At 63.4% G+C, this 87,262-nt stretch carries 79 protein-coding genes and 3 pseudogenes; 38 read left to right on the top strand and 44 right to left on the bottom strand.

The window, feature by feature from the left end:
- The 4 genes from J7E82_RS17960 to J7E82_RS17975 form a co-directional block, all read left to right on the top strand.
- Positions 1-1,128, top strand: a 1,128-nt coding sequence (locus J7E82_RS17960) for an asparagine synthase-related protein (RefSeq protein WP_251042089.1), incomplete at its 5' end; no start/stop codon positions are given.
- 113 nt (positions 1,129-1,241) lie between these two features.
- Positions 1,242-2,723, top strand: coding sequence for an amino acid permease (locus J7E82_RS17965; protein ID WP_214865102.1), 1,482 nt, complete (start codon positions 1,242-1,244; stop codon positions 2,721-2,723).
- Positions 2,724-2,806: 83 nt separating this feature from the next.
- Positions 2,807-3,448: a LysE family translocator gene (locus tag J7E82_RS17970; protein WP_214865104.1), complete on the top strand. Its 642-nt coding sequence runs from the start codon at positions 2,807-2,809 to the stop codon at positions 3,446-3,448.
- A gap of 196 nt (positions 3,449-3,644) precedes the next feature.
- Complete coding sequence (locus tag J7E82_RS17975) at positions 3,645-3,893, top strand: hypothetical protein (protein ID WP_214865106.1); 249 nt, start codon at positions 3,645-3,647, stop codon at positions 3,891-3,893.
- Between the two features lie 30 nt (positions 3,894-3,923).
- Here J7E82_RS17975 and J7E82_RS17980 read toward each other — a convergent pair whose 3' ends face one another.
- Together J7E82_RS17980 and J7E82_RS17985 are read right to left on the bottom strand one after the other, a co-directional pair.
- Complete coding sequence (locus J7E82_RS17980; RefSeq protein ID WP_214865108.1) at positions 3,924-4,673, bottom strand: 3-hydroxybutyrate dehydrogenase; 750 nt, start codon at positions 4,671-4,673, stop codon at positions 3,924-3,926.
- Positions 4,674-4,685: 12 nt separating this feature from the next.
- On the bottom strand, positions 4,686-6,059 hold the full coding sequence (locus J7E82_RS17985) for an MFS transporter (RefSeq protein ID WP_214865110.1): 1,374 nt from the start codon (positions 6,057-6,059) through the stop codon (positions 4,686-4,688).
- Positions 6,060-6,205: 146 nt separating this feature from the next.
- Here J7E82_RS17985 and J7E82_RS17990 point away from each other — a divergent pair, with 146 nt between their 5' ends.
- On the top strand, positions 6,206-7,132 hold the full coding sequence (locus tag J7E82_RS17990) for a LysR family transcriptional regulator (RefSeq protein ID WP_214865112.1): 927 nt from the start codon (positions 6,206-6,208) through the stop codon (positions 7,130-7,132).
- A 4-nt stretch (positions 7,133-7,136) separates the two neighbouring features.
- Here the strand turns inward: J7E82_RS17990 and J7E82_RS17995 are convergent, their stop codons facing one another.
- From J7E82_RS17995 to J7E82_RS18010, 4 genes are all read right to left on the bottom strand, one after another.
- On the bottom strand, positions 7,137-7,490 hold the full coding sequence (locus J7E82_RS17995) for a hypothetical protein (protein ID WP_214865114.1): 354 nt from the start codon (positions 7,488-7,490) through the stop codon (positions 7,137-7,139).
- Positions 7,491-7,572: 82 nt separating this feature from the next.
- Positions 7,573-8,475 (bottom strand): spermidine synthase, encoded by a 903-nt coding sequence (locus tag J7E82_RS18000; RefSeq protein ID WP_214865246.1) that lies wholly within the window; start codon positions 8,473-8,475, stop codon positions 7,573-7,575.
- Between the two features lie 88 nt (positions 8,476-8,563).
- Positions 8,564-9,205 carry an NADPH-dependent F420 reductase gene (locus J7E82_RS18005; RefSeq protein ID WP_214865116.1) on the bottom strand — a complete coding sequence of 214 codons (642 nt, stop codon included), beginning with the start codon at positions 9,203-9,205 and terminating at the stop codon, positions 8,564-8,566.
- 136 nt (positions 9,206-9,341) lie between these two features.
- A complete protein-coding gene (locus tag J7E82_RS18010) occupies positions 9,342-9,845 on the bottom strand; it encodes a GNAT family N-acetyltransferase (RefSeq protein WP_214865118.1) in 504 nt (167 codons plus the stop codon).
- A 170-nt stretch (positions 9,846-10,015) separates the two neighbouring features.
- On the opposite strand from J7E82_RS18010, the gene J7E82_RS18015 reads away from it, so the two are divergent.
- The 4 genes from J7E82_RS18015 (at position 10,016) to J7E82_RS18030 (ending at position 13,250) form a co-directional block, all read left to right on the top strand.
- Positions 10,016-10,945, top strand: a complete 930-nt coding sequence (locus J7E82_RS18015; protein WP_214865120.1) for a hypothetical protein — start codon at positions 10,016-10,018, stop codon at positions 10,943-10,945.
- Positions 10,942-11,364 (top strand): phage holin family protein, encoded by a 423-nt coding sequence (locus tag J7E82_RS18020; RefSeq protein WP_214865122.1) that lies wholly within the window; start codon positions 10,942-10,944, stop codon positions 11,362-11,364. Before J7E82_RS18015 ends, J7E82_RS18020 begins: the two co-directional genes overlap by 4 nt.
- Positions 11,361-11,957, top strand: a complete 597-nt coding sequence (locus J7E82_RS18025) for a DUF3618 domain-containing protein (protein ID WP_214865124.1) — start codon at positions 11,361-11,363, stop codon at positions 11,955-11,957. Before J7E82_RS18020 ends, J7E82_RS18025 begins: the two co-directional genes overlap by 4 nt.
- Positions 11,958-12,074: 117 nt before the next feature.
- On the top strand, positions 12,075-13,250 hold the full coding sequence (locus J7E82_RS18030) for a YihY/virulence factor BrkB family protein (protein WP_214865126.1): 1,176 nt from the start codon (positions 12,075-12,077) through the stop codon (positions 13,248-13,250).
- Positions 13,251-13,268: 18 nt separating this feature from the next.
- Here J7E82_RS18030 and J7E82_RS18035 read toward each other — a convergent pair whose 3' ends face one another.
- Positions 13,269-13,946: an O-methyltransferase gene (locus tag J7E82_RS18035; protein WP_214865128.1), complete on the bottom strand. Its 678-nt coding sequence runs from the start codon at positions 13,944-13,946 to the stop codon at positions 13,269-13,271.
- A gap of 49 nt (positions 13,947-13,995) precedes the next feature.
- On the bottom strand, positions 13,996-14,349 hold the full coding sequence (locus J7E82_RS18040; protein ID WP_214865130.1) for a thiamine-binding protein: 354 nt from the start codon (positions 14,347-14,349) through the stop codon (positions 13,996-13,998).
- Between the two features lie 89 nt (positions 14,350-14,438).
- Between J7E82_RS18040 and J7E82_RS18045 the strand changes: the two genes are divergently transcribed.
- The gene (locus J7E82_RS18045) at positions 14,439-15,056 is read left to right on the top strand and encodes a TetR/AcrR family transcriptional regulator (RefSeq protein WP_214865132.1); all 618 of its coding nucleotides are present in this window, start codon (positions 14,439-14,441) and stop codon (positions 15,054-15,056) included.
- Positions 15,057-15,059: 3 nt separating this feature from the next.
- Here the strand turns inward: J7E82_RS18045 and J7E82_RS18050 are convergent, their stop codons facing one another.
- From J7E82_RS18050 to J7E82_RS18065, 4 genes are all read right to left on the bottom strand, one after another.
- The gene (locus J7E82_RS18050; RefSeq protein ID WP_214865134.1) at positions 15,060-15,371 is read right to left on the bottom strand and encodes an AzlD domain-containing protein; all 312 of its coding nucleotides are present in this window, start codon (positions 15,369-15,371) and stop codon (positions 15,060-15,062) included.
- Positions 15,372-16,121 carry an AzlC family ABC transporter permease gene (locus tag J7E82_RS18055; RefSeq protein ID WP_214865247.1) on the bottom strand — a complete coding sequence of 250 codons (750 nt, stop codon included), beginning with the start codon at positions 16,119-16,121 and terminating at the stop codon, positions 15,372-15,374.
- An 11-nt stretch (positions 16,122-16,132) separates the two neighbouring features.
- Positions 16,133-16,534: a hypothetical protein gene (locus tag J7E82_RS18060; RefSeq protein ID WP_214865136.1), complete on the bottom strand. Its 402-nt coding sequence runs from the start codon at positions 16,532-16,534 to the stop codon at positions 16,133-16,135.
- Between the two features lie 87 nt (positions 16,535-16,621).
- A complete protein-coding gene (locus tag J7E82_RS18065; protein WP_214865138.1) occupies positions 16,622-17,530 on the bottom strand; it encodes a glycerophosphodiester phosphodiesterase family protein in 909 nt (302 codons plus the stop codon).
- 49 nt (positions 17,531-17,579) lie between these two features.
- On the opposite strand from J7E82_RS18065, the gene J7E82_RS18070 reads away from it, so the two are divergent.
- Positions 17,580-18,932 (top strand): DUF445 domain-containing protein, encoded by a 1,353-nt coding sequence (locus J7E82_RS18070; RefSeq protein WP_214865140.1) that lies wholly within the window; start codon positions 17,580-17,582, stop codon positions 18,930-18,932.
- Between the two features lie 23 nt (positions 18,933-18,955).
- On the opposite strand, the gene J7E82_RS18075 is transcribed toward J7E82_RS18070, so the two are convergent.
- From J7E82_RS18075 to J7E82_RS18090, 4 genes and pseudogenes are all read right to left on the bottom strand, one after another.
- Positions 18,956-19,840, bottom strand: coding sequence for a biotin-dependent carboxyltransferase family protein (locus tag J7E82_RS18075; protein WP_214865142.1), 885 nt, complete (start codon positions 19,838-19,840; stop codon positions 18,956-18,958).
- On the bottom strand, positions 19,840-20,472 hold the full coding sequence (gene pxpB, locus J7E82_RS18080) for a 5-oxoprolinase subunit PxpB (protein ID WP_251042090.1): 633 nt from the start codon (positions 20,470-20,472) through the stop codon (positions 19,840-19,842). Before pxpB ends, J7E82_RS18075 begins: the two co-directional genes overlap by 1 nt.
- Positions 20,456-21,206: pseudogene (locus J7E82_RS18085) on the bottom strand (LamB/YcsF family protein). The gene pxpB and the pseudogene J7E82_RS18085 overlap by 17 nt, the downstream one beginning before the upstream one ends.
- Positions 21,190-22,128, bottom strand: coding sequence for a hypothetical protein (locus J7E82_RS18090; protein ID WP_251042091.1), 939 nt, complete (start codon positions 22,126-22,128; stop codon positions 21,190-21,192). Before J7E82_RS18090 ends, J7E82_RS18085 begins: the two are co-directional and overlap by 17 nt.
- Before the next feature lie 134 nt (positions 22,129-22,262).
- Between J7E82_RS18090 and J7E82_RS18095 the strand changes: the two genes are divergently transcribed.
- Positions 22,263-22,421 (top strand): hypothetical protein, encoded by a 159-nt coding sequence (locus J7E82_RS18095; RefSeq protein ID WP_214865144.1) that lies wholly within the window; start codon positions 22,263-22,265, stop codon positions 22,419-22,421.
- Positions 22,422-22,469: 48 nt separating this feature from the next.
- Positions 22,470-23,723: pseudogene (locus J7E82_RS21370) on the top strand (MFS transporter).
- Positions 23,724-23,782: 59 nt separating this feature from the next.
- On the opposite strand, the gene J7E82_RS18105 reads toward J7E82_RS21370, so the two are convergent.
- The 4 genes from J7E82_RS18105 to J7E82_RS18120 form a co-directional block, all read right to left on the bottom strand.
- Complete coding sequence (locus tag J7E82_RS18105) at positions 23,783-26,209, bottom strand: glycoside hydrolase family 65 protein (RefSeq protein ID WP_214865146.1); 2,427 nt, start codon at positions 26,207-26,209, stop codon at positions 23,783-23,785.
- A gap of 80 nt (positions 26,210-26,289) precedes the next feature.
- Complete coding sequence (locus tag J7E82_RS18110; protein WP_251042094.1) at positions 26,290-27,015, bottom strand: HAD family phosphatase; 726 nt, start codon at positions 27,013-27,015, stop codon at positions 26,290-26,292.
- Positions 27,016-27,030: 15 nt separating this feature from the next.
- Positions 27,031-28,059, bottom strand: a complete 1,029-nt coding sequence (locus tag J7E82_RS18115; protein ID WP_214865150.1) for a LacI family DNA-binding transcriptional regulator — start codon at positions 28,057-28,059, stop codon at positions 27,031-27,033.
- Between the two features lie 256 nt (positions 28,060-28,315).
- The gene (locus J7E82_RS18120; protein ID WP_214865152.1) at positions 28,316-28,933 is read right to left on the bottom strand and encodes an alpha/beta hydrolase; all 618 of its coding nucleotides are present in this window, start codon (positions 28,931-28,933) and stop codon (positions 28,316-28,318) included.
- 301 nt (positions 28,934-29,234) lie between these two features.
- On the opposite strand from J7E82_RS18120, the gene J7E82_RS18125 reads away from it, so the two are divergent.
- From J7E82_RS18125 to J7E82_RS18170, 10 genes are all read left to right on the top strand, one after another.
- Entirely contained in the window at positions 29,235-31,217 is a 1,983-nt protein-coding gene (locus J7E82_RS18125; RefSeq protein WP_214865154.1) for an HNH endonuclease signature motif containing protein, read from the top strand.
- A 409-nt stretch (positions 31,218-31,626) separates the two neighbouring features.
- Positions 31,627-31,866 (top strand): DUF6458 family protein, encoded by a 240-nt coding sequence (locus J7E82_RS18130; RefSeq protein ID WP_214865156.1) that lies wholly within the window; start codon positions 31,627-31,629, stop codon positions 31,864-31,866.
- Between the two features lie 392 nt (positions 31,867-32,258).
- Positions 32,259-33,056, top strand: coding sequence for a DeoR/GlpR family DNA-binding transcription regulator (locus tag J7E82_RS18135; protein ID WP_214865159.1), 798 nt, complete (start codon positions 32,259-32,261; stop codon positions 33,054-33,056).
- Positions 33,053-34,039 (top strand): 1-phosphofructokinase family hexose kinase, encoded by a 987-nt coding sequence (locus tag J7E82_RS18140; RefSeq protein WP_214865161.1) that lies wholly within the window; start codon positions 33,053-33,055, stop codon positions 34,037-34,039. Before J7E82_RS18135 ends, J7E82_RS18140 begins: the two co-directional genes overlap by 4 nt.
- 2 nt (positions 34,040-34,041) lie before the next feature.
- Positions 34,042-36,117: a fructose-specific PTS transporter subunit EIIC gene (locus tag J7E82_RS18145; RefSeq protein WP_214865162.1), complete on the top strand. Its 2,076-nt coding sequence runs from the start codon at positions 34,042-34,044 to the stop codon at positions 36,115-36,117.
- Positions 36,118-36,151: 34 nt separating this feature from the next.
- Entirely contained in the window at positions 36,152-37,864 is a 1,713-nt protein-coding gene (ptsP, locus tag J7E82_RS18150; protein WP_214865164.1) for a phosphoenolpyruvate--protein phosphotransferase, read from the top strand.
- Positions 37,865-37,899: 35 nt separating this feature from the next.
- Positions 37,900-38,178 (top strand): HPr family phosphocarrier protein, encoded by a 279-nt coding sequence (locus J7E82_RS18155; protein ID WP_214865165.1) that lies wholly within the window; start codon positions 37,900-37,902, stop codon positions 38,176-38,178.
- A gap of 17 nt (positions 38,179-38,195) precedes the next feature.
- The gene (locus J7E82_RS18160; RefSeq protein ID WP_214865166.1) at positions 38,196-39,179 is read left to right on the top strand and encodes a DNA topoisomerase IB; all 984 of its coding nucleotides are present in this window, start codon (positions 38,196-38,198) and stop codon (positions 39,177-39,179) included.
- A gap of 117 nt (positions 39,180-39,296) precedes the next feature.
- A complete protein-coding gene (locus J7E82_RS18165; protein WP_214865167.1) occupies positions 39,297-39,824 on the top strand; it encodes an SRPBCC family protein in 528 nt (175 codons plus the stop codon).
- A 74-nt stretch (positions 39,825-39,898) separates the two neighbouring features.
- Positions 39,899-40,165 carry a Rho termination factor N-terminal domain-containing protein gene (locus J7E82_RS18170; protein WP_214865169.1) on the top strand — a complete coding sequence of 89 codons (267 nt, stop codon included), beginning with the start codon at positions 39,899-39,901 and terminating at the stop codon, positions 40,163-40,165.
- A gap of 98 nt (positions 40,166-40,263) precedes the next feature.
- Here the strand turns inward: J7E82_RS18170 and J7E82_RS18175 are convergent, their stop codons facing one another.
- On the bottom strand, positions 40,264-41,124 hold the full coding sequence (locus J7E82_RS18175) for a Ku protein (RefSeq protein WP_214865171.1): 861 nt from the start codon (positions 41,122-41,124) through the stop codon (positions 40,264-40,266).
- A 38-nt stretch (positions 41,125-41,162) separates the two neighbouring features.
- Between J7E82_RS18175 and J7E82_RS18180 the strand changes: the two genes are divergently transcribed.
- Positions 41,163-43,724, top strand: coding sequence for an ATP-dependent DNA ligase (locus J7E82_RS18180; protein WP_214865172.1), 2,562 nt, complete (start codon positions 41,163-41,165; stop codon positions 43,722-43,724).
- 74 nt (positions 43,725-43,798) lie between these two features.
- Here the strand turns inward: J7E82_RS18180 and ggt are convergent, their stop codons facing one another.
- The 3 genes from ggt to J7E82_RS18195 form a co-directional block, all read right to left on the bottom strand.
- Positions 43,799-45,670, bottom strand: coding sequence for a gamma-glutamyltransferase (gene ggt, locus J7E82_RS18185; protein WP_214865174.1), 1,872 nt, complete (start codon positions 45,668-45,670; stop codon positions 43,799-43,801).
- A gap of 173 nt (positions 45,671-45,843) precedes the next feature.
- Positions 45,844-46,104: a hypothetical protein gene (locus J7E82_RS18190; RefSeq protein ID WP_214865176.1), complete on the bottom strand. Its 261-nt coding sequence runs from the start codon at positions 46,102-46,104 to the stop codon at positions 45,844-45,846.
- Positions 46,105-46,179: 75 nt separating this feature from the next.
- A complete protein-coding gene (locus J7E82_RS18195) occupies positions 46,180-46,353 on the bottom strand; it encodes a hypothetical protein (protein WP_214865178.1) in 174 nt (57 codons plus the stop codon).
- A gap of 557 nt (positions 46,354-46,910) precedes the next feature.
- Between J7E82_RS18195 and J7E82_RS18200 the strand changes: the two genes are divergently transcribed.
- Both J7E82_RS18200 and J7E82_RS18205 read left to right on the top strand, forming a co-directional pair.
- A complete protein-coding gene (locus J7E82_RS18200) occupies positions 46,911-48,545 on the top strand; it encodes an MFS transporter (RefSeq protein WP_214865179.1) in 1,635 nt (544 codons plus the stop codon).
- Between the two features lie 221 nt (positions 48,546-48,766).
- Positions 48,767-49,825: an FUSC family protein gene (locus J7E82_RS18205; RefSeq protein ID WP_214865182.1), complete on the top strand. Its 1,059-nt coding sequence runs from the start codon at positions 48,767-48,769 to the stop codon at positions 49,823-49,825.
- Here J7E82_RS18205 and J7E82_RS18210 read toward each other — a convergent pair.
- From J7E82_RS18210 to J7E82_RS18250, 9 genes are all read right to left on the bottom strand, one after another.
- On the bottom strand, positions 49,790-50,566 hold the full coding sequence (locus J7E82_RS18210) for an SDR family oxidoreductase (protein ID WP_214865184.1): 777 nt from the start codon (positions 50,564-50,566) through the stop codon (positions 49,790-49,792). The genes J7E82_RS18205 and J7E82_RS18210 overlap by 36 nt on opposite strands.
- A 124-nt stretch (positions 50,567-50,690) precedes the next feature.
- Positions 50,691-52,478, bottom strand: a complete 1,788-nt coding sequence (locus tag J7E82_RS18215; RefSeq protein WP_214865186.1) for an IucA/IucC family siderophore biosynthesis protein — start codon at positions 52,476-52,478, stop codon at positions 50,691-50,693.
- Entirely contained in the window at positions 52,475-53,164 is a 690-nt protein-coding gene (locus tag J7E82_RS18220) for a GNAT family N-acetyltransferase (protein WP_214865188.1), read from the bottom strand. The genes J7E82_RS18215 and J7E82_RS18220 overlap by 4 nt, the downstream gene beginning before the upstream one ends.
- Positions 53,161-54,891: an IucA/IucC family siderophore biosynthesis protein gene (locus J7E82_RS18225; protein WP_214865190.1), complete on the bottom strand. Its 1,731-nt coding sequence runs from the start codon at positions 54,889-54,891 to the stop codon at positions 53,161-53,163. Before J7E82_RS18225 ends, J7E82_RS18220 begins: the two co-directional genes overlap by 4 nt.
- Before the next feature lie 84 nt (positions 54,892-54,975).
- Complete coding sequence (locus tag J7E82_RS18230) at positions 54,976-56,358, bottom strand: lysine N(6)-hydroxylase/L-ornithine N(5)-oxygenase family protein (protein WP_214865193.1); 1,383 nt, start codon at positions 56,356-56,358, stop codon at positions 54,976-54,978.
- Entirely contained in the window at positions 56,355-58,007 is a 1,653-nt protein-coding gene (locus J7E82_RS18235; RefSeq protein WP_308113947.1) for an aspartate aminotransferase family protein, read from the bottom strand. Before J7E82_RS18235 ends, J7E82_RS18230 begins: the two co-directional genes overlap by 4 nt.
- Before the next feature lie 295 nt (positions 58,008-58,302).
- Positions 58,303-58,659 (bottom strand): GNAT family N-acetyltransferase, encoded by a 357-nt coding sequence (locus J7E82_RS18240; protein WP_214865196.1) that lies wholly within the window; start codon positions 58,657-58,659, stop codon positions 58,303-58,305.
- Positions 58,660-58,752: 93 nt separating this feature from the next.
- Positions 58,753-59,559, bottom strand: a complete 807-nt coding sequence (locus tag J7E82_RS18245; RefSeq protein ID WP_214865198.1) for an alpha/beta fold hydrolase — start codon at positions 59,557-59,559, stop codon at positions 58,753-58,755.
- An 18-nt stretch (positions 59,560-59,577) separates the two neighbouring features.
- Positions 59,578-60,915, bottom strand: coding sequence for an aromatic acid/H+ symport family MFS transporter (locus tag J7E82_RS18250; RefSeq protein ID WP_214865201.1), 1,338 nt, complete (start codon positions 60,913-60,915; stop codon positions 59,578-59,580).
- 162 nt (positions 60,916-61,077) lie between these two features.
- Here J7E82_RS18250 and J7E82_RS18255 point away from each other — a divergent pair, with 162 nt between their 5' ends.
- The 4 genes from J7E82_RS18255 to J7E82_RS18270 all read left to right on the top strand — a co-directional run bounded on the left by J7E82_RS18255 (position 61,078) and on the right by J7E82_RS18270 (position 67,302).
- Positions 61,078-61,911: a PaaX family transcriptional regulator C-terminal domain-containing protein gene (locus J7E82_RS18255; protein ID WP_214865203.1), complete on the top strand. Its 834-nt coding sequence runs from the start codon at positions 61,078-61,080 to the stop codon at positions 61,909-61,911.
- Positions 61,912-61,989: 78 nt separating this feature from the next.
- Positions 61,990-63,564 carry an FAD-dependent monooxygenase gene (locus J7E82_RS18260; RefSeq protein WP_214865205.1) on the top strand — a complete coding sequence of 525 codons (1,575 nt, stop codon included), beginning with the start codon at positions 61,990-61,992 and terminating at the stop codon, positions 63,562-63,564.
- The gene (locus tag J7E82_RS18265; RefSeq protein WP_214865207.1) at positions 63,557-65,620 is read left to right on the top strand and encodes an acetate--CoA ligase family protein; all 2,064 of its coding nucleotides are present in this window, start codon (positions 63,557-63,559) and stop codon (positions 65,618-65,620) included. The genes J7E82_RS18260 and J7E82_RS18265 overlap by 8 nt, the downstream gene beginning before the upstream one ends.
- Before the next feature lie 11 nt (positions 65,621-65,631).
- Positions 65,632-67,302, top strand: a complete 1,671-nt coding sequence (locus tag J7E82_RS18270; protein ID WP_214865209.1) for a (2,3-dihydroxybenzoyl)adenylate synthase — start codon at positions 65,632-65,634, stop codon at positions 67,300-67,302.
- Between the two features lie 49 nt (positions 67,303-67,351).
- On the opposite strand, the gene J7E82_RS18275 is transcribed toward J7E82_RS18270, so the two are convergent.
- The 3 genes from J7E82_RS18275 to J7E82_RS18285 all read right to left on the bottom strand — a co-directional run bounded on the left by J7E82_RS18275 (position 67,352) and on the right by J7E82_RS18285 (position 69,549).
- Positions 67,352-68,683 carry an acyltransferase gene (locus J7E82_RS18275; RefSeq protein WP_214865211.1) on the bottom strand — a complete coding sequence of 444 codons (1,332 nt, stop codon included), beginning with the start codon at positions 68,681-68,683 and terminating at the stop codon, positions 67,352-67,354.
- Between the two features lie 133 nt (positions 68,684-68,816).
- A complete protein-coding gene (locus J7E82_RS18280) occupies positions 68,817-69,209 on the bottom strand; it encodes a DUF1304 domain-containing protein (RefSeq protein WP_214865213.1) in 393 nt (130 codons plus the stop codon).
- A 79-nt stretch (positions 69,210-69,288) separates the two neighbouring features.
- On the bottom strand, positions 69,289-69,549 hold the full coding sequence (locus J7E82_RS18285; RefSeq protein ID WP_214865215.1) for a DUF2630 family protein: 261 nt from the start codon (positions 69,547-69,549) through the stop codon (positions 69,289-69,291).
- A 260-nt stretch (positions 69,550-69,809) separates the two neighbouring features.
- Between J7E82_RS18285 and J7E82_RS18290 the strand changes: the two genes are divergently transcribed.
- Entirely contained in the window at positions 69,810-70,319 is a 510-nt protein-coding gene (locus J7E82_RS18290) for a DUF2231 domain-containing protein (protein ID WP_214865217.1), read from the top strand.
- A gap of 39 nt (positions 70,320-70,358) precedes the next feature.
- Positions 70,359-70,898, top strand: coding sequence for a GNAT family N-acetyltransferase (locus J7E82_RS18295; protein WP_214865219.1), 540 nt, complete (start codon positions 70,359-70,361; stop codon positions 70,896-70,898).
- 110 nt (positions 70,899-71,008) lie between these two features.
- Here the strand turns inward: J7E82_RS18295 and J7E82_RS18300 are convergent, their stop codons facing one another.
- Positions 71,009-72,304, bottom strand: coding sequence for an Nramp family divalent metal transporter (locus J7E82_RS18300; protein WP_214865221.1), 1,296 nt, complete (start codon positions 72,302-72,304; stop codon positions 71,009-71,011).
- 139 nt (positions 72,305-72,443) lie between these two features.
- A complete protein-coding gene (locus tag J7E82_RS18305; RefSeq protein WP_214865223.1) occupies positions 72,444-73,379 on the bottom strand; it encodes a dihydrodipicolinate synthase family protein in 936 nt (311 codons plus the stop codon).
- A 174-nt stretch (positions 73,380-73,553) separates the two neighbouring features.
- On the opposite strand from J7E82_RS18305, the gene J7E82_RS18310 reads away from it, so the two are divergent.
- On the top strand, positions 73,554-74,582 hold the full coding sequence (locus J7E82_RS18310; RefSeq protein WP_214865225.1) for a LacI family DNA-binding transcriptional regulator: 1,029 nt from the start codon (positions 73,554-73,556) through the stop codon (positions 74,580-74,582).
- Positions 74,583-74,615: 33 nt separating this feature from the next.
- Positions 74,616-75,545, top strand: a complete 930-nt coding sequence (locus J7E82_RS18315) for a polysaccharide deacetylase family protein (RefSeq protein WP_308113948.1) — start codon at positions 74,616-74,618, stop codon at positions 75,543-75,545.
- A 9-nt stretch (positions 75,546-75,554) separates the two neighbouring features.
- On the opposite strand, the gene J7E82_RS18320 is transcribed toward J7E82_RS18315, so the two are convergent.
- From J7E82_RS18320 to J7E82_RS18345, 6 genes and pseudogenes are all read right to left on the bottom strand, one after another.
- Entirely contained in the window at positions 75,555-76,571 is a 1,017-nt protein-coding gene (locus J7E82_RS18320; protein WP_214865227.1) for a zinc-dependent alcohol dehydrogenase family protein, read from the bottom strand.
- A gap of 263 nt (positions 76,572-76,834) precedes the next feature.
- Positions 76,835-77,098: pseudogene (locus tag J7E82_RS18325) on the bottom strand (class II fructose-bisphosphate aldolase); the annotation flags it as partial.
- Between the two features lie 41 nt (positions 77,099-77,139).
- On the bottom strand, positions 77,140-78,561 hold the full coding sequence (locus J7E82_RS18330) for a GntP family transporter (RefSeq protein ID WP_214865229.1): 1,422 nt from the start codon (positions 78,559-78,561) through the stop codon (positions 77,140-77,142).
- Positions 78,562-78,665: 104 nt separating this feature from the next.
- Positions 78,666-79,565, bottom strand: coding sequence for an NAD(P)-dependent oxidoreductase (locus J7E82_RS18335; RefSeq protein ID WP_214865231.1), 900 nt, complete (start codon positions 79,563-79,565; stop codon positions 78,666-78,668).
- Positions 79,566-79,606: 41 nt separating this feature from the next.
- Positions 79,607-81,175: a four-carbon acid sugar kinase family protein gene (locus J7E82_RS18340; protein WP_214865233.1), complete on the bottom strand. Its 1,569-nt coding sequence runs from the start codon at positions 81,173-81,175 to the stop codon at positions 79,607-79,609.
- A gap of 181 nt (positions 81,176-81,356) precedes the next feature.
- The gene (locus tag J7E82_RS18345) at positions 81,357-82,091 is read right to left on the bottom strand and encodes a DUF4386 domain-containing protein (RefSeq protein WP_214865236.1); all 735 of its coding nucleotides are present in this window, start codon (positions 82,089-82,091) and stop codon (positions 81,357-81,359) included.
- A 133-nt stretch (positions 82,092-82,224) separates the two neighbouring features.
- Here J7E82_RS18345 and J7E82_RS18350 point away from each other — a divergent pair, with 133 nt between their 5' ends.
- From J7E82_RS18350 to mmsB, 4 genes are all read left to right on the top strand, one after another.
- A complete protein-coding gene (locus J7E82_RS18350) occupies positions 82,225-82,941 on the top strand; it encodes a TetR/AcrR family transcriptional regulator (RefSeq protein WP_214865238.1) in 717 nt (238 codons plus the stop codon).
- Positions 82,942-83,156: 215 nt separating this feature from the next.
- Entirely contained in the window at positions 83,157-84,281 is a 1,125-nt protein-coding gene (gene chvE, locus J7E82_RS18355; RefSeq protein WP_214865240.1) for a multiple monosaccharide ABC transporter substrate-binding protein, read from the top strand.
- Between the two features lie 105 nt (positions 84,282-84,386).
- Positions 84,387-85,916, top strand: a complete 1,530-nt coding sequence (gene mmsA, locus J7E82_RS18360; protein ID WP_214865242.1) for a multiple monosaccharide ABC transporter ATP-binding protein — start codon at positions 84,387-84,389, stop codon at positions 85,914-85,916.
- A 5-nt stretch (positions 85,917-85,921) separates the two neighbouring features.
- Positions 85,922-87,205: a multiple monosaccharide ABC transporter permease gene (gene mmsB, locus J7E82_RS18365; protein WP_214865244.1), complete on the top strand. Its 1,284-nt coding sequence runs from the start codon at positions 85,922-85,924 to the stop codon at positions 87,203-87,205.
- The last annotated feature ends 57 nt before the right edge of the window (positions 87,206-87,262 follow it).

Consider the following 87,262-nt stretch of genomic DNA (forward strand, 5'->3'; position numbering starts at 1 on the left):
GCCTTGGGCCGACTTCACTACGTCCGTCGGGAAGAGCATGCCTCGTGGACGGCGGATGATTGGCAGGAGGCGATCCTCGCGTCGCTGCGTACGGCTGTCCAGCGCAGGCTTGTTGCCGACGTTCCGGTGGGGGTGCTCCTGTCCGGAGGCCTCGACTCCAGCCTCCTGGTCGCCCTGCTCGTGGAGGCGGGCCAGAGCGGGCTGAGCACTTTTAGCATCGGGTTCGACGGCGCCGGGGGTGAAAGCGGCGATGAGTTTAAGTACTCGGACCTGATTGCCAGGCATTTTGGCACCGATCACCATCGCCTTCACATCCCGGTGTCCGACTTCGCGCCGGCGATCGGCCATGCTGTTGCCGCTATGCCCGAACCCATGGCCAGTCACGACGTCACGGCTTTCTTCCTGCTGTCCAAAGCCGTCTCGGAGCACGTGAAAGTGGTCCAGTCAGGGCAGGGCGCCGACGAAGTGTTCGCGGGCTACGCCTACCATCAGCCTGCGAGGGATGTCCCCCGGGAAAATGCCCTGGAGGCCTTCACCGCAGCCTTTGCTGATCGGGGCCACGGCGAGATGAGCGAAGTACTTGAGCCCGAGTGGCTGTGCGCTGCAGACGTAAGCCGCAGGAGGCTCGCGCAGGAGTTGAATGCGCCCGGAGCAGACACTGCCCTCGACGCCGTGCTGCGACTGGACGCGCATGTACTGATGCCGGACGATCCGGTCAAGCGGGTGGACAGCATGACTATGGCCTGGGGACTGGAAGCACGGGTTCCCTTCCTGGACCAGGACCTCGTCGCCCTCGCGGCCGCCTGCCCGCCAGGGCTGAAGATGGGCCAGGGAGGCAAAGGCATCCTGAAGGATGTGGGCCGGACCATCCTGCCCGCCGCCGTCATTGACCGGCCCAAAGGCTACTTCCCCGTTCCCGCCCTTCGCCACCTTGATGAACCGTTCCTCACGATGGTCCATGACGCGCTTCATGCCCCGGAGGCCAAACAACGCAGGCTCTTCCGGGCTGACTACATAGAGGGATTGCTGGGAACTCCCAACGAGCGTTTCACCTCAGCCAAGGGAAACATCCTGTGGCATCTCGCCGTCCTGGAGATGTGGCTCCAGCGACACGGTGTGGGCGGATAAGCGGGCGGACGTCTGGAATGGAAGACACCGAAGCGTCGTGAGGGCCCTCACGTTTTCCACATAAATGGTCTGCTGGATAGCGATCCCCTCCCAATGACGAGAAGGTTTTTCGCATGCAGCAATTAACACTGGCCATGAAGGACGCGTCCTTACAGGCGGCCGGCGCCGTCCTCAACCGCGGGCTCAACGTCCGCCACATCCGCTTCATGGCCCTCGGCTCGGCCATCGGAACCGGCTTGTTCTACGGTTCAGCGTCCGCCATCCAAAAAGCCGGGCCCGCGGTGCTGCTGGCCTACATGATTGGCGGAGCAGCGGTATTCATGGTGATGCGCGCCCTTGGCGAGATGGCCGTACGGCACCCAGTTTCAGGCTCATTCGGGCAATACGCCAGCCGCTACCTCGGTCCCTTGGCAGGTTTTGTCACGGGCTGGACCTACGTCTTCGAAATGGCCATCGTGGCCATAGCTGACGTCACCGCCTTCAGCATCTATATGGGGTTCTGGTTTCCCCAAGTGGAGCGCTGGATCTGGGTGCTGGCCATTATCTTCTTCCTCGCCGCGCTGAATCTCCTCAGCGTCAAAGTGTTCGGTGAGCTGGAGTTCTGGTTTTCGCTCATTAAGGTCGTTGCCATCATTGCCATGATCGCTGGCGGTGCCGCCATCATCATCTTCGGCTTCCAGGCTGGAGGCGCTTCCGTGACGCCCGGCCTTGGAAACCTTGTGGAACACGGCGGGTTGTTCCCCAACGGCTTCGAAGGGCTGCTCGCCGCGTTCGCCGTCGTGATGTTTGCCTTCGGCGGGATCGAAACCATCGGCATCACCGCCGGCGAGGCGGCAGATCCCAAAAAGGTAATTCCCCAGGCCGTAAACACGGTTCCTGTCCGAGTTCTGCTCTTCTATGTACTCACGCTGGGCGTGCTCATGAGCCTGTTCCCGTGGAACGAGATCGGCAGCAATGGCAGCCCGTTCGTGCAGATCTTCAGCGGGCTGGGCATCCCCGCCGCCCCGCACATCCTGAATGCCGTGGTGATTACCGCAGCGCTCTCGGCCATCAACAGCGACATTTTCGGGGCCGGACGCATCCTGTTCGGGCTTGCCAGGCAGGGCCACGCGCCCCAAAGCTTTGGGCGAGTATCCCGGCACGGCGTGCCTTGGATGACCGTGATCATGATGGCGGCAATCCTGCTGGTGGGCGTGGTCCTCAATGCCGTGATTCCTGAAGACGTCTTCGTGCTGATCGCTTCCATCGCCACCTTCGCCACCGTATGGGTGTGGGTTATGATCCTCGCGTCCCACGTGGCCATGAAGCGGGAGATCGCGCGCAAGGGACTTCCGGCGTCGGAGTTTCCATCGCCCCTCTGGCCGGCTGCCTCGGTCCTCACCATTCTGTTCATGGCCATGGTGATCGTCATCCTCGGCGTGTTCGAGGACACGCGCGTAGCCCTCTACGTGGGTGCCGTCTGGCTAGGCCTGCTTGTGCTCGCCTTCCGGCTGTGGGTCAGGGGGAACGGACGACGTCGGGCCGAGCTTGTGGACGAAACGTCGCCGCTGCCTGTGGTGCCCGTTGCAGACGACGCCGGCGCTGCCGCCCGCTAAGCCCGACACTCGAACCCGCCTTCCCATACTCCTAACCTCGGCGGAACCTCCCGCAACAGAATCCGCCGGGGTTAGGATCAGGCATGGTTCCTGCAACCAACCTCCTGACCTTTTCCTTGGCTTCCGCGCTGCTCATCGCCGTTCCGGGGCCGAGCGTCCTTTTCGTTGTGGGAAGGTCGCTCGCGCTGGGGCGTCGAGGCGGGTTGCTAAGCGTCCTGGGTAATACCCTGGGCGAGATGCTGCAGATCGCAGCCGTGGCCGTCGGGCTCGGCGTTGTGCTCGCGCAGTCAGTCGTGCTGTTTACGATCATCAAGTTTATTGGCGCCGCCTACCTTATCTACCTCGGAGTCCAAGCGATCCGACAACGCAAGGGACGGTCGAAAGCTGCCGCAGATCCCACACCGACAGCATCCACCAAACGACTCCTCGGTGAGGGATTCATCGTGGGGGCCACAAACCCCAAGTCGCTTGTCTTCTTCGTGGCGGTCTTGCCTCAATTCGTTGACTACTCGGCGGGGGCTATTCCATTTCAACTGGCCACGCTGGGCGGCGTGTTCCTCTTGATAGCCCTGATTTCCGACAGCGTCTGGGCCCTTGCCGCAGGCACTGCACGGCAATGGTTCGCCCGGTCGCCCCGCAGGGTTTCTGCCGTTAGTGCCACGGGTGGAGTGATGATGATCGGCTTGGGCGGAACGCTCGTGCTCACAGGCAACAAGAGCTCTTAGCGGGCGGCCGGCAAGTACTCGTCCTGACGAAACTGAGTACCTCATCGCCTGACTGCCTTAAGCGCTGTGAAAAATGAGGTAATTGTTACTGATGTGACACAAGTGACTACTTTTCTACAGTGGATGCATGCTCGGCCGGAGGTAAGAAAGCCGCCGTCCGGCTCTCAAAATCCCCCACTGCAGAGGAGTGATCCCCATGCCGGAAGCCAAGGAGCGGGTATCCGCCACCAGGTGGCAGTTTCCTTCGCTATTGACGGCAGTCCTGACCCGTCTGCGGGCGGCGATGGTACCGTACGGAATCGGCGACTGCGTCGTCACAGATGATCCCTTTGTTGGCAGAATCGAAGGGATCGTTGAGCTCAAGCAGGGCAATCTCGTCGGGCTAAGGACCCTTGGGGACGACCTGGTCCTGTACGACTACCGGATGCTCCGCCTCGTCGAGTAGGCGCAGTTGAATAGGGGCAGGCGTCCTGCACTACTTCGCCGACCACCCACCGTCCATCGTGTAGCTGGCGCCGGTGACCATGCCGGCGTCGTCCGAAGCGAGCCACACCACCAGCGAGGCCACCTCTTCGGGTTCCACAAGCCGTTTGATGGCTGACTCCGTAAGCATCACCCTGGACAGCACCTCCGCTTCCGGGATGCCGTGCACCTGTGCCTGGTCCGCGATCTGCTTCTCCACCAGTGGGGTCCGGACGTAGCCGGGATTGACGCAGTTGGACGTGACGCCGTGCTCCCCGCCCTCAAGCGCCGTGACCTTGCTCAACCCTTCCAGCCCGTGCTTGGCAGAAACGTATGCGCTCTTGTATGGGGAGGCGCGCAACCCGTGCACCGAGGAGAGATTGATGATGCGGCCGAAGCGGTTGGCATACATGTGCGGCAGGGCGGCACGGATCAGCAGGAACGGAGCCTCGAGCATCAGCGCAAGGATTCTGCGGAATTCGGCGGGTTCAAACTCCTCAATGGGCGCGATCTTCTGGATGCCGGCGTTGTTGACCAGGATGTCGCAATCCAGGCTGAGCGCGGCCAGCGCGCCTGTGTCGAGCAGGTCGACCGCCCAGGCGGTGCCCCCGAGTTCGTCGGCGAGCGCGGTCGCCGCGGAGGCATCGACGTCGGCCACCACCACTTTCGCACCGCGTGCCGCAAGAGCCCGGGCACAAGCTGCCCCGATCCCGCTTGCCCCGCCAGTGATAAGTGCCTTGCGTCCGTTGAATGCATTCTCCATGGGTCCGGGCCCCTATCGGGTTGCCGAGGTAGTGGCGAGGCCGTGGCGCTCGGCGTCGGCGTTATCCACTTCTTCCAGCGCGATGCCCTTGGTCTCCCGAAGTGTCAGCACGGCAACCGTGGTGACGGCGCAGGCAACTACCAGGTAGATCGCGGTGGGCAGCCAGGATCCGGTGTCCTTGAGCCATTGCGTGGCGAGCAGCGGGGCAAGGGAACCGGCGAAGATCGAGGTAACCTGCGAGCCGAGGGATACGCCTGAGTAGCGCATCCGGGTGGGGAATAGCTCGGACATGATGGCGGGCTGTCCAGCGTACATAAAGGCGTGCAGGCAGAGGCCGATGGTCACGGCCAGGACGATAATCAGCGCGTTCCTGGTATCAAACATCGGGAAGGCGAAGAACGGCCATACCGCGCCGGAGATAGCCCCGACCAGGTAGACGGGCCTGCGTCCCCAGGAATCCACCAGTCGGCCCACCTGCGGAATGACCGCAAAATGCACCACGTGGGCGATCAGGAGTGCCAGGAGCAGCGAGGAGGTGTCGTACTGGTGGACGCTCTTGAGGTACACGATCGAGAAGCTGACCACGAGGTAGTACATGATGTTTTCCGCGAAGCGCAGTCCCATGGCCTGGAGAATGCCCTTGGGATACTTGCGCAGGACCTCACCGACGCCGTAGCTGACGGCCTGCTCCTTTTCCACCTGGGCCTTGGCCTCGAGGAAGATGGGCGCCTCGGTCACGTGCGTCCGGATATAGTAGCCGACGAACACGATAACGGCGGAGAGCCAGAACGCGACGCGCCAGCCCCAGCCGAGGAAGTCTGCGCTGCTGAGGGCCTTGGACATGATGAACAGCACCAGGGTGGCCAGCAGGTTGCCTACCGGGACAGCCGCCTGTGGCCAGCTGGACCAGAAACCGCGCGAGTCGTTCGGGCTGTGCTCGGCCACGAGGAGCACCGCGCCGCCCCATTCCCCACCCAGCGCGAAGCCCTGGATAAAGCGCAGGCCCACGAGGAGCGCCGGGGCGATGTACCCGAGTTCGGCGAAGCCCGGCAGGCACCCCATCAGGAAAGTGGAGACTCCCACGATGATGATGGTGAGCTGCAGCGTGGGCTTGCGGCCCAGCTTGTCGCCGATCTGGCCGAAGACAATTCCGCCAAGCGGACGGGCAACGAAGCCTACGGCGTACGTCAGGAAGGCCTGGATAACTCCATCCAGTTCGTTGCCTGTGCTCGGGAAGAAGTACTTGCCGAATACAAGCGTTGCGGCGGTGGCGTAGAGGAAGAATTCGTACCACTCCACCACGGTGCCCACCATCGAGGCGGCCACGATCTTTTTCAGGCCGGAACCCTTACCGGCTGTTTGTCCGGAGCGTTGTCCTACGCTCATGTCCATCTCCTTAGTGTCCTCGTTGACACGCACTGTGATCCGTCTTGGCTGTGATCTACAGCACGGGAATGCTTCAATGAGTATTGCCGCACATTCAGGGCGGCTCAATGGCCAAATCGGCACCGCGCATGTGCAGAATTGCAGAGATGAACCCCAATCCAGATGACCTGCTTGTCCTGCTCGCCGTTTCCCGGTCGGGGAAATTTACGACGGCGGCCCAGGCCTTGGGCTTGAACCACACCACAGTTTCGCGAAGGATCGCGGCCTTGGAAAAGGCCCTCGGCGGTCGCGTTCTCGCCCGGGCCGCCGGCGGCTGGGAAGTCACGGACCTTGGCGCGCAAGCCGTGGCCATCGCCGAACAGGTGGAGGCGGCCGTCGGACTTCTTGGGCAGGCCGATCGAGCTCCGGATCCAATCACCGGCGTCGTTCGCATGACCGCAACCGACGGCTTCAGCGCGTACATCGCGGCTCCTGCCGTTGCCCGCCTGAGGCGGGAGCATCCGGGGCTCAGCGTGGAAATCGTGACCGTGACTCGGCGGGCACTGCAGCAGCGTTCGGGCTTGGATATTGAGGTGGTGGTCGGCGAGCCGCAGGTGCACCGGGCCGAGGCTTTCCAGCTGGGCGAGTACGTGCTGGGGATGTACGCTTCCCGCGCATACCTGGATGAATACGGCATGCCCGCAACGGTGGACAAGCTGGCGCATCACCAACTCGTCTACTTCGTGGATTCCATGCTGCAGGTGGATGACCTGGACGCACCGCGCCGCCTCGTGCCCGCGATGCGGGACGGGCTAAGTTCCACGAACGTGTTTGTACACGTGGAGGCCACCCGTGCGGGGGCCGGCGTCGGCTTCCTGCCCTGCTTCATGGCTGATCTCCACGATGACCTGGTCAGGCTGCTGCCCGAGGCCTTCGCCGAGCGGCTCCCCTACTGGATGGTGCTGCGACCCGACTCGATGCGGCGGCCCGCCGTCGCTGCCGTTGTGCAGGCTATCCGCGACCAGACGGTAGTGCAGCGCGAGGCACTACTCGGTAGACGGACCCGGCGGTCGTGGCCCCAGCCAAGCCACTAAGGGCTTAGCCGCCGGCCTGGCCGGCGCCGCAGATCTGGCTGTAGGTGCTTCCTGCGTTCTGGAAGCCTGCCTGGAGCTCGGCCATCCGTGCGGAATCCGGGTGCTCTTTCACGGATTCGTCGGCGTAGTCCAGGATTGCCTTGAGCGAGGGCTGTAAATCGTCCGAAGACACCGCCTCAATGGGCCGGATCGCGTTGGCCAGCCGGGTCATTCCCGTCTTGCCCATATTTCCGGTGGGGCTCGACACAACGAGGTTGACCCGGTCACAGGTTTCTGCGGTGGTCAGCTTCGGCGCAGCGCACGCGGACGCGGAAACGAGGAGCCCGGCAGCGAGCAAGGCAGTAGTGAGTTTCTTCATGATTCCCTCAATAGTCGATACCAGTCGATTGTAAGCAGAGTCCGGTTCAGGGTTTCGACACCCTCAACCACAAGCGGCAAGCTCATCCACCACTGGCAAGCTCATCCACAGCGGGCTGGACCATCAGCGGCGTATCGTGTCGGACGGTTGACCCGGCGGCGAATGCGCGCACCTTTGCGTCATCCCAGATATGGGCCGGGACAGCGCCACCCAGCAGTCTCCGCGCGAGCTGGGGGTCGTCGTCGAACGGCTCATGGCTACCCGCCATAACCATGTTTCCATAACGGCGGCCCTTAAGCATGGCCGGATCCGCGATGATCATGGTGTGCTCGAACGTGGCAGCGATGGTGGCTGCATCCTCACGGGCGCTCCTGAGATCCGGGGCGTCCCCGGAGTTGGCCACGTAGAGCCCGCCAGGGGCCAGCACCCGATCCACGTGGTCGTTGAATTCCCGGGTAGTCAGGGCCAGCGGAGTAAGCGCCCCTGCGAAGACGTCGCGGATGATGACATCCCTTGTTTGGGGGGTGAGGCTCTCGGTGACCGTCCGCGCCTCCCCTACCCTGATGCGCAGCAGCGGGGCCTTTGGCAGGTCGAACCAGCCGCGGACGTAGTCGGCCAGCTTCCCGTCGAGTTCCACGACCACTTGCCGGGCCTGGGGGTAGGCGGCATTGAAATACCGCGCCAGGGAGCACGCTCCCCCACCGAGGTGCAGGAGCCTGAGTTTTGGCCTGGTCTCGGGCCGCCAGCGGGATTCCACCAGGGCGGCGATCCAGCGCATGTATTCAAAGTCCAGGAACAACGGATCGGCGAGGTCGATGTGAGAGCTCATCACGCCGTTGATGCGGAGCAGCCAACCGTTGGAGTTGTCGGGGTCCTGGACCAGTTCACAGTCTCCTGTGTCGATGTAATACACGCCCTCGGCGGGACCCTCCAGACGGGTGCCGGCAGTGACTTCGACGGGCTTGCCGCCCTTGCGCTTGGCCATCAGCTGGTTGCCGATGGGGTGGCGGAGGAAGTCATACTTCAACCCTAGTCAATACCAGCCGATTTCTTGCCGTCGCGTGCTTGGCCACTCAGGGCAGGATCCTCAGCGAGGTGTCCCAATTGAAATGCTCGTGCTTCCCGCTCGCGTGCAGCCCCATGATCAGCAGCATGAAGGACTCCAGTTCACGGGCCCGCCGCAGTGGCCCGGCGTCGATGGGCCGCATTCGGGCCTGGGCTATCATGGCGCTGACTTTTTCCTTGGCGGCCTCGGAGTCGCCGGCCACAAACACGTCGAGGTGCTGCCCTGCCACAGAGCCCACCTCCAGCGTCTTCGACAGGACGGTGTTGAACGCCTTCACGACGTCGGCCCGGCCGGACAGCAGTTCGGCGGTCTCTTCTGCGGCCGATATACCAGGCGGTGTCAGCATGCGGTCGAAGCTTGAGGCGTCAAGAGGGTTGCTGATGTCAACCACGACCCGCCCCTCGAGTCCTTGGCCGAGCTCTTTGATGGCATTCCCCGTCTCGGTATAGGGAACGGCCAGGAAGACTATCTCGCCTTCGATCGGGTCTCCCAGAGCCCCTCCTGCGGCTCCAGGATCCAGGGACTCGACCAAGTCGCGGACCTTGGTTTCATTGCGTCCCAAGATCTGCAGCGACCGGTCCGCCAGGAGAACAGTCTTGGCCAGGCTCCGTGCCATCATTCCGGTGCCGATGATCGTAATCTTTTCCATTGCAACCTCCCACTCGGGCTACTACCAGTTGACGCCACTACATACGGGCTGTCTTGGGTCTTTGGTCCCCGATCCCGGCGGCCGGGCCCACTTAAACGCCCGACGGCGGGGACGCGCCTCAATGCCCTACGGCGTCTCAGCGCCCGACGGCGGGCCGCACCATGCGGATCTCCGGCAGTTCGTACCACCGCGGGGGCAGCAGCTGCCGCTTGCCATCGGGCTCGAACCCGTTCCTCCGGTAGAAGGCCTGTGCCCGTGGGTTGCCCTCTAGGACCCAGAGGTAAGCTGCTTCCCCCGACAGCAGGGCATCAACCAGGGCCTGCCCCACTCCTGCCCCGTGTACCCGCCGAAGGGTGTACAGCATATACAGCTCCAGAAGGTGTGGGCTGTCCTCGTCGCGGCCTGGCCCCGCAGCCGCGATGCCTACCAGGCATCCGTCGTCGTCGTGGGCCAGCAAGGGAACAGCTGAGCCTAAGTTCGAAGTCCTCTGGCGCTCGATCTGAGCCCCGATATTCGCCTCACGCTCAGCAAAGAATTCTTCCGGAAGCAGGTGGGCATAGCTCTCGCGCCAAGACATGATGTGCATGCGGACCATGGTTTCGGCGTCATCCACAGTGCCGGGACGAAGGGTGAAAGCCATCCGTCAAGAGTAGTTCGGAACGCATAGTCCTCAACAGCCTCAACAGCTGGAGCTCTTTCCGAAAGTAAAACAAAGGGTACTTACTATTAGGTAGTAATCGTGCTTACTATTTTAGGGCCAGTGATGCTGGTTCTTGATCAGCAGCCGACCTTCTTGGAAAGAGAGCGAAGATGACAGAGAACCAATGGCCGCAGGACGGGAGTTACAGGCCTCGTACGCCGGCCGAGCAGAAAACCGACGCCTACGGCAATCCCCTGCCGCCGGCGTCCACACCCCTTGATGAAACGGAAACGTATTCTGACACGTCCGGAACCACCGGGACCGGAACTACCCAGATGGGCACCACCGGAATGGGAACCACGAGCATGGGAACCACCGGAACCACCGGAACAGAGACCACTGGGGCCATGGGCGGCAAAGCCGACGTCGCTAAGGAGGAAGCGAGCGAAGTTGCCCGGCAAGCCAAGGAATCTGCCCGCGGCGTGGCGGAAACAGCCAAGTCTGAAGCCGCCAATGTCGCCGAAGAAGCCAAGAGCAGCGCGAGGAATCTCCTCGACCAGGCCAAGACGGACCTGACCGACCAGGCCGGAACCCAGCAGCAGAAAGTGGCACAAGGCCTGAAGTCCGTCGCCGACCAGCTGCGCACCATGGCCAACGCCTCGGACCAGCCCGGCGTCGCATCCGACCTGGTGAAGCAGGCCGCCGAGCGCTCCACCTCCATCGCCTCCTGGCTCGAAGGAAGGGACCCTGGCTCCCTGCTTGACGAAGTGAAGTCCTTCGCCCGCCAGCGGCCTGGCACGTTCCTCCTGATCGCGGCAGGTGCCGGTGTGCTGGCCGGACGCCTCAGCAGGAGCCTGAGTGCCGGCGCGCCGGATTCCGGGTCAAGGAGCGGTTCAGTGTCGCCCACTTATCGGGCACCAGGCACTTATCAGGCACCAGGCACACCGCTTGCTGGCCCTCCAACGGCGGGCACGGCCGTACCGCCGCCAACCGTCGAGCTGCCGGGCCCCGACGTCACGACAGCGGGAGCTGCCGGAGGCGGTATCCCGAGCCGGCCGGAGGAGGATCCCTACTTTACTGAAGGTGGCCGACAAATATGAGCAGCGAAATCCCGGATTCAGAAGCGCACGCCAAGGCCGAAACAAACTCCCTTGGAGACCTTCTGGGAGAGGTGACGCGAGACATTTCCACCCTGATGCGCCAGGAAGTAGAACTGGCCAAGGTCGAGCTGAAGCAGTCCGCAACCCGGGCCGGCAAGGGAAGCGGAATGTTGGCGGGAGCGGGCGTGGCAGGACACTTTGTCCTCCTCTTCCTCTCCTTCGCGCTGTGGTACGCCCTGGGTTTGGTCATAGGGCTCGGCTGGTCCGCGGTAGTGGTAGCCGTGATCTGGGGCATCATTGCCGCCATCCTGGCTGCTGTGGGCCGTAGGGAGCTCAAGGCGATCCAAGGCATGCCCCGCACCGCCGAAACGCTCCAGGAAATTCCACCAACATTGAAACCAAGCGAGGGAACACGATGAGCGATAAACCCGACGTCATCCGCGCCGACATTGAACAGACCCGCCGCCGCCTTGGCACGAACGTTGACGCGGTGGCAGACAAAGTCACCCCGTCGCACATTATCCAGCGGCGAACCGAAAAAGTCAGGAACGCCATCTTCGGTGTAAAGGAGAATGTCATGGGTGCCGCGGACGACACCAGGCAGAACGTACGATCCGCCATGGATGACGCCGGCTCGGCAATGAGCGATGCCGGCGAGGCCATCAGCGAGGCGCCACAACGGGTCGCTGCCAAAGCCCAGGGCAATCCGCTGGCCGCAGGGCTGATCGCTTTCGGGGCGGGCCTGCTCGCCGGCTCACTCATCCCGCCAAGCCAGAAGGAGCGGCAAGCAGCCGAGGCCGTGAAGTCCGCTGCCGAACCCGTCAAAACGCAACTGACGGAAGCTGCAAAGGAGGTAGCGGAAGGCCTGAAGGAACCAGCCCAGGAGGCCATGGAAAGCGTCAAGACAACCGCCATGGACGCCAAGGAACACATCAAGGAGGAGGGCCAGACCGCCGTCGAGGATGTCAAGGACCGGGCCGACGACGCCAAAGGCAACGTCCAGGGCGCCTGACGAAAAGCACTTGGAAGCGTCCGGCCGCCCCGCAGCCCTGCGTGGCGGCCGGCCTGCGTTTCGCAGCGCTTTCGGCAAAACACCCTATGAAATCAGCAAGCGGTAAGGAAGATTCCCATGGCGAAGGACGCAACAACGACGCCGAACGATGGCACCGGGGATACCCCGCAGTCGGAAGCCAGTACGGCCAAAGCCAGCACTGCGCCCGCCCCGGATGACGCGCGGAAGCCGGACAGTCCGACCGATATCACGAAGCCATCGTGGACATACGTAGCCAAGAAGACGTTCCGGGAATTCACTCGCGATCAGTGTCCGGACCTCTCGGCTGCGCTCACCTATTACGCAGTCCTGTCACTGTTCCCGGGACTGCTGGCCCTTGTCTCCCTGCTTGGCGTTTTCGGGCAGGCGGAAAGGACCACGTCCGCCGTCCTGGAGATCGCCCAAGGAATAGCGCCGGGCGGCACCGTAGACATCATCCGGGACCCCGTGCAAGAGCTTGTCTCATCCCCCGCCGCCGGGCTCACACTGGTAGTTGGTATCGCGGCAGGCCTCTGGTCGGCGGCGGGCTATGTCGGAGCCTTCGGACGGGCTATGAACCGGGTCTATGAAATCGACGAGGGCCGCGGATTCGTCAAACTCCGCGGAACGATGCTCGGAGTCACCGTGGCTTCGGTGCTCATTGTCGCAGTGCTTGCCGCCATGCTGGTGCTGACCGGCCCTGTTGCAGAAGCCGTCGGTAACGTCATAGGCCTAGGCGGCGCGTTTCTCACAGCCTGGAACATCGCCAAGTGGCCCGTCATCGTGGCCCTCGTGGTCCTGCTGATCGCAATCCTCTACTACTCCACGCCCAACGTGAAACAACCCAAGTTCCGCTGGATGAGCATCGGTTCATTCATTGCCCTTGTTGTTTTTGTGCTGGCCTCGCTGGGCTTTGGTTTCTATGTGGCCAACTTCAGCAACTACAACAGGACCTACGGAGCGATCGGCGGCGTCATCGTCCTGCTGCTTTGGCTGTGGATCATGAACATGTCCTTGCTGTTCGGAGCGGAGTTCGACGCCGAGATGGAGCGGGGACGCCAGCTGCAAGCGGGAATCGAGGCTGAGGAAACCCTCCAACTGCCGCCGCGGGACACCAAGCAGAGCGACAAGCTCCAGGAGCGCGAGGAAGAGGATGTCCGTCACGGGCGGGAACTGCGGGAACGGCATAGCCGCGAGGACTCCCAGCACCAGGACGACCACGGCGGACGCAGCCAGCGCGAGGACTCCGGTCGCGAGGACAGCGGAAGGCGGTGACAGCGCCTAGTACAGCACCTATTTCACGACAGCCAGCGCGAAGCCGTCCCAACCCTTCGTGCCGACGGTCTGGATCGCGGTCGCATCCAGACGTGGATCCCTGCCCATCATCTCCAAGGCGCTGACGATGCCGGGCGCGTTGACCTCATCCCGTTCCGGCTCTAGGATCGCGCCCTCCCAGATGACGTTGTCCACAACGATCGTGGTACCCGGACGTCCCAGGCGGATGGCCCACTCGAGGTAGTGCGAGTCGTTCTCTTTGTCGGCGTCGATGAACACGAAGTCGAAGGGCTCCACTCCAAGGTCAGCCAGCACCTGAAGTGTGTCCAGGGCCGCGCCGACCCGGATTTCAACCTTGTGGCCGATCCCGGCGGCATCCACGTTGGTGCGCGCCACCGCAGCATGTTTGGGGAGGTATTCGCACGTGAGCAGCCTGCCGTCGTCGGGCAGTCCGCGCGCCATCCAGATTGTGCTGAAGCCGGCCAGCGTCCCGATCTCCAGCACCCTGCGGGCGCCTGACACCTGAACGAGGAGCTTGAGCAGTTTCCCGGCGTTGGGGGCGACCTCGATGCGCGGCATGTCGGCGTCGACGGCGGTGCGCACCGCCCGCTGCAAGGCCGCGTCGGGCTGGACGACGACGTCGGACAAGTACTTTTCAACGGCTACCCAGCCGGGCTGGGCGTCATGTTCAATCATGCGGCCCAGTCTTGCAGCTAGCTAGTCTTGCAGCTAGCCACTCTGGCTCCTAGCTGGCGTCGGCAATAGCGTTTTCGAGCCGCTCCACCTTGCCGGTGAGCTCACCGGTGTAGCCCGGGCGAATGTCTGCCTTGATCACCAGGGACACCCGGCTGCCGTATTTCCCCACAGCTTCCGTGGCGCGCTTGACGACGTCGAACACCTCGTCCCACTCTCCCTCAATGGTGGTGAACATTGAGTCGGTGTGGTTGGGCAGTCCTGATTCGCGGACGATTTTTACGGCCTCAGCCACGGCGTCATGGACGGAGGCATCAGCGGGCCGACCAGCGGCAGGGGCAGGTGCGGCAGCATCGGGAGCAGCAGGCGGCTGGCCGGAGGGGGCAACTGAGAAAGCGAGCAACATGAGCCCAGTGTTTCACGTGAAAAGTGCCATATTGCCTGCTACTTACAAGTAACAGCCGGTGCTGGGTGCTGCGTTGCTAATGTGACAGCATGGACCGGCCCCTTGAACGCAAGCCCCTTCGCGCCGACGCGGCACGCAACGTAGACAAAATCATCACCGCCGCACGCCAGTGCTTCCGCGAACAGGGCCCCGAAGTTCCCCTCCAGACCATCGCCGTGACCGCCGGAGTTGGCCCTGCCACGCTGTTCCGAAACTTCTCGGACAAGGAACAGTTGGTGCTGGCCGCGCTGTCACGGCAGCTCCGCCGGAATGTGGACCCGGTAGTGGCCGAGGCGCTTGACGGCATGGACGCTGCCGTCGGGCTGTTCCGTGTAATCGACGCCGTTATGCAGGTGGCCAGCGAGGACGCCAACCTGCTGGGGGCGGTGGCCGGCCGCCGCGGATTGCTGTCAGGCATCACCCGCGGCCTGATCGAATCGGTGGGCGTGCTGCTGATCCGGGCGCAGGGCCAGGGCTCGATCCGCCGCGACATCACCATTGAAGACATGGTCAGGATGCTCGCCATGCTGATCGGCGCCGTGGACACCATGGAGCCCGGGTCTAATTCCTGGGACCGTCCGGTGGCCCTGGTGGAGGACGCCATCCGCACCGAGCGCCTGGCGCGGCCGCTGCCGCCACAGACGCCGATCCCCGGGATGACGTTGTAGCTTTCAGCTCCAGCCAAGCATCCTGAGCCCTGCCGCCGCGGCGGCCCCTGACAACACCACCACCAGGAACGGCGCCCGGAGCCACAGGGCGACGGCGGCCACCGCCAGGGCTCCGAGTCTTGCGTCCAGCACTACCGACTGGCCGGCGGCCGTGGCGTTGACCACGGTCAGGGAGGCCAGCAGGCCGATCGTCATGGTCCCGGCTACGCGCGTCATCCGCGGGCTCTTGAGGAGTTTGCCCGGAACAAAATAGCCTGCGAGCTTGGTAGCGTACGCCACTGCGCAGGCCACCAGGATCCATATCCACAGCTCCATTTAGTCCTGCCCCCTGTGGCCGTGGGCTTGGCCGTGACCGTGGCCGTGACCATAAGGATCGACGTCGGGTTCCATGCCCTCGTCGCTCCGGCCGTGACTGAGCCAGCCAAGTGTGCCGGCCACGACCCCGGCGATCAGGATGGGCACTCCGGCTGGGACGAACGGTACGGCCAGGACTGTTGCCAAGGCACAAGCGGCCGCAATAGCCCACGGCTCGCGTCCCTTGAGCCTGGGCCACAGCAGGCCGAGGAACGCCGCAACCGAAGCGCCGTCGAGCCCCCACTGCTTGGGGTCGCCCATGGCATCGCCGGCGAGCGCCCCCACGGCCGTGAACAGGTTCCACAGCACGAAGATGCTCAGGCCTGCAGTCCAGAAGCCACGCTTTTGCTCGTGTGGATCCGGTTGTCCGAGGGCGGTAGCAGTAGTTTCGTCAATGGTGAACTGGGCCGCAGCATATCGTCGCCACCCACGAGGGTGCATCATGGCGTTCATTTGCATGCCGTAGATGCCGTTGCGGAGTCCCAGGAGGGCCGCAGCCGTCATTGCCGCAATACCCGAGCCGCCCCCGGCCACAACGCCGATCAGGGCGAACTGGGATCCGCCGCTGAACATCAGCAGGCTCAGCGCCATTGTCTGCCACACGTCAAAGCCGGAAGCCACGGACAGGGCGCCGAAGGACACGCCGTAAAGGCCGGTGGCAAAGCTCAGCGACAAGGCGACCTTGAATGCGGGTGACTCCCGCAGCTTCATGTCCTTGTAGTTCACTGCTCCCGGCGCTTCGCCCAAGGCTTCACCGTCCCCTCCAGCACCGTCCCCTTCTTCATCCCGGCCAGCAGGCCGGCTGCGTGGGCGACGAACAGCGCCGTCGACAGCGTGGAGGCGGCTCGGCGCGTGGGCGGGAGGAGAAGCCCGACGGCGGCCGTCACCTGGAGGAGTCCGCTGACTGCCACCCATTCTTCCCTGGACAGGACCGCCAGGTGTCCGTTGAGCCCAGGGGCCGTGGCCTCTGGCTCGGCCTGATCCGGCCGGCATAGGAAGTCCGGAACCAAGGGATAGAAGAGGTGCGGCTCGCGGAAATGCTTCATGGCGCTGGCAAGAAGCAGCGCACTGTGGGCCACAGTCCATACGGTCCGGATCGAGGTGTTTGACCGTTGAGGGAGCATGCCTCCATGCAACCACAGCGTTCCATGGAGTACTAAACGCAGTGGACTAAAACCACGGAGTTGCTGGTCTTCTGGTGGTCGAGCTTGTTAGGCCAAAACCTGCGCCAATACTTGGGCGGGCTTATTGGTGGTGATCTCGTGCACGCCAAGACCCTGGCAAAGGGCAACGTCCTGTTCGGTGTCTACTGTCCAGACGCGGAAGCGCAGGCCGGAGTCCAGCCAGCGCTGCACGGTCCGGGCATGCTGCCTCACATAATCAACGCCGGGCCCCGCTATGCCAACCTGGCGTTCGTCAAGGATCCGCTCGCCCTCGAGCTGTGCGGCCTTCATGACTTTGGCAGCGGCCCCCGCGGTGAAGGCTCCCAGGCCAAGTTCCTGGCGGAGCTCCGACACATTCACGTCGTCCACCAGCTGGCAGATGAATTCGGCCGGCACGCTCTTGAGCAGGTGCCTCACGGCCTCGGGGCTGAAGCTCATGAATGTGACGTGGATGTTGTCCAGCATGGAGTCTCCGGGCGTCCAGCCATGCCCCCGGAGCACCTCCAGCACCCGGTCCTCGAGTTTCAGTTGGAAGGGGCTGGGATGTTTCAGCTCAATGGCGAGCGCCACCGGCCGGCCAGCGCTTCGAAGGATGTCCACGAGCGCGCCGAGCGTCAACAGCTGGTCCGCGATGCCGCCGAATTCCTCGGGAATGCGGACGCCTTTCCAGGATGAGAAATCCAGGGAACGGAGTTGGCGGAGCGTGCGGTCGGCCACAGGCCCTGTGCCGTCGGAAGTGCGGTCCAGGTTCGCATCGTGGAGCAGGACGACATGCTGGTCCTTGGTCAGATGGACGTCGCACTCAACCCCGTCCGCGCCATCTGCAAGGGCTTTCAGGTAGGCGGCCCGGGTGTGTTCGGCGAAGGCATGGCTGGAACCCCGGTGCGCGAACACCTTGGGACGGCGGGGCAGGAACTGCTCACCGGGCCGGCCGGGCACTGACTCGTCGACTGTCATGATCAAACGGTAGCCCACCGGGAGACGGCAGCGGCGTTACGCTGGGCACATGCAGGTGAACTCTGAACCAACCTCCGTCGCCGAGGCTCCTGCCCGCGATCGCGCAGTGCCGACCCAAGATTCGACGGCGCCAGCCGGGGACAGCGGCGTCGAACCCTTGGGTAACGACCTCGAAAAAGCCGCTGCGTTGCGCCGCATGAAGACCTTGGCCCTAGCCCTCCTGCTTGCCATGGCCGTGGTTTTTACGATTGCGTTCGCCCTGCAGAAGCAGTATCCGTGGCTGGAGTATGTACGGGCCGCGGCCGAGGGCGGCATGGTGGGTGCGCTGGCCGACTGGTTCGCGGTGACCGCGCTTTTCAAGTACCCCATGGGGCTGAAAATCCCGCATACGGCCATCATTCCGCGCCGAAAGGACCAGATTGGCGAGTCCCTCAGCGACTTCGTCAAGACCAACTTCCTTTCGGAGCAGGTGGTCCGGGAAAAGCTTGAAAGCGTGGACATTGCCCGGAAGGCCGGGGCTTGGCTGGCCGGACCCGGCGGTGCCGAGCGCGTTGCCAAGGAGGGCGGGGCCGCGATCCGGGGTGCCTTCAAGGTCCTGAATGACGACGACGTGCAGGCGGTGATCGAGGCGATGGTCAGGAAGCACCTGCTCACCCCGCCCTGGGGACCGCCTGTTGGCCGCATGGCCGAGCGGATCTTCGCTGACGGCCACCACCACAAGCTCGTTGACCTCCTGGTGGACCGGGCCGTGGACTGGGTGGAGGCCAACCGCAACACGGTGAACCGGCTGGTTTCGGACCGCTCGCCCCTCTGGGTTCCCTCCTTCGTGGACGGCCTGGTCGGTGACAAAGTGCATGTCGAGCTTTCCAGGTTCGTGCGGGCGGTGCAGCAGGATCCAAACCACCAGGTGCGGCGTTCGATCGACACCTACCTGACCGACCTCGCCCAGGACCTCCAGCATGACCAGGCGATGATTGCCCGGGCGGAGGTCATCAAGGCGCAGATCCTGGGAGATCCCGAGATCCGCGAACTTGCCTCCCGCACGTGGGGCACCGTCAAGAACGCGCTGCTGTCCGCCGTCGACGATCCCCACAGCGAGTTGTCCCTCCGTTTCAAAAGCGCCGTGCGGGACTTTGGCGCGCGGCTGGTCAATGATGAAGAACTTGCCGGCAAGGTCAACACCTGGATTGGCGACGCCGCGGCTTATCTCGTCAAGACCTACCGCTCTGACATCGCGGCGGTCATCAGCGACACTGTGGCCCGCTGGGATGCCGAGGAGACCTCACGCAAGATCGAACTCCAGGTGGGCAGGGATCTGCAGTACATCCGGATCAACGGCACTGTGGTGGGCGGCCTGGCGGGGCTGGCGATCTTCACGGTGGCGCACTGGGTGTTCGGCTGACGCTGGACCTTGCATGGAAAGCCTCAGCCGAGGAACTTGATGGTCTGCCCCGGGCGTGCCTGGGCCAGGAGGTCCAGATCGCCCCGGCGGACCACCGCGATTACCGGATAGCCTCCCGTGACCGGGTGGTCGGCCAGGAAGACGGTGGGGAGGCCCGACGGCGGGACCTGCAGGGCGCCCAATGCCATCCCTTCGCTTGGCAGCTCCTCGCCCCGGATGCGCAGGAGCGGCCGCCCGAGCAGCCGGGCCCCGATCCTGTTGGACTCCGGCGACAGGGTCCAGTGCTGCGTGACGAGGCGCAGCCAGGATTCGTCGTCGAACCAGTCCACGCGGGGTCCGCGGTGCACCCGTGCCACGATGGCCTGCCCGGGATCCGGAGCGCGGCGCACCGGCGGTACCGCCCCTCCGGCGCGATCGGGAACACTATTTAGTGAGGACGCGTCGTTGCCCGTTCGCCCTACCGCCAGGGAATCCCCGGCCCTCAGGGGTGCCGGGCCCTCGCCGGAAAGCACATCGCTGCTGCGGGAGCCCAGGAGCCGCGGGGCATCGATTCCGCCCAGGACGGCCAGGTAGTAGCGGACGCCGAACAGGGGCGCGCCGAATTCCAGCACGGTACCGGGCGCTATGCGGACGGCCTGGTTCAGCGGCATCTCGGAGCCGTTGAGTTTCACCAGGCCCTCCGCCCCGGTAACCGCCACTGTGGACGCCGTCACGAAGCGCAGTCGCAGCCCGCCCAGCAGCACTTCCAACCCGGCCGCGTCCGCGGGGTTTCCGAGCAGCGCATTAGCCAGGAGCAGCGCCTGCCGGTCCAGAGCCCCGGAGGGGCTGAGTCCCAAGGCTGCATAGCCGGGCCGGCCAAGGTCCTCCACCAGCGTCTGTGGACCGGGATTCATCACCACGATTCCCATTAGGCCTCCACGAACTTCACGCGGTCCCCCGGCCTGATCAGGGCAGGTTCCGGCTTGGACGCGTCCCAAAGGGCCCTGTCCGTGGTTCCAATCAACTGCCAGCCGCCGGGGGACGAACGCGGATAGATTCCGCTGAATTCGCCCGCGAGTCCCACGGAGCCCGCCGGCACAACGGTTCGTGGGGTACTGCGGCGAGGAACACGCAGCTTTTCGTGGTTTGTCACCAGATAGGCGAAGCCCGGCGCGAAGCCCGAGAACGCGGCTGTCCAGACCGAGCCGGCATGCAGGCTGACCACTTCTTTCTCGGACAGTCCCAGGAGCCCTGCCACCTCGGCCAGGTCCTGGCCCCCGTACGCGACCTCGATCTCGACGTCGCGCCCGGTTCCCAGCTCAGCGGGAGCCGGCTGTGCATCCTCGAGCCAGGCCTTAATGCCCGACGCCGGAACCACCTCCGGGTCGAACGTCACCAGCACTGTCCGCGCCGCCGGGACGACGTCGACGACCCCGGCATGGCTTCCATCCTTGGTAAGGCCACGGTAATAGGCAACCACCGCCTCCAGCTCGGGAAGCTCTACCAGGAAGGCGCTGTCACCATACGGCAGGATGGTCCACGAGTCAGGAGAATGGCTCAATCTCCACCCCCGCTTGTTCCAGTCCGGCCCACACGGAGGCTGCCAGCTGCACGGCCCCGGGAGTGTCTCCGTGAACGCACAGGGAATCGGCTTTGACGGGGACCACGGAGCCATCCACCGCCACCATTCTCTCCCTGCAGCGCCAGGCGTACGGCCCGCTCAACTACGGCGTCGACGTCGTGCAATACTGAACCGTCCTGCGAACGCGGGAGGAGCGTGCCGTCGGGAAGGTAGGCCCGGTCGACAAATGCCTCCCGGAACACCGGATGGCCCGCTTCCTCGGCGAGCCGAAGGACTTCCGAGCCCGGCAACCCAAGGACCGGAAGCCCGGGGTCATAGGCCTGGATGGCCGCGACGACGGCGGAGGCCTGATCGGCGTCGTGCACGATCCTGTTGTACAGCGCGCCATGCGGCTTCACGTAATCCACCGAGGCACCCACCGCATGGGCGATGCCGTCCAAGGCACCGAGCTGGTACAGCACGTCGCCAAAGAGTTCGTCGAAGGACAAGTCCATGGACCGCCTGCCAAAGCCATGCAGGTCCCGGTACCCCACATGGGCTCCCACCCGTACATCGAGCTCGACGGCGGCCCGGCAGCTGTCCAGCATGGTGATCGGATCCCCCGCGTGGAAGCCGCAGGCCACGTTGGCGCTGCTGACGATTCCGAAAAGGGCGGCGTCGTCACCCATGGTCCAGGAGCCGAAGGATTCTCCGAGATCAGCGTTGAGGTCCATGCTGTCCTTCCTGCTCCGCATCAGCTGCTGCGCCATTAATTGGTGCCCCGGGAAGCTGCCCTGGCCACCCCGCCGGCGGCTGCTCGGGCCACCCCGCCGGCGGCTGCTCGGGCCACCCCGCCGGGGGCTGCTCGGGCGCAGGCCGCTCCAGGATGGCCCGGGCTCCCCTGGGAACCAGTTCGCCGGGAATGGTTTCCGGAAGGGGACCAAACGCTTCCTTCGCCGTCTTCACGACGGCGCGTCCCATCACCAGGTTGCCTGCCCCGCCGACTACCGCCCCTACGCCAAAGGGCAGCGCCCGGCCAAGGAGCGCGGTGCCCTGGCGCCTGATCAGGCTCCTCAAGAAGGCCCGCTGCACACGTTCCCGAAGGGTTCCGAAGCCGGCAAGGGGCATCTTCTTGCCCAGCACGGTTCCCCAGGCCTGGCTGACGCCCTTGCCCTTGCCGACCGATTGACCGCTGAGGGAGCCAAGCAGTGCAGAGCCTTCTTCGCCGAGCATGATGGCCATAACCATGGTCCGGGCTCGCTCGGGGTCCTCGAGCCTGACGCCATGCAGTTCGGCGAGGGACGCGGCGTAGATGGCGGTTGCCTCAAGGAAAGCCACGGTGGCCGCCGCGGAAAGGCCCAGGGATGCAGCCGTTCCAATACCTGGCATCACCGCGGTTGCTCCGACCGCCGCACCGCCACCGGTGACGGCGGAGAGGTAGTCGCGCTCGAGCTTTGCGGCCAACTGGGCGGGCGTCGCGTTGGGATACTTGCGCTGGAGGCGCCGGAGATTGGCCAGGACCAGCGGCCGCTGCACATCCACCGCCCGCAGCAGCAGGTTGTGCAAACCCGCCTTCGGCTTGCCATCGGCGTCAAAAGCCGCCCTGTGCGCAGTCTCCTGCGCGATCCTCATTGCCGGGTTTAGTCGCTTGGCCATCTCTCACCTCTGATGCTCGCTCTGCCACTCGAAAACCATGCTCCACTTAGCCTAAGCGTATTGGCTGACGGTGCCCGGGCGTAGAATGATCGTGCCTTACGGGAGTAGTCCAGCGATCGGCAGGAGTATTCGTAATGAAAAAATCCAACAATTCCGACAACATCCGTCACCACAGTGACGCCGCAGTTGAGGGCGCAACCGAAGGCTGGGTCTCGCACGACACCGGCCTCCACAGCCAGGATCCTGCCGAGGGTCCGGACATCGACGACTCTTCTTCAGGTTCCGGAACATAGCTGATATTTGGCGGGACAGGCCAGTCAGGGCAAGCCTAGACTAGCCTGATGGCCGTACTCCGCGCCCTGCGCCCGTTTGCCCACCGTGAGTATCGGGTACTGATCGCTGCCCTGGCCGTCTCCATTTTCGGGTCCGGTATGTGGGCCGTCGCCATGGTTTACGAGGTCATTCATCTGGGCGGCGGGCCACTTGAACTGTCCCTGGTTGCAGCGGCTGCAAGCGTTGGCCTCGTGGCTTTCGTCTTGGCTGGCGGGATCGCGGCCGACCGGCTGCCCCAGCGGCTTCTGATCATCGCCGTCGAGGGCACCAATCTCGCCGTGATCGGCACCGTCAGCCTGCTTGCCATGCTCGGCTTGCTCCAGCTATGGCACCTTGCAGTGGGCGCCTTCGTTTTGGGCGTGGGCGCGGCATTCTTCTTCCCCGCGTACTCCGCCATCCTGCCCCGGATCCTGCTTTCATCATCCTGAACTTCCTGGGCCAGCATGCCCTCAACACGTCGTCCCCTTCAGAAGCGGGCAGCTCATCAGCGGGGAGTTCGCAATCCGGGGGTTCGCAATCCGGCGGTTCGCCCTCCGGAAAGGTCCGGCACCGTGCCTTAAGGTCCTTCTTCCTTGACCTCCGCGAAGGCGTGGCTTACACGGTCAAGACTCCGTGGCTGCTGTGGACGCTGTTGTGGGCCTGCCTGTCGGTGCTGTTCCTCATGGGTCCCATTGAGGTACTCCTGCCGTTCGTGGTGGAGGACCAGCTGGGCGGAGATTCGCGGATGTTCGGTTTCCTGCTCGCTGTCATGGGCGTGGGGAGCGCGGTGGCTTCGCTAATTACGGCTTCCGTCCGCCTCCCCCGCCGCTACCTGACGGTCATGCTGGCTTCCTGGGGTATCGGCAGCCTGCCGCTGGCCGCCGTCGGAATCATGGACAGCTTCTGGATGCTGGCCGCGGCACTCTTCGTCTTCGGGGCTACCGGGAGCGTGGGCATCGTGATCTGGGGAACCCTTCTGCAGCGCCGTGTCCCTCCCCATTTGCTGGGCCGTGTTTCAAGCCTGGATTTCTTCGTTTCGCTTGCCCTCATGCCGGTTTCGATGGCACTTGCCGGACCGGCCGCTGAAGTCCTGCCGATGTGGCTGATCTTCCTCGTCGCCGGTGGCTTCTGCCCCCCTCATGGCCGTGGTGGCGCTACTCGTCGCCCGAATGCCACGCGACGAAATCGACCACCCGTTGGATGGACCAGCCACGTACGGCGTGTCCCCCGATGAACTCGCCGATGGGCAGGAGTCCCTGTCCGCTGATGGACAGTCCAGCTGATGGACAGCCCAGGTGATGGACGTCCGGACAGGGACCCTGCTGCCGAAGTGGCTCCAGCGTTAGGCGGGTGCCTGGTATGGGCGCACGATCGGCAGGCCCGACGTCGGGATGACGCTGGGGAAGACCGACGGCGTGGGAAGCGGCGCCGGAGCCAACGGCACCGTGACAGGTGACTCGCCGACGTCAAAATGCTGGCCGCGGACGCTGACCTCCAGCGGCGGCAGCGGTTCTAGCGTTGGGCTGTCCGATGGTGAGCTGTCCGATGCGGAGCCATCGCGCGTGGCAGTCAGCGTCAGGCTCTCTGGCGCGAGTCGGACGTCCAGGAGTTGTCCACGGATCTTCAGCCGGAACTCCAGCCCTTCCCATTCCGAAGGCAACCGGGGGTCGAAGTGGAGCACCTGGCCCTGGTCGCGCATGCCGGCGAACCCGCACACAAGGGAGCTCCAAATGCCGCCGGCAGAGGCGATGTGCACTCCGTCGATGGTGTTGTTGTGCGTGTTGTCGAGGTCGATGAACAGCGCTTCGGTGAAGTGCTTGAGGGCGATGTCCTGATAGCCCACCTCTGCCGCGATGATGCCCTGAACACATGGGGACAGGGTGGAGTCCCCGGTGGTAATGGGATCGTAGAAATCGAACGCGCGCTGCTTCTCCTCCGCCGTGAAGTCCTGCCATTGCAGGAACATGGCCAGCACGGTGTCAGCCTGCTTCAGCACCTGGTGGCGGTAGATCACGAGCGGGTGGAAATGCAGCAGCAGAGGGTACTTGGACCTCGGCGTGGACCAGTCCCACGGCTCCAGCGTCATGAAGTCGTTGTCCTGGGAGTAGACCTGCATGTGGGAGTCATACGGCAGCGCCATGCGTTCGGCCGCGTGCTGCCAGACATGCCGTTCCGTATCGCCGATCCCCTCGTGCTCCAAGGCGGCGGCAGCACGCAGGTTGAACCGGGCCATGACGTTCGTATACAGGTTGTCATTCACCACGGCCGTGTATTCATCAGGACCGGTCACGCCGTGGATGTGGAACAGCCCGTCCTTGCCGAAGAACCCGAGCGATAGCCACATCCGGGCAGTCTCGATGAGCAGTTCTGCGCCGATCTCCGGGGTGAAGGTTGAGTCGCCACTGGCCCAGCGGTAGCGGTTTGCCGCAAACGATATGGCGGCGGCAATGTGGAACTGTGCCGTGCCCGCCGCATAGTAGGCACTGGCTTCGAGCCCGTTAATGGTCCGCCACGGGAACAGGGCTCCGTCCACGCTCAGTTCCTTGGCTCGGATCCGGGCGTCGGGCAGCATGGCGTGACGAGATTCCAGCACCTTCCTGGCCCCGGCGGGGTTTGTGTAGGTCAGGTAGGGCAGCAGGTACACTTCCTGGTCCCAGAAATAGTGACCCTCATACCCGGAACCGCTCACCCCCTTGGCCGGAATGCCGGCCACCCCGGCGCGGGCCGTAGCCTGTGCCAACTGGAACATGCTCCACCGGACTGCCTGCTGCAGCTCCGGCTGACCGCCGATGGCGATGTCCGCCGTCGACCAGTACTGGGCGTAGTGCTCTGCGCTCTCGGCCATCACGGCGGAGACCGGCACAAGCGCTTCCTCGGCCTGTGCCGCGAGGGCCTCGCCCGGTGTCAAATACGGTGCCTCGGCCTCGTCCAGTGCCCGGCCGCCCACTGTATAGGCGACCGATTTTTCCAGACGGAACGTTTCGCCGTCGTTCACCCCCAATACGTAGCGGACCGTTGACTCGTCCTCCGCCACAAGTGTTTCGAATGGCTGGTGTTCAGTGGAGATCCAGTGATCCACAGCCATGCCGATGCGCTGCTTGGACTCCGCGGTCTCCCAGGCGAGACGCAACGAACCGTCCGTGCCCTGCATGTGCAGCGGAAGCAGCACGCGCCCGGCGTGGCGGCCGGCACGCCGGGGGTCGTGGGCCGAGTGGTCTTCCACCGGCTGGTCCTGCCGGTTGACCACGGCGGAGATGATGTCCACGGAGACGAACCGGTCCGCAGTCAGCACCAGTTCTATGCCCAGGCTGCCCCGCGAGTCGAATCCGACGGCACGGCGCTCGATGGTGGTTACCGTGGCACCGGAACGGCAGGACCACGTGACGGTGCACTCGTAGAGGCCGGTGGCAAAGTCCATGGTGCGGCGGTAGTCCAGCACGTTGGACTCGTCCAGCGAAAGCTGTTCGCCGTCGATCACGACAGTGAAATTGTTGGCGTCCGGAACGTAGACGATCCGCTGGCCGGTGCGGGCAAAACCGAATGCGTTTTCGGCGTGCTTGATATCCCAGATCTCATGGAAGCCGTTGATGAAAGTGCCGGGCAGTTCGCTGTCCGGCTTGGCGGGATGGGCTCCCCGAACACCCAAGTGGCCGTTGCCGATGCAAAAAAGGGTCTCCAGCGTACCCGCGTCACCAGGAACGTGGACGTTTTCCACGAGCTTCCAGGGATCGCAGGGAAAACGCAGCCGATCGGAGCTGATAAGTGCCATGAAACGCTGTCTTCCTCAAAAGGGGGTCAATAAGAGGGGTGGAAAAGGTTCTGAAAACGGGCTCTAGTTGAAACCTCTGGCTAGAGGAGTTCCTTGAGGTCATCTACGACGAACGTCGCGCCAGCCTTGAGCAGTGTTGCGCGGCCCGCCCCCCGGTCCACGCCAATCACCGCCCGGAAGTTCCCCGCGCTGCCTGCCTGGACTCCGGACACGGCGTCCTCGACCACAATGCAGTCCTCGGCCGGCACGCCCAGCAACTCCGCAGCGAAGTGGAAGGTGGCGGGATGCGGTTTGCCAGGCAGCCCCTGCTCGGAGGCGACCTGTCCGTCCACCACAACCGGGAAGAATCCGGACAGCCCTGCGGCTTTCAAGACGGCAGGCGCGTTGCGCGACGACGAGACAACGGCAAGTTTCAGCCCCTGTTCGACGGCGGCGTGAATGAACTGCACTGAGCCTTCGTAAGGCTCCACGCCCCGGGACTGCACAATGTCGTTGAAGATGCGATTTTTCCGGTTCCCCAATCCCTGGACGGTCGGGTTAACCGGGTCATCATCCAACGGGCCCTCGGGCAGCACGATTCCGCGTGAGGCCAGGAAGTCCCTCACCCCATCAAAACGGGGTTTACCGTCAATGAAATCGAAATAATCGCTCTCCCGGTAGCTGTCGCTATGGCCGTTCTCGGCCAGGTAACCGTCAAACAGCTCCTGCCAGGCGCGCTCGTGCACAATGGCTGTCGGCGTCAGCACGCCGTCGAGGTCAAACAGCACAGCGGCAGCGTCGGTCCACACCGTGGGGGTCTCAGTCATGATTCGTTGTTCCATTCAGCGTTTGCGGCGCGTGGTCTTGCGTTCAATAAGTTTCGTGTTGAGCAGGTGCTGCGTTGGCTCGTGGGCGGCGTCCGGGTTCTGCAGCCGGTCAATCAGGAGATTGGCTGCAAAAGCTCCCTGGTCGGCCACAGGCTGGTAGATGGTGCTCAATCCCAAAAACCAGCTCATGGGGTGGTCGTCAATGCCCACAATGGAGACGTCCTTCGGCGATGACAGGCCGTGCTCCCGGAGCGCCATAAGGGCGCCGAAGGCCGTTTCGTCGCAATCCGCGAAAATGGCCGACGGAAGGTTTCGATGGGTAATGAGCTCCATCATGGCCCGCCGTCCGCCTTCGATACTCGAATCTGCGGTGACGACGTGGTCCGGGTGCACGACGAGGAAATGGTCCGCAAGCGCACGGCGAAAACCACGGAATCTGTCGGTTGGGGTGGACACTGAATGTCCTGTTGACTCCTTACCGGAGAGGATGGCCAGATCCCAGTGACCCAAGTCCAAGAGGTGCGAGGTGGCCTGCCACGCGGCGTTTTCGTTATTAATACCTACGTCGTCCCACGGTACAGCGTCCATACCCACGCTCGCCACAGCCAGCCCTGCCGTTGAGACCAAGGCCACTTCCGCAGGGGAAAGGTCCACGTTGAGCAGCAGGATTCCGTCGACCCGCTGCACGAGGGCGCTCAGGTCGTTGAAGACCCTTCGCTGCACGCTGGGCTTGTTCCGCAGGCTAATCAGCACCGTGTCGTAGCCACTGTCTGCAAAGACTTCCTCGGCGGCTTCAACCGCCTGGGCGAAGAACCAGGCGGTTGCAGTGGGAGCGATGATGGCAATGGACCCTGTACTTCCGCCTGCGAGCCGGGCTGCGGCAGAGGAAGCCTTGTAGCCGAGTTTTGCGGCCGCTTCGGCGACCTTGTGCCGGGCGGACTCGGAGACGTTGGGGAGGTTTCGAAGCGCCCTTGAGACAGTACAAATGGACAGCCCGGACAGTACTGCGACGTCCTGGATTGTTGCCCGCTGAGCCCTAGCCATTCAACACGGCCTCAACCCTTTCTTCATGCGACTACGGAGCGTCCGGTTGGAGCGCCGAAGAAGAGTGTAAGCGCTTACAATTTTTACAAGCAATGGAGTTTCAACGATGACGGAAATGTGACGCACGCCTCACCACAAGGTGCGGCTTAAACGCACCACACAGTGGCGCGCACCCGCACCCCCATACGGGAGCGGCGCGCCGCCACTTGGGCGGGTTGCGCCACCGAGGTGGGCTGGTTGCGCCATCCAGAAAGGGTCAGCGAAGCACGTAGTGGCGCAAGAATGTGCTGACGTCGGCCATTTCCGCCGCCTCGATGCGATGCCCCATCCCGGGATAGGTGCGGGCGGTCAACGCCACGTTTTTCTCCAGCCATTCCCTCGTATAGGCAATGGCCTCACCGTTGATGACCGGATCTGCCACATCCCTTCCCCAGAAGAATGGAGGGGGGAAATCGAACGAGTCGCTGAGGGCTAGCAGCTCATTCTCAAGGACGAAGCCGGAAAGCCCAACGGTGGCAGCGAAGGCCGAAGGCCGGAGGCGGAGTAAGGTACTGGCCATGGCCATCCCCTGGGAGTAGCCGAGCAGGCTCACGCTGCTGTGGTTGCCTTTCACTGAATCAATCCATGCCAGCACCTTGCTGGTTGTCGTGATGACATCGGCAAAGTCGTTGGCGAGGAAATAGTCCAGCAGGAACCAGCCATAGTGGTCGCCGATCACCATAGGACCCCGAAGGGCGGCGCAGGTGAACTCCTTCGGAAGATCCGGGAAGAGCGTGACCATGCGCTGTTCGTCCGTGCCGTAACCGTGCATCATCACCAGTAGCGGGGTTCCTGCCCGCTCATGCTCGGGCTTCGACCAGCCCACCGTTTCCATTGCCCAAGCCTAACCGGCGGCTCACGGCTGGACGTTGCCGGTTTGGCACATCGGTTCCCCGCCTTTGCGGTGTTGTTCTGCTCCTCCTGAACCATGTGTTGGAACCTGCCGTGAAAGAATCTCCCTGGGTTTGTCCATCGAGTCTAATAATGTCGTACCCCCTTGGCATTCTTGAGTTATGGAGGCAATTCAGCAGCTTGCAGCGCGACCGACCGGTGAAGCCGGCCGCCGCTTTGCTGCCCTACGCCCTCGCGACGAACGCCTCGCTTCTTCGCCGATTGCATTTGTATCTGATCCACTCGTGTCAGGCTCGACCGGCCTCGGCAGTCCCTTGGAGGTGTTGCGTGAGTGTTCCGCGACCCTGCTGGATGCTGCGGGGACGGCCGTTGATGAGGTCAGACTCCTGGACGGCGGAGAGGCCGGTGAGTACGCGTGTCTGGTTGAGGAGCTGTCCCGGATCGTTGAGTTCCTGCAGATCGTTGCCGCGGGGCTCGCGCAACGGGTCCGCCAGGAAGCCCTGGCCAGCCCTGCCTCCGGAATCACAGTCGTTACGTCGGGTGGCTGGGGCGGGGAGGATACCTCCGCAACCGCCATAGGTTGGCGCAGCAGCGAGACCTCGGCCGCGGCAGGCTCCATTGGAGGTTTGCGCACCAGCGAGACTTCGGCTCCAGCTGCCACCGGTGGTTGGGGCACCAGCGAGACTGGCACCTCCGAAGGCTCTTGGGGCCGCATTGGCGCGGTCAGTGGTGGTGCCGCTTCGGACAAAGAGAGCAGGGCGGCGAACAGGGCCGGCGCTGTTTCCGGCGGGGTTCCTGCCCGGGCTTATGGGGTGGGGCCGGGGGCGGCGGAGTTTCGGAACACGGCGGAGTATTTGCGGGCGTGTTTGCGGATCAGTGCCGGTGAGGCCCGGCGACGCCTGGCCTTGGCCGGGGCGGTCCTGCCCCGCACCGGGCTGACCGGTCAGCCGATGCCGCCGGTTCGGGAAGAACTCGCCGAAGCCATGACCACAGGTGCGGTGTCCTCCAAGGCGGCCACCCAGATCACCGTGACCCTGGAGAACATCCGGCCCCTGACCGATAACGCGACGATGGCCCAGGTGGAGCACTCCCTGACCAGCACCGCGATCGACCATGACCCGGAGTTCCTGGCCAGCGTCGCCAAGCGCTGGACCAACGCCATCGACCAGGACGGCGGGGAACCCAGCGAAGAGCTGCTGCGCCAGCGCCAAGGGGCCTTCCTGCGCCGGCCCCGCAACGGCCTGCAGCACCTGGAAGTATTCGCCACCCCGGACCAGTTCGAACACCTCATCACCGTCATGAACACCGCCACCAACCCCCGCCTCCCCAACACCAGCACCAACACCACCGGCACCACAGACGCTGCGGTTACGGGCACCGGGGCAGCTACAGCGGAAGCGGCCGGTATGACTGGAGCCGGGGCTGGGTCCACCGCTTCCGGGGGCGAGCAGGCCGCAACCGGCGATAAGGCTACAGCTCCCGTCTTTTCCGAAAGTGACGGCGTAGCGTCGCTGGACCGGCGCACACGCGCCCAGCGGATGCTTGATGGCATCATCGGCGCCTGCAAGATCGCCCTCTCCAGCGGAACCCTGCCCGCCGCAGGAGGCCTCCGACCACAAATCCTGGTCACCATCGGCTACAAAGAACTCCTCGCTGACCTCAACAACACCACCACCGACGCCAACGGCATGACGGGCACAAACCTGAGCAACACTTGGACCAGCGGCAGCAGCACATGCGTCAACGGCATCGCGAGCATCGATATCAACCGCGCAGGCAGCGGCACCGGGACCAGCGGCATCGCGGGTGCAGGCATCGCGGGCGCCGGCATCAACCGAGCCGGTAGCGGCAGCGGGGTCTTCGCCTTCACCGGTCCCGTGTCGGCCGCGGTGATCCGGAAGATGGCCTGCGACGCCGAACTCCTCCCCGTCGTGATGGGGACCGAAGGCCAGGTCCTGGACATCGGCCGGACCTCCCGGGTCTTCCCGCCGCACATCCGCAAAGCCATCACCGCCCGCGACCTCGGCTGCGCCTTCCCCGGCTGCACCATGCCCGCACCCTGGTGCGAAGCCCACCACATCACCTACTGGTCACACGGCGGAACCACCAGCACCAGCAACGGAACCCTGCTCTGCTCCCACCACCACCACCTGATCCACAAAGAACACTGGCAAATCCAGGTCCAAAACGACATCCCCTGGTTCATCCCGCCACCCCACATCGACCCCCAACGAAAACCCAGACGAAACCACTACTTCCGGCAATGAGACTTCCGGCAATATGACCCGGCCTCTATTAGAGAGCACCTCAGGTGTGGGGACGTCAGCGATGGTGAATGGCAGTGCCAGTGCCATAAACCACGACGTCCCCTGCCGCGATGACGGGGCGAGGGTGGACGCCGTTACGGAGAAGAGCATGGACGTTGCCCGCCTCATCTCACCAGCTTGCCCGCCTCAAACCCACCACGTTGCCCACCTCAACCCACCACGTTGCCCGCCTTAACCCACCAGCTTGCCCGCCTCAACCCACCACGTTGCCCGCCTTAACCCACCAGGCGGGGATGGTTGGCAACGGCGGCCAGTCGTTGTACGTTGAAGAAAGCAAGCGTACTTAGCATCTCCGGCCACAGAAGAGGACCGCCCAAACAGGTGGCGGCACGGAAGCAAGGAGCAAGTCATGAGAATCGGTTCATCTATTGCACTGATCGCCATCGGAGCCATCCTGGCCTTCGCCATTGCCCCGGGAGTCATCCCGTTCGTTGACCAGGTCCTCATTGGCTACATCCTGATGGCCGTTGGCGCCCTTGGCCTCATCGTTTCACTGATCATGGCGTCCTCCGAACGTCGCAGGATTGTGGAGCACCAAGGACCTGACACCGTCGTCGAACATCGCGACAGGCGCCACAGGGAAATCTAGCCACTCCGCCTCCTCGGGCTGCGGCCCATGGAGGCGCCCCCTAACGGGTCGGGCCTTCCTAGATGCCCACGGCCATCCAAGACCCACGCCGCAATCCAGGACGGCACAGCATCCAGGACGCGCACAGCATCCAAGATCCCCACAGCCATTCAGGGTGCGCGAACCCTCCCGCCTCCCAGCGCCCGAACGCACTCTACCCTCCCCTTTTTCGCTGATTACCACGGGATTCATCAACGGCTCAGGACCACATCCCCAGCCGCTCGGGAAGATGATCTTTGTTTGTGTTGTTATTCCTTGACAATCAAACGGAAACAAAGATAGAGTCAATCAATTCCACATTCTTGTGACGCCTGTCACGGATGTTCCGATTGTCTTTACGCAATGGAGGGTAAGTGTTTGCTGAGGAGCGCCAGCAACTGATCGCGGAACTGGTCAGCGACCGGGGCCGCGTCAGTGTGACGGAGCTCGCCGACCGCTTCAGCATCACCACGGAAACGGTTCGCCGGGACCTCGCAGCCCTCGAAACCGCTGGCAGCCTTCGTAGGGTCCATGGCGGGGCGGTGCCAACGGATCGTCTCAGCACTCGCGAGGAGAGCATCCTCGAACGGACCATTCAACGCCAGCCGGAGAAAGTCCGGATTGCCGAGGCTGCTGCAGCCATGATTCCGGACGGCGGGGCGGGGAGCATCCTGCTCGACGGGGGCTCCACCACAGAAGCTGTGGCCGACCTCCTTGCCCAGAAGGCCTCGCGGAACGGCGCGATGCCAAGCCAGGAACTCCTGGTTATCACCAACGCCATCCCCATTGCCGGCAAGCTGGCCAGTAAAGCCGGAATCGCCCTGCAGCTCCTTGGCGGACGCATACGCGGCCTGACCCAGGCCGCCGTCGGGCAGTCCACCGTGGAGGCGGCCTACCGGCTCCGCCCGGACATTGCGTTCATCGGCGCCAACGGCATCCATCCAAACTTCGGGCTCAGCACTCCCGATCCCGAGGAGGCCGCCGTCAAGGCTGCCTTCGTCCAGTCGGCACGCCGTGTTGTGGTGCTGGCCGACTCCTCCAAGCTGGACACGGAAACACTGGTCCAGTTCGCCGCCCTGAAAGATCTGGACACTTTGATAACAGACAGCGAACCCTCCCCCGAACTGTCGGCCGCGCTGGCCGACGCAGGCGTCGACGTGGTGATCGCATGATCGTCACGCTCACCGCCAACCCCAGCCTGGATCGCACCGTGGAACTCCCGGGGCCTCTTGCCCGCGGAGAAGTCCAGCGCGCCATTGCCGTGCACCAGCAGTCCGGCGGCAAGGGAGTCAACGTCTCCCGCGCCCTGGTCGCTTCAGGCCTGGAAACCGTCGCGGTCCTCCCGGGCGGGGATACAGACCCTGTCCTTGCTGGGCTGTTCGACGGCGGTGTCCCGTTTGCGGCGCTCCCAATCGGCGCGCCGCTGCGCAGCAACGTGACGCTCACCGAGCCGGACGGCGTCACCACCAAGATCAACGAACCCGGCCCGGTACTGGACGAGGAACAGCAGGAAGCCCTGATCGGGCTGCTGCTGGACTGCTCCCGTGGCGCCAGCTGGGTGGTATTGGCAGGATCGCTCCCACCAGGAGTTCCTGCCGACTTCTACGCCACGATCACTCGCCGACTCCGGAATCGGGAAGACGGCAGTGAGGCTCCGCTCGTTGCCATCGATTCCTCCGGAGCACCCCTCGCGGCCGCCCTCAGCGGCGACGTCGAAGGCAAGCCGGACCTCCTGAAGCCCAATGCCGAGGAACTTGCAGAGCTGGCCGTTGCTGCCGGATTTACGGGGGTGGGCACGGCCGAAGAACTTGAAGCGGATCCGGCCGTCGCCGCGGAAGCCGCGGCCGCCGTCGTCCGTTCCGGCGTCGGTTCCGTCCTGGCGACCCTCGGTTCCAAGGGTGCCGTCCTTGTAACCGCCGACGGCGCGTGGCTCGCCACGCACCCTCCCATCAAGGCCGTCAGCACTGTTGGTGCCGGCGACTCCTCCCTGGCCGGCTACCTGTTGGCCGCAACCAAAGGTGGTTCCGCGCAGGACTGCCTTCGTCAAGCAGTGGCACACGGTGCCGCCGCTGCATCCCTGCCGGGCTCCACTGTCCCGGCAGTCCACCAGACAACCCCCAATGCCGTATCCATCACGGCCCTCCAGAAGGACTAACAGTGACCCAGCTCATCACTCCTCAAATGGTCGCCCTTGACCAGAATCTTGGCGATGCCCCGGCCGACGTGATTCGGTTCCTGGCTGGCAAGGTAGCCGCGGCCGGACGAGCCTCCGAGGTAGAAGGCCTGTTCGCTGACGCCTTCGCCCGCGAGACCAAGACAGCCACCGGCGTGCCTGGCGGAATCGCGATCCCGCACTGCCGTTCGGTCGCGGTCACCGAGCCGGCCCTGGCCATGGCACGGCTGTCCCGCAAGGTTGATTTCGGCGCCAAGGACGGTCCTGCAGACCTCATCTTCTTCATTGCCGCCCCGGAAGGCGCCGACCAGGAGCACTTGAAGCTGCTGTCCAAGCTGGCACGGTCCCTCATCAAGAAGGACTTCACGGCTTCCCTCCGCGCCGCATCTTCAGAGCAGGAGATCGTCGAACTCGTCGAAAACGCCCTTGTTGACAAGCCCACACAGGCGGCAGAGCCCGCCATGGCATCTGCCGGCGCAGCGACTGCGGGTTCCGCCGCGGCAGCAACAGCTCCAACCCCTGCAGGGGGCGGCGCACACGCAGCATCAGGTCCCAAGCGTCTCGTAGCGGTCACTGCGTGCCCCACCGGCATCGCCCACACCTACATGGCGGCTGACTCCCTCGTTGCCGCCGCCAAGGAAGTGGGAGTGGACCTGCAGGTTGAGACACAGGGATCCTCGGGCGCCAAGCCTCTGGACCCTGCAGTCATCGCCGCAGCGGACGCCGTGATCTTCGCCGTCGACGTCGACGTCCGCGGTAAGGAGCGCTTCGCCGGCAAGCCGGTCATCAATGCTCCCGTGAAGCGTGGCATTGACGAACCAGACAAGATGGTCCAGGAAGCCCTGGTCGCCGCGGACAACCCGAACGCCCGCCGAGTGCCGCACTTTGGTGCGGAGGAGCAGGCCGAGCAGGCAGCCACCGAAAAGGGCGAGCACATTGGCCAGAAGCTCAAGAAGGCCCTGCTGACCGGCGTCTCCTACATGATCCCCTTCGTTGCCGGAGGTGGTCTGTTGATCGCCCTGGGCTTCTTGATCGGTGGTTATGACATCACTGGATTCGCAGACAAGATGCTGGCTGAAAACAACCTGGGCAATCTTCCGGCGGACTATCCCGACCTCGCGTGGGGCCCGCTCGGCGCCTACCTCGGTGCAGTGTTCTTCAAGATCGGTGCGCTCTCGCTAGGATTCCTCGTTCCGGCTCTGGCAGGCTACATTGCCTACGCCATTGCCGACCGTCCGGGCATCGCACCCGGCTTTGTTGCCGGTGCCGTTGCCGGATTCATGGGCGCTGGCTTCCTCGGCGGCATCGTCGGTGGTTTGCTGGCTGGTTACATCGCACACCAAATCGGCAAGATACAGGTGGCCCGCTGGCTGCGCGGCCTCATGCCGGTGGTCATCATCCCGCTCGTGGCGTCGATCGTGGCATCCGGCCTGATGTTCGTGATACTCGGGGCGCCGATCGTCGGTATCACTAATGGCCTGAACGCCTGGCTCTCGGGCCTGACCGGAGCAGGCGCCATCCTCCTCGGCATCATCCTCGGCCTCATGATGTGCTTCGACCTCGGCGGACCCGTCAACAAAGTTGCCTATGCCTTCGCCGTCGCCGGCCTGGGTGCTGCATCGGTGGATAACCAGGCACCGTGGCAGATCATGGCCGCCGTCATGGCTGCCGGAATGGTTCCGCCGCTGGCAATGGCATTGGCGTCCACTGTCCTGGACAAGAAGCGGTTCAGCCTCGCCGAGCGCGAGAACGGCAAGGCCGCCTGGCTGCTGGGAGCCTCCTTCATCTCCGAAGGCGCCATCCCGTTCGCCGCTGCAGACCCGCTGCGCGTCATCCCCGCAAGCATGCTTGGCGGGGCTGTCACCGGTGCAATCTCAATGGCTGCTGCAGTCGGATCAAAGGCTCCTCACGGTGGCATCTTCGTCTTCTTCGCCATCGATAACTTCCTGATGTTCGTCGTCTCGATCATCGTCGGCACTATCGTGACCGCCCTGACCGTCATCGCCCTGAAGCGCTGGGCAGTCAGGACCCCCGTTGATACTGTTGCAGCAGCAGCCTGACAGCGCCGTTGGAAAGCAAGTAGAGGACTAATCAATGCAGACCTTTTCAGGTGTAGGCGTAGCTCCCGGGCGTGTACTGGGACCGGTGCGGCAGATGCCCAAACCGGTTCAGGAGCCGCACTCAAACGTCAACATTCCTGCCGACGTCACCGTCGAGTCACAGGCACAGCGCATCAAGGATGCCGCGAAGGCCGTGCAGGCGGAACTGAGGGCCCGCGCCGCTACGGCAAGCGGCGAAGGCAAAGAGGTCCTGGAAGCCACGGCCTTGATGGCCGCCGATCCCATGTTGGTGAAATCGGCCATCAAGCTGCTTGCCCCCGATGTTGCCGGCGGCCCCCGGACGGCCGAACGGGCCGTCTGGGAAGCCGGCGGCACGGTCGCCGAATCCTTGAAGGCACTGGGTGGCTACATGGCGGAGCGCGCCGCTGACGTCCTTGACGTCCGCGCGCGCATCGTCTCCGAACTGCGCGGGCTGCCGGCGCCGGGCATCCCGGCGTCGGACGAGCCATTCATCCTGGCCGCCGAGGACCTCGCCCCCGCGGACACTGCCACCCTTGACCCGGAGAAGGTCATCGCGCTCATCACGTCCAGCGGCGGCCCGCAGTCCCACACGGCCATCCTGGCCCGGGCGCTGGGCCTGCCCGCCGTTGTCGCCGCACCCGGGGTGGACGAGATTCCTGACGGCATCGAGGTCTACGTGGACGGGGCCGCTGGAACCGTCACGGCGGACCCTGACGAAGACCTGCGCACGGCGGCCAAGGCCTGGGCCGTCCAAGCCTCCACGCTGGCGGTCTTCAGCGGGAACAACCTCATGGCCGACGGCTTCCGGGTGCCGCTGCTGGCAAATGTCGGCACCGGGGCCGATGCCATCAAGGCCGCAGAGGCCGGGGCCGAAGGCGTCGGGCTGCTGCGTACGGAATTCTGCTTCCTGGACCGGGACAACGAGCCCACAGTGGAGGAGCAGATCGCGGCGTACGGCGCAGTTTTTGCCGCCTTCCCCGGCAAGAAGGTAGTGGTAAGGACGCTCGACGCCGGTGCCGACAAGCCGCTGCCGTTCCTGACCAACGCCGACGAGCCGAACCCGGCACTGGGCGTTAGGGGCTACCGCACCGACCTCACATCCCCAGGTGTCCTGGAGCGGCAGCTTGAGGCAATCGCCGCAGCTGAGGCCGCGCATGACGCCGAGGTCTGGGTGATGGCCCCGATGATTTCCACCGCAGAGGAAGCCGCCCGCTTTGCCTCGCTGTGCACGGCAGCCGGCCTCAAGAAGCCAGGCGTCATGGTGGAAGTTCCCTCGGCGGCGCTGACTGCCGCAACACTCCTGCGCGAAGTGGGCTTTGCGTCCCTCGGCACCAACGACCTCACCCAGTACGCAATGGCAGCGGACCGCCAGCTTGGTCCCCTCGCCACGCTTAACGACCCTTGGCAGCCTGCGGTGCTGCAGCTTGTAAAGCTGACGGCCGACGGAGCCGCCCTTGCCAGTTCCGCCACTGGAACCGCGAAGCCGGTGGGTGTGTGCGGTGAGGCCGCAGCGGATCCGGCCCTCGCCGTCGTCCTCGTAGGGCTCGGCGTTTCGACGCTGTCCATGAGTGCCCGCGCCCTGTCCGCCGTGGCAGCGGTGCTGAAAACGGTCACCGTGACCCAGGCCCAGCGCCTGGCCACTGCCGCACTGGCCGCACCGACTGCCGCCGCCGCACGCAGGGCTGTACGTGAAGAACTGCCAATTCTCGAAGAGCTCGGCCTCTAAGCCACCTCCCCCGACCCTCAACCGAAGGAGCAACAATGTCAGAACGTACCGCCACCATCGCCAGCCGAGTCGGCCTGCACGCCCGCCCGGCCGCCATTTTCGCCGAAGCCGCAGGCGAACTTGATCTGGATGTCACCATCGCCCGTGAGGGCGAACCGGCCGACGACGCCATGGACGCCGCCAGCATCCTGTCCCTGATGAGCCTCGGCGCTTCCCACGGAGATGTTGTGGTGCTACGCGCTGAGGGCGACGGCGCTGACGAAGCGCTGGACCGCCTGGTGAAGATCCTCGAAACGGACCACGACGCCGAGTAGCAGAATCGGAGGAAGCCGTGGCCGGCCGCCTACGCCAAAGCAAAACCGGGAAACCGGGCATTGCCCGGCGGAGGGCCGGTCGCGGCTTTTTTTACCTGGATGAAACCGGGGCAAGGATCACTGATCCAGCCACGCTGGCCCGTATCAAGGATCTCGCGATCCCCCCGGCTTGGAAGGATGTTTGGATCTGCCCATGGCCTAACGGCCATATCCAGGCTCTGGGCACCGACGACGCTGGCCGCCGCCAATACCTGTACCACCCCATCTGGCGAGAAAAGCAGGACAAGGAAAAATTCGCCCGGTCACTGGAATTCGGCTACCGGCTGCCCCGCGTCCGCCGCGCTGTCGCCCGGCACCTGCTCGACGACGATCCGCGGCTTCGCAGCCTGGCCGCGGCAGTACGGCTTATGGACAAGGCTTCCCTGCGCACAGGCGCCGACGAATACGCCGAGGAGTACGGCTCCTACGGGGTCACCACCCTGGAAAAGCGGCATGTCAGGGTCCAGGGAACAACTGTGGAATTGGAGTTCACGGGAAAGTCCGGAAAACCGTGGGAACGCCGCATCAAGGATGCGGCGCTGGCACGCTTCCTCACTTCGCTTCCCGACGGACCGCCTGAGTCGCTGCTGCTGGGCAGTGCCGAATCCGGCGTCAACCATGGCATCACTGCCACGGCCCTCAACGAGTATGTCGGAAGAATTGCTGGCGGAGCCTTCACCGGCAAGGATTTCCGTACCTGGCAAGGTACCGCCATTGCGGCTCGCGCCCTGGCGAAGCTGGCCGCCGCCGGCTTTACCGGCCCCAAGGCAGTAGTGCAGGCGATGGAGGAAGTGGCGGAGCGACTGAACAACACTCCCGCGATCGCCCGAGCCTCCTACGTCGATCCGCGGGTCTTGACCCTCTTTGAAATGGGACGCACCGCCACCCTTCGTGGCTCGATTGATACCGCCGCAGTGAAGCTCCTGAGGGGCGCAGAAGGGTCGCGGCAGACTCATAAGTAAACTTATCTTTAGGCCTTGAGTTAGCCATAGGCTGCTACTAGCGTGGAAAACGTGGCGCCACACCGTTACACCCAACCCCATCCGGGAGCAGATCACGGCTGAAGGAGTGAAACCAGAATGGCAACTCTGCAGGAATCCATAGAAGTCGACGTCCCCATCACCACCGCTTACAACCAGTGGACGCAGTTTGAAACCTTCCCCCGGTTCATGTCCGGAGTGGAATCAGTGGAACAGATCGATGACACCGCCCTGCACTTCAAGACAGACATTGCGGGCGTAAGGCGCGAGTACAACGCCCAGATTACCGACCAGATCCCGGACAAGGTCATCGCCTGGGTCAGCACCGACAAGCCGAGGAACGCGGGAACGGTTACCTTTGAGTCCCTCGACACCAATCGCACCCGAGTGAATGTCCTCATGGAGTGGGAACCGGAATCCCTCACCGAAAAGGCCGGTGCGGCCCTGGGTGCCGACGATCTCCAGGTCAAGGCAGATCTCAAGAAGTTCAAGGAATTCATTGAGGAGCGCGGTACGGAAACCGGAGGGTGGCGTTCGGCCGTCATAGATGGCGACGTCGAAGATGCGACTCCCGGCCGCAATCTTCCGCCGGAGTTCGGCGAGGGACGCGATCCCCTCCTGGGTTAGGCCATCGGGATCATCCGGACTTTATCATCCAGACTTCGCCGCCTCCGCCGGAAGCGCCAACAAAAGGAGGAACCATGCCCGGCAAGAAGAACTCCAGCCTCAAGGATCCTAAGCTCTACGAAAAGTTGAAGGACGAAGGATCCTCAAAGGAGAAGGCCGCGCGTATCTCTAACGCAGCTGCGAAAGAGGGTCGCAAGGAAGTGGGCCGCAAGGGCGGCAAGGCGGGCGACTACGATGACTGGACCGTGGCCGACCTGAAGAAACGCGCCAAGGAACTGGGCCTCAGCGGCTACTCCGGAAAGAAAAAGAGTGAACTGATCTCAGCCCTGCGGAATCACTGAGTTTCGGAATCAATATGGAAGACGACGGCGGAAGCCAGGGCCTTGGGGGCCCGGGCTCCTGCGGTCTGCACGGCTCCTGCAGTTTGCAATTCGGGGCTTTATGCCTTCTTCTTGACCCTTGTCTTGGGCTTCTCGGCCGCCTTTTCCCCGGCCTCCTCAGCCGCCTTCCCGCCGCCCCGTTTCTTGTCCAGGCTGCGCCGGAGCGCTTCCATGAGGTCGATGACGTCGCCGCCCGCTCCTTCCGCGGCCTTGGCGCCGAACGTTTCCTCCGTGTCGAGGGCGTCGCCCTTTTCAAGCTTCGCCTCGATCAGCTGGCGCAGCTGGATCTGGTACTCATCCGTGAACTGCTCAGGTTCGAAATCCTGGGCCATCGAATCCACCAGCGCCGCGGACATTTCGCGTTCCTTGTCGGAGATCTTGGTGGTGGCATCAAGAGAGGGGAAGCTCGCTTCGCGCACTTCGTCCGGCCACAGGAGGGACTGAAGCACCAGGACGTCTCCGCGCACGCGCAAGGCACCCAGCCTGGTCTTCTGCCGCAACGCGAACTGGACGATCGCCATCCGGTCCGTGTCCTCGAGCGTGGTCCGCAGCAGGGTATAGGCCTTGGGCGACTTGGAGTCCGGCTCCAGGTAGTAGCTGCGTTCGAACATCATGGGGTCCACCTGCTCGGCGGGAACGAACTCCACGACCTCGATTTCGCGGCTGCCTTCCGCCGGGAGCGACTTGAGGTCCTCCGCGGTGAGCACCACCGTCCGGCCTTCCTCCTCATAGGCCTTGTCGATATCCTCGTACTCCACGACATTGCCGCACACTTCGCATTTCCGTTGGTACCGGATGCGGCCGCCGTCCTTGTTGTGGACCTGGTGGAGGCTGATGTCGTGGTCCTCCGTGGCGCTGTACAGCTTCACAGGGACATTGACCAGCCCGAACGCGATAGAGCCCTTCCATATAGACCTCATGCATCAAGTGAACAGCACAAGTCAGCGGAGGTGAAGAGGTGCCAGCCAAGCAGCAGGAGCGGGTGAACGTCGAGGGACACGAACTGACAATCACCAACCTGGACAAGGTGGTTTATCCGGAGACCGGCACAACGAAGGCCGAGATCCTGGACTACTACGCCACCGTTGCTCCTGTCCTGCTTCCTGCCGCCGTAAATCGGCCTGCCACGAGGAAGCGCTGGGTCAACGGCGTGGGTACGTTCGAAGAGCCGGGTGAGATGTTCTTCCAGAAAAACCTGGACGCCTCCACTCCCTCCTGGGTTCCCCGGGTGACCATCGAGCACCGCCACAGCACCAACGATTACCCCTTGGTCAACAACCTCGCCACCCTGACCTGGCTTGCCCAGATTGCCGCCCTGGAGATCCACGTGCCGCAGTGGCAGGTGGACGCCTCCGGCAACATGCTGCCCCCGGACCGCCTGGTCCTGGACCTCGATCCGGGGCCTGGCACCGGCCTTCCTGAATGCGTGGAGGTGGCCAAGCTGGCCCGGGCCATCCTGAAGGACATCGGGCTGGATCCGGTGCCGGTCACCAGCGGCAGCAAGGGAATCCACCTCTATGCCAGCCTGGACGGGACGCAGAAATGGGAGCAGGTCTCGGCCTTTGCCCACGAACTGGCCCGCTCGCTGGAGTCCGACCACCCGGACCTTGTGGTCAGCGACATGAAGAAGACGCTGCGCAAGGGCAAGGTATTGGTGGACTGGAGCCAGAACAGCGGGAACAAGACCACGATCGTGCCCTATTCGCTGCGCGGACGGCCTCATCCAATGGTCGCCGCGCCGAGGACCTGGCGCGAGCTCCCCTCGCCAAAATTGGAGCACCTTGACTTCAAAGCGGTCATCAAGCGCGTCAAGGAGGGCAAGGACCCGTTCAGTGTGATCACCGCCGCCCGCGGCGGACACCCGCCCGCGCACCTTGAAGCCGACGATGACAGCGACGACGATGGCGCCTCCCGCCCGCAGTACCACCCCAGGCTGACGAAATACGTTGGAATGCGCGATGCCGCGCGAACACCCGAGCCGTTCCCCTTGCCAGAAGAGGGCCAGGAAACGGCGAGACGCGCCCCGTCCGATGCGCAACCGAAGCCGGGCGACGCACCCCCTCCCGGCGGGATCTTCGTCATCCAGGAACATCACGCGCGCCGGTATCACCTCGACCTCAGACTGGAGCACGACGGCGTCCTGGCCTCCTGGGCACTCCCCCGCGGCGTCCCGGAAACACCCGCACGCAACAACCTTGCGGTGCAGACCGAGGACCATCCGATGGAGTACGCCACATTCGCAGGCATCATCCCCAAGGGCGAGTATGGCGCCGGCACGATGAGCATCTGGGACAGCGGCACTTTCGAGTGTGAGAAGTGGCGGGACGGCAAGGAAGTCATCGCGACGCTGACCGGCCAGCCGGGTGGGGGCTTGCACGGAACCAAGCGTTTCGCCCTGATTCATACCGGGGCCGAGCCAAATCACTGGCTGATCCACCTCATGAAGGAGCAGCCGGGGCATCCGAAGAGGACGACGGCGCAACCCGGCGTGGGCAGCAACCAGACAGCAGCCCCGGAGGAGGCCCGGCCAGAGGAGCTGCAGGCACCCAAAATCACCCCCATGCTGGCCAGCTCCGGCACAGAGGATGATGCGCGCGAGGGCGAGTGGCTCTACGAGCTGAAGTGGGATGGCATCCGTGCGATCGTCACGCGCTCGGGCGGCCGTATCCGGCTCACCAGCCGCAACGGCAACGACATGACCGCCACCTACCCTGAGCTGACGGACCCAGCGGGGTGGCCACAGCACGATTTCGTGGCGGACGGTGAAATCGTGGCGTTGGACCAGTCAGGACGTCCCAGTTTCGCTCGGCTCCAGCAGCGCATGAACCTGCTGAAGCCCGGGGACATCGAACGCGCACGCCAATTGGTCCCGGTGCGGCTCATGTTGTTCGACCTGGTCTTCGACGCCGGCGGATCCAAGTCCCCGCCGGACCTGCGCAGCTTACCGCTCCGCGAGCGCCGCGAAAGGCTGGACGAGTTCGTCGAGCGCCTGCCGCCGTCGGACTGTCCCATCCATCTCTCACCGGTCCTTGAACATGACCTCGACGACATAATGGACAGCGCAGCGGAACTCGGGGTGGAAGGCGTCATGGCCAAGCGGGCGGATAGCCGCTATCTTTCCGGCAAGCGCAGCCGCGCCTGGATCAAGCTCAAGCTGGGCCGTATGCAGGAGGTAGTGGTGGGCGGCTGGCGTCCCGGGCTGGGCGGGCGAAGCGGCGGACTGGGCGCCCTGCTCGTCGGCATTCCCGACGGCGACAAGTTGCGGTATGCGGGCCGCGTTGGGAGCGGCTTCAAGGACTGGCAGCTGCGTGACATCCTGCAGCGCGTGAAGGACCACGAGCAAAGCGAGTCGCCGTTCCATGAGGTGCCGCGGGAGGACGCCGCCACGGCCCGCTGGGTGGAACCCGTCCTTGTCGGCGAGGTCAGCTTTTCCGACTGGACTGACACCGGCCGCTTGCGGCACCCGGTGTGGCGCGGCTGGCGTCCGGACAAGCACCCTGACGGCATCCGCCGGGAGTGAGGCATTCCGTCGAGTGCCTCACTCCCCGGTGGTGTGCTGTCATCAGATGAACTGTCAAAGGCTCGACGTCAAACTCACGGTGACGGCTTAACCACCATCGCGGAGCCCCCACCCCGTCTCACTGGCTCGGCTGCAGCAACGGTTCGCCCGTCGGGCAGGAACTCGATAGCGGTGGCCGCGCCGATCTGCGCTGCCGAGGTGAACGCATCGCCTGCCGGGACCAGTTGTTGGCCGTACGGTGTGAGGGCGGTTCCGTAGGCAGCGATGAACTCCGGCTCGGCCGTTACCGTGCCAGTCGCTGCAGGAGTGACTATGACCGAGTTCCGCCCGGAAGCACGCGGTGCCGCGATCGCCTCGGACACGCTCATGCCCAGATCCACCCGGTTCAGGATGGTCTGCAGGACAGTCGTGATGATTGTGGATCCGCCGGGCGAGCCGAGTGCCAGGAACGGCTTGCCGTCGTCAAGGATGATGGTCGGGGACATCGACGAACGCGGGCGCTTCCCCGGCTCAATGCGGTTAGGGTCAGCCGGGTCATACACGGTCGAGAAGTCCGTGAGCTCATTGTTGAGGATGAACCCGCGGCCGGGCACGACGATACCGGACCCGCCGGTCTGCTCGATGGTGAGGGTGTACTCCACCACGTTTCCCCACTTGTCGGAGACTGTCAGGTTGGTGGTCGAGATGTTCTCAGTGTCCGTCTCGTCCGCGAGCGCCGCCGGGGCAGTCGGGCACGCGCCGTCGTAGGAGGTGACGTTGCCCGGCGCAACGGGCTTCGCGGCCGCCTTTGCCGGGTCGATCTCGCAAGCGCGCTCCTTGCCGAACAGCGGGTCGGTAAGCGCGGCGGTGGGAACGTCCACAAAGGCCGGATCGCCAACGTACTTGCCGCGGTCCGCGAAGGCGAGCGCGCTCGCCTCGAGGTAGTGGTGCAAAGCGGCGGGCGTGGACATCTCAGAAAGGTTGAACGTGTCCAGGATGTTCAGCGCCTCGCCCACCGTGGTTCCTCCACTGCTGGACGGCGCCATACCGTAGACATCAAGGTCGCGATATTCCACGTGCGTGGGGTCCTGGTCCAGGGCCCGGTAGGCGGCGAGGTCCGCCGTCGTCATGCGGCCGACCGGGACGGGCAGCGGCGGGACATCTTCGGGCAGTTCGCTCTCCGGTGTCTTCGGAGGGGCCTGGACTGTGGCAGCTATCTCCGCAGCCAGCGGGCCGCCATAGAAGCCGGCCGTGCCCTGCTTCGCGAGGAGCCTGTAGGTCGCTGCGAGGTCGTGGTTCTGGAAGACATTGCCGACGGCGGGTGCGTCCCCGCCGGGGAGGAAGAGGTCGCTCGTTGAAGTGAACACGGCGAAACGCTTGCGGTTGTCCAAGGTCTGCTGGCGGAACGTCTCGTCGACCACGAAGCCGCGATTAGCGACCTTGATGGCGGGCTGGAGCGCATCAGCCAGGCTCAAAGTGCCCCAACGCTCCAGCGCGCGCTCCCAAGTGGCAGGGGTGCCGGGGACGCCCACGGAGACGCCGCTTGTGACGAGTTCGGGCGTGAAACGATAGGGTCTGCCGGTTGTCGGGTCGATGAACGCGTCGTTCGGCATGGCTGCCGGGGCAGTCTCGCGGCCGTCGATCGTGCCAACCTGCCCGGTCTTCGCGTCGTAGAACACGAAGTAGCCACCCCCGCCGATTCCTGCGCTGTAGGGCTCAGTCACACCCAGGGTCGCGGCTGCGGCGACGGCGGCGTCGGCTGCGTTGCCGCCTTCGCGGAGGACCTCGATGGCCGCGGCAGATGCCTCCGGATCCACTGTGCTCACCGCACCGCCATATCCGGTGGCGGTCGGTGTCTTGGTTGTCTCCCGCGGATCCGCGAACGCGGGGCTGGCTATCGCCCCGCTCGTCACGCTCAATGCCAGGGCCGCTGTAACGGCGGCGAATCGGCGTCTCAGAAATGGCATGATTCCTCCCGAGTCTGGGTACTGCGGTTGGCGATGCTGGCAACACTACCCCCGGCGAATGCTCCGCTCAACGCTGCTTCGCTCGCATGTCTGACGCCGGGAGAAATGGCCTTCAACACAAGGTCGGCCCGGGGATTACCCGGGCCGACCTCGCGTTGTCGATGGAACCTTGTTTAGGAGGAGTGCGGCATCTGTGGGCGGCTGGTGCGGTGGACCGCGGTTACAGCCGCCTGCTGGCCTACCCGTCCGTGGCTTTGCGCCCGGTCCGGGGGGTGCCGGTGCTTGCCGGTGCCGTCGGGCCACTGCCGGCCCTGCTGCAAGTCCGGCGTCACTGAGAGGGTCGCAGGTGCGGGAAGCTCCTGTGAGCCCATAGCCTGAACCAGATGGCTCGCAATTTCCGGCTTGATCTGTCCGCCAACACGATATTCAGCCATTTCCGATCTTCCTTTCTGCAGTGAAACGAAGGGATTTTCCATATTAAGCGGAGCTAGCGGTGTTGTCTGCAGGGATCACCACCGGACCTTCTTCATCGCCGGCGCCTGCTTCCCGCTGGCGTGGGTCGGCTTATGGCCGCTGCCGACGCTGTTCCAGCCGCTGGCAGCGTTACCGGCTTTCCTTTCAAGCGCCGCCTTTTGCTCGTCGCTCAGCTTGGATTTGGTGTTCTTGGGCTTTTTCGCAGTCATACCTGGCTCCTTATAGTCTTGCCCGACGCACTCGCGTCCGGGCTCAATCCGCTGGAACCTGCCAGATGCCCATCGCAGCCTGCGGCGGAAGTCGCAGGCTGTGGTTAAAGGCTCGACGGCGATTGCGGGAACGGCACGGAGGCGCAGGCCTCAACGGGCGTGGATTTTTGTCGTCTGAAACAGGGCGGCGGGACTGTGCAAGGCGTAGTCCCCAGACCGGGCTGTCTATTCGAAAATCAGTGTTCCCATGCCCCCAACCATAAGCAGTTCTGCCCGGGCTTGGGAACCCCTGGCCTGCGTGAAACTGCCAAAAGGGCGCCATCGCGACCCCAAAAGATCTCAATTTGATAACGCCTTGGTCTGGACGTCCATTATCCGCGTCGCTGTTGGGATGTAGCCGCATTAAATTGTCTGACGTTTTCCAGATGCAACGCCCAAAACCTTCAATCTAAGGTATCGGATTCTGGCCTGGCAAGGATTTCGCGTAAAATTGAAGGCCTGCCCGGAGCGGGGCAGCTACAAGTCGTAAGCAAATGACCTCCCTAGGAGAAGCCCAAATGCCCACAGACCGAAGCACGACCGACTCTCCGGCAGGCGCCAGGAACGCCTCCGGAACTAGCAGTGATGCCTTACAAGGCACCAGGAAAAACAAGCTCCTTCCGCGACGCCGGCTGAAGGTTTCCGACGTCAATGTTGTTGACCAGCCGATGCTCAAGAAGGCACTCGGCGGAACCATCGTCGGCAACACCATGGAGTGGTACGACGTCGGCGTGTTCGGCTACCTCATCACCACCATGGGCCCGGTCTTCCTTCCGGAAGCGGACAAATCCGTCCAGACCCTGTTCCTCCTCGGTACGTTCGCAGCCACGTTTATCGCCCGCCCGCTCGGCGGCGTGGTGTTCGGCTGGCTCGGCGACAAGATGGGCCGCCAGAAGGTCCTCGCAGCAACGCTGATCCTCATGGCGGCGAGCACGTTCGCGGTCGGACTCCTCCCCGGCTACGCGCAGATCGGCATCTGGGCCGCCGCGCTGCTGGTGCTGCTGAAACTGGTCCAGGGATTTTCCACAGGCGGCGAGTACGCCGGCGCAACAACGTTCGTCAGCGAGTACGCGCCGGATAAGCGCCGCGGTTTCTTCGCGAGCTTCCTGGACATGGGCTCCTACATCGGCTTCGCCCTGGGCGCGGCCCTTGTGTCGGTGCTCCAACTGACCCTTGGCCAGTCGGCCATGGAGGAATGGGGCTGGCGCCTTCCGTTCCTCATCGCGGGTCCGCTGGGCCTGATCGCGGTGTACTTCCGCAACAAGATCGAAGAATCCCCGCAGTTCCAGGCCACCCTGGACGCCCAGGAAGCCATGGCCGCCGATGCCGCCGCTTCGGATGACGCGGTTGCCAAGGGTCCCATAGGCATCGTGAAGGCCTACTGGCGACAGATCCTGCTGGCCATGATCCTCGCCGCAGCCGCCAACACGGTGGGATATGCGCTGACGTCCTACATGCCTACCTACCTGACCGATTCCAAGGGCTACGATCCTATCCACGGCACACTGCTGACCATTCCCGTCCTGGTGGTGATGTCCCTCTGCATTCCGTTGACCGGCAGGCTTTCGGACCGCATCGGCCGCCGCCCCGTCCTTTGGATCGGCGCAGGCAGCGCCGTTGCCTTCGCGGTGCCTGCGTTTATGTTGATCGGCATCGGCAATCTCTGGTCCACGTTGGCCGGCCTCTCCCTCATCGCCTTCCCCGTGACGTTCTACGTGGCCAACCTGGCCTCTGCCCTCCCGGCCCTTTTCCCGACGTCGAGCCGTTACGGCGGCATGGGGATCGCCTACAACTTCTCCATGGCGATCTTCGGCGGGACCACACCATTCATCATCCAGGGCCTGATCGAGGCAACCGGCGATGACATGGCTCCGGCGTACTACCTCATGGGCACCTCCGTGATAGGCGCCGTCGCCATATACTTCCTGCGTGAATCCGCACGGCGTCCGCTGCCCGGCTCTATGCCGAGCGTGGACACGGCGGAGGAGGCACACGAGCTCGTGGCCACGCAGCACGAGAACCCCTTGATTGACCTTGACGAAATGCCGTTCGACGACGTGCTGGAGGTCGACGCGCTGGGCGGGGACACGCTGGAGGGCGACGCACGGGACGCGCGGGACGCTACCCGCGAACCGGAGCTCGTCCGCGGCTGACACCTGGAGTTCGCGGGACATTCTGCTCGATCAATCCTGCCAAACCGGGGACCGCGCCTACACTGGCGCGGTCCCCGCTCGGCATTAAGGGAATGATCGGGCAGAAAGTGGCGCGGCCGCGGATGTAACCATGTGACACAGCGAATGGTGAGACTTTTCCCGGGTCTGCTACCTTGCGAAAGGCCCTGAAGATCGGGTCTCGATGATTGGCGGTGTCCCACGTGCAAACCCTTCTGACCCACGTCCGGAGGCTCCACAGCATCGAACCTGCCAATCGCGATCATTTGCCAGCGCTTCGGGTGGCACTAAGTGTTGCCGTGCCGTCCCTGGTGCTGCTGACCATCGGCCGGCCTGATCTGATGATCTATGCCGTGTTCGGGGCCTTCACCGGCATGTATGGCCGGCGGGAACCCCATCAGCTACGGCTCCGGCATCAGGGACAGGCTGCGATCCTCCTGCTGGCGGGCGTCTCAGTGGGCGTGGGCCTGTCCGCAAATCACGTGCCGGGTTGGGGACTGGTCCTCGTCGAAACGGCCTTCGCCGGGCTGGGTTCACTGTTTTCGGACAGGATTCGGCTAAGGCCCAACGGCCCGTTCTTCGCAATCCTTGCCCTCGGCGCCTGCGCCTCCGTTCCCGCCGGAACGCCGTGGCATGTTGCCGTTCTGATCGCCGCCCTGTCTGCCGCTTTTTCCATGGTCGTGGGCTTTGTGGGCTGGGTTCGAGGCCGGTCCTGGAATCCGACGGTGGTGCGCAACGCAGGTCCCTTACTGGGCCGGCGTCGGCAGGAGGCACTGGTCCATGCCCTCAAGTATGTGGCAGCCGTTGGGACGGCCGGATCCATCGGCGTGATCTCGGGCAGCGGGCATCCGCACTGGGCCATGGCTGCCGCCGCCGTACCCTTGGCCGCGGCCGACATGCCCAGCAGCGTCTACCGCGGCATCCACCGGATCGTCGGAACGTTCCTGGGACTGGTGGTGGTCGCCGTCGTGCTCTTCCAGGGCCCGATGTCCCCGCTGCTGCTGTTCCCCGGCAACGAACCCGCGGTGTTGGCGATCGTGGTGATCGCGTGCCAGTTCACCACGGAACTGTTCATGACAAGGCACTACGGCCTGGCGATGGTTTCCTTCACTCCCGTGATCCTGCTGACAGCGCAACTGGCGGACCCGATAGACCCCTACATATTGGTGATGGAACGCGGCATCGAAACCCTTGTGGGGGCCCTGGTGGGGATCGCAGTAGTGGTCCTACTTCGCCGGCCGCTTCGGCGGGCCGGAAGCTAGCTTCGCGGGCAAGATCCTGGAGACAGCCACCACCAGCTTGTAGCGCTTCGTGGGTATGGAGACTCCCTTGCCCTTCGTGTTGTCGGCCAATCCCTCCCGAACCACCCGGTCCGCTTGGAGCCATAACCAGCGGGGCGCAACCGTTTTATCCATGCCCATCCGGTCGTGGAATTCCGTATGGGTAAAGCCCGGGCACACCGCCGTCACTTTGACCCCTCGATCTTTATAGGCAAGGTTGGCCCAGCGCGAGAAGGTCACTTGCCACGCCTTCGCCGCCGAATAGGTGCCCCTGTTGGCAAAAGCGGCCACGCTGGCCACGTTGATAATCCGGCCCGACCCCCTCGCCAGCATCCCCTGCAATGCGGCGTGGCAGAGCTCCAGCGGAGTCTGGACGTGGAGCCGAAGGTGCTTGCGCTCGTCGTCGAGGTCATTCTGCTCGAACGGTCGCAAGAGCCCGATGCCGGCGTTATTGACCAGGACCTCAACTGGGCGTGCGGGATCGTTAAGGCGTTCGACGACGGCTGCCACCCCGCCGTCGTCGGTCAGGTCAGCGGGAAGCACCTCGGCCGTGATGCTGTAGTCCCTCTCAAGAGCCTCGGCCGCGGCTTGCAGCCGGTCCGCGTCGCGTGAGACCAGGATCAGGTGGTGGCCTTCCTCGGCCAATTGCCGGGCGAACTCCGCGCCGAGTCCTGCGGTTGCACCTGTAACAAGCGCGGTGGTGGCGTTGGCCAAAGTAGTCATGCGCCCAGCCTAGCCGGGCTGGCTTGCCGGCATGCAGATCCTCGAACGGCATGGCCGCAGCGCTGGTACCGCAGCCTGCACGGTACCAGCGCTGCGGCCACGCCCGGAAGTTGCTGGAAGAGGGCTACGACGCCCCGGGCCGATACATCGGGTTGGGCATGGTGCCTGCCTTCGGCACCGGCGGCCTGGTGTCGAGGTCCGTGTAACCCAGGCGCAGCCGGTATCCATTCAAGGGGTAGCGGGAGAACTCCGAACCTAGCAGGCCAGTGGCTCGGAGCCGTTCGGCCTGTTCCGGGTGGGCGTCGGAGTATTCGACGATGGCGGCGCGATTCATTTCCCACAAATCAGCCGAGGAGGCAGGCAATTCATCCGAGTCAAGCAACTCGCCCAGCGGACCCCAGACGCCGAGGAACAACGCGTCGACAAGGTATTGTCGGAGCACGTTCCAGGGCTTGCGCGGCAGGACACGGATGTGGCCGTCAGGCTCCCAGGAACGCGCGGGAACGGGTTCACTGCTGACGCAGACATCATCCACAAGGTCCTTGACAACCAACCTGCTGGGGATTCCCTGCGCGTCGCAGATAACCATGAGGTTCTCCCCATGCGGGTTGACGCTAACACCGTAGCTATGAAGCAAGTGCAGCAGCGGTTTAAGGGTGACCGACACCAGCGTGCTGATCCATTCGGTCAGGTCGAGCCCGGCGCGCTCCGCCAAGGCTTGGACCGCCGTGTCACCCATGGGGTCCCGATGCAACACCAAGGCCAGCGGCCAGACAGTTTCTCCCTCGCCAAGGGCAGGATCAACAGGCTCCCGCCAGATGCAGCCCAGCGTCTCGTCCCACTGATAGGGAACGCCCGGATGATCGGCCAGGTGCGGGTGGCGCACCGTCACCGAAGCTACCTCCCCCAGGAGGACGGCACGGGTATGGAGGGCAGGATCCGCGTCCCAGATCGAGCGCAGCCAATGGGTAGTCATCGGCGCCGCCAGCGAACAATGGCGCGGAATTCCCCGATACACCGAAGTATTGAGGATCTTCAGCGGCAGCTTCACCTGCAACCTGGAGGGCTCGTCAATGTTCACAATCGTCCGGATGGATTGGGTAGGCAGATAACGATCCTCCGCCTCTCCCAGGACGATGATCTGGCCGGAAAGCACACTGCCGGACCAAAGCTGCCGCACGACGTGGTCAAGCTGCCAGGGGTGTGCCGGGAGCAGTACATAGCCAAAAGGGTCTGCTCCTGCCTCCCTTAGCATCCCTTTGAATCGATCTTGCGTAGCCGTGCTCAGCTCGTGGTTTACGAGATCCTGTTCCGAGGTTGAGGGAACAGACCGAAATTCGGCCAGCCGACGGGAGACCGCCAGCCAGATCGGCCGAAGCGGCCGGGAAGCTTCCGGGGCGTACTGCGCACAGTCTGAAGCAGAGAAGCCAAGGCGCCCTTTATTGGCAACCAGAAGCGGGTGGCCAGTCAACTGCCCCTCGATCTCGGAGTGCGGAAGCCTAATGAGCTCCTTTGCTGAAACGCCCGTCGCGGCCATATGGGCATCGGCGGCGAGGGTCGCAGAAAGCTCTGCGATGTAGTTGGCCACCGTCGTCCCGGTGAGGCCAAGCCTGTCCGCTACGTCCACGATGAATAGGCCTGGATCATCCACCGGTTGGCTCTCATTGTCCCCAAGGATGCCGCGGCTGACCCTGCGAACAGTTCCCGGGTCGACTACATAGGATCCAAAAGCAGTCCGGCTGGCCTGGAAGAGATACGAGGCGTTCTCGAGGTCAATCCGGAGGACTTGAGCTGTGTTTGCAGTAACAGTTTCGCTTGCTTCGGCTTCGATTGCTTCAGCACTGAGCAGCTCTTCTGAGAGCAGGGCGCCGATCAGCTTGGCCAGGAGGGCGGCAGAGGATTGAAGGATCACAGCACAGCTCCCTGCTGCCCGGCGCCGCACGGGATGGACTCGTACCACGGGATGGACGCGTACCCAGGGCCCACGGTGAGCGAATTGGGCTGTGCTTCCATGACCCGGGCTTCCATGAGCCTGGCTGTCTTGTCAGGCAACTGCACAGTGTCACCGGATTCGAAACCGGCGGCTTTAAAGGCACGAATGGACCTGGTGTTCCTTTTGTCCGGCTCCGCGACCAGTCGATTGCAGCCTTCCAGGATTTCGCCAGTCGCCCCAAGCACCGCGCGGATTACACCCCCACCGAGTCCTTGGCCACGTGAGGTTTCTCCCAGAGCAACGTGCATTCCCAGGTCGGTCTGGTCGTGCCGGATATGCTGCCCGAGAACATCACCCGCAACCCGGTAGACCTCGACGTAACCGGCCACCCTTTCCCCATGGGCCCCGTCGCCCTGGGCTCCGTCGTAGGCTCCGTTGTCCTGGGCCTTGTCTCCTCGGATAAGGACCAGCGGCAGGCTGCCGGGGTCCTCGATCAGGCCCCGAAGGCATTCTGCCCAGCGGGACTCGTCCCAATTCTGGTGCCACCATTGCTCGACGTCGGGCTCGGCCATAAGCGCGGTGACGCCCTCAGCGTCCGCGACAGTGGCCGCACGCAGGACATTGTTGCCCAGGAGCAAGTCTCGATTCCAGCCCAAGGCGATCATGCAGCGACCACCAGGGGGTTGGGAATGTCGAGGTAGACCGACTGCGCGTCGAGTGGAGCAACCACCTCGTCGATACCTGCCAGCCGAGTGGCCAGGTGTGCCTTGCACGGCAAGGTGGGGGCATTAAGCCAGCGCTCCACCAACCGGACACCTGCCGGCCCTGCCTTGGCAAGGGCGGGAATGGCCGCCTTCAGGCGTTCCCGCACGATGCGAAGGAGAACGTCTTCGTCCGCCATCTTTTCGGCTGCCATCGCACCCACAAGGGACAGCGCCTGGTTGTGCAGGAGGTAATAGGTAAGCCGGTCGTCCACGATTGCGTCCTCAACCACAGCAAGGGTGCTGGTGCTCTCTCCAGTACATGCCAGCACATCAGCGAGGCGAGAAGCTGCGAGGTAGTAGCCTTGGTTGTCGCGGTAGGCGCCCCCGATGATTTCACCGCTAACGCCAAGCCGGACGAGGGTGTTTTGCTGGTGCCCTTCGAGTCCAACTCCTGTCCTTGCATACAGGCTCACCATCGGGACGAGGACCTTGTCGATGTAATCGGCAAGCCATGCCTCGGGATCAGTGCACCAACGGGACAAAAGGCTCGGCCCCCATCCATCCGTCCCTTGGATCGCGGAATCGATGGACGACGTCGGAGGCACGGAGGGTGACGACGGTGCGATCAGTCCAGCCAGGCACACAAGCCGGTCCACTCCTTCCGGGACCTCACGAACGGAGACGTCCAGCCCGGTCAGCGATCCCCCGCCAGGGTCGGACGGATCAATGACCGCAGCCCAGGCAGGGTCCAGCACAATACTGAAGCCCGGGTCGGTGTGGGTGATATATCCGGCATCGATCAGCCGATTGACCTCGACGCCGCGGCGGAGCTCAGTAGCGGTTGCCTCACGCACAGAATTGGTGATCTTGAGGCCGAGTGAGAGCTTAAGCATCACCGAGTGGTCGGGGTGGAAGAGGGTGCGCAGGCTCGAAGTGGCCCACCATTCTTCGCCGAGCGGACCCAGCGGACGCAGCTGCCCGCCGTCGACCAGTTCTGTAACTGCGGTGCGCTGCAGCACAGCCTTCGCCTGCCAGGGATGTGCGGGAATCAGCACATAGCCGGGCGAGGCGCTTTGCCCCGCAATCTCCGCCAACACCACCTGGAGATCCCTTCCGCCCAGTGCGGGTGAATTGGCAGCCTGGTCATTGGTAACCACCGAATGATGGGCCTCGAACCAATGCATCTGGAATCGACCAGCCAACTCGGGGGAATAAGCCTCCAGTTCGCCGGAGCTGAGTTCGTCCCGGCTTTTCGGAGCCGGATGTTGCAGGTGGCCCAGCAGCAGGGAGCGCTCGCCATCCAGGAACAAGTCCTCGCTTGGTGAGGCAACCCAGTCCCGCGCCGCAAATTCGGTGACGTTGCGGATCGACTCCCGCGTCCGATCCAGCAGGAGGGATCGTTCCTGGGGATCTGCCCCCGTGGTCAGGAGGGCCAATAGATCCACAGCCGCCACATCACGCCGTGTACCGTCTGGCTGCACTACCGCCACGTGGCTGAAATTGTGCAGCCCTGTCCGTGAGAGGTGGGTGCACTGTGCGCTGACATTCATGTCAGTGCCTGGCACTGGCGCGAAAATCCCCTCAGCGGTGACCGGAATACCCTGTTCCCTCGTCCAGCAGCGAAGGATTGCGTCACAATGGGCGGCATCTGCAAGGGCGTGAAGTTCCAGGGTTGCGAGGATGCTCATGCCGCCACCCCCTTGTCGTGGCCATGGAAGAGGCAATGGGAGGTTGTCATGCGAAGCTCCGTTTCTGTGGATAGGCAGGTTGGGTCAGTTGACAAGTTGTCGCGTCGCGGACGCCGACGGGAAAGTGGTGAGCGGAGCCCCGAATTGCTGGAAGGCGATGCTGCGCTCCACGGGATACACCTCGCGCCCCGTCATCTCACGGAGGATGCAGGAGTTGCGGTAGGCGGCCATGCCGAGGTCCGGCGTGACGAAACCATGGGTGTGCAGTTCGGCGTTCTGGACGAAGATCTCCCCCGGTTCGACGCCGGTCCCGTAGTTGCGTCCGACGTCGAAGCGGCCTCGAACGTCCCGGGCGATCCGATCCTGGATACCGGCCAGGAAGCCTGGCTCCCGATAGGAGTAGCCGGTAGCCAGGACCACTGCCTCGGATTCGAGCGAGTAGTCCCGGCCCTGCTCCTCGTGGCGAAGCTGCAGCGTGTGCAATCCGGCGGCCGGGGCCCATTGTGCGCCGGTGAGGGACGAGTGCGTGAACAGCCGGGTGTCCACCATCCCGGAGAGGCTCTTGGTGTAGAGGAGGTCGTAGATGGCGTCGATCAGCTCGGAGTTGATGCCCTTGTAGAGGTTCTTCTGGCTGCTGATCAGATGATCGCGCTGCTCGGCAGGAAGGCCATGGAAGTAGTCGACGTACTCTGGGGAGGTCATCTCGAGGGTGAGCTTGGTGTATTCGAGGGGGAAGAAGCGTCCCGAGCGGGTGACCCAGTTCAGCTGGTAGCCTTGGACGTCGATTTCCTGCAGCAGCTCATAGTAGATTTCAGCGGCGCTCTGGCCACTGCCCACGATGGTGATGCTCCGCTGCTTCTGCAGCTCACTCTTCCTCGACAGGTATTCGGCGTTGTGGAGGACCAGTCCCCCGCCGTCGGTCGCTGCACTAGCAACAATTCCTGCACAGGCATCAGGCACGTAGGGCGTCGTGCCGGTGCCAAGCACCAGCCGCCTCGCCTGAAGCACCTCCGGCCCGTCCGGGCCCTGCACCGAAAGCCAGTACACGCCGTCGTCGTAACTGACCTCCCGCACATCCATGCCGAAGCGCACCGACTCCAGTTGCCCGGCCACCCACTGGCAGTACTGGTTGTACTCGGCGCGCAGCGGGTAGAAGTTTTCCCGGATGTAGAACCGGTAGAGCCGGCCCGTCTGCTTGAGAAAATTCAGGAAGGAGTAGGGCGACGTCGGGTCGGCCAGGGTCACGAGGTCGGCCATGAACGGCACCTGCAGGTGGGCGGGTTCGAGCATCATGCCGGGGTGCCAGTCGAAGGATTCACGGCGCTCGAGGAAGACGCCGTCGAGGTCCGCGACGGGTTCGCTCAGTGCGGCGAGGCCAAGGTTGAAAGGTCCCACGCCGATGCCCACGAAATCGTAGATCCTGGCCTCCGGGGTGGAGTGCTCGGAAACTTCTGAGGGGATGCTCATGCTGCGGTTTCCTTGCTGTCAGTGGGCACGTTGTCAGTGGGCAGGCGGTCAGTCGACACCAACTCAGTGGGCATGCTCTCGGCTAGCAGGCCGGCACCGGTGCGGCGCAGGAGCCCGACAATTTCCTGGATATCCTCGAGGGTTGCCTCGGCGTTGAGGAGCGTGAACTTCAGGTAGTGCCGGCCAGCCACCTTCGTGCCGGCGACGACGGCCTGGCCCGAGGCGAAGACGGCGGCGCGGATCGCGGGATTGAGCTGGTCGGCCACGTCGTCGGCAATGCGGGAACCGTCCTCCAGGAGGGGGCGGTAGCGGAAGACCAGCGTGCTCATCTGGGGGGCAGTAGCAAGCTCGAAGTCCGCATCCTCGGCCAGGATGGCCCCGACGCGAGCAGCAAGGTCGATTGCTTCATCGAACAGGGCACCGATGGCATCCGCGCCCATGATTCGCAAGGTCAGCCACAGCTTGAGGGCATCGAAACGGCGGGTGGTCTGGATGCTCTTGTCCACCTGGTTGGGGATCTCGGCCTTGGCGGCGCTCTCCGGGTTCAGGTAGTCCGCGTAGTAGGTGACGTGGCGAAGCATGGCGCCGTTGCGGACCAGGATGGCGCTGGAGCTGACGGGCTGGAAGAAGGTTTTGTGGAAGTCGATGGTCACGGAATCCGCCAGGCTGATGCCGTCCAGTAGCCCTGCGTACCGACCGGACACGATGAGTCCCCCACCGTAGGCGGCGTCGACGTGCAGCCAAGCGCCGTATGCGCGGGCCAGGGCGCTGAGCTCTGAAAGAGGATCGACGGCGCCGAAGTCGGTCGTACCGGCGGTGGCCACGACAGCCATGGGGACCAGGCCGGCGTCGTGGGCGTCAGCAAGTGCCACGCCAAGCGCGGAAGGATCCATCCGGTGGTCCAGCGCGCATGGAACAGAAACGACCGCGTCGAATCCGAGGCCCAACATGGAGGCTGACTTTTGGATGCTGAAGTGGCTGTCCTCCGAGGTGAAGATCCGGAGGCGGTCCAGCAGATGCGGAAGGCGGACGCTCTTTTCGGCTCCCCCAGCGCCTCCCGCCACGGCTTCCTCGCGGAGGCGGGCCACTGCGTGGTTGCGGGCGATCAGGAGCGCCTGGAAGTTGGACTGGCTGCCGCCCGAGGTGAAGACGCCGTCGGCCTCAGCGCCCAGGCCCAGCCGTTCGGCGGTCCAGTCGATCAGGCGCCGCTCGATCATGGTGGCGCCCACGCTCTGGTCCCACGTGTCCATGGAGGAGTTGACGGCGGACAGTACGGCCTCGCCCACGAGCGCCGGAATGACCACCGGGCAATTCAGGTGGGCGGCGTAGCGGGCGTCGTGGAAGTAGATGGCATCCCTGAGGTACAGCTTGTCAAGCTCCTCCAGCGCTGCGGCGGTGTCCGGCAGGGGTCGCTCGAGGTCGACAGCAGCAACGCGAGCCTTCATTTCGGCATGCCCGATGCCGGTGAACGGCCGGGTGGTCCGCTGCACCTTGGTGGAGACGGCGTTGACGCCCTGCAGCACCTGCGCTACATAGCTGGGCGAATTACGCGCGTTGAAGAGTTGGTTGGTGGCCGCAAGGGCCAGCTCCACTCTGGAGCCGAAATCCTGGTCCGGGGCAATCCGGTCTTCGACACTTGGCGACGTCACAAGGCATCCTTCCATCGGGCTTGAGGGGGCTCCCTGGCCGTGCCTCGAGGAGCAGGTGGCTCGACGTGCAGGCGAAGTAGCAAGGTAAGCCTTACTTAGGTTTACCTTTTCGTCAAACTTTCGTGTCTTAATTCCCTTGAGCTGCGGAAATGCCCGGTTGCTTCATGGCAGGCACACGTCATTGACTGGCCAGGAGGACGTTTTCAGTGCAAAAATGCCCCGCCTCACGGACACCCGATTGCCTCCGAGACACAGAAAATCCCTGAGGACACCGGAATCCGGATGTCCTCAGGGATTATTCGTTGCCCGGTTCGCCGGTGGGAGCGTCCGGTGGCCAGTCGATGTCGAGCTCGTAGTCCGGGTGCTTGCGCAGGTACGCGGCGATGAAGGGGCAGTGCGGAATGATGCGCTTTCCGGAGGCGAGGACATCATCCAGGGCGAAGTGGGCCAGGACCTTTGCCAGGCCGCGGCCCTTGAACTTCTCCGCAGTGTCGGTGTGCTGGAAGTCGACGTGCCCAGGCCTGTCCAGGTACCGCGTCTGGACAGCCAGCTCACCGCCCACAAGGAGCTCGTAGCGATGGAGTTTGTCGTTCCTGCGCAGGGTCACGTCAGGGGTAAATGCTTCGCTGTCCGACACCGAGAACTGAGTCATGGTTCGAGCGTGGCACTTAAATCCTGCGGTGGCAATGGCGGGGGAGAAGTGCGAATCCGCAGGCGGGGCGTGCAGTCCCGGCACAGACAGGAGTCAGTTCTGCTCATGCAGGAACGCCTTGATGGATTCAGCGACCGCTGCGGGGGCCATGGCATGGGCAAGGTGGCCCTGCGCCGGAATAACGTGCTCGGTCGCCCGTGCAAGATGCTGCCCGAGGTATTGGGAGGCTCCAACCAGGTGGGCCGGGCTGACTTCGCCAACAAGCAAGAGGATGGGGGCGTCCACCCCAATGTACTGCTGGACGAGGACGTCGGTCTTATCGATCTCGGCCAGTTCCCGCGTCCATGTAGGGCTAAGCTCCACCATTCGCGCCCACAATGGCGACTCCGCCAGGGCTTCGGTTTCTTCCGGGGAAATCCGCAGGAAGTGCTTGGCCGCAACCCGCAAAGCCCGGTCTCCGTCTCCGGCCTTTATGGCCGCGGCATACTCTTCCAGGGCCACCCCAGCCGTGGGCGCCTCAATGGGAAGTGGAGGCTCGTAGAGCACTAGCGAGGAGACGTCCGCTCCGGTACGGACGGCTTCGAGGGTGCAAATGGCACCGTAGGAGTGGCCTACCAAGGCAGCGCCATGACCGGCAGTGCTGAGCACGGCCTTGATGTCCTCGGACTCGCTGCCCAGCGAATAGTCCTCGGCGTCGGAAGAGAGGCCCCGACCGCGGCGATCCATGATGTACACCGTGTGGCCGTCGGCCAGTTGTTCGGCCACGGGTATCCATTCCTCGCCTGTGGAGATGCTTCCGTGAACGAGAACCAGTGGGCTGCCGGATCCGAGTTTGCGATAGCCGATGGACGTGCCATCCGCGGACCTGACCGTATAGGTCGTGATGAGCGAAGTATTCAAGAAGACTCCTTGGTTGTGTCAGTGAGTGATGGCGCTCTGGGCAAGCGGCTCAACTGCCGCGCTAGCCCGATGAAAGCGTGGCACCGCCAGGACGGCAACGATTCCAATTACTGCCGCAATGCTCCAAACGGAAAAGTTGACGAAGTTGCCCAATGAGGCTGCTACGAGCACGCCCCCGCCTGAAATTGCCAGCACGGCCCCGATTCGACCCACGCCGAGCGTGATGCCAAGGGCTGTGGCGCGGGTGGCACCTGAGAAGTAGGTGGCAACGAAGCCATTGACCAGGATCTGCGCACCGACGGATCCGAAGCCCACGACTGCAATCAACAAATACATCGCCGGAAGCGGCATGAGGCCTGTTCCCATAAGGAGCAGTGCAGCTCCCGAGCTTGCGAACGCGGTTGCGGTGACGCGCTGCGGGCCGAACCGGTCGGCAAGACGGGAGGAAACAAGTACGCCGACGACGGCACCAACATTGACCGTCAGGAGGAAGGTCAGCGATGACGCCAGGGAGTAATTTGCCATCACCATCAGTTGGGGTAGCCACGTGTTCAAGCCATAGACAAGTGTCTGGCCGCAGATGCCGGCCAGGCTAAACAAGATCAGCGCTATGAACAGGCGTCCGCTGAGCAGCGTACGGAACCTGCCGGTTTCAGGGACATCGCCGCGGGACGCGGCTGGCGGGAGCGGCTCCAGGCCGTAGTCCACAATGATCATTTCAGCTTGTGCGCGTTGGCCCCGCGCCACAAGGTAGGCGGGTGATTCGGGGAGGTACCAGAACAGGAGCGGGACGACGGCGATGAGGGGAAGGCCGCCGATCGCCAGCATGCCTTGGAAACCAATGGACGGCAGCAGGGCCAAGGACAGCAAGGCGGCGAGGATTCCGCCGATTGCGTATCCGGAGAACATGAGCGCATTGTTGAAGTTGCGCCGGCCAGACTTTGAAAATTCCACGGTCAGGGCGATTGCCGTCGGGATGACTCCACCCAATCCGAGACCGGCCAGGAAGCGGAACAGCCCGAAAAGCTCGGGAGTGGGTGCCCAGGCAGTCAGGAGCATCAACAGCGAGAAAAAGGCAATGGATGCCATCATGACCTTGCGGCGTCCGATGACGTCCGTCAGGTAGCCGACGAGGATGGCCCCGATGAACATGCCAGCCAGCGCGTAGCTGCCAATTGCACCGGTTTGCACCGGGGTGAGTGCCCAGGGTTCGTAAGCCAGTAGTTTGGGAACAATAGCGCCGTAGACCACGAGGTCATAACCGTCGAAGACGATGGCGATAAGGCAGAGGAAGATTACCAGGCCTGCGGATCGACGAGTGCGAACCGAAGAAGGGGTTGGCGATTGGAAAGCCATGATGGACTCCAGAGGGGGTACACGACGTTGTGGTTTTGCCAGAGAAGGGGCGCTACTTGTGACCTGCCCCACAATTGAATGTAACATAAGAAAGTCGCCCGTCAAGATGTTTGTTACATATTTGCGGACGCGCCTGAAGATCCAACCGCGAGGAGAGTAAGAGTGCAGTTGAAACCAAGAGCATTGATCCTGGACCTCTTCGGGGATTACCTGCGCTACGCCGGAAGCGAAGTCCGGCTTGCGGACATAACTGAGCTCCTTGCAGTGTTCGACATTGAAGCCGCCACGGTTCGCGTCAACCTTTCCCGCCTCCGCAAAGAGGGCTGGTTCACCACGCATAAGGTGGGACGGGAGACGGTTTACACCCTGACTCCACACATGCTCGAGATCCTGGACGAGGGGCGGGAGCGCATATTCCATCCGCGCCAGAATGGCTGGGAGGGTCGCTGGACGATGGTGATCTACCAGGTTCCGGAGTCCGAGCGCGCGGTCCGCGAGCAACTGCGGAAGCGGCTGGCATGGCATGGATTTGGTCAACTGTCGCCGTCAACCTGGGTGGCTCCGCACGATCTCTGGGCCGAGGCTGGCGCCCTTGCTGCCGAGTATCCGCTCGCCAAAGTCGACGTCCTCTGGTGTGGAACCAACGACCTTCAACGGGACAGGGACATAGCTGAGCGGTGCTGGGATCTGGAGCAGTTGGGCATCGACTACAAGGAGTTCATCCATACCTACGCTGCCCTTGACGATGCAGCCCTGAATGCCGACAAGGACGGGCGGACGGCCCTGATTGAACGCATGCAGCTTATCGGCGACTTCCGCAGGTTTCCGTTCCGCGATCCACAGCTTCCCATGAAACTCCAGCCTGCCGATTGGCCCAGCAAGGAGGCATTTGCCCTCTTCGGCGCCGTACATCGACAACTGGGGCCGGCAGCCACAGAGTTTGTCTCCAGTGTGATTGGCCAGCGTGTTGAACAAGGAGTCGAAGTAGATATGTAACAAGAGATTGACGTTGCCCACAATTGCGTTACATACTTGTGGGTGACAGCTCCTGTTCTATACCTAGAGGTGAAATCAATGGCGATTCGCGTAGCATGCATCGGCGGTGGTCCCGGCGGCCTGTTCTTTTCGTCGCTGCTCAAGCAAAGGGTCCCCGACGCTGAAGTCGTGCTTTTTGAGCGCAATCAGGCCTCGGATGCCTTCGGCTTTGGAGTTGTGTTCTCGGACGCTACCCTGCGCCGAATCGACGAGGCGGACCCGGTACTTCGCAATGGCCTGCGTGACTTCGGCACGCACTGGGACCGCATCGAAGTGTGGCTCAAGGGTGAACGCCTGCAATTCGGCGGCAACGGCATGGCGGCCATCCACCGCAAGACGGTCCTGCGGCTCCTGCAGGAACGTGCCGCAGAGGTCGGTGTGGACATGCGCTTTGGGCACGTAATTCCCAGCATCGAAGACCTTCGCGACTATGACCTCATAGTTGGAGCGGACGGCGCGAACTCCCTGACTCGCGAACAATTGGGAGAAGCATTGGGCCACACAGCCGAGACGGCGACGGCCAAGTTCATCTGGTTCGGGACAACTCACTTGTTCAAGGGCCTGACGTTCCTTCACAGGCGAAGCGAACACGGAAATTTTGCAGCACACGCCTACCCCATCAGTGACGAGCTGAGCACGTTCATCGTCGAAACCGACCAGCAAACGTGGCAAAAGGCCGGTCTCGATGAGTTCGACGTGAGCCAGCCCCCAGGCCCCTCCGATGCAAAGACCCAGCGTTACCTGGAGAAACTCTTCGCGGAAGACATCGAAGGCCAACCGCTCGTGTCCAACAATTCACGCTGGGCAAATTTCCGTACGCGGCAGACCGCCACCTGGCACAAGGGAAATGTTGTCCTTCTTGGCGACGCCGTCCACACAGCGCACTTCTCCGTTGGGTCGGGAACCAAGATGGCAATGGAGGATGCGGTGGTGCTGGCCCGTGAAGTGGCCGAGCATCCCGGAAACCTCGAGCTGGCGCTGACCAACTATCAAGCAGAACGCCAGCCGGAAGTGCGGAAGATCCAGAACTCAGCCCGCCCCAGCCTGAGCTGGTGGGAACACTTCGGCAGGTACTACGCCGCCTTTGAGCCCTGGCAATTCGCATTCCACTTCTTCTCACGCAGCATCGACATTGAAAAGATCCGCCAGCGCGATCCTGACCTTGTCAACGCCGTCGAAAATGAATGGCACAGCCTCCATGGCGCCGCGCCCTTGGAGACATCCCTCCTGGGAGGGCCGGTGGCCTTCGGTGGCCGGCTGCTGCGCCTTCGGAACGACGGCGGAATGCCCGTCCTGCTGAACGGATCGCAACAGCTGGCGCTGACAGTGTCACCGTCGGAAGCCACCGGAACGACAGGCCTGCTCGTAACAGCTCCCGACACCGAGGACGGTCTGGACGCGGTTTTTGAGAAGCTGTCCGAGGATGTCCCGTTCGTGGTGGTTACGGGAGGCACTCCATTCACCCGATCATTGGTCTCCGAGGAAGCACGGCTTTCCCGGGGCCTCACCAGCATCATTGTGGACGATGGAGGCACTGCCTCCGCCACCACCCTCATTCTCTCTGGCAGGGCCGATGCCATAGCGGTATCTGATGTGGAGGCATCAAATGCATAGCCTCAAAGCCCTTCTTGAACCCAGCGGAATTGTTGTAGTCGGAGCCTCCGTCTCCCCCGGTAAATTGGGGGCAGCCATGGCCGAGTCCCTGGCCTCCTTCCCTTCGTCGGTGGCGTTGGTCAACAGCCGCTCCACTGACGGTTCCATGTTTCCTTCAGTCGCAGCCGCTGCCGCGTCCTCGCCTGTCCCTCCGGACCTTGCCGTGCTCTGTGTCCCGGCTGCAGCGACGGCACAGGCACTGCGGGATTGCGCCGCAAGCGGCGTGAAGGCCGCCCTTGCGTGCGCCGGTGGATTTTCGGAAGCGGGCGAAGCCGGCGCCGCTTTTGAAACTGAGCTCCTGGAAGCCGTCGCCGATACCGGCATCCGGCTGCTTGGCCCTAACACTTCCGGCTTCTTCGTACCGCACCGTTCCTTGCGGGCAAGCTTTGTTCCAGGCGTCTCAGGCCTCAACGAAGGTTCTGTGGCCGTCGTCGCTGCCAGTGGCGGTGTGAACCACGTCCTCGCATTCCAGCTGCAAAAAGCGGGCGTCGCCGTCAGCCTGGGGATCGGGATTGGAGCAGGCCTGGACATAGCGGCACCCGAGGTCCTGGATTACCTGGTGGCGCATGAGGAGACCAAGGTGGTTGCGCTCCATATCGAGAACGTAACCGATGGTCCCGCGCTGCTTTCCGCAGTCCGGCGCCTCACTGCCCACAAACCGATGGTCGCATTGGTGGTTGGCCGAAGCGATGTGTCGGAATTCGCCCGATCCCATACCGGGGCGCTCGCGACATCATGGCGCACCACGCGCTCAGCGCTGAAGCAGGCAGGCGCGGTAGTCGTCGACGACGAGATGCAGCTTGTCGAGGCCGCCGCCGCCTTGAGCGGGCAAAGACTCGCGCCTTCGGCCAATCCCGGCGTTGGGCTGATCACCGGACAGGCAGGCCCCGGATTGATCATCGCTGATGCGCTGCACAACGCTGGGGTTTCGGTTCCCCGGCTGTCGGAGCAGAGCCAGGCCGCCATTGGCGCTTTGCTGCCTCCCTTGACGTTCCAGGCGAACCCTGTCGACACAGGACGCCCCGGCGAAGGGTATGACGAGATCGTCGCGGCTGTGGCATCAGACCCGTCGGTAGATCTCCTTGCGGTCTACGGATTGACGGAGCCCATCGCGGACTTGCCTGCATCGATCGCCTCGTCCGGGGTCTCGGGCACCTTGCCGATCCTTGTCGGCGTCGACGGTCCGGACAACGATGTGGAGCGGACCCGCAAGTCGGCGCAGGATTTGGGGCTGCCGATTCTCTCCGGACCCACGTCATTGGCACGCGGACTGGTGGCACTGGTGGATGACGCCCGCGTACAGTTCCAGCGCGGACATGACATTGCGGCTCCGGGGAACTTCCCGGACGTCCGGGAGCCTCTCGCTATCAAAGGTCGTTGGGACAACATCAAAGGTCCCTGGGACGAGATCCGTTCGAAGGAGCTCCTCGAAGCCCTCGGAATCAGCACTCCCCCGAGAAGGCGCTGCGCCGACAGGGCGGCCGCCCATCATGCCCTTACGGAGCTGGGAGTACCGGTAGCCGTCAAACTGGTGGATGCCGGGATCCTGCATAAGACCGAAATCGGCGGTGTTCACCTGGGCGTCGATTCACCCGGCGCACTGGATGAAGCGCTGGACGCGCTCCAGGCCGTCGGCGCACGGGAGTTCCTGGTTGAAGCTATGGCGCCAGGCGGCGTAGACCTTGTGGTCGGGGCCCGGCGGGATCCGGTTTTTGGTCCTATTGTTGTCCTGGGATTGGGTGGCACCGCCGCTGAGGTCCTCGCCGACGTCGCCATCCGTACTGTCCCGCTCAGCGAACGGTTGGCAGCTGGAATGGCTGATGAACTTCACGGCAGGGCACTACTGGACGGCTTCCGAAACGGGCCTGTGCTCGACCCCTCCGAACTTTCACGAATCGTGGTCAGCCTGGGCAACGCCTTGCTCGCCAATGAAGGCATCGCTGAAATTGAAATCAATCCATTGCGCCTGACCAAAGCCGGTCTCGTGGCGCTCGACGCCGTTGTCATTAATGCTTAGGAGAAACTGAAATGACCAGCCACACCCGCGATGGAGCGGTCCCCTGGCCCCCGGAGTACGCGAGGAAATACAGGGAGAAGGGCTACTGGGAAGACAGGGCACTGGGCGCTTATGTACTGGAGGCGGCGGACCGCTTTCCTGAGCAGACCGCTGTGGTGGACGGCGATGTCCGCCTCAGCTACAAGGAACTTGTGGATCGCGCCGATTCCGCAGCGGAGAGGCTGCTGGAACTCGGACTGGCCAAGGACGACCGAATCCTTGTCCAGTTGCCCAACTGCTGGCAGTTCACTGTGCTTACCTTGGCCTGTTTCAGGTCAGGCATCGTCCCTGTCCTGACATTGCCCGCGCACAGAAAGTTCGAACTGGCCTACCTCGCGGAGCATTCCGAGGCCAAGGCAATCGCCGTCCGGGATGTCATCAAGGACTTCGACCACCAGGAGCTCGCCAATCACCTTGCGGACATAACGCCCAGCCTGACCACTGTTCTCGTCTCGGGCACAGCACGTGTCGGCAATGTGGACCTTGACGCCCTCCTTGCCCCAGGCTTGGACCCGTTTGGTGCCCGAACCCGCTTAGACGCCTCGGCCCCTGCGGGCGATGATGCGGCATGCTTCCTACTGTCCGGGGGCACCACGGGTCTGCCTAAATTGATCACGCGCACGCACAACGATTACGCGTACAACGTCAAGGCGACGTCGGCCGTTACCAACGTCACGTCCGGCACTGTCTATCTGGGAACACTCCCTGTGAGCCATAACTTCCCGTTGGCCTGCCCCGGCGTGCTCGGCGTCCTGTTCGCCGGCGGGCGCGTGGTCATGCTGCCGAGCCCGGAACCAGGGAAGGTTTTCGCCGCGATTGAGCGTGAAGGGGTGACCCTGTCCACCGCGGTTCCGGCCGTGGCGCAACGCTGGATCGAATACCAGCAGGAAAACGCCACAGAACAGCTGAAGACGCTCGAAGTGCTCCAAGTGGGCGGATCGCGATTGCCGGACGAGATTGCCCGGAAGGTCAAGCCCGTCCTCGGAGCCACGCTTCAGCAGGTTTTCGGTATGGCCGAAGGCCTCATCAACATGACCCGCCTTGATGACCCCGAAGACGTAATCTGCACTACCCAGGGCCGCCCGGTCTCCGAAGATGATGAAGTCCGCATTGTGGATGAAGCCGGCAGGGATCTTCCGGACAGAGTACCTGGCGCCATCCTGACCCGCGGACCGTACACGCCACGCGGCTACTATCGGACGGCCGAACATAACGCCCGCGCATTCACCCCCGATGGCTGGTACAGCAGCGGCGACATCGTGGAACGGCGACCCGATGGAAACCTCATTGTCCAGGGACGCGACAAGGACATGATCAACCGCGGTGGCGAAAAGATATCCGCCGAAGAAGTCGAGAGCCTTGTCTATAGGCTCGACGCCGTCACCCTCGCCGCCGCTATCAGCATGCCGGACCCCCTGCTGGGCGAAAAGCTCTGCCTGTATGTGACTCTGAAACCGGGAGCCAGCCTGACGTTGGCCGAGGTCCAGGAAAGCTTCCGCCAAACAGGCGTTGCTGCCTTCAAGATCCCGGAAAAGCTCGTGGTTGTCGACGAGATCCTCACCACGAAAGTAGGGAAGATCAACAAGAAGCTGCTCCGCGAAAACGTAGCGCAATTGCTGCAGGCATCCGGCTCCACGACCTGACAGTGCTCCACGATTGACACTGCAGGCCTGTCACCGCAGGCCTGTCACCTTACGCTCTGGTTTCAACTCCCGGAGTCGAACCAACCCGGGCAGGCACCCGCCCCAGCAGCAGGACGGCCAGCATAAAGCAGGCGGCTCCGCCTCCAAGCAGGGCCAATGTCAGTCCGTTGAAGGCGGCATCCGTCACCGGAATGAAGACGACGACGCCGGCAGTCACCACGGCGGCGGCGGAGCGCCCGCGAGCGTGGACTGCCGCTGTCGGACGTTCTTCAAGCCTGCCAAAGATGAGCAGGACCGGAATCAGGAGAACCACGACGCCGGCCAACACCAGCGGCCGCGCCCACCACCACTCCGCCGTCCCCGACGCCGGCTTCGGGAAGTCCGTCAGGAGCAGCAGCCCGGTCATCCCGACCAGCAGCGGGAGGTGCCAGAGGTAGATGGTCATGGAGCGGCGGCCCGCCACTCCCACTAGCCAACGCACCCAGCGAACGGAGGCAGCCCACTCAATCCCCGGCCGCAGCAGTTGCAGGGTGGCGGCTTGGGACACGCCAAGCAGGAAGAGGCAGAAGTTCGGCGGGTTCAGGTTCACGAGCATATTGCCCGTGTAGAGTCCCAGGCCCGTCACCAGTCCCAGCAGGAGATTGCTGCCTGCGATGACGCCGATCAGCCAGCCCTTGCTGCGGCCGGCCATGACGCCGTCGGCCATGAAGAACCCCAGCTGTTGCACCACACACCACAGGAAGACCATGTTGATGAAGGCCAGGTACGGCAGCGCCCCGCGGAGGCAGTCGACGGCGACGACAGCGGCTACCAGCCCGGTGAGGGTCAGCCGGGGCGCAATTTCGTGCATCCGCGCGAGCAGCGGAATGCTGAGCTGGGCTGCGAGGTACGCAGCAAGGAACCACAGCGGCATGCCGGCACCTGTGGCCATCAATTGGATGACCTGGGGATCCACCCCGCTAAGCCGCGCGGCCCAGAGACCCGTGAACATCACTGCGAGCAGCGCGGCAGCGGGTCGAATGAGGCGCAGCAGCCGGGTCTGGGCGAACTCGGCGCCGGTACCGTGCCGGGCCCTAAGCCTTCGCCACGATTGCAGTCCTGTAATGCCGCCCACGACAAAGAACAGCGGCATGACCATCAGGACCCAGATGACGGGGACGAACCACGGCTGCTCGGCCAGTGTGTTTTCGGTGGTGACCGTCCCGTCAGGATGAAGCACCGGGCTGACCATCATGCAGTGGCCTACCACAACAAGCGCCAGGCAGAAGAAGCGGGCGAAATCGATCGCGGTGTCCCGTTGCGGCTGGCCCGCCAGGCCCTCCCGCGGCCGAACCCCTCCAGCGTGGTCCTCGACTGGCTTCAGTTGCCTCGGTATTCCCATCGCGCTCCTACAGAAGACGCTGTGAAAACGTGAAGACGTTGTGCAAACGCTTCATCCCTTCCTGCTGACTCCATTGTCCGCCCCGGGCCCGAGCTTGGTACAGCAAATCGACACAGGAGACCTGGAAGGGACGCTAGCCGAGGAGCAGCGCCAACAAGCCAAGGACGACGGCGAGCAACGGCATCGTGCCCTGGATCAGGGCGGGGCGGAGGTACTGGCGACCGCTCGCGGCGAGGACGACGGCGGCGAGCAGCATCGATCCGCAACAGCTGAAGATGAGGGTCCAGCCGACGTCGGTATAGCCGAATGCTATGGCAAAAAGGCCCACCAGCGCTCCAATTGCCAGGAAGAGATTATAGAAACCCTGGTTGAAGGCCAGTCCCCTGGTGGTCTCGGCGTCGGCCTGGGAAGTGAGCCTGAACCGCTTCCACGTCGCGGGCCTGGTCCAGGTGACCGACTCCATGGTGAAGATGTAGACGTGCAGGAGAGCGGCAAGGAGCGCAAAAGCCAGGGAAGCGGGCATCATGGGCTGATCCTAGCCCGCCAAACCAGCGAGGATCTCAAACGCGCTGGCCCGGTGCCCGGGGCTCATTGCTGCGGGGTATCTATTGCTGATAACCCTCGACCTCGCTTACAGGCCTCACCTCCGCCTCGGACGGGTCCTCCCCCGCAACCTGCCTGGCCCTGCGCTGGCGTAGCAGGTCCCAGCACTGATCCAGGTCCTGCTCCACCTGGCGCAGCCTTGACCTGCGCTCTTCGCCAGCGGTGCCTGTTCCATCCCCCTGGTCCTCGCCGGATTCTGAGCGAAGCTGGTGCTCCTCGTCCACCAAGGATTGAATGCGCTGCAGAATGTCCTGGTTGTCCATCGCTTTTCCTTCCTGCCTCCGGAATTCCGCCGGTTCAGCCAAACTACGTCTCCTCAAAATATGAGGCGGGGATGTGCTGTGCAAGGGCAGTTCAGGAACTCTTGACTCGACAATGAGTGAGTGGTTGCTTGGGGATAGGTGGCGCGGAAATGTGTGCGGGTTCTATTTAGCGGGACAAGCGAGGCGGATTTTGTAGCGGCTGGTCTTTTGTAGCGGCTGGTCATTAAGGAAGTTTCAGTATCTTTCTGTCAGGAGGAACCGTGGATAATGAACTCTCTCCCCAACAGCGGGCCAAGCGGCCACACACTGCGCTGGCCGGACCCTACGGACATCCCTTTCATCCGGTTCTGGTAACCATTCCCATCGGGGCCTGGACCGCGAGCATTATTTTCGACGTCGTGGCACTGTTCGCTGACGACAAGGAAGCGTTTGTGCGGGGGTCCCTCTGGCTGGTCGGCATCGGGGTTCTCGGCGCCCTGATGGCCGCAGTCTTTGGTTTCATGGACTTCCTGACACTCACCTCCGGAACCAAAGCCCGGCGAACAGCTATTGTCCATATGACGCTAAACCTGACGGTAATAGCCCTGTTCATTGTCAGCTTCATTATTCGGGCCAACAGCGGCTATGACGCTCTTAGTATCCCCGCGTTCGTCGTCAGCCTGATCGCCTATGCACTGGTGAGCGTCTCCGGTTATATCGGCGGCATATTGGCTTACCATTACGGCGTTCGCGTCGCCGATGAAGCAACGCAAGCCGAAGGATTCCGGTAGATCGTTGGGCACAAAATCATGGTCCTTTAGAGTGTGCGGATGAGGGCGAACACCACTCCACTGGTCCATGGTGCCGGAGTGAGGCTCCTGGAGGCATCCGACGCTTCGTTCCTGGCGGCTGCCTATGCCGCGAACAAAGAGCACCTCGCCCCTTGGGAGCCAAAGCGAAGCGACGACTTCTTCACGGTTGAACATCAACGAAAGATCATCGACTTAAAGCTGGCCCACCATGCGGGCGGCTATGAATTGCCTTGGGTACTCGTGGCTGACCACCACATTATTGGGTGCCTCACCTTGGCGGGGATCGTCCGTGGCTCCTTTCTCAGTGCGAACCTTGGCTATTGGGTGGACCGCACCTACAACGGTCTGGGAATTGGCTCGGCCGCCGTCGCCTTTGCCGTGCGGGAAGCGAAGGAAATTGGCCTTCACCGTGTGCAGGCCGCGACGCTCCTGCACAATATGGGTTCGCAAAAGATCCTGGAACGTGGCGGATTCCAGGAAATAGGGGTGGCGCCGGCCTACCTGGAAATTGCAGGCTCGTGGCAGGACCACAGGTTGTATCAACGAATTCTCTTCTAGCCTGCCCTTCGGAAATATTGATAAAGCCAACGGAAAATGCCCCCGCCTGTAAGGCGAAGGCATTATCCGCTTTATTTCGCGGGCGATTTGTTTCGAGGCTTTTGTCGGTCTTAGTTGAGCAAAGTGCTGATGAGCCTGGCGGACGTGGCCAGAATGGCTACAAGGCCGATGACTCCGAAGAGATTGTGCCACCAGCGATTGCGCAGGTCCCCCATCAGCTGCGGCCTGTTGCTCATGATGAACAGCAGGATGCCCAGCATGGGCGAGATCAGGACGGTCAGGGACTGGGCGATGACGATCAGGCCCACTGGCGAGGACTGGAATGCCAGGGTGATCGCCAGTCCAAAGGCCAGGATGATGCCGGTCACCACGCGGGCGGTAGGCGATCCGGCGGCAGCACCTCGTCCCACGGCATCCGAAAGCATGGTTCCGCCCGCGGTGGCATTGGCAATCATTGAGGAGAATGCTGCGCCGGACAGGCCGAGGGCAAAGATCATGGAGCCTACGGGACCGGCCAGGGGCGCGAAGACGGAGGCCAGGGCGTTGATCGAGGAGGCTTCCGCTCCGGTCTTGCCCAGCACCGAGGCGGAGACCACGATGACGAGGGCTGTCATGATGCCGGGAGCCACGATGCCCGGGATGGTGTCAACGAGGGTGATGTCGCGGTAATCCTGGCGGGTACGGCGGTGTTCCTTGATGCCGTAGGAGTTGTAGAACGCGGCGTTGATGGAGAAGTTAGTGCCAACCAGTGCGACGACGAGGATCTCGCTGCCCGGAGGCAGTTGGGGCGCCATTCCTTCCAGGGACCTGTACCAATCCGGCTGGGCGACGACGGCGCTGGCGACGAAGGCGAAGGCCATGAGCGCCACGATGACCAGTAGGACCTTTTCCACGATCCCGTAGACGTTGCGGAACGCCAGGACGAACCCGACGGCCGCGGTGCAGACAACCGTCCAGAGGACTGGGGAGCCGCCGAACACAAGCGAGAGCCCCAGGCCGGAGCCAACGGCGTTGCCGACGGAGAACATGAGCGTAATTCCGAACACGCCGAATCCTGCAAGGACGCCTACTGGCTTGCCCAAATGGTCCTTGATGGAGCTGATGAGCGACGTGGGGGACACAATTCCCAAACGGACGCTCATGTCCGTGAAGAAGATCATGAGGATGGTGGATACCGCGATCACCCATATCAGGGTGTACTGGTAACCGCTGCCCGCCTGAACGGCAGTGGCAAGGTTTCCAGGCCCGAATTGCCAGGCACCCACCACGAAGGCCGGGCCCATGAGCCCGAGGTAACCGAGCAAGGACCGGCGTTTGCCCGCCTTGCCTTCAACAGGACGCTCTTGAGGCGTGATCGTATGCTGTTCTCGCGGACGAGGGTCCATAGTCTTATTCTGCTCGCTCATGGCGAGTCCTCCTTCTACAGCTGCACTGCTGTGGGTCGTCATTGACCGGCTTGGAGAGTGGTGGGTTTTGTGGGGAAGGACGGCGGGCACTAACAGCCATCTGCGGTGGCCCGCCGTCCTTCGATGTCCCGCAGGAACGTCAGGCAGGTACGGTGACGTTGCCGAGGTTGGCGGACTTGAGGGCCAGCGCGATTTCCTCGCCGGCACCCGGCGCCAGGGGAAGCAGGGGCGGGCGTACGGTGGCGTGTTCAAGAATGCCGCGGGCGACCAGGCCTTCCTTCAGCGCGACCGTTCCCTCCATGTGTGATCCGCGGTGGTACACGTTCCTGGTTACCGGGAGCAGGCGGTCGTGGATTTCGCGGGCGGCTGCGTAGTCGCGGGCCTTTCCGGCTGCAATCAGTTCCACCAGCGGTTCAGGGGCGAGGCCGCCGTAGCCAACGAGGGCTCCGTCGACGTCGAACATGGTGTGCAGCAGGTATTCGTCATGGCAGGTCAGGATCTGGAGTTCCGGGTTTTCCTGCCGCAGCACGGGGATTTCGATGTCCCACCTGCGCATGTTGCGCACGCCGTTCTTCGTGGCAAAGACTCCGGGCTGTGCGGCGATCTCGAGCTGGGTTTCCAGGTCGTAAGTAGCCTTGGTGGCGTCCGGGTACTGGAACAGGATCAGCGGCAGCCCGCTGGTCTCGTAGATTTCACGGTAGCGAGTCTGCGGCGCGCCCTTTTGGTAACCGAAGCGCAGCCAGCCGTGCGAAGGATAGACAAGGCCGGCAGCTGCCCCGGCGGCAACAGCCCGCTCGGCCTCGAGCGCGGCAACCGTGTTTCCTTCAGCGGTGATGCCTGCAATGATCGGCAGCTTGCCATCCACGGCTTCGCGGAACGCGGAGATAACGAGTGCCTGCTCATCCTGGGTCAGGAACGTGCCCTCCCCTGCGTGCCCCAGGACAACCAGGCCCTTGACGCCGTCGATGCTGGCCAGCCAGCCGCCCAGCCGATGGATGGCGTCGACGTCGACGCTGCCTTCGCGGGTAAACGGGGTTACAGGAGCGGGAACCAATCCGCGGAGATCGATGGTCATGAAAATTACCTCTGTCTTGTTGATCGTCCGTCACTTCCAGTTTGCCAGCTAAAGTGAGAACGTTTGCGGGAACGTTTTCAGTCTGCGGCGCGTCCCACCTCACTGTCAAGAGGTCAATGCCAACTGGGAGGAAATAGAGTGTCTACTAAGACAGCCTTGATGAGGAGAACGCGCATGGAACCGCCCGCCCCAGGTACGAATGTCACGCTGCGGGACGTCGCTGCGGCCAGCGGGGTGAGCATTTCCACAGCCAGCCGCGCCCTCGATGAGCGCGGCAAGGCCACCCGTTCAGCCGCAGCTGCGCACGTTCGCAAAGTAGCGGAGGAATTGGGGTACCGCCGAAATTCCTTCGCCTCCAGTCTGCGCCGGGGTGAAACCCGCACTCTGGGCGTGCTGGTACCGCGCCTTAGCGACACCGTGATGGCACTGATGTTCGAAGAACTCGAGCGGGCGGCGTCCACTCGAGGCTACTTCGCCATGGTGGCCACCAGCGGCGATGATCCGGACGACGAAAGGCGGGCCGCTGAAACGCTCCTGGACCGAAACGTGGACGGGCTGATCCTCGCGACGGCCCGGCTCGACGACGAACTCCCCCGGCTCCTGCGCGAGCGCGGAGTGGCGCACGCACTGGTCCTCCGTACGGACGGGGTGAGCCCGTCTTCCCTTGGCGACGACGAAGTGGGCGGGTACCTGGCAGTTCGCCACCTCATCGACCTCGGCCACCAGGACATCGCGGTGGTGACCGGGCCGTCCTTCACCTCGACCGCAATCGCACGCCTCGCCGGCGCTCGCAGAGCTTTGGTTGAAGCAAACATTGCCTCGCCTGAAAACTGGCTGGTGGCGGCCGGTTACGGGATTGAGAACGGGTTCTCGGCCGCAGAAATGCTGCTGAATGAACGCGGGGAGAAACGGCCCACCGCGATCTTCGCCGCCAATGACAACATCGCCCTGGGCATCATTGCCGCGGCCCAGCGTTCCCGACTCGCTATCGGCCGGGACCTTGCCCTGGTCGGCTACAACGACACACCCCTGTCAGCCCGACTCCCGACCCCCCTCACTTCGGTCCGCGTGCCCCTGGATCAGATTGCCGCGAATGCCATCGACCTCATCGTCGACCCCAACAAAGAGCCGCGCGTCCGGAAATCCATGCCCACGCTCATTCCGCGCGAGTCGAGCGGGCCGCCGAAACGTTCCTCCAACTGACCTCCAACAACGTGACGGGGAGGGGTGAATGCGGTGAGGGCATGGACATTCGGGGGCGGCCGACGACGAGTGGCTGCGATGGTGCTCACGCTCGCCTTCGTCGCGCTCGCCGTCGTTCTCGGCGTGGTTCTCGCCGCCCAGCCTGGCACGCCGCCCGGCGCCCAGCCGGCGACTCACCCGGCCACCCAGTCCAGCACCTCGGCCGACACCCGGCCTGGCACCCAGGCCGGCAGCCCGCCGTCGTCCGCTTCTCCTACGGCGACCACGCCAAGTTTGATGACGGGCTCCGCTACCCCGACCACACCCCCGGCCGCAGAACCATTCCCGCCTTCGCTTCGCGGCCAGGACTTGGCTGTCATCCCGGGCGCCGGCCGCGTGGTGGCTCTGACCTTCGATGCCGGGGCCAACGCAGCAGGCCTGCCGAAGATCTTGTCCACCCTCTCAGCCAAGGGCGTTCGAGGGACCTTCTTCCTGACCGGAAACTGGGCAGCGGCAAACCCTGCTGGCGTCAGCCAGATCGCTGCCGCAGGCCACCCTATAGGCAACCATTCCATGACCCATCCCGGGTTTACTGGCCTCTCCGATGACCGAATTGCACAGGAAGTTTTGGCAGCCGAGCAGGCTATCCGTGCCGCCGGAGGCGATCCCCGGCCTCTGTTCCGCTTCCCCTATGGAGAACGGGATGCCCGGACCATAGCCGCGGTGAACGGCCTCGGGTATGTGGCAGTCCGTTGGACTGTGGACACCCTGGGCTGGAAGGGCACCAGCGGCGGCATCAGCACCCAAACCGTCACGGACAGGGTGCTTGCGAGCCTCCAGCCTGGTGAGATCGTCCTCATGCATATCGGCTCGAATCCAGACGACGACTCCACCCTGGACGCCGATGCCCTGAGCCAGATGATTGACCGGATCAGTGCTGCGGGTTATGGCTTCGTCACCCTTGGCGAACTGCACGTCGGATAGGCGCGGACGCTAAGCTAACCCGGCGCTTGCGACCCGCAGCACGGCAGCGCCTGTGATCCTGTTTTCGGAGAGGTCCCGTAGCGCCTTGTTCGCTTCGGCCAAGGGGTAGGACACCGTGGTGGGACGCAAGGGGATCCTGCTTGCTACATCGAAGAACTGTTCTCCATCGGCCCTGGTGTTCGCGGTGACGCTGGCTATCCTGCGTTCATAAAAAAGGTCCTCGGCGTAATGGAGGGCAGGGATGGTGCTCAGATGGATCCCGGCGATAGCAAGGGTGCCTCCTCGCTCGAGGGAGCGCATGGCAAGCGGAACCAGAGCCCCGCTGGGCGCGAAGAGGATGGCCCCATCCATCAGTTCCGGTGGCCTGTCCTCTGCATCGCCGGCAAAGGTGGTGCCCAGTTCCAGAGCCAGTTCCTGGGCCTTCCTGGAGCGTGTCATGACATAAACTTTGGCGCCTTCGAAAATCGCGATTTGTGCTGCCAGATGCGCCGAACCACCGAAGCCGTAGATGCCCAATCGCCCGCCGGCAGGGAGGCGGGATTGGCGGAGAGCCCGGTAGCCGATGATCCCCGCGCAAAGTAGCGGTGCTGCCTGCTCGTCGTTGAAGGCCTCGGGGATCAGGTAGGCGTAGTCCTCGTGGACCACCATCAGCTCGGCATACCCGCCGTCGTCGTCCCACCCATTGAAGCGGGGGGTCAGGCACAGGTTTTCGTCACCGCGGAGGCAGAAGCGGCAGGAGCCACAGGTGCGGCCGAGCCACGCCGCCCCGACCCGATCACCGAGTCGGAACCTCGTGCTTCCTTCACCAGTTTCGACGACGGCGCCCACCACTTCGTGTCCCGGCACAACACCGAAGGCATGAGGCGGAAGATCTCCCTCGGCAAGATGAAGATCAGTCCGGCATACCCCGCAGACCCGAACCTCGAGCAGGATCTCGCCCGGGCCGGGAGCAGGGTTCGCCCGGGCCCCGCCCTTCAATGGGTGCGTTGCAATCGCGCCTGGTTGTTCAACCCACCACGCCTGCATGGATGCCTCCCCGCTGCAAGGGCTATCGGGCTACTCCAGAGTCCGGCGTGCCTGGTCGTCCGGAGTGACATGTCGGTGCTCCACTTCTCCCACGATCACGGGTCGGGCGCCCAGGGCAACAGGGTCCAAAGGCCCGCGACCACCCCTGATCCGAATTCCTACGGCAAAGCCAAAGTCCGGACACCCGGCCCACGAAAGCGTGTTCGTAAGCCGAGTGCCCGGACAAAGTTGGGACCTGCCCTGTTTAGCGGGTGAGCATCTGTTTAGCGGGTGAGCATCCTCAGGGCGACTCCCGCAAAGGCCGAGGCGGACTTGTTCCAGGTGCCCAGGAGCCCCTGGAGGTTTTCACCGTCCGCCCGATGCACGGGTGTTTCCGCCTGCAAGGTGGCAAGGATGCCGGTGCGCAGTTCAGTGTTGAAGTTGACCTTGCCTACCTGCATGGATGCGGCTTTCACCAGTTCGCCCGCCGGAATCCCGGAAGCTCCGTGCAAGACGAGCGGGATGTGGGTTCGCACCGCGGCGCCCTGCTGCAGCGCCGACCCGACAAGCTGGTCGAGGTTGGCGCGCATCAGACGCTCAGGCCTCCCACCAGGACCCAGGCAACGTAGGTCAGTGCGAAACCGGCGAGGCCAAGGATGGTGGTAAGGACAGTCCAGGTTTTGAGGCCATCGGCTACAGACAATCCCAAGTAGCGGGTCACGATCCAGAAACCGGAGTCGTTGACGTGGCTCAGGCCGAAGGCTCCAAAGCCGATCGCCAGCAGGATCAGGGCGACCTGCACGGGTGAGAAACCGCCGTCGGCTACAGCTGCGGCGAGCAGGCCCGACGTCGTGATGATCGCTACCGTGGCCGAACCCTGGGAGGCACGGAGGATCGCCGCGAGGACGAAGGCCATGAGGATGATCGGGAGCCCGGCGGTCTGAAGGCCTTCAGCAAGCGCCTTGCCGATACCCGAAACGGTCAGCACCTTGCCGAAAACACCACCGGCTCCGGTAACCAGAATGACGATTGCGGTGGGAGCCAGCGCGGAGTCCATCACTTCACCGGTGTGCTGTGAGGACCAGCCGCGGCGGATGCCCAGGAAGTAGTATGCCAGACCCAGGGCCGCGAGGAGGGCGATGAGCGGGGCACCGATGAAGGCGGCAACGCTCGAAGCGAAGGAATCCTTGGGGAGGACCACAGCGCCAACGGTTCCCACCATGATCATGAGGATCGGGAGAACGATGAGCGTGATGATCATGGCCGGGCTCGGCGCAGTCTTGACAGGGGTCTTGACGGCAACCCTGGAGCCACCGGCGGGGGCATCGTCCTTCTCAACGTCGGATTGGCCCGTGCCGAAGAGGCGGAACTGCTCCGCGGTGGCCGGGAGCATGGGGTATTCGCGGCGGTTCAGTTTGCGGGCGACGAAGTAGCCCAGGACACCCACGGGAATGCAGATGAGGAGACCAAGCATGGTGACCCAGCCGATGTCTGCCTTCAGGATTCCGGCGCCGCCCACCACACCGGGGTGCGGGGGGATAACAACATGAATGGCCAGCATGATGGCACCGACAGGGAGGCCGATCTTGATGGGGTTAACGCCTGCGGCCTTGGAGAAGCCGTAAATGATGGGGATGAGGATGATGAATCCGACGTCGAAGAACACCGGAATCGCAAGCAGGAACGCGGCTGCGGTGAGGGCCGCAATCACGCGGCGCGGACCCAGCAGCTGGGTGAACTTGCCGGCCAGGGCCTGGGCTCCGCCGGAGACCTCGATCATCTTGCCCAGCATGGCGCCGAGGCCTACGAGGATGGCCACGGAGCCCAGCGTGCCGCCCATGCCTTCAGTGACGGTCTTGATGATGTCGGGCAGCGGGATGCCGGCCACCAGTGCAACGGCCACGCTGACAACCAGCAGGGCCAGGAATGCCGGGATCCTGAACTTGATCACGGCGAGCAGCAACACGGCCACGCCGGCTACGGCTATGGCCAGAAGAGCGAGTGCGCTCATGGTGTGTCTCCTTTGACAAGCCAATCTCTTTGAGACTAGCCGATGGGTGGACCGGCGACGACGGAAGGGGACCGCCGTCGTCGGCCCTGGTTGTTGGGTTGTAACTAAGCGATGCGCTTCGTGGGCGCGACTACCTTGATGACGGCTGAGTCGTCGGCGGCGGCGAGGCCCTGGGCCTGGCCGAGGAGGTAAAGCTGTTCGGCAGCGGCTGCGACGGGAGCGGCCAGGCCTGCGGCGCGCGTGGCCTTGCCGACGATGCCCATGTCCTTGACGAAGATGTCCAGGCGGCTGAGGACTTCGGCGCCGTCCTCCGTGTAGGCCTCGAGGATGCGGGGGCCGCGGTTGGAGAGCATGAATGAACCGGCGGCGCCTGCCTCAAGCGCGGCGAGGGTCTTGGCCTGGTCCAGGCCGAGGGCATCCGCCAGGGCAAGCGCTTCGGCGGCCGCCGCGATGTGCACTCCGCACAGGAGTTGGTTGACGGTCTTCAGGGCCTGGCCGTCGCCGGGCTTGTCGCCGACGACGGTGAGGGTTGAGGCCAGCAGTTCCAGGACGGGGCGGGCGGCTTCGAGGGCGACGGGAGCGGCGCCGACCACGATCAGCAGGTCGCCTTCGCCGGCGCGCTTGGGGCCGCCGGACAGCGGCGCGTCCACGAGCTGGACGCCGAACTCGGCGAGGCGCTCGACGGTGGCGGGAATCGCTTCGGTGCCGACCGTGCTGGTGAGGATGACGACGGCGCCTGGCTTCAGCACGGAGGCCACGCCGTTCTCGCCGAAGAGGACATCGTTCAGCTGTTCGCCGTTGCGGACGGCCAGCAGCAGTGCGTCGGTGTCCTGGGTAGCCTTGCGGGCGGAGTCGAATGTGCGGACGCCGGCCTGTTCAGCAAGTCGAAGGCGGGGCTCAGCGATGTCGAAGCCGTGGACGGTCAGCTGGCTGGCGAGGCGAGTGGCCATCGGAAGCCCCATGGCTCCGAGACCAAGGACGGTGACGGTGTAATTGCTGGACATGGTGTTCTCCATTGAATTCATTGGGGTGTTGAGTTTGATGGCTATTGCGCCAGCACCGGCCAGCGGCTGCTGAGTTTGTGCGTCACTTGGGCCAGGGATTCGTCGTCACCGACGTTGCCGGCAAACACGATGTATGGGATGCCCTTGGCAGGTCCGTCCACCGGCTCCCAGAGGGAAACGATGCCCGGAAGCATGGGACCTCGGGCGATCGCATGGCGGATTTCCAGGCCATGGGCCGCGACATCGGAGGAGGTGATGCCACCCTTGGCGATGACGAAGCGCGGGGGGAACGTCTTCAGCGTGCGGTTCACCAGGGCGACGACGGCGGCCGATACGGTCCGGGCGATCCGCAGGCTTTCAGCGGCGTCGTCGGTCTTGATGAGGAGGCGGCTCGTGTGGACGATCACGTCGCCCTCACGGAGGGCTTCAACCACGTTGTCAACCATGCGGTCAAGGTAGGCGGAAGCGTCAGCTGTTTCGGTTTCGGCGGCTGTTTCGGTTTCGGCGGCGAGTAGTTCCTCAACGCTGATCTCGATGATTTTTGCAGCACCGTGCTGTGCGGTGAGGGCGTTCAACTGGCGGGTGGTCACGCCAACGTGGGAGCCGACAACGATCAAGCCGCCGGCTTCGGACGGGGTGTTACCCTCGTAGGCCTCTTCGCCGCTGAGCTCGCTGCGGATTTCCTGGCCCATGCGGGCCCGAACAAAGGGCGGGCCGACGCGGTAGAGCAGCTTCTTGCCGCGGCGTTCGGCTTCCTCCAAGCCCAAGGCGAGGGCGCGGAGATCGTTTTCGGTCACGATGTCCGCCACGATCGGGGTGGAATCGGTGGCGCCTTCGATGGCATCGGCAATCGCCCTGGCGGAGATCGCAGGGTCCCCGGCGGAGCCATCCACGCCAATGCCGGCCGAACGGATGATCCCCAGGTCCAGGACGATGACGTCGTCGGCAGCGAAACGCCCCTTCGACTTCTCCTCCACGTACTTGGCCATCTCTGAGTTGGTGAAGCCAAAACTCGCATCCTTGGCGAATTCCGTCTCGGCAACCGGGGTGAGCTTACCGGCGTCATCACCTGTTCCGCGCATGTAGTGGACCCCGCCGATGGTGACGCGGCCAGCGTCGGGGAAGGCAGGGACAATGACGACGCCGTCTGTCGCCTCGCCGCCGACCGCTTTGACGGTGGCCGCGATGACGTCGGGCTCCAGGGGGTAATGACCGCGCAGGGTCGAATCGCTGCGACTGACGAATCCGACACGAACGGTAGAACCGGCGGCCTCGGCAGCAGCTGCGGCTGAAAGGGCGTTGCGAACGATTTCTTCGTTGCGGGCGCCAGCCTCGGCGGGATCAAGGCTACGGGTGTTGGTCAGGACGTAAACGGCGGGTTTGCAGCCGGTCTCGGCAATATGGCTGAAGGCCCAGGCGAAGTCGGCCACATCCCAGCGCGTCAGCACCGGAAGGTTCGAAACGGACTGGGTGCCGGTGGGGTCGTCGTCGAGGACAACAAGAATGCGAGGGGAAGCGGCCGAGGACTCCGTAACGGCATCAGCTACCAGCTGAGCGGGGATCCGTACTTCCGCCGGGAAGGCGGCCAGGACATCGGCTTCAAGGATCACTGTTCACTCCATCGTGGGGACTCTACGTTGCTGAGAGATATGTAAGATGTCAGACATCTAACAAATCCAGTGTGACATAGGTCCCTTGTGTGCGCAAGATCGAAATTGGAGGAACCCTTGCGCCAGCAGGAGCGCCGGAGGGCCCTTCGCCGTCAGGAGGAGCGCCGGAGGGCCCAGTAGGTTAGGGAGCCGGAGAAATGGACTCCACACCCACATTGCGACGGCTCGCGTCCGCCTTATCCAAGGGTCTGAACCCTTTGGCGATAAGCCAAACGGCGAGGCTGACCTCCCAGGCAAATATCGGCAGCGCCGCAATGGATCCCCAGACGGAAAGCTGCTCATACAGTCCAAACATCACTGCTGTTGCCGATCCGAAAATAAGGGCACCCCCAACGAGTCCCAACGTGGCGATGACCCTTGGCACGAGCCCAGAGCTGTACATGAGGTACGCCAACACAAGGGTGTTCGCTCCCAGGAGCAGGCCGGGCCCCATCAGGAAAGTCCAGTCATGGAACGCCACCAAGGCTCGGCCGACAGTTGAGAGAGTGGTGGAGTCAGTGCCAGCAGCTTCCGCCGCCCCGAGATCCTGGCGCAACGTCACTCCTGACAGGACACTAATGATGCCGACGACAATAACGGCGGCCTCCAGAAGCCGGCCACAAACATAGCCCATGGCAGCTGCCGCGTTCTGCTTCTTGAGGATGGGATAGAGGGTGGCCCCGGTAGCAACGATCGCGATAGCAAGGAAAACCTCCATCATGGCTCCCCAAAAAACGCGGGCATCGGAGCCGGAGCCTGTGATGTAGTCGGCGCCATTGAGGACAGGGGCATAGAGAGCGAGCCCCGCAATTGCGGTGACCTCGGTGATAAGGAAGAACACTCCCGTGGCTACCGCGGTCCTTCTTGCTGACTTCATGGGTTTCCTCTTTCAACAATGCATCTGATTCAAGCGAGATGGTGTAGGCGTACACCTCATGCTGAGGTAGGTATACGCCGTACACTTGTCAAGGGAAGACGGCATCACAATTTACTCAGGGAGGGAGCTGCGGATGGTTCAACAAGTGGAGGCCTCACGGGCGGCGCTGAGCCGAGACCGGGTGCTGCAGGCCGCCGTCGCTCTTGCGGATACGGCAGGGATCGATTCAGTGAGCATGCGCAAGCTCAGCCAGGAGCTGGGGGTCGTGCCGATGGCCCTGTATAAGCATGTGGCCAACAAAGAAGAGCTGCTGGACGGCATGGTGGACGTCGTCGTCGGTGAAATCGACCCGCCACGCCGCCACGCTGATTGGAAAAGCCCTGCCGACTGGAAGAGCGCGGTTCGGCAAAGGATTCTCGCAGCGCGAAGAACGCTCCTGCGACATCCCTGGGCGTCCCGGGTAATCGAGTCACGACGCTCGCCCACGCCCGTTGTGCTGGAGTATATGGACTCGATGATTGCCATGTTCCGGGACGGTGGCTTCTCCATTGACCTGACCCATCACGTGATGCATGCCCTGGGCAGCCGCATGCTGGGGTTTACGCAGGAGTTGTTCGACGACTCCCAGAGGCTTGCCCCGAATGCGCAGGCTGCTGGCCTCGTCGAGATGGCGGGGAGATATCCCCATTTGGTTGAGCTGGCCATGGCAGCAGCTCATGAGGCGGACTCGGTTGTAGGCTCAGGCTGTGACGATCAGTTCGAATTTGAGTTCGCACTGGATCTTCAGCTGGACGGATTCGAAAGACTCCGGCAGCAGGGATGGTCCAGCAAGGCTCCTACCCCTTCCTAACGCTCCGCCTAGCGCTTCCTGACTCGTAGAGGCACGCGCCACTCCGACGGTGTACTAAAAAAATCACAAAAAATCACAAAAGAACACTTGTTAGCGTTCACACGGCCATCTATATTTAGCATGATGCACATCAGTGATGAGCACAGGTCTGAAAGCACAGATGCTTCTCGGCCCAACAACAGTTCGCGGCGAAGTTGCCGCGGAAGGAGAACATCGTGAGAATCAAAAAACTCCTGGGCACCGTTGCGGTGGTCCTGACCCTGGCGGTAGGAGCCACAGGCTGCGGCACCCGCGGAGGCGGCGGTGAAGCCGGCAGCACCGCGAACCCCAGTGACTCGCTGGTCGGGATTTCGATGCCGACCCAGACGTCTGAGCGTTGGATCGCCGACGGCGGCAACGTTGAGAAGTCATTGAAGGACCTCGGCTACAAGACCGACCTTCAGTTTGCCAACGACGACATCCCCACCCAGGTCTCGCAAATCGAAAACATGCTGACCAAGGGCGCCAAGGCCCTCATCATCGCGGCCATCGACGGCACCACGTTGACCGATGTCCTGGCTAAGGCCAAGGAGCAGAACGTCAAGGTCATCGCGTACGACCGCCTGATCAACGGCACACCGAACGTTGACTACTACACCACCTTCGACAACTACACCGTAGGCGTGCAGCAGGCCACCTCGTTGCTGACCGGTCTGGGACTTGTGGATGCGAGCGGCAAAAAGGTAGAGGGCAAGGGCCCCTTCAATGTCGAACTCTTCGCCGGCAGCCCGGATGACAACAACGCCAACTTCTTCTGGACCGGCGCCATGGACACCCTCAAGCCGTACCTCGACGCAGGAACGCTCAAGGTTCCCAGCGGACAGACTAATTTCGAACAGGCAGCAATCCTGCGCTGGCAGGCACCCGTCGCCCAGAAGCGCACGGAGGACATCCTCACCTCGGCCTACAGCTCCGGCACAAAGCTCGACGGCGTGCTGTCCCCCTACGATGGCCTTTCCATCGGCATCATCTCGGCCCTGACCAGCACCGGTGGCTACGCCAAGGGAAACCTCCCCATCGTCACCGGCCAAGACGCTGAGAAGGGCTCCGTGAAGTCCATCATCGCCGGCGAGCAGTACTCCACCATCTTCAAGGACACCCGCCAGCTCGGCTCCCAGGCCGTGAAGATGGTTGACGCCGTACTCAAGGGCAACGAGCCTGAGGTTAACGACACCAAGACCTACAACAACAAGGTCAAGGTAGTCCCGGCCTACCTCCTCAAGTCCGTGATCATCACGAAGGACAACTACAAGCAGGAACTCATCGACTCCGGCTACTACACCGAAGCCGACGTCAAGTAACAGCAGTGCCTCGTTGTGGCCCGGCAGCACGCCGGGCCACAACGTTTCCCTCGGCCGCCGAATCCTCGTGTCGGCCAAGTTTCAACCAGTCAGCGGGAATTGACGATGAACGTACCCATTCTTCAAATGCGAGGAATAACAAAGACCTTTCCGGGAGTAAAGGCACTCCAGGATGTCACCCTTGATGTGAATCGCGGCGAAGTCCATGCCATCTGCGGCGAGAATGGAGCAGGTAAGTCGACCTTGATGAAGGTGCTGTCCGGTGTGTATCCGCACAACACTTTCGACGGCGAGATCCTGTTCGAGAACGAGCTGTGCGACTTTTCCAGCATCTCGGACAGCGAGAAGCGCGGCATTGTGATAATCCACCAGGAACTGGCCCTCAGCCCCTACCTGTCCATTGCCGAAAACATCTACCTGGGCAACGAACAAGCCAAGCGGGGGTGGGTCGACTGGCGCAAGACCAACCTCGAGGCCGCGAAGCTCCTGGCCCGCGTGGGACTGGATGAGAACCCGGTGACGCCGGTCCAGCACATCAGCGTTGGAAAGCAGCAGCTCGTTGAAATCGCCAAGGCACTTTCAAAAGAGGTGAAGCTGCTCATCCTCGACGAGCCGACCGCCGCGCTCAACGACGAGGACTCCGGCCACCTGCTGGACCTGATCCTGCATCTGAAGGGCCAGGGCGTCACGAGCATCATCATCAGCCACAAACTCAACGAAATCCGACGCGTGGCCGACGCCGTCACCATTATCCGTGACGGTAAGACCATCGAAACCCTGCGGATGGATGAGGGCCAGATCACCCAGGAGCGCATCATTCGTGGCATGGTGGGCCGGGACCTGGAAAGCCTCTACCCTGACCGGACTCCGAATATCGGCGAGGAGGTCCTCCGTATTGAGGACTGGAGCGTCCAGCATCCCCAGGATCATTCCCGCATTGTGGTGCATAACGCCAGCCTGAACGTTCGCAAGGGTGAAGTGGTCGGCTTGGCAGGACTCATGGGGGCGGGCCGGACCGAACTGGCCATGAGCGTCTTCGGCCGAAGCTACGGCCACGCCATCTCCGGCAAGGTCTACAAGTACGGCAAGGAAATAAGCACCCACACGGTTCACGACGCCATCCAGCACGGGATTGCCTATGCGACCGAAGACCGCAAGCACTACGGGCTGAACCTTATCGAGGACATCAAGCGCAACATCTCGATGGCCGCCCTCCGCAAACTCGTTAAGCGCGGCTGGGTAGACAAAAACGAGGAAACAATCGTCGCCAACCACTACCGGCAAAGCATGAACATCAAAGCTCCATCGGTGGCCGCCATTACGGGAAAACTCTCCGGCGGGAACCAGCAGAAAGTGGTGCTGAGCAAGTGGATGTTCTCTGATCCTGACGTGCTCATCCTGGATGAACCGACGCGGGGCATCGATGTCGGCGCGAAGTTCGAGATCTACACCATCATCGCGAGGCTGGCAGCCGAAGGAAAAGCTGTCATCGTGATCTCCTCGGAATTGCCCGAACTCCTCGGCATTTGCGACAGGATCTACACCCTGTCCGCAGGCCATGTCACCGGTGAAGTTCCCATCGCAGAGGCTTCCCAGGAGACCCTTATGCACTACATGACCAAAGAAAAGGAATAGCGAACATGTCCGCCCTACGAGAATCCCTGGGATTCCTGACCAGTCGCCTCCGCCAGGTCGGCATCTTCGTCGCCCTGATCCTTATCGTCCTTCTTTTCCAGGTGCTGACCAACGGCATCCTCCTTCAACCACAAAACGTAACCAACCTCGTGGTCCAGAACAGCTACATCCTGATCCTGGCCATCGGCATGGTCATGGTAATCATCGCCGGCCATATTGACCTTTCGGTTGGCTCCATCGCCGGATTCATCGGCGCCGTGGCTGGCGTCATGATCGTGCACTGGGGCTGGGCCTGGTGGCTCGCTATCCCGGCCTGCCTGCTCGTCGGTGCCCTGGTGGGCGCCTGGCAGGGCTACTGGATCGCCTACGTGGGTATCCCGGCCTTCATCGTCACGCTGGCAGGCATGCTGATCTTCCGCGGATTGACGCTGATTACCCTCAAAAACCAGCAGATCACCCCGTTCCCGAGCGAGCTGCGGGCCCTGGGCGGCGGATTCCTCCCTGACATCTCCGGAGGTACCTCCGTTCTTGAATGGCTGACTGTCATCCTTGGTGTGGGAGCCACAGCTGCGCTGCTGATCCAATCCATCAAGGAACGCCGCATCCGGCGCAAGTTCAACCTTGAGAACGAACCCATGGCATGGTTCGCCACCAAGACCGCCTTCATTGCCCTGCTGATGCTGATCATCACGTTCCTGCTGGCCAGCTACCGCGGCACGCCGATCGTCCTCATCGTCCTCGCCGCGCTCGTGATCATCTACACCGCGCTCATGAACAACAGCGTGTTCGGCAGGCACACCTACGCTATTGGCGGCAACCTCCACGCCGCAGAACTCTCCGGCGTGAAGACAAAGGCCGTCACGTTCCGGCTGTTCGTCAACATGGGTGTCCTGGCCGCCTTGGCCGGGCTGGTCTTCACCGCGCGACTGAACTCCGCCCAGCCTGCCGGCGGCACCGGCTTCGAACTGGACTCCATCGCCGCAGCCTTTATTGGCGGCGCCGCCGTCCAGGGCGGCATTGGAACCGTTGCCGGGGCAATGATCGGAGGCCTCATCATGGGCGTCCTGAACAACGGCATGTCCATCCTCGGCCTCGGTACTGACTACCAGCAGCTCATCAAGGGCCTCGTCCTCCTCTTGGCAGTCGGCTTCGACATCTTCAACAAGAACCGGACCGGAACCGGCGGCGGCTCTGTGATCGGCAAGCGCTTCAAGTGGAAGACCCCGCCTGCAGCCACCGAGAAGAGCCCCACCGCGGCTGCGGAACAGGTTGAAGTCAGCACCAAATAGCCAACGACTAGTCCGAAAATGAGGTGGGCCAGTGTGTGGTGTGGGCAGGGTTGAGTG

Origin of the sequence: Arthrobacter sp. ISL-30 (assembly GCF_018613855.1) — a bacterium.
Classification (GTDB): Bacteria; Actinomycetota; Actinomycetes; order Actinomycetales; family Micrococcaceae; genus Arthrobacter.

Coding starts and splice junctions, on each gene's coding strand:
- J7E82_RS18305 (WP_214865223.1), bottom strand. CDS start 73,379: ATGACCATCGATCTCCGCGGATTGGTTCCCGCTCCTGTAACCCCGTTT.
- mmsA (WP_214865242.1), top strand. CDS start 84,387: ATGAACGTACCCATTCTTCAAATGCGAGGAATAACAAAGACCTTTCCG.
- J7E82_RS18220 (WP_214865188.1), bottom strand. CDS start 53,164: ATGATCGCCTTGGGCTGGAATCGAGACTTGCTCCTGGGCAACAATGTC.
- J7E82_RS18090 (WP_251042091.1), bottom strand. CDS start 22,128: ATGGCCAAGCGACTAAACCCGGCAATGAGGATCGCGCAGGAGACTGCG.
- J7E82_RS18260 (WP_214865205.1), top strand. CDS start 61,990: ATGGCGATTCGCGTAGCATGCATCGGCGGTGGTCCCGGCGGCCTGTTC.
- J7E82_RS18130 (WP_214865156.1), top strand. CDS start 31,627: ATGAGAATCGGTTCATCTATTGCACTGATCGCCATCGGAGCCATCCTG.
- J7E82_RS17990 (WP_214865112.1), top strand. CDS start 6,206: ATGAACCCCAATCCAGATGACCTGCTTGTCCTGCTCGCCGTTTCCCGG.
- J7E82_RS18025 (WP_214865124.1), top strand. CDS start 11,361: ATGAGCGATAAACCCGACGTCATCCGCGCCGACATTGAACAGACCCGC.
- J7E82_RS18035 (WP_214865128.1), bottom strand. CDS start 13,946: ATGATTGAACATGACGCCCAGCCCGGCTGGGTAGCCGTTGAAAAGTAC.
- J7E82_RS18265 (WP_214865207.1), top strand. CDS start 63,557: ATGCATAGCCTCAAAGCCCTTCTTGAACCCAGCGGAATTGTTGTAGTC.
- J7E82_RS18065 (WP_214865138.1), bottom strand. CDS start 17,530: ATGACAGTCGACGAGTCAGTGCCCGGCCGGCCCGGTGAGCAGTTCCTG.
- J7E82_RS18195 (WP_214865178.1), bottom strand. CDS start 46,353: ATGACTGCGAAAAAGCCCAAGAACACCAAATCCAAGCTGAGCGACGAG.
- J7E82_RS18095 (WP_214865144.1), top strand. CDS start 22,263: ATGAAAAAATCCAACAATTCCGACAACATCCGTCACCACAGTGACGCC.
- J7E82_RS18330 (WP_214865229.1), bottom strand. CDS start 78,561: ATGAGCGCACTCGCTCTTCTGGCCATAGCCGTAGCCGGCGTGGCCGTG.
- J7E82_RS18075 (WP_214865142.1), bottom strand. CDS start 19,840: ATGGGAATCGTGGTGATGAATCCCGGTCCACAGACGCTGGTGGAGGAC.
- J7E82_RS18115 (WP_214865150.1), bottom strand. CDS start 28,059: ATGGCTAGGGCTCAGCGGGCAACAATCCAGGACGTCGCAGTACTGTCC.
- J7E82_RS18270 (WP_214865209.1), top strand. CDS start 65,632: ATGACCAGCCACACCCGCGATGGAGCGGTCCCCTGGCCCCCGGAGTAC.
- J7E82_RS18140 (WP_214865161.1), top strand. CDS start 33,053: ATGATCGTCACGCTCACCGCCAACCCCAGCCTGGATCGCACCGTGGAA.
- J7E82_RS18060 (WP_214865136.1), bottom strand. CDS start 16,534: ATGCTCCCTCAACGGTCAAACACCTCGATCCGGACCGTATGGACTGTG.
- J7E82_RS18230 (WP_214865193.1), bottom strand. CDS start 56,358: ATGAGCATCCCCTCAGAAGTTTCCGAGCACTCCACCCCGGAGGCCAGG.
- ptsP (WP_214865164.1), top strand. CDS start 36,152: ATGCAGACCTTTTCAGGTGTAGGCGTAGCTCCCGGGCGTGTACTGGGA.
- J7E82_RS18045 (WP_214865132.1), top strand. CDS start 14,439: ATGGACCGGCCCCTTGAACGCAAGCCCCTTCGCGCCGACGCGGCACGC.
- J7E82_RS18055 (WP_214865247.1), bottom strand. CDS start 16,121: ATGAAGCTGCGGGAGTCACCCGCATTCAAGGTCGCCTTGTCGCTGAGC.
- J7E82_RS18050 (WP_214865134.1), bottom strand. CDS start 15,371: ATGGAGCTGTGGATATGGATCCTGGTGGCCTGCGCAGTGGCGTACGCT.
- J7E82_RS18120 (WP_214865152.1), bottom strand. CDS start 28,933: ATGGAAACGGTGGGCTGGTCGAAGCCCGAGCATGAGCGGGCAGGAACC.
- J7E82_RS18105 (WP_214865146.1), bottom strand. CDS start 26,209: ATGGCACTTATCAGCTCCGATCGGCTGCGTTTTCCCTGCGATCCCTGG.
- J7E82_RS17980 (WP_214865108.1), bottom strand. CDS start 4,673: ATGGAGAATGCATTCAACGGACGCAAGGCACTTATCACTGGCGGGGCA.
- J7E82_RS17995 (WP_214865114.1), bottom strand. CDS start 7,490: ATGAAGAAACTCACTACTGCCTTGCTCGCTGCCGGGCTCCTCGTTTCC.
- J7E82_RS18240 (WP_214865196.1), bottom strand. CDS start 58,659: ATGACTCAGTTCTCGGTGTCGGACAGCGAAGCATTTACCCCTGACGTG.
- J7E82_RS18280 (WP_214865213.1), bottom strand. CDS start 69,209: ATGATGCCCGCTTCCCTGGCTTTTGCGCTCCTTGCCGCTCTCCTGCAC.
- ggt (WP_214865174.1), bottom strand. CDS start 45,670: ATGCCATTTCTGAGACGCCGATTCGCCGCCGTTACAGCGGCCCTGGCA.
- J7E82_RS18155 (WP_214865165.1), top strand. CDS start 37,900: ATGTCAGAACGTACCGCCACCATCGCCAGCCGAGTCGGCCTGCACGCC.
- J7E82_RS18030 (WP_214865126.1), top strand. CDS start 12,075: ATGGCGAAGGACGCAACAACGACGCCGAACGATGGCACCGGGGATACC.
- J7E82_RS18020 (WP_214865122.1), top strand. CDS start 10,942: ATGAGCAGCGAAATCCCGGATTCAGAAGCGCACGCCAAGGCCGAAACA.
- J7E82_RS18250 (WP_214865201.1), bottom strand. CDS start 60,915: ATGGCTTTCCAATCGCCAACCCCTTCTTCGGTTCGCACTCGTCGATCC.
- J7E82_RS18275 (WP_214865211.1), bottom strand. CDS start 68,683: ATGGGAATACCGAGGCAACTGAAGCCAGTCGAGGACCACGCTGGAGGG.
- J7E82_RS18170 (WP_214865169.1), top strand. CDS start 39,899: ATGCCCGGCAAGAAGAACTCCAGCCTCAAGGATCCTAAGCTCTACGAA.
- J7E82_RS18285 (WP_214865215.1), bottom strand. CDS start 69,549: ATGGACAACCAGGACATTCTGCAGCGCATTCAATCCTTGGTGGACGAG.
- J7E82_RS18000 (WP_214865246.1), bottom strand. CDS start 8,475: ATGGCCAAGCGCAAGGGCGGCAAGCCCGTCGAAGTCACTGCCGGCACC.
- J7E82_RS18040 (WP_214865130.1), bottom strand. CDS start 14,349: ATGTTGCTCGCTTTCTCAGTTGCCCCCTCCGGCCAGCCGCCTGCTGCT.
- J7E82_RS18165 (WP_214865167.1), top strand. CDS start 39,297: ATGGCAACTCTGCAGGAATCCATAGAAGTCGACGTCCCCATCACCACC.
- J7E82_RS18210 (WP_214865184.1), bottom strand. CDS start 50,566: ATGACTACTTTGGCCAACGCCACCACCGCGCTTGTTACAGGTGCAACC.
- J7E82_RS18110 (WP_251042094.1), bottom strand. CDS start 27,015: ATGACTGAGACCCCCACGGTGTGGACCGACGCTGCCGCTGTGCTGTTT.
- J7E82_RS18310 (WP_214865225.1), top strand. CDS start 73,554: ATGGAACCGCCCGCCCCAGGTACGAATGTCACGCTGCGGGACGTCGCT.
- J7E82_RS18190 (WP_214865176.1), bottom strand. CDS start 46,104: ATGGCTGAATATCGTGTTGGCGGACAGATCAAGCCGGAAATTGCGAGC.
- J7E82_RS18335 (WP_214865231.1), bottom strand. CDS start 79,565: ATGTCCAGCAATTACACCGTCACCGTCCTTGGTCTCGGAGCCATGGGG.
- J7E82_RS18350 (WP_214865238.1), top strand. CDS start 82,225: ATGGTTCAACAAGTGGAGGCCTCACGGGCGGCGCTGAGCCGAGACCGG.
- J7E82_RS18345 (WP_214865236.1), bottom strand. CDS start 82,091: ATGAAGTCAGCAAGAAGGACCGCGGTAGCCACGGGAGTGTTCTTCCTT.
- J7E82_RS17965 (WP_214865102.1), top strand. CDS start 1,242: ATGCAGCAATTAACACTGGCCATGAAGGACGCGTCCTTACAGGCGGCC.
- J7E82_RS18015 (WP_214865120.1), top strand. CDS start 10,016: ATGACAGAGAACCAATGGCCGCAGGACGGGAGTTACAGGCCTCGTACG.
- J7E82_RS18010 (WP_214865118.1), bottom strand. CDS start 9,845: ATGGCTTTCACCCTTCGTCCCGGCACTGTGGATGACGCCGAAACCATG.
- J7E82_RS18225 (WP_214865190.1), bottom strand. CDS start 54,891: ATGAGCATCCTCGCAACCCTGGAACTTCACGCCCTTGCAGATGCCGCC.
- J7E82_RS17975 (WP_214865106.1), top strand. CDS start 3,645: ATGCCGGAAGCCAAGGAGCGGGTATCCGCCACCAGGTGGCAGTTTCCT.
- mmsB (WP_214865244.1), top strand. CDS start 85,922: ATGTCCGCCCTACGAGAATCCCTGGGATTCCTGACCAGTCGCCTCCGC.
- J7E82_RS18200 (WP_214865179.1), top strand. CDS start 46,911: ATGCCCACAGACCGAAGCACGACCGACTCTCCGGCAGGCGCCAGGAAC.
- J7E82_RS18005 (WP_214865116.1), bottom strand. CDS start 9,205: ATGGAAAAGATTACGATCATCGGCACCGGAATGATGGCACGGAGCCTG.
- J7E82_RS18175 (WP_214865171.1), bottom strand. CDS start 41,124: ATGAGGTCTATATGGAAGGGCTCTATCGCGTTCGGGCTGGTCAATGTC.
- J7E82_RS17985 (WP_214865110.1), bottom strand. CDS start 6,059: ATGAGCGTAGGACAACGCTCCGGACAAACAGCCGGTAAGGGTTCCGGC.
- J7E82_RS18070 (WP_214865140.1), top strand. CDS start 17,580: ATGCAGGTGAACTCTGAACCAACCTCCGTCGCCGAGGCTCCTGCCCGC.
- J7E82_RS17970 (WP_214865104.1), top strand. CDS start 2,807: ATGGTTCCTGCAACCAACCTCCTGACCTTTTCCTTGGCTTCCGCGCTG.
- J7E82_RS18320 (WP_214865227.1), bottom strand. CDS start 76,571: ATGCAGGCGTGGTGGGTTGAACAACCAGGCGCGATTGCAACGCACCCA.
- J7E82_RS18295 (WP_214865219.1), top strand. CDS start 70,359: ATGAGGGCGAACACCACTCCACTGGTCCATGGTGCCGGAGTGAGGCTC.
- J7E82_RS18300 (WP_214865221.1), bottom strand. CDS start 72,304: ATGAGCGAGCAGAATAAGACTATGGACCCTCGTCCGCGAGAACAGCAT.